General features: G+C 69.0%; 97 protein-coding genes, 4 tRNA genes and 1 riboswitch (2 of these 102 running past the window's edge). Of the genes, 43 read left to right on the top strand and 58 right to left on the bottom strand.

Going from position 1 to position 114,233, the window contains the following annotated elements; all coding sequences use genetic code 11:
- Window positions 1-1,113, bottom strand: partial view of a helix-turn-helix domain-containing protein gene (locus HDC34_RS14510; protein ID WP_308807358.1) — the 5' portion only. The gene continues 420 nt to the left of window position 1, outside the view; the window shows 1,113 of its 1,533 coding nt (coding positions 1-1,113); its start codon is at window positions 1,111-1,113; its stop codon lies beyond the left edge, outside the window.
- A 231-nt stretch (window positions 1,114-1,344) separates the two neighbouring features.
- Between HDC34_RS14510 and HDC34_RS14505 the strand changes: the two genes are divergently transcribed.
- The 6 genes from HDC34_RS14505 to HDC34_RS14480 all read left to right on the top strand — a co-directional run bounded on the left by HDC34_RS14505 (window position 1,345) and on the right by HDC34_RS14480 (window position 10,123).
- Complete coding sequence (locus HDC34_RS14505) at window positions 1,345-3,219, top strand: phosphoenolpyruvate carboxykinase (GTP) (RefSeq protein WP_257023300.1); 1,875 nt, start codon at window positions 1,345-1,347, stop codon at window positions 3,217-3,219.
- 263 nt (window positions 3,220-3,482) lie between these two features.
- Complete coding sequence (gene valS / locus HDC34_RS14500; protein ID WP_179557514.1) at window positions 3,483-6,110, top strand: valine--tRNA ligase; 2,628 nt, start codon at window positions 3,483-3,485, stop codon at window positions 6,108-6,110.
- Window positions 6,111-6,176: 66 nt separating this feature from the next.
- Window positions 6,177-6,704: a hypothetical protein gene (locus tag HDC34_RS14495; RefSeq protein WP_146080224.1), complete on the top strand. Its 528-nt coding sequence runs from the start codon at window positions 6,177-6,179 to the stop codon at window positions 6,702-6,704.
- A gap of 2 nt (window positions 6,705-6,706) precedes the next feature.
- Window positions 6,707-7,057, top strand: coding sequence for a hypothetical protein (locus HDC34_RS14490; RefSeq protein ID WP_179557513.1), 351 nt, complete (start codon window positions 6,707-6,709; stop codon window positions 7,055-7,057).
- Window positions 7,058-7,124: 67 nt separating this feature from the next.
- A complete protein-coding gene (locus HDC34_RS14485) occupies window positions 7,125-9,215 on the top strand; it encodes a M3 family metallopeptidase (protein WP_179557512.1) in 2,091 nt (696 codons plus the stop codon).
- A gap of 335 nt (window positions 9,216-9,550) precedes the next feature.
- Complete coding sequence (locus tag HDC34_RS14480; protein ID WP_374757242.1) at window positions 9,551-10,123, top strand: phosphotransferase family protein; 573 nt, start codon at window positions 9,551-9,553, stop codon at window positions 10,121-10,123.
- Window positions 10,124-10,146: 23 nt separating this feature from the next.
- Here the strand turns inward: HDC34_RS14480 and HDC34_RS14475 are convergent, their stop codons facing one another.
- On the bottom strand, window positions 10,147-10,842 hold the full coding sequence (locus HDC34_RS14475; protein ID WP_179557510.1) for a class I SAM-dependent methyltransferase: 696 nt from the start codon (window positions 10,840-10,842) through the stop codon (window positions 10,147-10,149).
- 200 nt (window positions 10,843-11,042) lie between these two features.
- Here HDC34_RS14475 and HDC34_RS14470 point away from each other — a divergent pair, with 200 nt between their 5' ends.
- The 3 genes from HDC34_RS14470 to HDC34_RS14460 are packed head-to-tail and all read left to right on the top strand — an operon-like array spanning window position 11,043 to window position 12,289.
- Window positions 11,043-11,399 carry a hypothetical protein gene (locus HDC34_RS14470; protein ID WP_179557509.1) on the top strand — a complete coding sequence of 119 codons (357 nt, stop codon included), beginning with the start codon at window positions 11,043-11,045 and terminating at the stop codon, window positions 11,397-11,399.
- 51 nt (window positions 11,400-11,450) lie between these two features.
- The gene (locus tag HDC34_RS14465; RefSeq protein WP_179557508.1) at window positions 11,451-11,858 is read left to right on the top strand and encodes a hypothetical protein; all 408 of its coding nucleotides are present in this window, start codon (window positions 11,451-11,453) and stop codon (window positions 11,856-11,858) included.
- Complete coding sequence (locus HDC34_RS14460) at window positions 11,855-12,289, top strand: hypothetical protein (RefSeq protein WP_179557507.1); 435 nt, start codon at window positions 11,855-11,857, stop codon at window positions 12,287-12,289. Before HDC34_RS14465 ends, HDC34_RS14460 begins: the two co-directional genes overlap by 4 nt.
- Window positions 12,290-12,322: 33 nt before the next feature.
- On the opposite strand, the gene HDC34_RS14455 is transcribed toward HDC34_RS14460, so the two are convergent.
- On the bottom strand, window positions 12,323-12,829 hold the full coding sequence (locus HDC34_RS14455) for a hypothetical protein (protein ID WP_179557506.1): 507 nt from the start codon (window positions 12,827-12,829) through the stop codon (window positions 12,323-12,325).
- A gap of 263 nt (window positions 12,830-13,092) precedes the next feature.
- On the opposite strand from HDC34_RS14455, the gene HDC34_RS14450 reads away from it, so the two are divergent.
- Together HDC34_RS14450 and HDC34_RS14445 are read left to right on the top strand one after the other, a co-directional pair.
- Window positions 13,093-14,031: a patatin-like phospholipase family protein gene (locus HDC34_RS14450; protein WP_179557505.1), complete on the top strand. Its 939-nt coding sequence runs from the start codon at window positions 13,093-13,095 to the stop codon at window positions 14,029-14,031.
- Between the two features lie 117 nt (window positions 14,032-14,148).
- Entirely contained in the window at window positions 14,149-14,796 is a 648-nt protein-coding gene (locus HDC34_RS14445; RefSeq protein ID WP_179557504.1) for a heme oxygenase (biliverdin-producing), read from the top strand.
- Between the two features lie 175 nt (window positions 14,797-14,971).
- Here the strand turns inward: HDC34_RS14445 and HDC34_RS14440 are convergent, their stop codons facing one another.
- From HDC34_RS14440 to HDC34_RS14410, 7 genes are all read right to left on the bottom strand, one after another.
- The gene (locus tag HDC34_RS14440) at window positions 14,972-17,725 is read right to left on the bottom strand and encodes a fibronectin type III domain-containing protein (RefSeq protein ID WP_179557503.1); all 2,754 of its coding nucleotides are present in this window, start codon (window positions 17,723-17,725) and stop codon (window positions 14,972-14,974) included.
- Complete coding sequence (locus HDC34_RS14435; protein ID WP_179557502.1) at window positions 17,722-18,972, bottom strand: hypothetical protein; 1,251 nt, start codon at window positions 18,970-18,972, stop codon at window positions 17,722-17,724. Before HDC34_RS14435 ends, HDC34_RS14440 begins: the two co-directional genes overlap by 4 nt.
- Window positions 18,969-19,838 carry a heme ABC transporter ATP-binding protein gene (locus HDC34_RS14430; protein WP_104311559.1) on the bottom strand — a complete coding sequence of 290 codons (870 nt, stop codon included), beginning with the start codon at window positions 19,836-19,838 and terminating at the stop codon, window positions 18,969-18,971. The genes HDC34_RS14435 and HDC34_RS14430 overlap by 4 nt, the downstream gene beginning before the upstream one ends.
- The gene (locus HDC34_RS14425) at window positions 19,835-20,851 is read right to left on the bottom strand and encodes a FecCD family ABC transporter permease (protein ID WP_374757243.1); all 1,017 of its coding nucleotides are present in this window, start codon (window positions 20,849-20,851) and stop codon (window positions 19,835-19,837) included. The genes HDC34_RS14430 and HDC34_RS14425 overlap by 4 nt, the downstream gene beginning before the upstream one ends.
- 173 nt (window positions 20,852-21,024) lie before the next feature.
- Complete coding sequence (locus tag HDC34_RS14420; protein WP_179557501.1) at window positions 21,025-22,269, bottom strand: hemin ABC transporter substrate-binding protein; 1,245 nt, start codon at window positions 22,267-22,269, stop codon at window positions 21,025-21,027.
- 47 nt (window positions 22,270-22,316) lie between these two features.
- On the bottom strand, window positions 22,317-23,747 hold the full coding sequence (locus HDC34_RS14415) for a hypothetical protein (protein ID WP_179557500.1): 1,431 nt from the start codon (window positions 23,745-23,747) through the stop codon (window positions 22,317-22,319).
- Window positions 23,748-23,887: 140 nt separating this feature from the next.
- Complete coding sequence (locus tag HDC34_RS14410; RefSeq protein WP_179557499.1) at window positions 23,888-25,282, bottom strand: HtaA domain-containing protein; 1,395 nt, start codon at window positions 25,280-25,282, stop codon at window positions 23,888-23,890.
- Between the two features lie 241 nt (window positions 25,283-25,523).
- Here HDC34_RS14410 and HDC34_RS14405 point away from each other — a divergent pair, with 241 nt between their 5' ends.
- Together HDC34_RS14405 and HDC34_RS14400 are read left to right on the top strand one after the other, a co-directional pair.
- Window positions 25,524-29,462: a Pls/PosA family non-ribosomal peptide synthetase gene (locus HDC34_RS14405; RefSeq protein WP_179557498.1), complete on the top strand. Its 3,939-nt coding sequence runs from the start codon at window positions 25,524-25,526 to the stop codon at window positions 29,460-29,462.
- Window positions 29,459-30,817 (top strand): M1 family metallopeptidase, encoded by a 1,359-nt coding sequence (locus HDC34_RS14400; RefSeq protein WP_179557497.1) that lies wholly within the window; start codon window positions 29,459-29,461, stop codon window positions 30,815-30,817. The genes HDC34_RS14405 and HDC34_RS14400 overlap by 4 nt, the downstream gene beginning before the upstream one ends.
- On the opposite strand, the gene HDC34_RS14395 is transcribed toward HDC34_RS14400, so the two are convergent.
- The 8 genes from HDC34_RS14395 to HDC34_RS14360 form a co-directional block, all read right to left on the bottom strand.
- Window positions 30,786-31,721, bottom strand: coding sequence for a 4'-phosphopantetheinyl transferase superfamily protein (locus tag HDC34_RS14395; RefSeq protein WP_179557496.1), 936 nt, complete (start codon window positions 31,719-31,721; stop codon window positions 30,786-30,788). The two genes, HDC34_RS14400 and HDC34_RS14395, sit on opposite strands and share 32 nt — an antisense overlap.
- Window positions 31,722-31,955: 234 nt before the next feature.
- The gene (gene clpX, locus HDC34_RS14390) at window positions 31,956-33,233 is read right to left on the bottom strand and encodes an ATP-dependent Clp protease ATP-binding subunit ClpX (RefSeq protein WP_104253100.1); all 1,278 of its coding nucleotides are present in this window, start codon (window positions 33,231-33,233) and stop codon (window positions 31,956-31,958) included.
- Between the two features lie 125 nt (window positions 33,234-33,358).
- Window positions 33,359-34,030 carry an ATP-dependent Clp protease proteolytic subunit gene (locus HDC34_RS14385; RefSeq protein WP_104253101.1) on the bottom strand — a complete coding sequence of 224 codons (672 nt, stop codon included), beginning with the start codon at window positions 34,028-34,030 and terminating at the stop codon, window positions 33,359-33,361.
- 14 nt (window positions 34,031-34,044) lie between these two features.
- Window positions 34,045-34,659: an ATP-dependent Clp protease proteolytic subunit gene (locus tag HDC34_RS14380; RefSeq protein ID WP_104240770.1), complete on the bottom strand. Its 615-nt coding sequence runs from the start codon at window positions 34,657-34,659 to the stop codon at window positions 34,045-34,047.
- 160 nt (window positions 34,660-34,819) lie between these two features.
- The gene (gene tig, locus HDC34_RS14375; RefSeq protein ID WP_179557495.1) at window positions 34,820-36,202 is read right to left on the bottom strand and encodes a trigger factor; all 1,383 of its coding nucleotides are present in this window, start codon (window positions 36,200-36,202) and stop codon (window positions 34,820-34,822) included.
- A 266-nt stretch (window positions 36,203-36,468) separates the two neighbouring features.
- Window positions 36,469-38,037, bottom strand: a complete 1,569-nt coding sequence (locus tag HDC34_RS14370; RefSeq protein ID WP_179557494.1) for a tripartite tricarboxylate transporter permease — start codon at window positions 38,035-38,037, stop codon at window positions 36,469-36,471.
- Complete coding sequence (locus tag HDC34_RS14365; protein ID WP_179557493.1) at window positions 38,025-38,705, bottom strand: tripartite tricarboxylate transporter TctB family protein; 681 nt, start codon at window positions 38,703-38,705, stop codon at window positions 38,025-38,027. Before HDC34_RS14365 ends, HDC34_RS14370 begins: the two co-directional genes overlap by 13 nt.
- Window positions 38,702-39,697, bottom strand: a complete 996-nt coding sequence (locus HDC34_RS14360) for a tripartite tricarboxylate transporter substrate binding protein (RefSeq protein WP_179557492.1) — start codon at window positions 39,695-39,697, stop codon at window positions 38,702-38,704. The genes HDC34_RS14365 and HDC34_RS14360 overlap by 4 nt, the downstream gene beginning before the upstream one ends.
- 177 nt (window positions 39,698-39,874) lie before the next feature.
- Here HDC34_RS14360 and HDC34_RS14355 point away from each other — a divergent pair, with 177 nt between their 5' ends.
- Together HDC34_RS14355 and HDC34_RS14350 are read left to right on the top strand one after the other, a co-directional pair.
- Window positions 39,875-41,227 carry an ATP-binding protein gene (locus HDC34_RS14355; protein ID WP_179557491.1) on the top strand — a complete coding sequence of 451 codons (1,353 nt, stop codon included), beginning with the start codon at window positions 39,875-39,877 and terminating at the stop codon, window positions 41,225-41,227.
- On the top strand, window positions 41,224-41,973 hold the full coding sequence (locus HDC34_RS14350) for a response regulator (RefSeq protein WP_179557490.1): 750 nt from the start codon (window positions 41,224-41,226) through the stop codon (window positions 41,971-41,973). Before HDC34_RS14355 ends, HDC34_RS14350 begins: the two co-directional genes overlap by 4 nt.
- Here HDC34_RS14350 and HDC34_RS14345 read toward each other — a convergent pair whose 3' ends face one another.
- Window positions 41,974-43,431, bottom strand: coding sequence for a hypothetical protein (locus tag HDC34_RS14345; protein ID WP_179557489.1), 1,458 nt, complete (start codon window positions 43,429-43,431; stop codon window positions 41,974-41,976).
- A gap of 118 nt (window positions 43,432-43,549) precedes the next feature.
- On the opposite strand from HDC34_RS14345, the gene HDC34_RS14340 reads away from it, so the two are divergent.
- The 3 genes from HDC34_RS14340 to HDC34_RS14330 all read left to right on the top strand — a co-directional run bounded on the left by HDC34_RS14340 (window position 43,550) and on the right by HDC34_RS14330 (window position 47,483).
- A complete protein-coding gene (locus HDC34_RS14340; RefSeq protein WP_179557488.1) occupies window positions 43,550-44,740 on the top strand; it encodes a M24 family metallopeptidase in 1,191 nt (396 codons plus the stop codon).
- Window positions 44,737-45,981 carry a M20 family metallopeptidase gene (locus tag HDC34_RS14335; protein ID WP_179557487.1) on the top strand — a complete coding sequence of 415 codons (1,245 nt, stop codon included), beginning with the start codon at window positions 44,737-44,739 and terminating at the stop codon, window positions 45,979-45,981. Before HDC34_RS14340 ends, HDC34_RS14335 begins: the two co-directional genes overlap by 4 nt.
- A 62-nt stretch (window positions 45,982-46,043) precedes the next feature.
- Window positions 46,044-47,483 carry an MFS transporter gene (locus HDC34_RS14330; protein WP_104311428.1) on the top strand — a complete coding sequence of 480 codons (1,440 nt, stop codon included), beginning with the start codon at window positions 46,044-46,046 and terminating at the stop codon, window positions 47,481-47,483.
- A 77-nt stretch (window positions 47,484-47,560) separates the two neighbouring features.
- Here the strand turns inward: HDC34_RS14330 and HDC34_RS14325 are convergent, their stop codons facing one another.
- Window positions 47,561-48,046, bottom strand: coding sequence for an SRPBCC domain-containing protein (locus HDC34_RS14325; protein WP_179557486.1), 486 nt, complete (start codon window positions 48,044-48,046; stop codon window positions 47,561-47,563).
- Window positions 48,047-48,062: 16 nt separating this feature from the next.
- Window positions 48,063-48,440 carry a helix-turn-helix transcriptional regulator gene (locus tag HDC34_RS14320; protein WP_179557485.1) on the bottom strand — a complete coding sequence of 126 codons (378 nt, stop codon included), beginning with the start codon at window positions 48,438-48,440 and terminating at the stop codon, window positions 48,063-48,065.
- A gap of 93 nt (window positions 48,441-48,533) precedes the next feature.
- On the opposite strand from HDC34_RS14320, the gene HDC34_RS14315 reads away from it, so the two are divergent.
- Together HDC34_RS14315 and HDC34_RS14310 are read left to right on the top strand one after the other, a co-directional pair.
- The gene (locus HDC34_RS14315) at window positions 48,534-49,643 is read left to right on the top strand and encodes a winged helix DNA-binding domain-containing protein (protein ID WP_179557484.1); all 1,110 of its coding nucleotides are present in this window, start codon (window positions 48,534-48,536) and stop codon (window positions 49,641-49,643) included.
- Between the two features lie 58 nt (window positions 49,644-49,701).
- Complete coding sequence (locus HDC34_RS14310; RefSeq protein WP_179557483.1) at window positions 49,702-52,773, top strand: DEAD/DEAH box helicase; 3,072 nt, start codon at window positions 49,702-49,704, stop codon at window positions 52,771-52,773.
- A 70-nt stretch (window positions 52,774-52,843) separates the two neighbouring features.
- Here HDC34_RS14310 and HDC34_RS14305 read toward each other — a convergent pair.
- Window positions 52,844-52,917, bottom strand: a tRNA-Gly gene (locus HDC34_RS14305).
- A 142-nt stretch (window positions 52,918-53,059) separates the two neighbouring features.
- Between HDC34_RS14305 and HDC34_RS14300 the strand changes: the two genes are divergently transcribed.
- Together HDC34_RS14300 and HDC34_RS14295 are read left to right on the top strand one after the other, a co-directional pair.
- Window positions 53,060-53,136, top strand: a tRNA-Pro gene (locus HDC34_RS14300).
- A 217-nt stretch (window positions 53,137-53,353) separates the two neighbouring features.
- A complete protein-coding gene (locus HDC34_RS14295) occupies window positions 53,354-54,985 on the top strand; it encodes a Mur ligase family protein (protein WP_179557482.1) in 1,632 nt (543 codons plus the stop codon).
- Between the two features lie 113 nt (window positions 54,986-55,098).
- On the opposite strand, the gene HDC34_RS14290 is transcribed toward HDC34_RS14295, so the two are convergent.
- Both HDC34_RS14290 and HDC34_RS14285 read right to left on the bottom strand, forming a co-directional pair.
- The gene (locus tag HDC34_RS14290) at window positions 55,099-56,523 is read right to left on the bottom strand and encodes a DUF2252 domain-containing protein (protein WP_179557481.1); all 1,425 of its coding nucleotides are present in this window, start codon (window positions 56,521-56,523) and stop codon (window positions 55,099-55,101) included.
- Window positions 56,524-56,626: 103 nt separating this feature from the next.
- Entirely contained in the window at window positions 56,627-57,076 is a 450-nt protein-coding gene (locus HDC34_RS14285; RefSeq protein ID WP_104311421.1) for a GNAT family N-acetyltransferase, read from the bottom strand.
- Between the two features lie 110 nt (window positions 57,077-57,186).
- Here HDC34_RS14285 and HDC34_RS14280 point away from each other — a divergent pair, with 110 nt between their 5' ends.
- Window positions 57,187-57,849: a hypothetical protein gene (locus HDC34_RS14280; RefSeq protein WP_179557480.1), complete on the top strand. Its 663-nt coding sequence runs from the start codon at window positions 57,187-57,189 to the stop codon at window positions 57,847-57,849.
- Between the two features lie 138 nt (window positions 57,850-57,987).
- On the top strand, window positions 57,988-63,420 hold the full coding sequence (locus HDC34_RS14275; protein ID WP_179557479.1) for an SCO7613 C-terminal domain-containing membrane protein: 5,433 nt from the start codon (window positions 57,988-57,990) through the stop codon (window positions 63,418-63,420).
- 35 nt (window positions 63,421-63,455) lie between these two features.
- Here HDC34_RS14275 and HDC34_RS14270 read toward each other — a convergent pair whose 3' ends face one another.
- Genes HDC34_RS14270 through HDC34_RS14260 form a run of 3 tightly spaced genes read right to left on the bottom strand, consistent with a single transcriptional unit; the run spans window position 63,456 to window position 65,564 of the window.
- A complete protein-coding gene (locus HDC34_RS14270; RefSeq protein WP_179557478.1) occupies window positions 63,456-64,418 on the bottom strand; it encodes an Fpg/Nei family DNA glycosylase in 963 nt (320 codons plus the stop codon).
- Window positions 64,411-64,956: a ribose-5-phosphate isomerase gene (locus HDC34_RS14265; RefSeq protein ID WP_104311417.1), complete on the bottom strand. Its 546-nt coding sequence runs from the start codon at window positions 64,954-64,956 to the stop codon at window positions 64,411-64,413. The genes HDC34_RS14270 and HDC34_RS14265 overlap by 8 nt, the downstream gene beginning before the upstream one ends.
- Window positions 64,956-65,564 (bottom strand): DsbA family protein, encoded by a 609-nt coding sequence (locus HDC34_RS14260; RefSeq protein WP_167516612.1) that lies wholly within the window; start codon window positions 65,562-65,564, stop codon window positions 64,956-64,958. Before HDC34_RS14260 ends, HDC34_RS14265 begins: the two co-directional genes overlap by 1 nt.
- An 81-nt stretch (window positions 65,565-65,645) precedes the next feature.
- Between HDC34_RS14260 and pepN the strand changes: the two genes are divergently transcribed.
- The gene (pepN, locus tag HDC34_RS14255; protein WP_179557477.1) at window positions 65,646-68,201 is read left to right on the top strand and encodes an aminopeptidase N; all 2,556 of its coding nucleotides are present in this window, start codon (window positions 65,646-65,648) and stop codon (window positions 68,199-68,201) included.
- A 68-nt stretch (window positions 68,202-68,269) separates the two neighbouring features.
- Here pepN and HDC34_RS14250 read toward each other — a convergent pair whose 3' ends face one another.
- Window positions 68,270-68,755 carry a glutathione peroxidase gene (locus HDC34_RS14250; protein ID WP_104311414.1) on the bottom strand — a complete coding sequence of 162 codons (486 nt, stop codon included), beginning with the start codon at window positions 68,753-68,755 and terminating at the stop codon, window positions 68,270-68,272.
- 89 nt (window positions 68,756-68,844) lie between these two features.
- On the opposite strand from HDC34_RS14250, the gene HDC34_RS14245 reads away from it, so the two are divergent.
- A complete protein-coding gene (locus HDC34_RS14245; protein WP_104311413.1) occupies window positions 68,845-69,771 on the top strand; it encodes a mechanosensitive ion channel family protein in 927 nt (308 codons plus the stop codon).
- The gene (locus HDC34_RS14240; protein WP_218855258.1) at window positions 69,771-70,223 is read left to right on the top strand and encodes a globin; all 453 of its coding nucleotides are present in this window, start codon (window positions 69,771-69,773) and stop codon (window positions 70,221-70,223) included. Before HDC34_RS14245 ends, HDC34_RS14240 begins: the two co-directional genes overlap by 1 nt.
- Window positions 70,224-70,254: 31 nt before the next feature.
- Here the strand turns inward: HDC34_RS14240 and gdhA are convergent, their stop codons facing one another.
- Entirely contained in the window at window positions 70,255-71,601 is a 1,347-nt protein-coding gene (gene gdhA, locus HDC34_RS14235; RefSeq protein ID WP_179557476.1) for an NADP-specific glutamate dehydrogenase, read from the bottom strand.
- A 76-nt stretch (window positions 71,602-71,677) separates the two neighbouring features.
- Window positions 71,678-72,385: a hypothetical protein gene (locus HDC34_RS14230; RefSeq protein ID WP_257023299.1), complete on the bottom strand. Its 708-nt coding sequence runs from the start codon at window positions 72,383-72,385 to the stop codon at window positions 71,678-71,680.
- A 64-nt stretch (window positions 72,386-72,449) separates the two neighbouring features.
- Here HDC34_RS14230 and HDC34_RS14225 point away from each other — a divergent pair, with 64 nt between their 5' ends.
- Complete coding sequence (locus HDC34_RS14225; RefSeq protein WP_104311409.1) at window positions 72,450-73,424, top strand: acyl-CoA thioesterase II; 975 nt, start codon at window positions 72,450-72,452, stop codon at window positions 73,422-73,424.
- 77 nt (window positions 73,425-73,501) lie between these two features.
- Here HDC34_RS14225 and HDC34_RS14220 read toward each other — a convergent pair whose 3' ends face one another.
- From HDC34_RS14220 to msrA, 5 genes are all read right to left on the bottom strand, one after another.
- Window positions 73,502-73,999, bottom strand: coding sequence for a thioesterase family protein (locus tag HDC34_RS14220; RefSeq protein WP_104311408.1), 498 nt, complete (start codon window positions 73,997-73,999; stop codon window positions 73,502-73,504).
- Between the two features lie 106 nt (window positions 74,000-74,105).
- Window positions 74,106-75,788: an energy-dependent translational throttle protein EttA gene (ettA, locus tag HDC34_RS14215; RefSeq protein ID WP_104253131.1), complete on the bottom strand. Its 1,683-nt coding sequence runs from the start codon at window positions 75,786-75,788 to the stop codon at window positions 74,106-74,108.
- 46 nt (window positions 75,789-75,834) lie between these two features.
- Window positions 75,835-76,290, bottom strand: coding sequence for a hypothetical protein (locus HDC34_RS14210; protein ID WP_179557474.1), 456 nt, complete (start codon window positions 76,288-76,290; stop codon window positions 75,835-75,837).
- 50 nt (window positions 76,291-76,340) lie between these two features.
- Window positions 76,341-76,874, bottom strand: a complete 534-nt coding sequence (locus tag HDC34_RS14205) for a single-stranded DNA-binding protein (protein WP_179557473.1) — start codon at window positions 76,872-76,874, stop codon at window positions 76,341-76,343.
- A gap of 191 nt (window positions 76,875-77,065) precedes the next feature.
- Complete coding sequence (gene msrA, locus HDC34_RS14200) at window positions 77,066-77,587, bottom strand: peptide-methionine (S)-S-oxide reductase MsrA (protein WP_104311405.1); 522 nt, start codon at window positions 77,585-77,587, stop codon at window positions 77,066-77,068.
- 95 nt (window positions 77,588-77,682) lie between these two features.
- Between msrA and HDC34_RS14195 the strand changes: the two genes are divergently transcribed.
- Entirely contained in the window at window positions 77,683-77,967 is a 285-nt protein-coding gene (locus HDC34_RS14195; protein ID WP_179557472.1) for a hypothetical protein, read from the top strand.
- A 46-nt stretch (window positions 77,968-78,013) separates the two neighbouring features.
- Here HDC34_RS14195 and nadE read toward each other — a convergent pair whose 3' ends face one another.
- From nadE to HDC34_RS14165, 6 genes are all read right to left on the bottom strand, one after another.
- A complete protein-coding gene (gene nadE, locus HDC34_RS14190; protein WP_179557471.1) occupies window positions 78,014-78,835 on the bottom strand; it encodes an ammonia-dependent NAD(+) synthetase in 822 nt (273 codons plus the stop codon).
- Between the two features lie 67 nt (window positions 78,836-78,902).
- The gene (locus tag HDC34_RS14185; RefSeq protein WP_179557470.1) at window positions 78,903-79,217 is read right to left on the bottom strand and encodes a metal-sensitive transcriptional regulator; all 315 of its coding nucleotides are present in this window, start codon (window positions 79,215-79,217) and stop codon (window positions 78,903-78,905) included.
- Window positions 79,214-81,496 (bottom strand): cation-translocating P-type ATPase, encoded by a 2,283-nt coding sequence (locus HDC34_RS14180; protein ID WP_179557469.1) that lies wholly within the window; start codon window positions 81,494-81,496, stop codon window positions 79,214-79,216. The genes HDC34_RS14185 and HDC34_RS14180 overlap by 4 nt, the downstream gene beginning before the upstream one ends.
- Window positions 81,493-81,705 (bottom strand): hypothetical protein, encoded by a 213-nt coding sequence (locus HDC34_RS14175; RefSeq protein WP_179557468.1) that lies wholly within the window; start codon window positions 81,703-81,705, stop codon window positions 81,493-81,495. The genes HDC34_RS14180 and HDC34_RS14175 overlap by 4 nt, the downstream gene beginning before the upstream one ends.
- A 1-nt stretch (window position 81,706) precedes the next feature.
- On the bottom strand, window positions 81,707-81,916 hold the full coding sequence (locus HDC34_RS14170) for a heavy-metal-associated domain-containing protein (RefSeq protein ID WP_104311400.1): 210 nt from the start codon (window positions 81,914-81,916) through the stop codon (window positions 81,707-81,709).
- A 97-nt stretch (window positions 81,917-82,013) separates the two neighbouring features.
- On the bottom strand, window positions 82,014-82,400 hold the full coding sequence (locus HDC34_RS14165) for a nuclear transport factor 2 family protein (protein ID WP_104311399.1): 387 nt from the start codon (window positions 82,398-82,400) through the stop codon (window positions 82,014-82,016).
- Between the two features lie 65 nt (window positions 82,401-82,465).
- Between HDC34_RS14165 and HDC34_RS14160 the strand changes: the two genes are divergently transcribed.
- Window positions 82,466-82,930 (top strand): helix-turn-helix domain-containing protein, encoded by a 465-nt coding sequence (locus HDC34_RS14160; protein ID WP_308807356.1) that lies wholly within the window; start codon window positions 82,466-82,468, stop codon window positions 82,928-82,930.
- Here the strand turns inward: HDC34_RS14160 and HDC34_RS14155 are convergent.
- Both HDC34_RS14155 and HDC34_RS14150 read right to left on the bottom strand, forming a co-directional pair.
- Window positions 82,906-85,566, bottom strand: a complete 2,661-nt coding sequence (locus tag HDC34_RS14155; RefSeq protein ID WP_257023336.1) for an aminotransferase class I/II-fold pyridoxal phosphate-dependent enzyme — start codon at window positions 85,564-85,566, stop codon at window positions 82,906-82,908. The genes HDC34_RS14160 and HDC34_RS14155 overlap by 25 nt on opposite strands.
- 164 nt (window positions 85,567-85,730) lie before the next feature.
- Window positions 85,731-86,315, bottom strand: coding sequence for a TetR/AcrR family transcriptional regulator (locus tag HDC34_RS14150; protein WP_179557466.1), 585 nt, complete (start codon window positions 86,313-86,315; stop codon window positions 85,731-85,733).
- A gap of 66 nt (window positions 86,316-86,381) precedes the next feature.
- Here HDC34_RS14150 and HDC34_RS14145 point away from each other — a divergent pair, with 66 nt between their 5' ends.
- Window positions 86,382-87,104, top strand: a complete 723-nt coding sequence (locus tag HDC34_RS14145; protein ID WP_179557465.1) for a CPBP family intramembrane glutamic endopeptidase — start codon at window positions 86,382-86,384, stop codon at window positions 87,102-87,104.
- A 27-nt stretch (window positions 87,105-87,131) separates the two neighbouring features.
- Here HDC34_RS14145 and HDC34_RS14140 read toward each other — a convergent pair whose 3' ends face one another.
- The 3 genes from HDC34_RS14140 to HDC34_RS14130 all read right to left on the bottom strand — a co-directional run bounded on the left by HDC34_RS14140 (window position 87,132) and on the right by HDC34_RS14130 (window position 89,626).
- Window positions 87,132-88,298, bottom strand: a complete 1,167-nt coding sequence (locus HDC34_RS14140) for a hypothetical protein (RefSeq protein ID WP_179557464.1) — start codon at window positions 88,296-88,298, stop codon at window positions 87,132-87,134.
- A gap of 43 nt (window positions 88,299-88,341) precedes the next feature.
- Window positions 88,342-89,499, bottom strand: coding sequence for a GDSL-type esterase/lipase family protein (locus HDC34_RS14135; protein WP_179557463.1), 1,158 nt, complete (start codon window positions 89,497-89,499; stop codon window positions 88,342-88,344).
- Window positions 89,500-89,553: 54 nt separating this feature from the next.
- Window positions 89,554-89,626, bottom strand: a tRNA-Arg gene (locus HDC34_RS14130).
- A gap of 78 nt (window positions 89,627-89,704) precedes the next feature.
- Between HDC34_RS14130 and orn the strand changes: the two genes are divergently transcribed.
- Complete coding sequence (gene orn / locus HDC34_RS14125; protein WP_179557462.1) at window positions 89,705-90,325, top strand: oligoribonuclease; 621 nt, start codon at window positions 89,705-89,707, stop codon at window positions 90,323-90,325.
- A gap of 49 nt (window positions 90,326-90,374) precedes the next feature.
- A tRNA-His gene (locus tag HDC34_RS14120) sits at window positions 90,375-90,450 on the top strand.
- Between the two features lie 134 nt (window positions 90,451-90,584).
- Here the strand turns inward: HDC34_RS14120 and HDC34_RS14115 are convergent.
- A complete protein-coding gene (locus HDC34_RS14115) occupies window positions 90,585-91,550 on the bottom strand; it encodes an EamA family transporter (protein WP_179557461.1) in 966 nt (321 codons plus the stop codon).
- A gap of 72 nt (window positions 91,551-91,622) precedes the next feature.
- Between HDC34_RS14115 and HDC34_RS14110 the strand changes: the two genes are divergently transcribed.
- Window positions 91,623-92,549, top strand: coding sequence for a LysR family transcriptional regulator (locus HDC34_RS14110; protein ID WP_179557460.1), 927 nt, complete (start codon window positions 91,623-91,625; stop codon window positions 92,547-92,549).
- 136 nt (window positions 92,550-92,685) lie between these two features.
- On the opposite strand, the gene HDC34_RS14105 is transcribed toward HDC34_RS14110, so the two are convergent.
- Entirely contained in the window at window positions 92,686-93,291 is a 606-nt protein-coding gene (locus HDC34_RS14105; protein WP_179557459.1) for a phosphoribosylanthranilate isomerase, read from the bottom strand.
- Between the two features lie 50 nt (window positions 93,292-93,341).
- Window positions 93,342-94,112 carry a methyltransferase domain-containing protein gene (locus HDC34_RS14100; protein WP_308807355.1) on the bottom strand — a complete coding sequence of 257 codons (771 nt, stop codon included), beginning with the start codon at window positions 94,110-94,112 and terminating at the stop codon, window positions 93,342-93,344.
- A gap of 59 nt (window positions 94,113-94,171) precedes the next feature.
- On the opposite strand from HDC34_RS14100, the gene HDC34_RS14095 reads away from it, so the two are divergent.
- Genes HDC34_RS14095 through HDC34_RS14085 form a run of 3 tightly spaced genes read left to right on the top strand, consistent with a single transcriptional unit; the run spans window position 94,172 to window position 95,636 of the window.
- A complete protein-coding gene (locus HDC34_RS14095) occupies window positions 94,172-94,612 on the top strand; it encodes a cytidine deaminase (protein ID WP_179557458.1) in 441 nt (146 codons plus the stop codon).
- 45 nt (window positions 94,613-94,657) lie between these two features.
- Window positions 94,658-95,005, top strand: coding sequence for a metallopeptidase family protein (locus HDC34_RS14090; protein WP_179557457.1), 348 nt, complete (start codon window positions 94,658-94,660; stop codon window positions 95,003-95,005).
- 19 nt (window positions 95,006-95,024) lie between these two features.
- On the top strand, window positions 95,025-95,636 hold the full coding sequence (locus HDC34_RS14085; RefSeq protein ID WP_179557456.1) for a hypothetical protein: 612 nt from the start codon (window positions 95,025-95,027) through the stop codon (window positions 95,634-95,636).
- 24 nt (window positions 95,637-95,660) lie between these two features.
- Here the strand turns inward: HDC34_RS14085 and HDC34_RS14080 are convergent, their stop codons facing one another.
- The 5 genes from HDC34_RS14080 to HDC34_RS14060 form a co-directional block, all read right to left on the bottom strand.
- Window positions 95,661-96,212, bottom strand: coding sequence for a hypothetical protein (locus tag HDC34_RS14080; protein WP_179557455.1), 552 nt, complete (start codon window positions 96,210-96,212; stop codon window positions 95,661-95,663).
- Complete coding sequence (locus HDC34_RS14075) at window positions 96,209-97,063, bottom strand: energy-coupling factor transporter transmembrane protein EcfT (protein WP_179557454.1); 855 nt, start codon at window positions 97,061-97,063, stop codon at window positions 96,209-96,211. Before HDC34_RS14075 ends, HDC34_RS14080 begins: the two co-directional genes overlap by 4 nt.
- Window positions 97,060-98,586: an ABC transporter ATP-binding protein gene (locus HDC34_RS14070; RefSeq protein ID WP_179557453.1), complete on the bottom strand. Its 1,527-nt coding sequence runs from the start codon at window positions 98,584-98,586 to the stop codon at window positions 97,060-97,062. Before HDC34_RS14070 ends, HDC34_RS14075 begins: the two co-directional genes overlap by 4 nt.
- A gap of 5 nt (window positions 98,587-98,591) precedes the next feature.
- The gene (locus HDC34_RS14065; RefSeq protein ID WP_104311377.1) at window positions 98,592-99,245 is read right to left on the bottom strand and encodes an ECF transporter S component; all 654 of its coding nucleotides are present in this window, start codon (window positions 99,243-99,245) and stop codon (window positions 98,592-98,594) included.
- 51 nt (window positions 99,246-99,296) lie between these two features.
- Window positions 99,297-99,406, bottom strand: a riboswitch (TPP riboswitch).
- A 24-nt stretch (window positions 99,407-99,430) separates the two neighbouring features.
- On the bottom strand, window positions 99,431-99,763 hold the full coding sequence (locus HDC34_RS14060) for a spore germination protein GerW family protein (protein WP_104253225.1): 333 nt from the start codon (window positions 99,761-99,763) through the stop codon (window positions 99,431-99,433).
- A 149-nt stretch (window positions 99,764-99,912) separates the two neighbouring features.
- Here HDC34_RS14060 and glgX point away from each other — a divergent pair, with 149 nt between their 5' ends.
- The 5 genes from glgX to HDC34_RS14035 all read left to right on the top strand — a co-directional run bounded on the left by glgX (window position 99,913) and on the right by HDC34_RS14035 (window position 107,417).
- Window positions 99,913-102,108: a glycogen debranching protein GlgX gene (gene glgX / locus HDC34_RS14055; protein WP_179557452.1), complete on the top strand. Its 2,196-nt coding sequence runs from the start codon at window positions 99,913-99,915 to the stop codon at window positions 102,106-102,108.
- A gap of 31 nt (window positions 102,109-102,139) precedes the next feature.
- A complete protein-coding gene (gene treY / locus HDC34_RS14050; protein ID WP_308807354.1) occupies window positions 102,140-104,476 on the top strand; it encodes a malto-oligosyltrehalose synthase in 2,337 nt (778 codons plus the stop codon).
- A 43-nt stretch (window positions 104,477-104,519) separates the two neighbouring features.
- On the top strand, window positions 104,520-106,316 hold the full coding sequence (treZ, locus tag HDC34_RS14045) for a malto-oligosyltrehalose trehalohydrolase (RefSeq protein ID WP_179557451.1): 1,797 nt from the start codon (window positions 104,520-104,522) through the stop codon (window positions 106,314-106,316).
- Window positions 106,317-106,466: 150 nt separating this feature from the next.
- Entirely contained in the window at window positions 106,467-107,057 is a 591-nt protein-coding gene (locus HDC34_RS14040) for a dihydrofolate reductase family protein (protein ID WP_179557450.1), read from the top strand.
- 72 nt (window positions 107,058-107,129) lie between these two features.
- Window positions 107,130-107,417, top strand: a complete 288-nt coding sequence (locus HDC34_RS14035; RefSeq protein WP_179557449.1) for a DUF2277 domain-containing protein — start codon at window positions 107,130-107,132, stop codon at window positions 107,415-107,417.
- Window positions 107,418-107,427: 10 nt separating this feature from the next.
- Here HDC34_RS14035 and dinB read toward each other — a convergent pair whose 3' ends face one another.
- The gene (gene dinB / locus HDC34_RS14030; protein ID WP_179557448.1) at window positions 107,428-108,723 is read right to left on the bottom strand and encodes a DNA polymerase IV; all 1,296 of its coding nucleotides are present in this window, start codon (window positions 108,721-108,723) and stop codon (window positions 107,428-107,430) included.
- A gap of 82 nt (window positions 108,724-108,805) precedes the next feature.
- Here dinB and HDC34_RS14025 point away from each other — a divergent pair, with 82 nt between their 5' ends.
- Window positions 108,806-110,560 carry a long-chain-fatty-acid--CoA ligase gene (locus HDC34_RS14025; RefSeq protein WP_179557447.1) on the top strand — a complete coding sequence of 585 codons (1,755 nt, stop codon included), beginning with the start codon at window positions 108,806-108,808 and terminating at the stop codon, window positions 110,558-110,560.
- A 69-nt stretch (window positions 110,561-110,629) separates the two neighbouring features.
- On the opposite strand, the gene HDC34_RS14020 is transcribed toward HDC34_RS14025, so the two are convergent.
- From HDC34_RS14020 to gatA, 3 genes are all read right to left on the bottom strand, one after another.
- Complete coding sequence (locus HDC34_RS14020) at window positions 110,630-112,042, bottom strand: hypothetical protein (RefSeq protein WP_179557446.1); 1,413 nt, start codon at window positions 112,040-112,042, stop codon at window positions 110,630-110,632.
- A 108-nt stretch (window positions 112,043-112,150) separates the two neighbouring features.
- Window positions 112,151-113,665 carry an Asp-tRNA(Asn)/Glu-tRNA(Gln) amidotransferase subunit GatB gene (gene gatB, locus HDC34_RS14015; RefSeq protein WP_179557445.1) on the bottom strand — a complete coding sequence of 505 codons (1,515 nt, stop codon included), beginning with the start codon at window positions 113,663-113,665 and terminating at the stop codon, window positions 112,151-112,153.
- On the bottom strand, window positions 113,665-114,233 hold the 3' portion of the coding sequence (gene gatA / locus HDC34_RS14010; protein ID WP_104311368.1) for an Asp-tRNA(Asn)/Glu-tRNA(Gln) amidotransferase subunit GatA. It continues 958 nt past the right edge of the window; only the last 569 of its 1,527 coding nucleotides appear in the window; its start codon lies off the right edge, out of view — the gene reads right to left on this strand; its stop codon occupies window positions 113,665-113,667. Before gatA ends, gatB begins: the two co-directional genes overlap by 1 nt.

Here is a 114,233-nt window from a genome sequence, read left to right as displayed (position 1 = left end):
GGTGTCCGTGTACTGGTAGGTCTCCGTGGTGCGGTTCGTCCGCGCGAGCGAGCTGACCGCCGAGAACTTGCGGCACACGAACTGGCCCTCGACGGATCCCGTCACGTCCTGCGGCAGCGGCAGCCCGTCGTTCTCGTACGCCTTCGAGATGGACCCCTTGTCGTCGACGCGCAGGAAGTGCAGCTTCACGTCGAGGTGCGAGGTGAGCAGGTTCGTCATGCGCAGCGCTGCGGCCTCGTGGGTCACGCCGAACGCATCCCGGAAGTCCTCGACGGCCATGTCGCGGCGCTCCTTCGCGTCGCGGAGGAACGCGACTGAGCGCGCCTCCGGCATCAGGCAGGCCGCCGCGAAGTAGTTGATCTCGAGGCGCTGGCGCAGGAAGTCGGCGTAGTCCTCGGGACGCCGGTGCCCGAGCACGCGGTGCGCCATGGCCTGCAGCGCCATGGCACGCAGCCCGTGGCCACCGGGGATGGAGGCGGGCGGCAGGTAGATGCGCCCGTTCTCGAGGTCGGTGATGGAGCGCGTCGACCGGGGCAGGTCGTTGACGTAGATGAGCTGGAAGCCGAGGTGGTCGGCCATCTTGCCGACCGAATGGTGCATGAGGGCCCCGCGGGTGTGGTCGACCCGACTCAGCAGCTCGTCGGCGAGCTTGTCGAGGTCGGGCATGTAGTTGTCGTGGGCGCGCATCGCGAGGCGCAGCTCGGTGTTGGCCCGGCGAGCCTCCTCCGGGGTCGCGCTCGCCTCGGTCTGACGGCGAACGATCTCGCTGTGCATGCCCGCGAGCGCACGGAGCACCTCGTCGGAGAGCGACTTCGTGGAGGGGATGCGCGGCAGCCCGAGCTCCCGGTAGACGGACGAGCTCTGAGCCCGCTCGACCTCGATCTCGAGGCGCGAGCGATCGTCGGGTGGCGTGTTCGCGAGCATCTCGCTGAGCTCGACGTCGAAGGCGTCGGCGAGCTGCTGCAGCACGGAGAGCTTCGGCTCGCGCTTGCCGTTCTCGATGAGCGACAGCTGGCTCGCGAGCAGGCCCGTCTTCTCGCCGAGGGCCTCGAGCGTCAGCGAGCGCTCCTTGCGGTAGTAGCGGATGCGCCGCCCGAGCAGGAGGGAGTCCACGGCGCCACCTTTCCCTTTGGTTGCTGATGATTTTTGCGCAGCGGGGAAAGGACCGAGTCCGCTCATGGGTGCCTCCGGGCATCTGAATTGCTGATGTGTGAAATTTTGCCATTTTTCTCGGTCAATCTCCATCCCGGGGCATCCCCAGCAGGTCAACACTGGGGGTACGACGCCATGTACGCATGCTGGCCGGAGAACGCCAGCATGCAGAACAGTGAAAGCAGCTTCGAAATGACTGAACACGCACACGACCACCTCGACGTCCCGCAGCGGGCCGCGAACCCGGAAGTCAACGACTGGGTGCGCGAGATCGCGACGCTGACCAAGCCGAGCCGCATCGTCTGGTGCGACGGATCGCAGGCCGAGATCGACGCCCTCACCGCTGAGATGGTCGAAGCAGGCACCCTCATCAAGCTCAACGAAGAGCTCCGCCCGGGTTCGTACCTCGCCCGCTCGGACGCCGGCGATGTCGCCCGCGTCGAGAGCCGCACCTACATCTGCTCGGAGAAGGAAGAAGACGCCGGACCCACGAACAACTGGCGCGCGCCTGCGGAGATGAAGGCCGAGCTCAGCGGTCTCTTCGACGGCTCCATGCGCGGCCGCCCCATGTACGTCGTGCCGTTCGCGATGGGGCCGCTCGGCGGCGCCATCACGCAGTACGGCGTCGAGATCACCGACTCGCCCTACGTCGTGCTGTCCATGGCACTCATGACGCGCTCCGGAGACGGCGCCCTCGAGCACCTCACCCCCGGCCGCGACTGGGTCAAGGCCCTGCACACCGTGGGCTTCCCGCTGGAGTTCGAGGACGGCACGAGCCGCCCAGACGTGGCCTGGCCGCACAACGAGTCGAAGTACATCACCCACTTCCCCGAGACGCGCGAGATCATCTCGTACGGCTCCGGTTACGGCGGCAACGCACTGCTCGGCAAGAAGTGCTTCGCGCTGCGCATCGCCTCGGCCATGGGCCACGACGAAGGCTGGATGGCCGAGCACATGCTCCTCATCCAGGTCACGAGCCCTGAGGGAAAGACGTACACGCTCACGGGCGCCTTCCCGTCGGCGACCGGCAAGACGAACTTCGCGATGATGAAGCCCAAGCTCGACGGCTGGAAGGTCGAGACGCTCGGTGACGATATCGTGTGGATGCGCAAGGCGGCCGACGGTCGCCTCAACGCCATCAACCCGGAGTTCGGCTTCTTCGGCGTCGCACCCGGCACCGGCTACGACACCAACCCCGTCGCGATGGAGACCATCACGACGAACACCATCTTCACGAACGTCGCTCTCACCGACGACGGCGACGTGTGGTGGGAGGGCATGACCGAGGAGGCTCCCGCGCACCTCATCGACTGGCAGGGCAACGACTGGACCCCGGAGTCCGGGACCAAGGCCGCGCATCCGAACGCCCGCTTCACAGTGCGCGCCTCGCAGTGCCCGACCCTCTCCCCCGCCTGGGAGGCCCCGGACGGCGTGCCCGTCGACGCGATCCTCTTCGGCGGCCGCCGCGCGAGCAACGTGCCGCTCGTCTTCGAGTCGAAGGACTGGAAGCACGGCTGCTTCCTCGGCGCGACGCTCGCGAGCGAGCAGACCGCTGCCGCGGAAGGGCCCGTCGGCATCCTGCGCCGCGACCCGTTCGCCATGCAGCCCTTCGCGGGCTACCACATGGCCGATTACTGGGGCCACTGGCTCGACACCGGGGCTGACCTCGGCGACAAGGCCCCGCGCATCTTCCAGGTCAACTGGTTCCGCAAAGACCAGGACGGCAAGTTCCTGTGGCCAGGATTCGGGGAGAACGTGCGCGCCGTCAAGTGGATCATCGACCGGCTCGAGAACCGTGCCGACTCGATCGAGAGCCCCATCGGCCAGCTGCCTGTGACGAGCGACATCGACATCTCGGGCCTCGAGGGCTTCGACCCGGCCGCCCTGGAGGAGATCTTCACGGTCGATCCCGCGTCGTGGCTCGTCGAGGTCGGCGTGACGCGCGAGTACTTCGACAGCATCGGCGAGAAGGTTCCCGCCGAGCTGTACACGGAGCTCGACGCCGTGCACGCCGCACTGGACGCGGCCGCCGCACCCACCCAGACCAAGGCCCCCATCGGGGCCTGACCGACGGCGGCGAGCGGGACTCCGACCATTCGCCGCAAGATGTGCCCCTCCGCGCGCGCGTGGCGCGGAGGGGCGCACAACTCCTGGCAGCTCGAACCCCAGTGTTCGCAGCTGAGCCCCTCAAGGATGCGCCTTGAGGGGCTTTTCCTTGCCCTCACAGGCGACCCGCCCGGCAACCCGCGACACCCCGGAAGCCGCTACCCTAGATGGGTTCACAACAGGCACCCCAGACTCGGTGCCGCCCACATCGACACGGAGTGTGCATGTCCAGCTCGCCCTCAGTTCCTCCTTCTTCCTCGACTCAGGGCATTCCAGACAAGCCCGTCCTCGAGGGCCTCGAAGTCAAGTGGGGTGAGCGCTGGGAGAACTCCGGCACCTACCGCTTCGACCGCGGCGGCGCGACGCGCGACGACATCTACTCGATCGACACGCCTCCCCCGACCGCATCGGGCTCGCTCCACGTCGGCCACGTCTTCTCCTACACGCACACCGACGTCGTCGCGCGCTTCCAGCGCATGAACGGCAAGCGCGTCTTCTACCCGATGGGCTGGGACGACAACGGCCTCCCCACCGAGCGCCGCGTGCAGAACTACTACGGCGTTCGCTGCGACCCGTCGCTGCCGTACGTCGCCGACTTCACGCCCCCGCACGAGGGTGGCGACGGCAAGAGCATCAAGGCCGCCGACCAGCAGCCGATCTCGCGCCGCAACTTCATCCAGCTCTGCGAGCAGCTCACCATCGAAGACGAGAAGGCCTTCGAAGAGCTGTGGCGCCAGCTCGGCCTCTCCGTCGACTGGACCCAGAGCTACCGCACGATCGACGACTCCTCGCGCCGCAAGAGCCAGCTCGGCTTCCTCCGCAACCTCGAACGCGGCGAGGCCTACCAGGACCAGGCACCCACGCTGTGGGACATCACGTTCCGCACCGCCGTCGCACAGGCCGAGCTCGAGGACCGTGACCAGCCGGGCGCCTACCACCGCATCGGCTTCGCGCGCGAGGGCGGCGAGCCCATCTTCATCGAGACCACCCGCCCAGAGCTCCTCCCCGCCTGCGTGGCCCTCGTCGCGCATCCCGACGACGAGCGCTACCAACCGCTCTTCGGCACGACCGTCACGACGCCCCTCTTCGGCGTCGAGGTGCCCGTGCTCGCGCATCCCCTCGCGCAGAAGGACAAGGGAAGCGGCATCGCGATGATCTGCACCTTCGGCGACGTCACCGACGTGATCTGGTGGCGTGAGCTGAAGCTCCCCAACCGCACCGTGCTCGGCAAGGACGGCCGCCTCATCGCCGACGCCCCCGAGGCCATCACGAGCGAAGCTGGCAAGGCCGCCTACGCCGAGCTCGCCGGCAAGACCGTGTTCAGCGCCAAGAAGGCAGTCGTCGAGCTGCTGCAGGCGTCCGGTGACCTGGTCGGCGACCCGAAGCCAATCCAGCACCCCGTCAAGTTCTTCGAGAAGGGCGACCGCCCCCTCGAGATCGTCTCCACTCGCCAGTGGTACGTGAAGAACGGCGCGACCGACCCAGCCCTCAAGGCCCGCCTCATCGAGCTCGGCCGCGAGATCGCGTTCTGGCCAGACTTCATGCGCGTGCGCTACGAGAACTGGGTCGAGGGCCTCTCTGGCGACTGGCTCATCTCGCGCCAGCGCTTCTTCGGCGTGCCGATCCCCGTCTGGTACCCCATCGACGCGGACGGCGAAGTGCAGTTCGAGTCGCCCATCACTCCGGATGCGGCGCAGCTGCCCGTCGACCCGTCGTCCGACGTGCCGAACGGCTACACCGAGGAGCAGCGCGGCGTGGCCGGCGGGTTCCTCGGCGAGGTCGACGTCATGGACACCTGGATGACCTCCTCCCTCACCCCGCAGCTCGCTGGCGGCTGGGAGTCGGACGAGGAGCTCTTCGGGCTCGTCTTCCCCTACGACCTGCGCCCGCAGGGCCAGGACATCATCCGCACGTGGCTCTTCTCGACGGTGCTCCGCGCGCAGCTCGAGCACGGCGTCGCGCCCTGGTCGAACGCCACGATCTCCGGCTTCATCGTCGACCCCGACCGCAAGAAGATGTCGAAGTCGAAGGGCAACGTCGTCACGCCCGCCGACATGCTCGAGGCCCACGGCTCCGACGCGGTCCGCTACTGGGCGGCCTCCAGCCGCCTCGGCACCGACGCGGCGTTCGACCCGAAGAACCCGACGCAGATCAAGATCGGCCGCCGGCTTGCGATCAAGGTGCTCAACGCGTCAAAGCTCGTGCTCGGCTACGGCGATCACGTGGGCGAGGTCACCGAGCCGCTCGACCGCTCGATGCTCGCCGAGCTGAACCGTGTCGTCACCGAGGCGACCAAGGCGTTCTCCGAGTACAACCACGCCCGCGCGCTCGAGGTCACGGAGACGTTCTTCTGGACGTTCTGCGACGACTACCTCGAGCTCGTCAAGGAGCGCGCGTACGGTGCAGGCGACGACGCGGCGGCCCAGGCCTCCGCCGTCACCGCCATGCGCTCCGCGATCGACGTACTGCTGCGACTCTTCGCCCCGTTCATCCCGTTCGCGACCGCCGAGTCGTGGTCGTGGTGGCACGACTCCGAGCTGCACACCGCAGCCTGGCCCACCGCCGCCGACCTCACGGCGGCCGGTGACCAGGACGGTTCGCTGCTCGCACTGACGAGCACCGCCCTCACGAGCATCCGCGGCGCGAAGACCGCTGCGAAGGCCTCTCAGAAGACGCCGGTCGCCAGCGCGGTCATCGCGGCTCCCGAAGAGTCGGTGGCACTGCTTCGCCTCGCTTCCGCGGATCTCCGCCACGTCGGCCGCATCGAGCAGCTCGATTTCGCGGTTGCCGAGACACTCGAGGTGCGGGATATCGAACTGCTCGTCGCCCCGCAGACCGAGGCGTCGTCGTAGGCTGGGGGTTCCCCCAAGTCTGAGTGCAGCAGCGACGTCAGTGACAGAAGAGGAGTCAGGGCCGGCATGACAGTTCCTGAAAAGGCCAAGCCCCGCAAGCGCACGCGGGACCGTGCCGCGGCGCGCCCCAGCATCGAGGTGCGGGCCATGGGCCCAACCGACTACTTCGTCTGGCAGCCGCTGTTCGCACAGCACGTGGATGCGCTCGGCGAGAGCTCGAACGACGGCCGCGCGCTCGGCGTCTGGCGTCACGTCGCGAGCAAGACGGGCAACCTCGAGGGCATGATCGCGTTCGTCGAGGGCGAGCCGCGCGGGTACGTCCTGTTCCGCGAACGACTCGACATCCGCGGCGCTCGCACGGTGCTGAACATCGAGGCCAAGTACTCGGGTGCCGACTCGAACCGCGCGGCGGTCAACGAGGAGCTGCTCGGTGCGGTGTTCGCGGCGGCCGCGAAGCGTGGCTTCGACGCGATCTCGTGGCTCGTCGATGCTGAAGACGAGGTCGGCCTGCAGCAGTCGGCCCGCATGGGCAGCCGCAGCGATGAAGTCCGCTTCGAGATTTCCGTCGACTCGCGTCAGCAGAACGAGGGCTAGGCATGCTCATCGGTGAGCGGTGGCGGGCGGGCTCCGTCCCGCCGCGCTCGCTGGAGAAGTACCCGGAGTTCCTGGAGGCATGCTCAGCTCAGGAGCAGGTGCTCGCGTCGAGCGTCGACGACGTGTCGAAGCTCTGGTGGACGCTCACCTGGCTCGAGGGGCGGCCTGTCGCCGAGCTCGAGCGGGGGCCGCGGGTCGCCCTCCGCGGCGACGGCTCCGTCCACCTGAGCGGCGCCGAGGAGCCGGTCGGCGCTGGCGTGGGCATCGCCGATGGTGACTCGCACGAACACGACGTCTTCGACGAAGACGAGGATGACGACGATCTCTTCCCGGAGCCAGCGCCCCGCGCCTAGCGGCTTCCGCTGAGCGCGGACAGCGGATGCGCGTGCCGCGTCGGTGGTCGCGCCTAGGGTTGGAAGCATGACCCAGACCGTGCAGCTCGACGCCGAGAACCCGTTCGCCACCCCCAGCGCGCTCCCCTTCCAGTTGCCGCCGTTCGGAGACGTGCGCGAGGAGCACTTCCTGCCCGCGTTCGAAGCTGGCATGGCTGAGCAGCTCGCGGAGGTCCAGGCAATCACGGCGAACACCGAGGCGCCGACCTTCGCGAACACGGTCGAAGCGCTCGAGCGCTCCGGCCAACTGCTGGAGCGCACCGCCGCCGTCTTCTTCACGCTCAGCTCTGGCGACGCGACCCCCGGCATCGACGCGATCGAGGCGGACATCGGGCCGCGCCTGACGGCGCATGAAGACTCGATCACGCTCAACCGCGCGCTGTTCGCGCGCATCCAGTCGGTGTACGACGCCCGCGAGGAAGCCGAGCTCACCGATGAGCAGCGTTTCCTCGTCGAGAAGCTGCACCGCAACGCGAGTCTCGCGGGTGCAGGCCTCGACGACGCGTCGTCGGCTCGCCTGCGTGAGCTCAACGCTCGCCTGGCGGAGCTCGAGGTGCAGTTCGACCAGAAGCTGCAGGCCGACAGCAACGCGCTGGCCCTGGTCGTCGACTCGGCCGAGGAGCTCGCGGGTCTCGACGAGAGCGCCATCTCGGCGGCATCAGCCGCCGCGGAGGCGCGTGGGCTGACGGGCAAGTACCTCATCTCGCTCGTGCTCTTCACAGGGCACCCGCTGCTCTCGACGCTCACGAACCGCGAGACGCGTCGCAAGCTCTTCGAGGCTTCGTCCGCGCGTGGCAGCCGCGGCGGCGACCACGACACCCGGGCGACGGCGCTCGAGATGGTGCGCGTGCGCGCCGAACGAGCCCGACTCCTCGGCTTCGAGAACCATGGTGAGGCCGCGGCCGCGAAGTCGACCGCTGGCAGCGCATCCGCGATTCGCGCGCGCCTCGAACAGCTCTCCACTCCGGCCGCCGCGAACGCGCGCCGCGAGCAGGAGGTGCTCCAGGCCACGATCGACGCCGAGCAGGCGGCAATCGGCGAGCCGAGCTTCGCGCTCGAGCCGTGGGACTGGGCGTTCTACACCGAGAAGGTGCGCGCCCGCGACTACGCGGTCGACACCTCGCAGATGCGGCCCTTCTTCGAGGCCACGGCAGTGCTCGAGAACGGCGTCTTCTTCGCCGCCAATCGCCTCTTCGGCATCACCTTCACGCAGCGGCCCGAGCTTCGCGGCCACCACGCCGACGCCGTGGTGTATGAGGTGAGCAACGAGGACGGAACCGAGGTCGGGCTGTTCTCGCTCGACCTGTACACGCGCGACTCCAAGCGCGGCGGCGCGTGGATGAACTCGGTGATCCAGCAGAACCGTCTGCTCGGCGAGCCGACGGTTGTGCTCAACACGCTCAACGTGCCGAAGCCCGCCGAGGGTTCGCCGACGCTGCTCACGTTCGACGAGGTCGAGACGCTGTTCCACGAGTTCGGGCACGCGCTGCACGGCCTGTTCGCGCTGGTCGGCTACCCGAGCCTCGGCGGCACGAACGTGCCGCGCGACTTCGTCGAGTACCCCAGCCAGGTCAACGAGATGTGGATGCTGTGGCCGGAGGTGCTGCGCAACTACGCGAAGCACCACGAGACGGGTGAGCCGCTGTCGGAGGAGCTCGTCGAGCGTCTGCTCGACTCGGCGTCGTTCAACGAGGGCTTCGGCACGAGCGAGTACCTCGCAGCGTCGGTCATCGACCTCGAGTGGCACTCGCTGTCGCCGGAAAAGGCCGCCGAGGTCAGCGACGTCGAAGCCTTCGAGCAGCAGGTGCTTCAGCGGTACGGCCTCGACCTCCCTGCCGTGCCCCCGCGCTACACGCTCCCCTACTTCCAGCACATCTTCGCGGGCGGCTACAGCGCCGGCTACTACGGCTACATCTGGAGCGAGGTGCTCGACGCGGCGACGGTCGACTGGTTCGCGGAGCAGGCGGAGCTCGACGGCGGCCTCCGCGCCGCTGGCGAGAAGTTCCGCCGCAGCATCCTCGAGCCGGGCGGCTCCCGGGATGCGATGTCGCTGGTCGACGATCTGCTCGGCGGCCCCGCCCCCATCGAGCCGCTGCTCAAGCGGCGCGGACTGCAGTAGCTGGCGGTGCGCAGAACAGCAGAGTGAGGGCATGAGGGCATGTTCGACACCGCCTACTCCGCTCAGACGCCGGATGCCATCCGGGCTGCCGCGCGTGCTGCTCTCGGTGCGGCCGGTCGGGAGTCGGATCCGTCATCCTGGACCTGGGTCGAACACGGCTCCTCGAATGTCGTCCTCCTCACGTGCGACTCGGCCGTTCGCGTCGCACGTTCGAGTCGGGCGGCAGCCGCGAGTCGACGTGCTCAGCGCCTCACCGACGCACTGCCTGACCTCCCTTTCGCTGTCCCTCGATCCCTGGGCCCTGCGGTTGAGGTGAACGGTGTGACGGCGATCTCGTGCAGGCACGCGTCCATGGCTCCCCGCACGAACCGGGAAGCGGCGGCCCGGCTGCAGTCGCAGGGCTTCTCGAGGCGATCAGGACCGTGCCGCTAGCAGGCATCGCTCCGGATCTCGCCGCTCCCCGAGCGTTCATGGGTGGTGAGTCGTGGCACGAGCGAATGCACCGAGACGTCATCCCGCTCCTGCTCCCCAACGTCCGAGACGAGGCTCGCCGTCGTGTTGATGCGCTCGCACAACTCGAAGTTGTACCGCCTGCACTGACCCACGGTGATCTCGCGGGCGCCAATGTGCTCTGGCATGACGGCCGCGTTGCTGGCGTCCTGGACTGGGACCTCGCCACCGCCCACGACACGGCGGACGACATCGCCTCGCTCGCGAGCTGGCACGGTTGGGAGAGCGTCGCCGCGTTCGCAAACGCCGACGAACTGCGTCGCGCCCGAGTCATCGCCGCGACCCACATCCTGCAACCCATCGCGTTCTCGCTCATCGAAGGACGCCCAGCGGAGGAAGTCAGCCGAGGGGTCCAACGCGCGAACGCTCGGTTGAGTACGCGAGCGATCACAAGCTGACCGAACGCCGAATCGCGATTGGCTTACCGCTCCAAGGCGAAGAAGATGAAGCTCAGGAACGCTGTCCGGTCGCCAAGATGCGATGGGATGAGCTCCGCCGGCGTATCCGCAGCGAACGGCGGCTCGGCGACCGTCACGACGCTGAAGCCGGCCTCGACGAAGGCATCGGTCATCGCGTGGAGGGGCCGGTGCCAGTACGTCAGCTCGACCTCGGTGCCGTCGAAGGTCGAGGTCGACGTCCAGGCATCGGTCCGGAAGTAGTCCCGCTCCGGAAACATCAGGCGGTAGACGAACGGATGATGCACGGAGATAGTCAGCCGCCCCCCGGGCTTCAGCACCCGGTGAAGCTCGGTCAGAGCCGGGCCCCAATCTTCGAGGTAATGGAGCACAAGAGACGCGGCAACGAGGTCGAAGCATCCGTCCGAATACGGAAGCGGTCTCCCAAGGTCAGCCACCTGCAGGTCGACGGTGTCGCCGAGCCGCCGCCGAGCGATCGTGATCATCTCCGAGCTCGCGTCGAAGCCCGCGACGGTCGCGCCGCGGGCCGCCAGTTCCGCCGCAAGCGGACCCGCTCCGCATCCGACATCGAGCACGCGTGCGCCGCGTACGTCGCCGAGGAGTGTGAGCGTCGCCGGCCGCTCGTAGTAGCTGTTCACGAGGTTGCGCTCGTTGTCGGTCGCATAGTCGGAGGCGAACGTGTCGTAGTGGCCGGGTTCCATACGTCCCATCCTGCACGAGCACGGGACACGAGCTCCCGGCCCGTCCGCAGGGACCGCTCACAGGATTCAGCGGCTACGAAGCGCAAGGACGCGAGGCAGATCAAGGCGTGCCCTGTCCGCGACGCGCGGCGATAGGACTCGGCAGACAGGAAGTGGAGTCTCTGAGGCGGCGCCCAGAGCTACATGTTCGTGTGGGGGCCATGGAACTCTTCTGGGCACTCGTTCTGCTGGCGATCGCCGGAGCGGCATCTCTCGTTGACGTCGTCCGCCACTCGAGAGCCAACCCCGAGGAGAAGATCCCGTGGCTCGGTAACCCGCCCCGCTTGCCGAAGTGGTGGATCCTCCCTCGCCTCGTCATGATTTTCACCGTCATGGCGGGCATTCATCTGCTGTGGCGGGGCACCGATATCAGTCCGTGGTTAGCCGGGGTCGTCGCAGCGGTTGTCATCTGCGTACCTACGCTGTGGGTGCTGATAGCGCACAATCGACGCGTGAAAGCTGTCGCGACTTCGCCGGCCCCGGGCGGACAGATCCCGTCATCGAATGGCGTCGAGTAACGGTTTCGCGCATCCAGACCTGACCCACCGGGCTGCACCTATGCTCGTGCCATGTCAGTGGTGAACGCGGAGCTCGCAAGCGCAGATGCGGGGGCGCAGGCGGCAAGCGGCGAGGGCAAGGTCGGTCTGCTCGCGGTTCTGGGAGTGTTCGTTCTCGGGTTCCTCGCGCTCAGTCTCGGCCAAGGGATCGACGAGATGCTGAGGTATGGGGCCGGCATGGAAGCCGACACTGATCCGCATTCGACCACCGCCCTGCACTACGGCGAAGCGAAGTCAGTCGCTGACCTCACGATCCTCGCCCTCGGCGCGACCTGGGTCGCGTACATCGGAACCGCCGTCAGCGTCGCCAGCAGCGACCCACGTCCGTTCGGCCGCACGTTCGGGATGCTCTTCCTCCTCTCGGTGGTTGTCATCGCCGTTCCGGTCGCGTGGCCCTTCCTCGAGCATTCGTGGCGATGAGTTCTCTCGCACCCGCCCCGCAACGGGCCACCTCCGGCCCACCTCGTGGCACAGTCTGGCGCCCAGTCCTCGGCTGGAGCATCGCAACCGGCATAGCCTTCGTCACGGCGGCCGTGACGCTCGTGATCGGTGTCTTCCTCGGGCTGAGCGTCGGCGAGATGCTCCACTACGGATACGCCAACTCGAGCGACACCTGGACCGTCCCCAAGGGGCACTACGAGGAGGCCGTCACCACGACCGGCATCGCGGCCGTCGCGCACTTCCTGGTCTGGATCGTGAGCCTTGCTGCGGCGGCCATCACAGCAGCCTGCACACACCGGTCTGTGTGGTGGTCACTCGCCATCATCACGGTCATCGTCGCGCTCGAGATCGGCGCCATCATCGTCATCCAACACACTCGGTTCGAGGCCGGCGGCGCCTACATGGGGTGACCCTGTCGACCATCACCCAGGGCGCCGATGCGTCTAGATCCGCGCCGCCGCTTCGAGGTCGACGACGCGCATGACCTCGCGCTTGGGTGAGAGCTGGACCAGCTTGATCGCGACACGGAACGCGTCGCTGTTCCGCTCACGGGCGACCTGGATGCGCCTGCGAAACGTGCCCAGCTGGACGTCGAGCTTCTCGGCGGCCTCGGCAACCGAGATGCCAGGCAGGTCGTCGCGCGGCGTCGCGCCGATAGCCTCCGAAGCCGCCCGGTTGCGCTGCGCGGCTCGGTCCCGGGACTGCTGCGCACGGGCCTCGCGTTCCTCGGGCGTGCCCCCGAACCGGGTGGTCGCCGTCGTTCCCGTGACCCCCAGCGCCGCACCGATCTGCGCCCACGTCGAACCGCCGGCGCGTGCCCGCTCGACCGCCTCCACGAGTCCAACCTCTTCCAGCCATCTGGCTGCGTCGCGCGTCGCCGTGACGCGCGCGAGCGCATCGCCGTCACTGGGGGCGAGCTCGTCGAGTGCAGCTTCAAGAGGTTCACGCATGGCGTCCATCTGACCGAGGGTACGTCGCTCCTCAGCGGCACGTCCGCAGACCCGCGCCGGCCGACGCAGCGCAGGCTGCTGTCGCAGCTCTCCGAGTGACCAACCGCCGGCAGGCGTATGGTGGCTCACATCGTGATTCGAAGCCAGGAGGTGACACCCATGAACGCAGGATCCACAGTGGGTGCTCCGAGCTCCTCACGAGCCCGCGACTAGCAACGTCGCGTTCGGAGCGTCCGCCACTCATTTCGCGAAAGGCAACGCCCATGAACTTAACTGCTTCCACCTCACTTCCCTCTTCGTCCGAGACGAACCCAGCCCGACGGGCCCTCGTGCTCGGCGGGGGCGGCTCCACCGGCAACGCCTGGCTGATCGGCGTGCTCGCAGGCCTGGCCGATGCGGGCGTGGATGTCACGACCGCCGACCGTGTCATCGGCACCTCTGCTGGAGCAACCGCCGGGGCTCAACTCGCTGGTGCCGCGCCCGCCACCCTGCTCGACGCGATCCTGAGCACCACACCCCAAACGCCTCCACCGTCACCCGCACAGCGAGGCGAACGGTCGTCCGGACCAGCGCGAGGTGAGGTGGGCGATCAGCTCGAGCGAATGCACCGCCTCATCGCCGAATCCACGAGCGCGGCCGACTACCGCCGCCGCCTCGGCGCATCCGCCCTCGAGCGACTGGAAGCAGCCGACGGGTCCTGGCAGGACCGCTGGCACGCGACCGTCGCATCACGCCTCCCCGCCCTGGACTGGCCCACCCACGAGCTGCTGCTGACGGCCATCGATGCGTCGACGGGCGATCCCGTCGTCCTCGACCGTCACAGCGGGGTGGACCTCGCCGATGCAGTCGCGGCCAGCACGTCGAGTGGCCTCCCCTACCGCGTCGGCGACCGCTGGCTTCTCGACGGCGGTTTCCGCCGCAACGAGAACGCCGACCTCGCGGCAGGCTTCGACAATGTGCTGGTCCTCGCCCCGTTCTCAGGTAAGAGCCTGGCGCCTGCGGAATGGGGCTTGAACCTGGATGCGCAGCTTGCGGAGCTGCGCGCGGGAGGAAGCACGGTCGAGACGATCTTCCCCGGCCCTGAGCTCGACCATCTCTTCGGCGCGAACGCCATGGACTTCACGCTGCGACCGCAAGCAGCCCGCGAGGGGTTCGCGCGTGGACGGCGCTTCCCCGCCCAGCAAGGCCGGTTCTGGATGTAACGAAGGCATGAACTCTTCGCCAAGGGGATCCCCCGCTGAAGTAAGGGTGACCTAAGCTAAAGGTACTCAGTCTTCGGTGCGGCCCCCCTCGCACCGATCCCGCCCGAAGGGATCCCCATGACCATCGTCACCGACACCGCGACGACCATCAGCGCCCGCCTCCGCGAGCGCACGTCGCAGGCACACCAGAGCGCGGAGCGTTCGCGCTTCCTCGAGCGGCTCCTCGGCGGTGAGCTCGGCATCGACGCCTGGGCTGCGCTGCTGCAGCAGTACGGCTTCATGTACGAGGCGCTCGAGAGCGCGGCAGTGCCTGTGCGCGAGCAGGGCCAGCTCGGCGCGATCCCTGCGGCCGAGCTCGACCGTGCGTCGTCGATCGTGGCGGACCTCGCGGCGCTCGAGCCCCGCCTCACGCAGCCGCTCCCCGGTGAGCTGCCAGCGACGCGCGAGTACGCGGACCGCATCACCGCATCCGCCGCCGACCCAGCGCGCTACCTCGCGCACCACTACACGCGCTACCTCGGTGACCTCTCGGGTGGCCAGGCCATGCGCGTGATGCTCGACCGCACGTACACCCTCCCCGCGGAGGAGGCGACGTTCTTCGACTTCACCGAGATCCCGGCGATCGTGCCGTTCAAGCGGGCCTACCGTACCCAGCTCGACGAGCTCGCCTTCGACGAAGACGCCATCGCGCGTCTCCTCGATGAGGCGAACGCGAGCTTCACCTGCAATGAGCGCATCTTCGAAGAGCTGGACGCACGCTTCTAGGATCCGCCCCGCACCGCGCGACGCGAACGGCCCGCATCCACCCGGATGCGGGCCGTTCGCGTTCTGCACCCACCCCGCCGCCTGAGCCGAGAGCGGTGTTGTGGTCGCTTCAACAGCGTCTTGACGACCACAACACCACTCCGGGCGCGCAGACCGCTCCGGGCGCGCCTCGCGGTTAGCCGAAGAGGTGCGGGTCGAGGCCGAGCCTTCGGCGCACGAGCAGGGAGATCGACCAGTTGAGGCCGGCAACCGCGAGCATGCCGGCTCCCCCGCCGAGCACCATCGGCGCGCTGATCTCACCGATCTGCAGGCCAGAGGCTTCGTTCGAGACGGCGACGGACCCGGCCCCAGACGTCGTCGCTCCCCCACTGCTCGTCGCTGCGCCGACCGCCGGGGCCGTCATGGCCGGTGCTGGCGCGGGCGCCACCGCGTTCGGGGCACGCGTGCCGCCCGACGGATTGCTCTGCGTGAGCGTCGGCGCGGCCGGAGCGTTGTATGCGCCCGCCGTCGGCGTGTAGTCACCCGCCAGGCTCACGGTGAGCGGGATCGTAGGCTTAAAGGTGTCACGGGCGCCGTTGGACGTGAACCAGTACGAGAACTGGCCGGTCTCCTTCTGGAAGTCCACGAAGTCCGACGGGAACGAGCCCCAGTAGCTCGAGTTCAGCGCGGTCTGAGGCGCCTGCCCGCTCGCCGTGCCCTCGTCGCCGCCGACCACTCCCTGCGACTGGCCGCTGCCGCTGTAGGAGACCCCCAGGTAGTCGGGGGTCGTCGTGATGACGTCGGCGCCGGTATCGACACCCGTGAGGTTCGCGAGCGTGATGGTGCGATCGCTAAGCTCCACCCATTTGGACGCGTCGGTCATGGATGCGCCGTAGCCGGAGGCCGTCGCGGTGATGGTGCCCCTGCCGTCCCCGCCCACCTTGAGGATCGGGTCGGTCGCGGTCCAGTAGGTGAGCCCTCCGTAGAAGGCGACCGTGAAGCTGCCGCGCCACTGCACGGTGAGCTCCGAACCGGAGCGCGTCGCCTCACCACCGGTGATGCGCACCTGCGACTCCGTATGGGAGCCGAGGCGGCTCGTCGAGACGTTGGCGCCCGTGCGGTCGACGCACTTCGTGCCCCAGCTCGCCTGCTGGAAGTCGCTGCCGTTGGGCTTGATGATCGTGACGTTGCCGTCAGCAGAACGATATTCGTCGGCCTTCCAGACCCGTGACGAGCCGGTGTCCCCCGCCTTGCCGGCCGCGAGGAAGTTGCATCCCCCGAAGAAGGCACCGCTGGTCGCTTCCGTGTTCAGTCCCCAGTAGAAGGTTGCTCCTGCGGCGGATGCACCCCCGTCGGTGGGCGTGGTCGGCTCGGTGGTCGGGGGCGTCGTCGGCGCTGGCGGTTCTGGGTCCGGCGTCGTGGTCGGCTGCGGCGGGGCACCGGTGCTGACCTGCTGCGTCGCTGGCGTGCCCGCTTGGGTTGCGAGGTACGGGGTGACGGTGATGGCGTACTCGGTGCTGGCGGCGAGTCCGGACACGATGGTCGAGCCCTGCCCCGTCGCATCCGCCGGCACCTGGAGGGCGGCACCGACGGCGACGCCCCCTTGAGTGAGCTGCACCTGGTAGCCGGTCGGCGGGCCGCCACCCGTGGCGGGCCACGTCAGGGTGGTCGTGAAGGAGCTGGCCTCGACGTCGCTCACCGTGATCCCGGGTGAGGCGGTCGCGCCGAGCGGCTCGACGATGGTGAGGCGAATCGCGTCGTCGGGTGAGAGGTTGATGGGTGTCTCGGCGGTGCCGTTGCGGACGGCGAGCGTGAACTCGTGCGCTCCAACGGCGAGGCCGCTGACGTCCCAGGTGCCCACGCCGCCGCCTGCCGTGATCTGAGCGGGAGTCCCGGCCAGTACCGGCAGCTCACGCCCATCGGCTGCCCGCAGCACGGGCTCCCCGGAGACCTCGGCCCCGAGGTTGACGAACCGCACCTCGGCCCCCTCCGGGTAGTCCCGCGGCAACCGCTCGTAGACGGGGGTCGCGCTCGCGGACGTGTCGAAGCTCAGGGTGAGCGGTGCCGCGACCTTCTTCGGGTCAGCCAGTCCACCGGATGAGTACCAGTAGCTCGACTGGCCGGTCGCCTCGTGGAATGCCACGAAGTCCTGGGGCCACGAGCCCCACCCGTCGCCTTCGCGCGTCTGCGGGGTGCCGACGGCACCTGCATCCACGCCCCGGTACTCGGGAGTGAGGGTCGCGCCGGATGCGGTGAGCTCGGCCGGAGTCGCGTCGATCGTCGCGAGCGTGACGGTGCGTTCGCTCAGGGGCTGCCACTTCGAGGGGTCGTCCATGTCGGCGCCGAATCCGCCGGCCGTGCCCGTGAGCGTTCCCCTGCCGTTGCTGAGCTCGAGCGTGAGGTCATCAACCGACCAGTACGTCATGCCGCCGTAGAAGACGACGGTGAAGGCACCGTCCCAGGAGATGCTGGCTGTGCCGGTCTCGAGGTCGACGGAGCCGCTGCCGTCTGCCAGGTTCACCCGGTTGGCGCTTGTCGACCCGACACCGGTCCCGACCTGGCTCCCGCCCGCGTCGAGGCACCTGGAATCCCACGTGGCGGGTACCTGGTTGCCGGCAGCGTCGGGCTTCGTGATGGAGACGTTGCCCTCGCTCGCCGAGTACAGACTGTCGTCGGTCCAGACCGCCGACCTGCCGTTGTCACCGGATGCGCCAGCCGAGAGGAAGTTGCAGCCGCCGAAGTAGGCACCCCCGCCGACCTCGTCGTTCAGTGCCCAGGACAGGTCGACGCCCGAGATGGGCGTCGAGGCGGCCTCCGCCGGGTCGGCGGCCAAGAGGCCGAAGCCCGCAAGCAGGCCGGCGATGCCGATTGCGGCGAGGATGCGCGTGCCGATGCCCGGGGCTGGCAGGCGCCGCGACCGCGCGCCCGTCTCGTGCGCGTCGAGGGTCACCGTGCGTCCTCCCGGCGACCGGTCGCGCTCGAGAGGATGAGCGTCGGCGCGTCTCGATCACCCGGCGCCGAATCCGTATCGCGGAGCGGGCTCGTATCCCGGAGCGGGCTCGGGTGGCGAGGGGTCGGAGCATCCATGGCGAAGAAGTCGACGAGTCTGTCGTTCTCGAGGGGCGCGGGAGACGCGGGGAGATTCACGAGGCTCTGCTGCGCGGCGGCCGCGCCGAGCCTGCGCCGGGCACGAGCTTCGCGCTGCTCCTGCGCGAGCCTGACCGCCGCCGTCTTCCTGCGCTGCTTCTCGCGCTCCTGCAGCGCCTTGCGTTCGCGTTGCCCGCGCACCTTCTCGAGGGCCGCCGGGTTGACGCCGAGCAGGAGGCTCTTGGCGGCAAGGTAGGCGCCGATGCCGACGGCGAGGCCGACGACGGTGAGTCCGACGAGCAGCAGGACCGGCGCGAGCACGACGAGCCAGGCGAGCGCGTCGCTGACCGAGCCGAGGCCCTGTGAGGACGCCGTGCTCTGGGTCGTGGTCCCGACAGGAGCCGAGGTCGCGACCGGGGCGGCCTCGCCACCTGCCGTTTGCTCGTCGGTCGCCACCGGGGCGGCCGCCTCGGGCTGCGCAGGGCTCGCGCCCGCCTGCTGGGCGACGGCACCGGCCGCAGCCCCTCCCGCGAAGGTGAGCGGCGTGAACGATTCGTTGTTCGTGTTCTTCACGCCGTGCGCGCCGATGGTGATGATCCCGCACTGCACGGCGTTGCAGTCGACGGAGGTCGCGTTCTGGTCGCGGTCGTAGGTCTGGAACACCGCGCCGGGGATGCGCAGCGTGCCCGACCAGGTGCCGTCGGCCGCGACCTCGCCGCCGTTCGCGGCGTAGGAGGTCGATCCGCCCGGGAAGGCCGCGAACAGCTGGTAGCCGACGGGGTTCGTCTCGTCGTCGTACACGTAGCGGTAGTCCTCCCCCGTCACGCCTCCCGCGCTCGGCTTCCACGAGCCGCCGCTCAGGTCGTCGACCCAGCCGAACAGCACGTAGATGCCCCCGAATCCGCCCTGCACCGACTGGAATCCGGAACCGGACACCTGGATCTCGCTCTGGCCATCCGCCGTCGGCTGTCCGGAGATGGTCACCTGTCCGGCCGCGTGCGCGGGTGCAGCGGAGACGCCGATCGCGGTCACACCGAGGGCGAGCCCGAGCGCCGTCAGGATGGCGGCGACCCAGCGGACTGCGGTGAGCGGAGGCGTGGTGGCGGTCATGCGTGGTGCCCTTCTTCGGCGGGGGTCGAGGAACCGGTGGATGCGCGCTTGGGCACGACGATCGGGGCTCCCGTGAACGGGTCCTCGAGAATGTGCACGGGATGCTCGTAGACCTGCGTGATGAGCTCGGCCGTGAGCACCTGTGCTGGCGGCCCGTCGGCGACGATGCGGCCCCGGCTCAGGAGCGCGATGCGGTCGGCGTAGGCGGCCGCGAGGTCGAGGTTGTGCACGATGATGACGACGGCGCATCCGGTGCTCGCGTAGCTGCGCACGAGGTCGAGCACCATCTCCTGGTGCTTGATGTCCATGGCCGCGGTCGGCTCGTCGAGGAGCATGACCGAGGCGGTCTGCGCGAGCACGCGGGCGAGCGCGGCCCGAGCGCGCTCGCCTCCGGACAGCGACGGGTAGTGGCGGTCGGCGAAGCGGTCGATGTCGGTGCGCCGCATCGCGCCCGCGGTGATGAGGTCGTCGCGCTCGCGCTCGCTCACCTGCTGCCAGGGCGCGCGGCCCATGTCGACGACCTCCTCGACCGAGAACGGGAACGCGATATCGACCTGCTGCAGGAGCACGGCTCGGCGCATCGCGAGCTCGGTGTTCGTCCAGGCGTAGCTCTGGAGGCCGTCGATCTCGACGGTGCCGCTGCGCGCATCCACGTCGGCGGTGATGACGTTGATGAGCGTCGACTTGCCCGCGCCGTTGGGACCGACCAGGGCGAGCACCTCGCCGGCCCGGATGTCGAGGTCGAGGCCCTCGAGCACGGTCCGCTCGCCGAAGTCGACGCTCACGTCGCGCACGGACAGGACCACCTCGCCCGGCGTGGTCGCGCGCGGCTTGCGGATGGGGTTCCTGAGGATGGAGCCGATCATGACCACGCGCCGCCCTTCGCCCGGCTGCGCCGGATCAGGTAGAAGAAGAACGGCCCGCCGATGAGGGAGGTCAGCATGCCGATGGGCAGGTCGGCGTACTCGACGAGGGTGCGGGCGCCGAGATCGGCGATCGTGAGCAGCAGGGCCCCGCCGAGCACCGAGCAGAGCAGGAGCGGACGGTGCGTCGGGCCGATGATCATGCGGATGATGTGCGGCACGACCAATCCGACGAACGCGATGATGCCGGCGAAGGCGACCGCCGCGGAGACGAGGAGGGCCACATAGATCATGACGATCAGGCGCACGCGCTCCACGTTCACACCGACGTGGCGGGCCGCCTTCTCGCCGAGCGACAGCAGGTCGAGCTGCCTTCCGATCCCGATGGCGAGGATGCACCCCACGACGATGAGCGGGGCGACCAGCCAGACCTGCTCCCAGCGGGATCCGTTCATGCTGCCCATCTGCCAGAACACGATCTGCTCGCGCGCCTGCGTCGGTGCGCTGAAGGTGATGAAGGCGATGAGCGCACCGCAGACGGCGTTGACGGCGACACCGGTCAGGATGAGTGTGATGACGTCGGTGCGCCGGCCGGAACGGGACAGCGAGTAGACGACGAACGTCGTGATGAGGCCGGCGACGAATGCGAACGCGGGGGTCGTGAACGGGCCGAGGAACGTGAGACTGAAGAGGATCGAGAAGCTCGCGCCGACTGCCGCGCCTGCGGAGACGCCGACGGAGCCGGGTTCGGCGAGCGGGTTGCCGAAGATGCCCTGCATGAGCGCGCCAGCGACGGCCAGCGCCGCGCCGACGAGGACCGTGAGCACCAGACGCGGGAAGCGGACCTCCGCGAGCGCGGCCGCCCCGAACTCGTGGCTGGGGCCGGGAAGCCAGTTGACGCCCACCTGGTTCAGCAGGAAGCCGAGCACCTCGAGCGGCGGGATGTACAGCTGGCCGATCATCGCGGAGACGAGGCAGCCCGCGATGAGGAGGATCGTGAGGACCGCCGCGAGCAGCGACGCGCGCGCCTTCTTGGAGCGGGGTGGCGCATCCGTCGGCTGGGCGACCGGCTCTGGGCGGTGGCTGGTGCGCTCCTCGATGTGGTCGACGGGGCTCCGTCGCTTCGGCTGCCCTGTTTCTGGCCGCGGGTGGGTGCTTGGCGGAGTCGTGGTCACGTTCGCATCTCTCATCATTCGCCGCTCTGTTCGGCGCCATCGGCGGGGTCCGCCGCGGGGTCGGCCGCCGGCACGTAGGCCAGCTCCGGCGCGTAGATCGCGGTGCCGAGGGCCGCGAGCACCGACGCCGACCGGGGGCCGAAGCTCATCACCTCGTAGTCGCTCATGTCGACGATGCGCTTGTTCGCGCCCGCCGGGGTCTGCCCGATGCCGGGCAGCTGCACGGCTTCGTCGATGCCGCCGACCGAGGCGAGGCCCATCGTCATGACGATGATCACGTCCGGGGCGGCGCGGACGAGGGCCTCTGCGTTGGTCGGCGACATGCCCGCGAACCCGACCTCGGTGGCGACGTCGCGAGCGCCGATGCTCTGGATGATGGAGTCGGCGCCTGAGCCGGCGCCGAACCAGTAGTAGACGCTGCCGCGCAGGTACAGGAACACGACGCGCGGCTTCTTCTCCGGGTCGGTGGGTGCCATCGTGCCGAGCTGCTGGATGGTCGTGCCGATCTCGGCCTGTGTTCGCTGCGCGAGGCTCTCCCCCAGGGCCGGCACGCCGAGCGCATCCGCCACGAACTGGATCTGCGGGGAGACGCCCTCGACGCCGTCGTCGTCCGCGATGGGCACCATGACCACGGGGATGCCGGCCTGGCGCAGCTGCAGCTGCACGTCGTAGGGGCCGATGGAGGCGTCGGTCACGACGACCGTCGGCGCGAGCTGGAGGATCGACTCGGCGTTGAGCTCGTGCCCGTTCTGCGTGACGAGCGGCAGCTGCTCGTTGCCCGGCATGACCTTCGTGATATCGGTCGCGGTGTCGCGCCCGATGAGGTTGCACCCGAAGCCCAGCCCGATAACGGCGGCGGCGAGCCCGCCGTTCTGGTTGATGGCAAGGATGCGCGTCGTGTCGGTCACGGTTGTCTCCGCGCCGTCGGAGCTCGTGAACGTCGTCGGGAGCTGCTGCACGGCGGTCGCCGCGTCGGTGATGGGGTTGATCGCCGCCGTCTGCGTGTAGGCGGTGGTCGGCCCCGTGATGCTGCGCGGGTCGGGCAGCTCAACTGAGGTGACGGACGGCAGAACCGGCGCGACGGGTTCGGTCTGCACCGGCTGCGCGACGCACTGGTCGTTACCCGCTCCGTTCGCGGTGCCGATGTTGTGGAACCCGTTGGCCCACAGCACGGACACGACGACCACGGCAAGCGCTGCCCAGCCGGCGCGACGGATCGTCGAGCGGCGGAAGCGGCGGAGCGTGCGTGGCAGGGGCATGGGTTCCTCGGTTGTGTCTGGTCTGGTCGCGGATGCGCGGGGTCGGATCAGCCGGTGCGTCCCCGGCGGCGAAGCAGCAGCACGATGCCGCCGATGAGTGCCAGCGCGCCGACCCCGAGCGCGAGGGCGAGCGGCTCGTTGCCGGTGGAGATGAGCCCGGATCCGCCGCCAGCGGTACCGGAGCCGTTGCCCGCGTTGGAGCCGCCGCCGGATCCGGTGCTCGGAGCCGGGGCCGCGGTCTGCGACGTGCCCGGGGCAGCCGTGGACGTCGCCACGGCAGTCGGCGCTGGAATGGTCACCTCGACGACTCCGGATGGCGAGGTCGGAGCGGGCTCGGCAACCGCGGGCGTCGGACCCGAAAGGCCGACGCCGAGCGCGAGCACGACGCCGGCGAGCAGCGCGAGTGCAGCGCCTGCCGCACCTCCCACGCGCGGGGGCGCGAGCTTCTCGGCCCCGAGTCCTGCGTCGTCGCCGTAGCCCACCATCAGGAGGTCGAGGCGTCGGCGCCGCCAGATCCAGAAGATGACGGCCGCGGCGGCGAGGAGCAGGATGACGACGAGCACGACGAGCGACCAGGGCAGCGCGAAGGCCGACAGCTCGGCGGTGACGGCCACCGGCACGTCGGTGAACGCATCCATCGGCTGCAGGTAGAGCGTGAGCGTTCCACTGAGCGGGCCCACGGCCCCGGTGCTCAGTGCGCGCGTGACGGTGACCGACGATCCCGGCAGCAGTTCTGGCACGTCCGCACCGGTGAGCAGAACCGGCGATGAGCCGCCGATGCCGCTGAGGCGCAGGTCTTCCATCGAAGCGAGCCGCACGTTGCCGGTGTTCACGAGCTCATAGCTGACGGTGGTGGTGCCTCCACCGAAGGGGTTGATGCCCGCCGCCGACCAGTCCGTGTCGAGGCTCCGAATCTCGGCGGTGGGCGCGAGCGCACCGCTGACCCGCATGTCGATGCGGAGTCCGAGTCGACGCTCGACCTTCACCTGGTCGTCCGAGTCGGCGGGGAGCAGCGACGCGACGATCGCCGCGGAGTGATCACCGGGGGTCGCGTCGGCCGGCACGGTGAGCGTGAAGGGGACATCAGTGCTCGCGCCCGGCTCGAGCGAGATCGAGCCGGCGCCCGGCGCGACCCAGAGTCCCGCATCCACCGAGGCTTCGCCGCTCTCGAGGATGTCCACCGCACCGGTCGCCGTCGTGAACGCGTCCGCGGCGTAGATCGTCAGGTTCAGCGCACCCGGACCGGTGTTGGTGACGCTGATGGAGTCGGTGATGACGTCGCCGGGGTCGACCTCGTAGGAGAAGTTCGCGCGGCCCGATCCGCGATCGCCGTCGACCGTGTCGATGCTCCAGGCGGGCGGCTGCGTCGTGTCGGCGTGCGCGGCCGTCGGGGCGAGCGACGACAGCAGCGCCAGCAGCGAGGCCGCGAGCACGACGGAGGCTGTGGCGCGGATGCGGAGACGGATGGGGAGAGCCATGTGGTCCCTAACGTGGGGCCCTCGCGGTGGGGCCGCGTCGGAGCGAGAGGTGGAGGGGCAAGGTGCTGCCCGAGCGGATGCGCGGGCAACGAGGTGCGAGTGCGCGGAAGCCCGGTGGGCTCCCGCGCACTCCTCAGCGCCTAGGAGATCGCCGAGATGGTGAGGGTCGCGGAGTACGCGCCCTGCTTCGTGGTGGTGGGAACCGACAGGGTGAGATCAGCACCCAGCGTCGCGCTTGCCGCAGCGTTCGACTGGGCGAGCTTCTGCGCCGAGCCGAGACCCGTCGCGGCCGTGCCGGCGGTGACGTTGTCCGGGTTGCCCGTGAGGACCTTCGGCGACCAGCCGAGGGCCTCGGCGCCGAACGAGTCCGTGCCGTTGCTGAAGTCGGTGGACTGTCCGGAGACCGTCCAGCCGTACGCGGCGGTGCCGCCCGCGCGGGTGTCGGTGACGGCGACGTTGCTGATCGAACCCGTGGCGACGAAGTTGTCACCCGTCTGGACGGCGGTGCCGAGGTCGGCGCCGTTGGCGTCGGCCCACGCCCACGAGAAGGACCCGGTCTCTGGGTCGACAGGGGGCACGATCTCCGCTTCGGGGATGACGACGTCGACGTTGCCCTCTGGCGGGCCGGGAACCTCGACCTCGGGCAGCGTGTAAGCCACCGAGAAGGGCTTCGCCGTCTTGCGCGCGTCAGCCGCGCCGCCGGACGAGTACCAGTAGGAGGACTGGCCGGTCAGCTCGTTGTACTCGACGAACGACTGCGGGAACGAACCCCAGTTGGCTCCGGTACGCGACTGGGGCGTCCCGGTCGTGTCGACCTCGACGCCGGCGTAGTCGACGTCGACGACGGCACCGGTGGCCGTCAGATCGACGCCGCTGAACGTCGCGAGGTCGATGGTGCGCGAGGGCAGCGGCTCCCAGATCGTGGCGTCATCCATGGACGCGCCGTAGCCGGAAGCTGTGCCGGTCAGCGTGCCCTCGCCGTTGACGACCTCGAGCTGGATGTCGGAGACGGACCAGTACGTCATGCCGCCGTAGAAGACGAACGTGAACGACCCGTCCCAGCCGATGGTGCCGGTCTCCGTGTCCGGGTCGACCGTGCCCGTTCCGCCAGCGAAGTTGACCTGGTTCGCGGAGGACGTGCCCGCCGGAGCCGACACGTTGCCGCCTGCCGGGGTCTGGCACTTCGTGGCCCAGGTCGGCTGAGTCTGCTCGCCAGCCGCGTTGGGCTTGGTGACGGTGACGTTGCCGTCGGCGGTCTTGTAGAACCCTTCCGACTCCGCCCAGACGTGAGAGGAACCGGCGTTGCCGACCTGCCCCGCGACGAGGTAGTTGCAGCCTCCGAAGTACGCGCCTGCGCCGGACTCCGTGTTGACCTGCCATGAGAACGAGACGTTCTCGACGGTTGATTCGGCTGCCGAGGCCGGTGCCGCGCCGAGGCCGAGGCCCGCCGCGATGAGGCCAGCGGCGGCGAGTGTTGCGCCGCTGCGGGCCAGCACAGACGACCGACGAGCCGTCCGATCTTGCACTGCTGTCATGAGTTCTCCTGAGTAGAAGCCACGGCTCCCCGACACGCGCGCAGATGCGCGGCGAGTGCCGTGTCCGAAAGCCTCACGGTGGGGACGCCACCCGGTGGAGCAGGTTAGGTGACGCTAAGTAAGGCAAGGGTTACCTTACGGGAGATTTTCAGGTTCGACAACGGCGCGGCCGGATCCGATGCGCGCGGCAGCCGCGATGCTCGGCAACCGCTGCGTTACCTTTCACCGGTAGCGTGGCTCCGTGCACTCCCCTCTGGACCGATCCTCGGCCGCCCCCGCGCCCCGCACCCTCATCGACGTGCTCTCGGCGACAGCGACCGCGCATCCCGACGCCATCGCGATCGATGACGGCGTCGCTCCCCTGAGCTACTCGGACCTGTCGGCCTACGTCGCCCAGACGGCCAAGGTGCTGCAGGATGCGGGAGTCCGTCGCGGCGACAAGGTTGGCGTGCGACTCGTGTCCGGCACCCGTGAGCTGTACGTCGCGATCCTCTCCATCATCGCCGCCGGGGCCGCCTACGTGCCCGTCGACGTCGACGACCCGGATGAGCGAGCGCTGCTCGTGTTCGGCGAGGCCAAGGTTCGAGGCACCATCGAGGGCGACGGCGAGTTCGTGCTCGCGGCCGACGGCGAGCAGCCAGCAGGGGAACCGGTCGATCTCTTCGAAGCCGGAGCACCGCATCCCGAGAGCAGCAGCCTCGACGAGCTCGACGGCCCGCATCTGGACGACGACACCTGGGTCATCTTCACCTCCGGCTCGACGGGGGTGCCGAAGGGCGTCGCCGTCTCCCACCGCTCCGCGGCCGCCTTCGTCGACGCCGAGGCGAAGCTCTTCCTGCAGGCCGAGCCCATCGGCCCAGGCGACCGCGTCCTCGCCGGCCTGTCGGTCGCCTTCGACGCATCCTGCGAGGAGATGTGGCTCGCCTGGCGCTACGGCGCGTGCCTCGTGCCAGCCCCTCGGTCGCTGGTTCGCTCCGGCGAAGACCTCGGGCCATGGCTCCTGCGGCACCAGATCTCAGTCGTCTCGACCGTCCCGACACTGGCCGCACTCTGGCCGAGCGAGACCATCGAGCAGGTCAGGCTCCTCATCTTCGGCGGCGAGGCCTGCCCGCTCGAGCTCACGCAGCGCCTCGTCGGCGACGGCCGCGAGGTCTGGAACACGTACGGCCCGACCGAGGCCACCGTCGTCGCATGCGCAGCGCTCCTCGACGGCAACGCGCCCATCCGCATCGGCCTCCCGCTCGACGGGTGGGAGCTCGCCGTCGTCGACGCCGAGGGCAAGCGCGTCGCAGAAGGCGAATCCGGCGAGCTCATCATCGGCGGCGTCGGCCTCGCCCGGTACCTCGACCCGGCCAAGGACGCCGAGAAGTACGCGCCCATGGAGAGCATCGGCTGGGAGCGCGCCTACCGCTCAGGCGACCTCGTCAAGTACGAAGCAGAAGGTCTCGTGTTCCTCGGGCGGGCCGACGACCAGGTCAAGATCGGCGGCCGTCGGATCGAGCTCGGCGAAGTCGAGGCGGCGCTGCAGGCCGTCACCGGCGTCACCGGGTCGGCCGTCGCCGTCCGAAAGACCTCGGCAGGCGCCTCCATCCTCGTCGGCTACGTCGTGACGGGACCCGGCTACGAGCGGCAGCTCGCGCGCGCCGAACTCGGCGAGCAGCTGCCGAAGGCCCTCGTGCCGCTGATCGCCGAGGTCGACTCCCTGCCGACCCGCACGTCCGGCAAGGTCGACAAGAACGCACTGCCCTGGCCGCTCCCCGGTGCAGACGAGGTCTCCGGTGACCTCGACGCCCACACCGCCTGGCTCGCCGAGCAGTGGCAGGCCGTGCTCGGACTGCCCGTCGGCAATGAGGACGCCGATTTCTTCGACCTCGGCGGCGGCTCGCTCTCTGCCGCCCAGCTCGTGACGCGCGTGCGCGCCCGCGTCCCCGAGTTCACGGTCGCCGACGTCTACGACCACCCCCGCCTCGCCGCCATGACCGAGTCGATCCGCGAAGCGCTCGACGATGAGGACGAGCTGCCCACGACCTTCAGCACACCAGGGCCGACTCCGCTGTCGGCGCGCATCCTGCAGATCGTCGCAGGTCTCCCCCTGCACATCCTCGCCGGGGCCCGCTGGATCACCTACCTGCTCACCGCGAGCGCCCTGCTGCAGCTCCTGCCCGGGTTCGAGGTGCTGCCGGATGCGCCGCTCTGGCTCATCCTCGTCATGCTCGTGGTGTTCGTGACCCCGTTCGGGAAGATGGCGATCTCGGTTGCCGCCGCGCGCATCCTGCTGTTCCGCCTGAAGCCGGGCGACTACCGACGTGGCGGGGCGACCCACATGCGCCTCTGGCTCGCCGAGCAGGTCGCCACGCAGATCGACGCCGTCGGGCTCGCCGGTGCGCCCTGGGTCGTCTACTACGCACGGGCACTCGGCGCGAAGGTCGGCAACAACGTCGACCTGCACTCGCTGCCGCCGGTCACGGGCATGCTGCAGCTGGGCGACGGCGCGGCCATCGAGCCGGAGGTCGACCTGACCGGCTACTGGATCGACGGCGAGCTCGTGCGCATCGGCGGCATCCGCATCGGCGCCGGCGCGACGGTCGGCGCACGAAGCACCCTCGCCCCCGGCACCAAGATCGGCCAGGGGGCCGAGGTCGCGCCCGGTTCCGCGGTCTTCGGCCGGGTTCGCTCCGGCAAGAGCTGGGCCGGATCCCCCGCCGTCCGGGTCGGCAAGGTGCGCGCGAACGATTGGCCCGCCGAACGCCCACCGCAGCCGTTCGGGTGGGCCTTCGTCTACGCCGTCGCGTCAGCGGCACTCGCGCTGCTGCCGCTGTTCTCGTTCGCGGTCGGCGGGGTCGTCGTCGCGGTCGGGATGCGCGGTGCAGCGTCACTGAGCGACGCCACCCTCGCCGCGTTCGCGTGGCTCGCACCCGCAGTCATCGCTGCGGGGGTCACCTTCGCGGGACTCGTCGTGACCCTCGTGCGTCTCCTCTCGATCGGCCTCACACAGGGCACGCACCCCGTGCGCTCACGCGTCGCCTGGCAGGCCTGGTGCATCGAGCGCCTCCTCGACGCCGCCCGCACCATGCTCTTCCCGTTCTACGCGAGCCTCTTCACCCCGCTCTGGCTGCGGATGCTCGGAGCCAAGGTCGGCCGCGACGTCGAGGCCTCGACCGTGCTGCTCCTCCCCTCGATGACGCAGATCGATGACGGCGCGTTCCTCGCCGACGACACCATGGTCGCCTCCTACGAGCTGCACAACGGGTGGATGCGCATCGAGCGAGCCCGCATCGGCGCACGAGCCTTCCTCGGCAACTCCGGCATGGCAGCGGCAGGGCACTCCGTGCCCCGCGACGGCCTCGTCGCCGTGCTCTCCGCCGCGCCCGCGAAGGCGAAGCCCGGCTCATCCTGGCTCGGCTCCCCGCCCGTCCGCCTCCGGCGCGTCACCGTCGACGGCGACGAGTCCCGCACCTACAACCCGCCCCGGGCGCTCCGCGTCGCCCGCGCGCTCTGGGAGCTGTGCCGCATCGTCCCCGTCATCGTCACCTGCGGACTCGGCCTCGGCGTGCTCCTCGCCCTCGCCGCCATCGAGACCGCGGTCGGCGTCGCCTGGACCATCGTGCTCTCCGGCTTCGTCCTGCTCGCCGCGGCAGCCGCATCCGCCCTCATCTCGACGGTCGCCAAGTGGGTCATCGTCGGGCGCATCCGCGTCTCCGAGCAGCCCCTCTGGTCGAGCTTCGTGTGGCGCACCGAGGTCGCAGACACCTTCGTCGAGATGGTCGCAGCCCCCTGGTTCGCACGCGGCGCAGCCGGAACGCCCGCCCTCGCGCTCTGGCTCCGCTCCCTGGGCGCGAAGATCGGCAAAGGCGTCTGGTGCGACTCCTACTGGCTCCCGGAGGCAGATCTCGTCACTCTCGGCGACGGAGCCACCGTCAACCGGGGATGCGTGGTCCAGACTCACCTGTTCCATGATCGAATAATGAGCATGGACACCGTCACCCTCGAAGCAGGCGCAACGCTCGGACCGCACAGCGTGATCCTGCCCGCCGCCACGATCGGCGCCCACGCCACCGTGGGACCAGCCTCCCTCGTCATGCGAGGCGAGTCGGTCCCCGTCGGCAGCCGCTGGAGCGGCAACCCCATCGGCCCCTGGCGCGCGCTCAAGCTCCGCGCCTACCAGTCGAAGGTGTCATGAACCGCGCCGCCGCGCTTGAGCCCCTGCCCGGCAACCCCTACACGCCGCAGAGCGGCGACGTGAGCATCCGTGTCGAGCGCTACGACCTCACCCTCAAGTACCGGATGCAGAACAACCGACTCTCCGGCACGGCGACGCTGAGCATCCGCGCCACCGTGCCGCTCACCGCGTTCTCCCTCGACCTCGTCGGCCTTCGCGTCAGCAAGGTCGCCGCTCGCGGTGACAAGCAGGCGCGCTTCAAGCAGAGCGACCGCAAGCTGAAGGTCACGCTGTCGAAGCCAGTCGAGGCCGGAACCGCCATCACGCTCGAGGTCGTCTACGAGGGCGCCCCTCGCCCCCGGCGCTCCCGATGGGGAACCATCGGCTGGGAAGAGCTCGAGGACGGCATCATCGTCGCCTCGCAGCCCACCGGCGCCGCGACCTGGTTCCCCTGCAACGACCACCCCGCCGACAAGGCCAGCTACCGCATCCAGGTCTCCGTCGACAGCAACTACGACGTGGTCGCGACCGGAGCCCTGCACTCGAGGCGCTCATCCGGAGGCCTGACGACGTGGGTGTACGAGGAGGGCGCACCGACCGCCAGCTACCTCGTCACCCTGCAGATCGGCCGCTACCGGCGCGAAGACGTGCAGCTCGCGGGAGTCGCCGGACGCCTGCACTACCCGCCCGCCCTCGCCCGTCGCGTGGGCACAGACCTCGCCGACCTCTCCCGCATGATGGAGACCTTCGAGCTGACCTTCGGCCCGTACCCCTTCGACTCCTACGCCGTCATCGTGACGGCCGACGACCTCGAGATCCCCCTTGAGGCCCAGGGCATGGCGATCTTCGGCGCGAACCAGATCGACGGCGCCAGAGGCCAGGAGCGCCTCGTCGCCCACGAGCTCGCGCATCAGTGGTTCGGCAACAGCATCGGAGTGGGTGGCTGGCAGCACATCTGGCTGAACGAGGGATTCGCCTGCTACGCCGAGTGGATCTGGGCAGAGGCGAGCGGCGCCGAGAGCGCCGACCAGCTCGCCAGGTACTACTGGCGCACGCTCTCCGAGCTGCCGCAGGACCTGCTGCTCGGCGACCCGGGTGCCGCCGACATGTTCGACGACCGCGTCTACAAGCGCGGCGCGCTCACCCTCCACGCCCTGCGCCTGACCGTCGGCGACTCGGCGTTCTTCGAGATCCTCACGAGCTGGACCTCGGTGAAGCGCTTCTCCGTGGCCTCGACCGCGGAGTTCATCGAGCACACCGCGAAAGTCGTGCCGGACGCCCCGCTCCAGGAGCTCTTCGACGCCTGGCTCTACCAGCTCGCCCTTCCCGACCTGCCCAGCGCGCTCAGAGCGAAGGTGACCCGGCTTCTTCGTTAGCGGGTGCACTGGCCAGGCTCGTTTCCCGGTCCGGCTTCCGTGTGGCCACGGCCACGAGGAAGCGACGGTCGACGACGGAGCGGTGGATGCGGTAGCTCGCCTCGTCCCCCGAGATGCGAGCATGCTCCTCCCTGTCGGCGTGCCCCTCGCCGGACGCGAGGCGCACGAAGCTCGGGTCGACGCGCAGCCCGCGGCCGTCAGCTTTGAGGACCGCCTCGACGGCGGTCCACCGCTCGAGGTCGAGAGCCGGGTCGAACGCATCCCTCGAAGGCGCAGGGGGCGACGGGTCCTGGTCTGGCTCTGAGAGCGCACGGTCGGGCAACGCAGGGGCGGGCAGCGCAGGGGCGGGCAGCGCAGGGGCGGAGTCTCCGTGGGACCGCAGCGCCTCGGCGTCGATCCCGAGTGCGCCGACATCGTCGGCGCTGGCCAGCGCGACGAAGACCGCGGATCCCGCGTAGGCGATGCTCACGAGCACCGGCAGGCCCGGGATGCTCGGCTTCCCGTGACTCGTCGAACCGCAGTGCGAGCACACTGCCTCGAGCGCCGCGACCGGCGCGAGCCCGTGCTCCCCGCCTTCGAGATGGGTTCCACGCTTCCGGATGGCATGCACGCCATCCGGAAGCGTGGAACCCATCTCGAGGTCTGTGGCGTGGTGGTCTCCCGCGAGGCGGTCTGCCGCGAGGCGGTCTGCCGCGAGGCGGTCGAGGCCGAGCTGCACAAGCAGGCGACCGGTGAGGAACGCGTCCGCGCGGCCGTCTGCCCGCGCGTCGGACATGGTACCCAACCGCTCGCGGTCACCCGCGGACAGCACCTCGAGAGACCGCCGGCGGTCTCGTCCGCCGAGCGCACGGGCGTCGGCGCTGACGATGAGGACCCTGCCGAGCAGCAGTTCGATCACCTTCACGCGGTCTGCCTCACGTGTCTTCGGAAGAGACTCGCGTCGCTGCGGCTGCAGAGCGGGTCGAGCGCGTCGGTGAAGCCCCCGAACGAGTCGAGCTCATCGAACCCACCGGCTGCGCCTCGCGACCGGCCGCTCCCCCGCTGCGACGGGCTGCCCACTGACGCAGAGCAGAAGCCCCGCGTGCGGTGAGGCAGGCGGGGCTTCTGGACGTCGTCGATGCGCTCACGCGGCGGTGAGCTAGGCCGACTTCTCGGCGCGCAGCTCCGGTCGCGGAATGATCGTCGGTGCGGCATTCTTGAGCACCACGTCGCGAGTGATCTCGACCCGGCTCGCGTCATCGAGAGAGGGCACATCGAACATGACCGGCCCGAGCGTCTCCTCGAGGATGGCTCGGAGCCCGCGGGCACCGGTCTGGCGCAGCACCGCGAGGTCGGCGATCTCCTCCAGCGCGCCTTCGTCGAAGACGAGCTCGACACCGTCGAGTTCGAACATCTTCTGGTATTGCTTCACGAGCGCGTTGCGCGGCTGCGTGAGGATGTCGATGAGTGCGCCCCGATCGAGCGGCGAGACCGTCGTGATGACGGGCAGGCGGCCGATGAACTCCGGGATGAGCCCGAACTTGTGCAGGTCTTCCGGGAGCACCTCGCTGTAGAGGTCGCGATCATCGTTCTTCGAGTGCAGGGGGGCGCCGAAGCCGATGCCCTTCTTGCCGGCACGCTGCGAGACGATCTCCTCCAGGCCCGCGAAGGCACCCGCCACAATGAAGAGCACGTTCGTCGTGTCGATCTGGATGAACTCCTGCTGCGGGTGCTTGCGGCCACCCTGCGGCGGAACCGACGCGACAGTGCCTTCGAGGATCTTCAGCAGCGCCTGCTGGACACCCTCGCCGGAGACGTCGCGCGTGATGGACGGGTTCTCCGCCTTGCGCGCGATCTTGTCGATCTCATCGATGTAGATGATGCCCGTCTCGGCACGCTTCACGTCGAAGTCAGCGGCCTGCAGCAGCTTCAGCAGGATGTTCTCGACGTCTTCGCCGACGTACCCCGCCTCGGTCAGCGCCGTCGCGTCAGCGACAGCGAACGGCACGTTGAGCCGCTTCGCGAGCGACTGCGCGAGGTAGGTCTTGCCGCATCCGGTTGGCCCGATGAGCATGATGTTGCTCTTCGAGATCTCGACCTCGTCGACCCGCTCTTCTGCAGAGGTGATCTGGCCGAGCGCGCGGACACGCTTGTAGTGGTTGTAGACCGCGACGGCGAGTGCCTTCTTCGCGGGCTCCTGCCCGATGACGTACTCCTCGAGGAAGGCGAAGATCTCGCGCGGCTTCGGGAGCTCGAAGTCCTTGACTTCGCTGGTCTCGGAGTCGGCCATGCGCTCTTCGATGATCTCGTTGCACAGCTCGACGCACTCGTCGCAGATGTAGACACCAGGACCAGCGATGAGCTGCTTGACCTGCTTCTGGCTCTTGGCGCAGAACGAGCATTTCAGCAACTCGCTGCTTTCACCGATACGTGCCATGAGGACCTCCTTCGCGGTCTGCCAAGACTAACCCGAACCACCGACATTGCCCGGATGGCCGCGCCAGGGGGACTCCCCCGACACGGCCATCCGGGCACTGCATGTCGCTGTTCGGTCGACTCGAACTAGTCGATGATGACCGGCTCGGCGCCCTTGCGGCTCGTGAGCACCTGGTCGATGAGGCCGTACTCGAGGGCCTCGGCGGCCGACAGGATCTTGTCGCGCTCGATGTCGCGGTTCACCTTGTCGACGGGCTTGCCCGAGTGACGCGAGAGCGCCTCCTCGAGCCAGGTGCGCATCCGCAGCACTTCCTGCGCCTGGATCTCGATGTCCGACGCCTGCCCCTGGCCGGCGCCGCCGGTCGAGGGCTGGTGGATGAGGACACGAGCGTTCGGGAGAGCGAGGCGCTTGCCGGGCTGTCCCGCGGCGAGCAGCACGGCGGCCGCGGAGGCTGCCTGCCCGAGGCACACGGTGGAGACCTCTGGACGGATGTACTGCATCGTGTCGTAGATCGCCGTCATGGCCGTGAACGATCCACCGGGCGAGTTGATGTACAGCGTGATGTCGCGGTCAGGGTCCTGGCTCTCGAGCACGAGGAGCTGGGCCATGATGTCATCAGCCGAGGCGTCGTCGACCTGCACTCCGAGGAAGATGATGCGGTCCTCGAAGAGCTTCGCGTACGGGTCCTGGCGCTTGTAGCCGTACGCCGTGCGCTCCTCGAACGACGGCAGGATGTACCGCGAGGAGGGGCTCTGGACGCCTGCCGGCGAGCCGCCGGTCAGAAATGGGGTGTTCATATGCTCTGGCTTCCTTACTCTGCCGACTCGGACGTGGACTCGGCGTCGCGCTTGGTGCCGCCGCCGCCCGTGACCTCGGTCGCCGACGAACGGATGTGGTCGACGAAGCCGTACGCCAGCGCCTCATCGGCGTTGAACCAGCGGTCGCGGTCGCCGTCCTCGTTGATCTGCTCGAGGCTCTTGCCCGTGCGCTGTGCCGTGATCGACGCGAGGCGCGCCTTCATGTCGAGGATCAGCTGCGCCTGGGTCTGGATGTCGCTCGCCGTGCCGCCGAAGCCGCCGTGCGGCTGGTGCAGCAGGACGCGCGCGTTCGGCGTGATGTAGCGCTTGCCCGGCGCACCTGCGGTCAGCAGGAGCTGGCCCATGGAGGCCGCCATGCCGATGCCCACGGTGACGATGTCGTTCGGCACGAACTCCATCGTGTCGAAGATCGCCATACCTGCGGTGATCGATCCACCCGGCGAGTTGATGTAGAGGTAGATGTCTCGCTCAGGGTCCTCTGCAGCAAGCAGCAGGATCTTCGCGCAGATCTCGTTCGCGTTCTCATCGCGCACCTCGGACCCGAGCCAGATGATGCGGTCTTTCAAGAGCCTGTCGAAGACGCTGTTCGGCAGTTGAATATCAGCCACGGTCGCTCCATTTCCCTAACGGTCGTCACCGAATCTAGTAGAGCCGCGAGGCCAGCGCTGGCCTGTTCGCCCACGGCACACGGTGCCTGGCAAAGGGCCAGACATGCACGAAGCGCCGCCGGCGTGATGCCGGCGGCGCTTCGCGAAGTGGAACTGGAGACTACTTGGCCTCGTCGTCCTTGACCTCGTCGGAGGCGACCTCTTCTGACTCGACGGCGTCGGCGGACGCCTCGGCCTCAGCTGCGGCTGCCTTGTCCTTGGCGCGCTGAACAGCGACCGTGAACTCGGAGATGTCGACGGCGTCGCCGTTGGTGTCGACGACCTCGGCCTTGTCCAGAACGAACAGGATGGCCTTGGAGCGTGCGACCTCGCCGATCATGCCGGGGAGCTGGTTGTTCTCCTGCAGGACGCCGATGAACTCCTGCGGAGCCATGCCGTACTGGGCTGCCGACTGGATGAGGAACTGCGTGAGCTCGTCCTGCTCGACCTCGACGCCCTCGGCCTTGATGACCTCGTCGAGGAGCACCTGCTGGCGGAAGGACTTCTCGGCGTTCGCGCGAACCTCGACACCGTGCTCGTCGTCGGGCTGGAGGCCCTCCTGCTCGAGGTGGCGCGTGACCTCATCGTTGATGAGCGTCTCCGGCAGCGGGATCTCGACGAGCTCGAGGAGCTGCTCGACGATCTTCTCGCGTGCGGCGTCGACCTGCTCGAACGTCTTCTTGCTCTTGGCCTGCGTCTCGAGGTCGGCGCGGAGCTCCTCGATCGTGTCGAACTCGCTCGCGATCTGCGCGAACTCGTCGTCGACCTCGGGCAGCTCGCGGTCCTTGACCGACTGCACGGTGACCGTGATCTCTGCTTCCTTGCCTTCGTGCTCGCCGCCGAGCAGCGTGGAGCGGAAGGTGGTCTCCTCGCCTGCGGTGAGCGTGAGGAGCGCCTCGTCGGTGCCCTCGAGGAGCTGGCCGGAGCCGAGCTCGTACGAGATGCCCTCGGCCTCGTCGACCTTCTCGCCGTCGACCGTCGCGATGAGGTCGAGCGTCACGAAGTCGCCGTCCTCGATCGGGCGGTCTGCGGTGACGAGCGTGCCGAAGCGCTTGCGGAGCTCTTCGAGCTCGGCGTCGACGTCAGCCGCGTCGACGGCCGCAGCCTCGACCTCGACCTTGATGCCGTCGTAGGAGGGGAGCTCGATCGAGGGACGCGAGTCGACCTCGACCTCGACGACGAGGTCGCCTGCGAAGTCGGCGACGTTCGGCGTCTCGACGATGTCGGCCTTCGGGCGACCGAGCGGCTGCACGTCGGACTCTGCGACGGCCTGGTTGAAGAACACGTCGAGGCCATCGGAGATCGCCTGGTCGAGGACGGCGGCGCGACCGACGCGCTGGTCGATGATCGGCGTCGGAACCTTGCCGCGGCGGAAGCCGGGCACCTGGATCTGCTCTGCGATGGTGCGGTAGGCCGAGTCGACGTATGGCTTGAGTTCAGCCGGTTCTACGTTGATCGTCAGCTTGACGCGGGTCGGGTTGATCTGTTCGACCGAGGTCTTCACGTGGGGCATCTCCTGAGATACGTGGGGTGACTGCGCGGATTCGCGCGTGGAGCGGGGTGCGACTGCACGCCGCGCACCACCCAGATGGGCGTATCGCCGCACTGATGCGGCTGCGAACAGCCTACGGCACCCACAAACGACAGCACTCTACCGGCAATCAGGATTCGTGTGGGCGCGGAGGCGCGAGCGCGGATCCGGGGAACGCGCGAGGGCAGGTGGGCGCGCTGTGCGCATCCACCTGCCCTCGCGGCATCCGCTGGTCGGCGCTACCTGGCGTCCTCTCGCTCGGCGGCCTGGACGGCGACGGCCTCCGTCTTCGCCTTCTGGATCTGCTTCTCGCGAGTGCGGGTCCGCAGGTGCTGGACTGCGCTGATCACGATCGCTCCGACCATGAGCACGTAGATGGCGATCGTGATCGGCGAGTCGACGAGGATGCCCAGGTCGCCTTCGCTGACCGCCAGCGCGCGACGCAGCTCTGTCTCGGCGAGCGGTCCGAGGATCGCGGCGATGAGCACGGGAGCGAGCGGGATGGCGTAGCGCCGCATCACGAAGCCGAACGCGCCGATCGCGAGTGCCAGCCAGAGGTCGACGGGCGACGACGCGATGGCGTAGACCCCCAGCATCGCGAAGCCCGTGATGCCCGCGTACAGGTAGTGGCGCGGGATCAGCAGCAGCTTCGCCCAGACGGCGGCGAACGGCAGGTTGATGATGAGGAGGATGAGGAGCCCGACGAAGAGGCTCGCGAGGAGCGGCCAGACGAGGTCGCCGCTGCGCTCGAAGAGGAGCGGCCCCGGCTGCATCCCGTACTGCTGGAACGCCGCGAGCATCATCGCGGCCGTCGCCGACGTGGGGAGGCCGAGCGCGAGCAGCGCGCCCATCGCCGTTCCTGCGGTGGCGTTGCCGGCAGCCTCGGGCGCCGCGACACCCTGGATGGCGCCGCGCGTGCCGAAGTCGCGGTCGCCGCGGCGCTTCGCGAGGCGCTTCTCCGTGCCGTACGCGAGGAAGGTGGGCACTTCGGAGCCGCCGACGGGGATCGCGCCGAAGGGCACGCCGTAGGCGGTGCCGCGAAGCCACGCCGGGAGGGCCTGTCGGAGCTCGCGAAGGTTCAGGTACGGCGATCCGGACGCGGGGATCTTCGTGAGCCCGCCCTCGCGGTGGATGCGGCTGGCGACGTGCAGGACCTCGCCGATCGCGAGGAGGCCCACCGTCACGACGATGATCGAGATGCCGTCGAAGAACTGCGGCAGGTCCATCGTGAAGCGCGAGGCGCCGGAGGGGCCGTCGACGCCCACAAGGGCGATCGCGAGGCCGATGCCGAGCGCGATGAGGCCGCGGATGACGGAGTCGGCGACCACCGAGGAGATCGCGACGAACGCGAACGCGGCCAGCGCGAAGTACTCGGCAGGCCCGAACTGCGTCGCCAGCTGCACGAGGAACGGCGAGAAGAACACGACGAGCGCCGTCGCGATCGTGCCGCCGATGAACGCGCCGATGGCGGAGGTTCCGAGCGCCTTCGCGGCTCGGCCGTCCTTCGCCATCCGGTGACCTTCGAACGTCGTCGCGATCGCCGAGGAGTTTCCCGGAGTGTTGAGCAGGATGCCAGAGGTCGAGTCGCCGAAGAGTCCGCCGAAGTAGATGCTCGCGAACATGATGAACGCGCCGGTCGGGTCGAGGCTGAAGGTGACGGGGAGCAGCAGCGCGACGGCCATGGCGGAGCCGAGGCCGGGCAGCACGCCCACCGCGGTCCCGAGGACGGCGCCGATGAGCAGCCAGAGGAGGTTGATCGGGGTGAGGGCGACGGTGAAGCCCTCGAGGAGGTGGGTCAGCTGATCCATGGGAGGACTCCGCTCAGGATTCCGGACGGCAGCGTCAGGCCGAGGCCCGCCGAGAACGACAGCTGCACGAGTGACGAGAAGAGGAACGCGACCCCGATGTCGAAGAGGTGGCGCTTGCTGCCGAGGGCGTAGGCGACGACCCAGAACAGCGCGGCGGCCGTGATGATCCAACCGAGCGGCTCGAGCAGCAGCGCAGTGCCCGCGAGCGCGGCGAAGACGATGCCGAGGGTCTTCCAGTCGGTGCCGTCGCGCTTCTTGCGCTCCTCCCCCGCGGCGGCCGTGACGACGCGGATCTCGGAGGTCGTGTCGATCTGGCCGATGTCCTCGAGCAGCTCCGGTGAGATCTCGAGCATCTGGTCCGCTTCGTCTTCGTCATCGCGTGCTGGCCTGCGGATGACGGTGATCGCGAGAGCGATGGAGACGATGAAGAGGAGGATGACGACGATGGTCGGGAAGAATTGCGGCCCGGGGACTCCCGCGGTTGCCGGGACGTCCATGGTGGCTGTGCCGATCGCGAAGACCGCGGCGAGGAGGAAGACGAACGCGGCGACCCCGAGTTCGCTCCTTCCGTGCCACCAGGAGCGTGGCCCCGTCTGGATGCTGCTGGTAGCTGACCCTCTCGAATCTCGAGAGCGCTGCGCCTCACGCTGGTTCTGCACCTGACTCATAGTCCGAGCTCCTTCACGAGTGCGGTGACCTGGTCGGTCTCGCCGACGAGGAAATCTTCGAAGTCGGTACCGGGCTGGAAGCTGTCCGTCCAGTTGTTCCGGTCGAGCGCGTCAGCCCATTCGGGGCTGTTCTCGAGCTCGGTGACGATGGCGACGAGCTCGTCGCGCGTCGCATCGTCGATGCCGGGTGGGGCGACCACGCCCCGCCAGTTGACCATCGCGACGTCGACGCCCTCCTGCTTGAAGGTCGGGATGTCGATGCCATCGACAGGGTCGGGGGCGGAGATCGCGAGCGCCTTGAGGGTGCCGGCCTCGATCTGGTCCCTGAACTCGTTGTAGCCGGAGAGCCCTGCCGCGGTGGTGCTCGAGAGCAGCGACGAGAGCACCTCACCGCCGCCCGAGTAGGCGACGTAGTTCACGTCCTTCGGGTCGACGCCGACGGCCTTTCCGAGCATGCCGCTGAGGAGGTGGTCGATGCCGCCGAGCGAGCCGCCCGCGATCGAGTGGCCGCCCGGGTCCTTCTTCATGCCCTCGACGAACTCGTCGAGGGTGTTGTACGGCGACGAGGCCGGCACGACAAGCGCGTTGTAGTCGTCGGCGAGGCGGGCGATGGGCACCGTGTCGGCGAGCGACTCGCCCGTGTTGGAGAGCACGGTCGCCCCGACCATGACACCACCGGTGACCATGAGCATGTCGTCGCGCCCCTGCATCTGCAGCAGCTGGCTGAGCCCGATCGTCCCACCCGCGCCGGGCACGTTCACGACCTGGGCGTTGTTGACGATGCCGTTGGCTCGCAGCGCCTGCTGCGCTTCGCGGGCGAAGGCATCCCATCCACCGCCGGGCGCCGCCGGCGCCATGATCGTGAGCTTGCTCCTCGCCGATGCTCCGGCACCCGCACTGCTCGCGTCCACGACCGCGAAGCCGAGGACAGCGACCGTGACGATGGCGAAGAGCGAGGTGAGCAGCTTGTTCGGGAGTCTTGTTCTACTCAATGGAGTATTCCTTCCGTTGGCAACGACTCTGTCGCCGCGCTGGTCTGCGCGCTCTCTACGATTGCACCGGGATTGAGCGTCGATGCCTTCTGGCCTTTATGGTCTTTGTGGACACGGAGGTCCGCCGGAGCAGCCGGTGCTCCTCGACGATCGGTGCAGGGGAGGTGTTGGAACGGCATGGCCAATGAACCGCGCGCGCAGCTCCGCGCCCTGCGCGGCCCACGCGTGCTCACGCTCGTCGCCGTGCAGTTCTCGATCGTCGTGATCTGCATGCTCGCGACGCTGCTCGTGGCACTCCAGGTGCAGCACACCTCCATCCGCGAGGAGACCGGCGAGCGCACGCTCGCCGTGGCTATGAGCCTCGCCGAGCTGCCTGCTGTGGTCGACGCCGTCGGCGAACCGGATGCCGGTGACACGCTGCAGCCGATCGCCGATCTCGTCGCGGAGTCCGCGGGCGTCGACTACGTCGTCATCACCGACGACGAGGGCATCCGCATCACCCACCCGGTGCCCGAGCGGCGAGGCGAGATGGTCTCGACCGACCCGAGCGTCGCGCTCGGAGGCGAGACGTTCGTCGGCTCCGAGGTCGGCACGGTGGGTCCGACGCTCCGCGCGAAGGTGCCGGTCTGGCGTGACGGGGTCGTGGTCGGCACCGCATCGGTCGGCATCCTCGAGTCCTCGATCTCCGCGCAGCTGGAGGATCGCATCTGGCAGGTGGTCCCGTGGGTCATCGGCGCGGGGCTCTTCGGGCTCGCGTGCGCCGCCGGGGTCTCCCTGGTCCTCGGCCGACGCTTCGACCATCTCGCGGTTGCAGCCCAGGAGCTCGAGACGCAGCGCCGCTTATCGGCGGCACTGCGCGAGCAGACCCACGAGTTCTCGAACCGCCTGCACGTCCTCTTCGGGCTCATCGAGGTCGACGAGCGGGGTGAGGCCCTCGAGTACATCCGCACGCTGACGCCGGTGGATTCGCTCGCCGCAGATCCAGAGCTCGAACAGGCCCTCTCGGATGCGCCCGTCCGCATCCGAGCGATCCTGGCAGCTGCGAGCGCGCGCCTCTGCGAGCACGGCGGGCAGCTCCACGCCGATGTCGAGAGCGACGACCGGGCTGTCCTCGAGCTCATCTTCGACGACGATGCGGCCACCGTGCTCAGCAACCTCGTCGGCAATGCGACCGAGGCCGTCGAAGCCCAGGGTGCCCGCGGAATCGTGCGCGTCGCCGTCGAGGCGGCACCCTCCGGCTTGCGGATGCAGGTCGACGACAGCGGTCCGGGGGTTCCGGAGGAGCTCAGGAGCCAGATCACCGAGGTCGGCTTCTCGACCAAGGAGACGCAGACGATGGGCGGTCTTGCGATTCCGCGCGGCGTCGGCCTCGGCCTCGTGCGCCGCCTCGCACGGGAACACGGCGGAGACCTCGTCATCTCGGAAAGTGAGCTGGGCGGCGCCCGCTTCGTGGCGACCCTGTCCTCCGCTGGTGCCAGCGGCGCGGGCGGGTCCTCTGAAGCTCCGACTGCTGGGAGGATCGCACCGTGACCGCCATCCGCACGCTCATCGTCGATGACGAGACCGCCGTCAGACGCCTGCACGAGCGAATGCTCGCGGGCGTCGACGGCTTCGAGGTCGTCGCCACCGCAGGCAGCGGCCATGAGGCCCTGGAGTTGGCCGCCAGCACGGAGATCGACCTCGTGCTGCTCGACGTGCACCTCCCGGACTTCAGCGGCGTCGAGGTGCTGCGCCGCCTGCGTCAGCTGCTCGGCGACTCCTTCGATGCCGTCATCATCTCGTCGGCCAACGACCGCCTGTCCGTCGCGCAGCTCGCGACGGCAAGCATCGCGGACTACCTCGTGAAGCCGTTCTCGAAGGCCAACTTCGAGGCCAGGCTCGTCAACTACCGAGACACTCGCGTGGCCGCGCCGAAGCCGGAGGCCGCCGCGCCGCAGACGGCCCCACTCCGACAGCAGGACATCGACGGGCTGCTCGCGCGGCGCGGCGGCGGTCCTGCCCCTTCGACCGACCGGGCAGGCGTCCAGGGACTCCCGTCGCCGACGACGCGGGGCAGGCCCCTGCCGAAGGGACTCTCGGAGCCGACGATCAAGCTCGTCCTCGCCCACCTCGGATCGGAGTGGCAGTCCGCGCTCGACGTCGCGGAGGGGTGCGGCCTCTCACGCGTCACCGCGCGTCGGTACCTCGACCACCTCTGCGCGCGCGGCCTGGCGGTCCTCGAACCGGTCTACGGCAAGCGCGGCCGCCCCGAGCTCCGCTACCGCCGCGCGTCCTGACTAGCTCGTCGGGGTGGGTGCCGCGCCCTCGAAGCTGATGCTCCAGGCCGTGTCCTCGTACGGCTCGACGCGGATGATCGTGGGACCGGCCGGGAAGGGCCTGGTGAGCGACGTGACCTCGCTGATGCTCTCGTACCAGCTGTCAGCGCCGAACGTGTCGATCGAGACGCTCTGCTCCGGTTCGAAGGTGAAGGTCGCGTCCCCACCGGCGCCCGTGTAGAGCACGACCTCCGGCCCGGACCCCGAGTACTGGTCGTCGAAGGAGGGCAGCGTGTCCGTGGAGACGAGCGTCACCGTCCAGTCCCCCTCGGCCTCGATGTCGATGGCGCGGAACTCGTCGTCCGTCCACTCGTTGATGACGGCGAGGCCCGAGTACTCGTCGTAGGCGGAGAGAGAGGAGCCGCCCATCTGCTCGCCGTCGGCGTCGACGTCGTAGATGCGCAGCCGTTCGCCCTCGAACTCGACCTGCAGCAGGCCGATGTCCGCAGACCCGCCCGGCAGGGTGACGTCGAACCGCGCGTTGCCGGTTCCCGAGACGGTGGTCGTCCCGTTGAGATCGAGCGTGCCGGTGCCGCCGGAGAGCTCCGTGACCGCTCCCCGGATCGAGCCACCCGTCGAGCCGATCAGCTGGATCACGAGCGCCACGACCGTCAGGACGAGCGTGATGACGCCGACGACGCGGCGCCCGCCACCGGCACGCAGCAGGCCGATGCTCGCGATGAGCGAGACGACGACGAGCACCCAGCCGATGAACGAGATCCCCGAGATCGCGAAGGTGAGGGCGAGGATGGCGGCGATGACGCCGAACCAGGCTCCCCTGCCCTTCCCCGGCGCCTTCTCGTCGACCTTGGGCCCCGTGGCATCCATCCTCGGGGTCGAGGACGTCGCCGAGGTCGCGTTCGAAGCACCGGGGACCTGGCTCGCTGGCGCCGCCATCAGGCCGCCCAGCCGTTCTGCCGCGCTGCCCGGACGGCTGCCCGCCACCGCCCGCTGCACATCCTGGACCCGCTTCCCGAGCAGGGCGCTGCTGTCGGTGGCGACGCGCGTGAGCAGCTCGTGGCGGTCTGCGTCAGGGTCGAGCGACTGCGTGAGCTCCTCACCGGGACCTGCGCCCGGCAGGACAACCCCCTGCGACTGCGACTGCTCTGCCGTCTCGCGGCGGATGATCGCGTCGAGCTCCTCCAGCGTGCGCGGCGGGTCGGGCAACCCGGGCGGCGTGGTCCAGTCGCCAGCACCCTCGGGCGCACCATACGGATCCTCCGCAGCGTCCTCGGCCTCGCGCGCCGCTTCCCGCTGCTCGTCCTCGAGCCGCTGCGCGTCGCCCCTGCTGTCCTGCGCCGCCCATTTCGACACGAAGTCCGGGGCACGGTACCCCGTCGGCGCCTGGTAGTCGCGTTGCGAATAGTCGACGGCGCCGTCGTCCTTCTCGGAGTCGTCTGGCGTCGAGTTGTCTGGCACGTGAGCTCCTCGGGGCGATGAACGGGGCAGTGATCGCGCATCCATTGAACTACATGCACTCAGCCGGGCCTGCGAGCGAGTAGATTCTCGAGACCGCCGTCAGAGAAGGAGGGCCCGAATGTCGCAGCTCGCAGACTTCAGCCGTGAGGAGTTCGAGGTCAGGCTCGCGAACACGCGAGTCCGGATGCAGGACGCCGGCCTCGACGCCCTGCTCGTGACCGACCCGGCCAATCTCCACTACCTGACGGGGTACAACGCCTGGTCGTTCTACATGCCGCAGTTCCTCTTCGTGCCGGCCGACGGTGATCTGCTGCTCGTCATGCGGGCCATGGATGCGCACGGCGCGCATCACACCACGTGGCTGCCGCGCGAGCAGGTCGCCGGCTACCCGGAGAGCCTCGTGCATCGCGCCGAGGTGCACCCCATGGACTGGGCGGCCACCGAGCTCCGCGAGCGCGGGCACGCGGCCAGGAGGATGCGCGTCGGCTACGAGTCGGAGGCGCACTTCTTCTCGGTTCGATCCTTCCTGACCCTGCAGCGCAGGCTCCCCGAGTGGGAGCTCGTCGACAGTCGGGAGCTCGTCAACTGGGTGCGCCTCGTGAAGTCGAATGCGGAGCTCGCGCTCATGCGGAGCGCAGCCGCCGTGAGCTCGAACGCGATGGCGGTCGGCATCGAGGCGCTGCACGGCGGCAGGAGGCAGAGCGACATCGTCGCGGAGATCCAGGCCGCGCAGGCCGCGGGGATCGGCGACGCCGAGGGCGACTACCCGTCGATCGTTCCCATGATGCTGGCGGGCGAGGGCGCAGACACGCCTCACCTGACGTGGTCGAGCGCCGAGATCGTGGCCGGGGAGGCCGTCTCCCTCGAGCTCGCGGGCGCCCACCGCCGCTACCACGCCCCGCTCGCTCGCACCGTGAGCCTCGGGCAGCCGAGCGCTGAGCTGCAGCGGGTCGCCGCGACGACCCTCGACGGCTTCGAGGCCGCGCTCGAGCTGCTGCGTCCAGGCCAGACCCCCGAGGCTGCAGTCGCGGCCTGGGATGCGGTGCTCGCGAAGCAGGGGCTCACGAAGGCGTCGCGCCTCGGCTACTCGATCGGCATCGGCTACCCGCCCGACTGGGGCGAGCACACCGTGAGCATCCGCTCGGGCGAAGAGACGGTGCTGGCCCCCAACATGACCTTCCACCTCATCGCGGGTATGTGGATGACGGGCTTCGGCTTCGAGGTATCCGAGTCGATCCGCATCACCGAGACGGGCGTCGAGGTGCTGACCAGCGCGCCGCGCGAGCTCATCGTGAAGGGTGACGCGTGACCGGGCCGAGCGCAGCCGAGAACGCAGTGCTCGCACGGCTCGACCTCGAGAGCATCGTCGCTGACGCTGCCGAGCTCATCCGCGCGAGGGGCGAGAACCCCGGTGAGACGGAGGCCGCGACCGTCGAGGTCCTCGCATCGCTCTGCGAGCGGGCTGGGGCCCAGGTCACGCTCACCGAGGTCGCGCCCGGTCGGCACAACCTGCTCGCCGAGATCGGCGACGGCAATGGCCCCGCCCTGCTCTTCCTCGGACACAGCGATGTCGTGCCCGCGGGGGCCGGCTGGCTCGGCGACCCGTTCGAGCCGCGCCTCATCGACGGCCAGCTCATCGGCCGAGGCGCCGTCGACATGAAGGGCGGACTCGCCGCCGTGATCGCGGCGATGTCTGCCGTGCACTCGGAGCACCCGGATGTTCGCCTCTCACTGCTCTGCACCGTCGACGAGGAGGACACCGCGACGGGTGCGCTCCGCTACATCGCGGACGCGCCCACAGCGCGTGAGGTGCGGAGTGCGGGCGAGCCGCTGCCGTACACGGCGTGCGTCGTCGCCGAGCCGACCGGCCTCGACACCGTGGTCGCGTGCCGAGGCGCCACGAACTTCATCATCACGCTGCGCGGGGCCGCAGCCCACGCCGGCAATCCGGCTGACGGAGCGAGCGCCATCGCAGCAGCGGCCATCGCCGTGCAGACCATCGAGGACGACGCGAGACACATCGCGCAGCAGGCCCCAGCAGTACCCGGCCTGATCAGCACCGGGAGCTGGAACGTCGGCATGATCGCCGGCGGTCACGGCACCTCGATCGTCGCGGAAGAGTGCACGCTCTACGTCGACCGACGGGTGCTCCCGCACGAGGAGCCGGAGGAGATCCTCGAGGACGTGCTCGCGCGCATCCGGTCGGCGATCGAGACGAGCGGGATGCTGAACGCCGAACGCATCACGGTCACCGGCCAGCTCGACATGGCGATGCCCGGGTTCCTCACCCCACCCGGCTCGCCCGTCCCCGGCACGGCGGTGCGGGCCGTCGCCGACGCAGGCGGCACCTCGAGCATCGGCGGATGGAGCGCGGCCTGCGAGGGTGGGTTCATCGCCCGGCATCACGAGATCCCCGTCGTCATCCTCGGACCCGGCGACGTCAAGACGCAGGCGCACCAGCCGGAGGAGCGCGTGCAGGCCAGCGACCTCCTCATCGCCGCGCGCGCCTACGCGCTTATAGCGCTCCGTCTCGGCGAGTCGTCCCGGTAACACCCAGGTGGGCGCGCTGGACTTGGGCATTACCCGTGTGGAACTTTCAGCAAGGAGCCCCCATGTCCTCTGATCAGTCCAACCAAGGGGGCCACAGCGCCACCCTTGCGCCCCTGACGCGCGAGATCGACCTCACCCCCATCCAGCGCAAGACCGCACGAAAGTCAGTCGCCGGTTCCGCGATCGGCAACGCCATCGAGTGGTTCGACTACGGCATCTACGGCTACCTCGCCATCTACGTCTCGCAGCTGTTCTTCACGTTCAGCGACGATCAGGGCGGCGCGCTCGCCCTCATCCTGACGTTCGCGACCTTCGCCGTGTCGTTCCTCGTGCGCCCGCTCGGCGGTATCGTCCTCGGGCCGCTCGGCGACCGCATCGGGCGCCAGAAGGTGCTCGTCTTCACGATCATCATGATCAGCCTCTCGACGGCCGCGATCGGGCTCCTGCCGTCCTTCGACTCGATCGGCTTCGCGGCGCCGATCCTCCTCATCCTGCTCCGCATGCTGCAGGGCTTCTCCGCCGGCGGCGAGTACGCGGGAGCGGCCATCTTCATGTCGGAGCACGCTCCTGACGACAAGCGCGGCTTCTTCGGCTCGTTCCTCGAGTTCGGCACGCTCGCGGGCGCCAGCGCCGCCGCCATCCTGTGCACGACGCTCGCCTTCATCGTCGGCGACGACGGGATGCTCGAAGGCTGGTGGCGACTGCCGTTCCTGCTGACGCTCCCCCTCGGCCTCGTCGCCCTGTGGATGCGCCGCCACCTGAGCGAGTCCGAGACGTTCGTCGACGACGCGCAGCAGCCGGGCGAGAAGCAGTCCGCGATCGGTGCGCTCGTGTCGCTCCTCAAGAACTACCCGATGCAGGTGCTCAAGCTGTTCGGCTTCGTGATCCTCATCAACGTCGCCTTCTACCTCGTGCTGACCTACATGCCGACGTACCTGTCGACGACGCTCGATCAGAGCACCGCCGAGTCGACCTTCTCCCTGGTGGTCATCCAGCTGCTCATGATGGCCGTCATCGTGCCGTTCGGCGCGCTCTCCGACCGCATCGGACGGAAACCGCAGCTCATCGCCGCGAGCATCGGCTTCACGGTGTTCTCGGTGCCAGCGGTGATGCTCATCCAGACCGGATCGCTCATCGCGCAGATCGCGGGACTCGGCATCCTGGGCCTGTTCCTGGTGATGATCATCTCGACGATCTCCTCCACGCTGCCAGCGCTGTTCCCGACCGCGGTGCGGTACTCGGGGTTCGCGATCGGATACAACATCTCGACGGCGATCTTCGGCGGCACGGCGGCCTCGGCCAACACGTGGCTCATCGACCAGACCGGCAACGTGCTCATCCCCGGCTTCTACCTCGCCGGCGCGGGTCTCATCGGCCTCATCTCGGTGCTGACCTTCAAGGAGACCGCCGGGCGCTCACTGCGCGGCAACGTCATCCCCGGCAGCGACGACTCCGAACGCGTCGCCGCGGGCGAGCACCTCGTCGGCAAGATCAACAAGTAGGCGAGAGCAGCACGTCCGAGCGGCGCGCGTGGAGGCTCGAAGCCCCACGCGCGCCGCTTTGTCGCAGGGCGGATGCGTCAGCTCGCGAGGACCCCGTCGATCTGGCCCATCGCCTCCGTCATGCCCTCGGCCATCCCCATCTCGAGGATGCTGTCGAAGTCAGCGGGCGATGAGAACACGGAGACGGTGGTCATGCGGGTGACGTTCCCGTGACCTTCGATCGTGACGGTGCAGCGCATGACCGGCAGCTCGAGGTTCCGGGAGCCGTCATCGTGCGCGAACCCGTTGTCGAACGACAGCGTGCGGTGCGGCTGGATGCTGACGAACTCCCACCATTCGCCAGCAGTGCTGCCGTCGGGGCCGGTCATATGCGAGGACACCCGGCCGCCCGGCTCGAACTCGAACGAGTCCACCGTCGAAGGCCAGGTCGGTGGGCCCCACCAGCGCTCGAGCTGGCGCGGGTCCTCCCAGAGCTGCCAGACCCGCTCCGGCGTCGCGGCGTGCTCGGTGACCACGGTCAGCGTGAGCTGATCCGCGTCCTTCTGCGTGGAGATGACGGGCATGGTCTCTTCCTCTCGATCACTGCTCGCCGGCATCGGCGCGCGCGGTGGGTGTTCCGGTCTGGTCGTCGTCGGCGAGCAGGTCGTCGATGCGGGAACTGCGGTCGCGCCAGAGCTGCTCGTAGGACTCGAGGAGCCGCGTCGCCCTGGCGAGCGTCGCGCTGTCGGCCTGCACGAGCTGCTCCCTCCCCTGCTTGCGCTTCTGTGTGAGGCCCGCCCTCGTGAGCACGGCGACGTGCTTCTGCACGGCCGCGAAGCTCATGGCGTAAGCCTCCGCGAGGCTCGTCACCGACTGCTCTTCGCGGAGCACGCGCGTGAGGATGTCGCGCCTCGTCGCATCGGCCAGGGCCTGGAAGATACGGCTGACGTCGTCCTCGCTGAGCTGTCGTGTAACCATTTGGTTGCACGTTACGCCTGACTCGCAACTCTTGCAAGGCAAACCGGCTGTGCAGCTCCCTCGTCCGCCGGGCGCATCCGCCAGACTGACGTCATGACCAAGGAACTCACGCGCGCGCAGCTGCTCGGCCTGCGCCAGCGCGCGCAGGCGCTCACGGGCGATCGCCTCACGGTCGCGGGTACTGCGGAGCGCTTGCTCGCCATGCAGGGACAGGACCTGCCAGGCGCGCTCTGGTCGCTCGGACTCCGCTCGGGATCGACGATCGGCGAGGTCCGGGCGAGCTTCGACCGCGGAGAGCTCGTGCGCTGCTGGCCGTTGCGGGGGACGCTGCACGTCGTGCCCGCACGCGACCTGCCCTGGTTGCAGCCGCTGACGGCCGACCGCGCACGCGCATCCATGCGCAAGCGCCACCAGGACCTGGGGATCGACGCGGCATCCGAGAACGCCGCCCGGAACTCGCTGTACACCGAGATGGATGCACGCGGCGAGACCCGACGCCTCACGCGCGCCGAGCTCTTCGCCGCCTGGGAACGTGACGGCATCTCGACCGGCGGCCAGCGCGGCGCGCACCTCCTGTGGCTGCTGTCGCTCGACACGACCCTCGTCTACGGTCCGTTCACGGGCACCGAGCAGCAGCTGGTCCTCGGCGCCGAATGGATCGCGAACCCAGTGATCCTGGACCACGACGCCGCGGTGCGCGAACTCGTCCAGCGCTACCTGCGGGGTCACGGCCCAGCGACGCTCGCCGACCTGCAGTACTGGTGCAAGCTGCCGCTCACCCCGCTCAGGTCGGCGATCGATGAGCTGGGTGACTCGCTGGCCGGGGTGCAGTTCGACGGAACGCACCACCTCGTCGACGCGGCGGTGCTGGATGCGCGGGAGCGACCGAAAAGCGCCCCGACACTGCTGCTTCCGGGCTTCGACGAGTGGATCCTCGGCTACCAGGACCGCTCGGCGAGCGTGCATCCCGATCACGCCGACCTCATCGTGCCGGGCGGCAACGGGATGTTCCGATCGACAGTCGTGCGCTCCGGCACGTGCGTCGGTCTGTGGTCCAGGAAGACCACGGCAACGAAGACGAACGTGGTCGCGACGCCGCTCGCGGACGGCTTCTCGGCGACCGCGGTGCGTGAGATCACAGCGCAGGTGGACCGCTACGCAGCCTTCCTCGGCGTGGAGGGCACCTTCGAGGCGACCCCGTGAGAGCCCCAGGACGTCCCCCGACGACACCGATGGGGGTGGTGGTTCGTAGACTGCACCGGTGACCCATCCGAGTGAGCCCAAAGCGCCAGCGTCGTGGCGGACCGCGCTCGGGCGGCTCCTCGAGCAGCCGGGCGCCGCGGAAGCGGCCGCACAGGCGGTGCCGCACGAGCGGGTGGTGCCCCTTGCGCTGCAGTTCGAGGTGCGGGAGTTCATTCCCCGCACCATGTACCGCTGGAACGGGCCGACGTCGCGCCGAGCATTCACGGGCGAACGTGGCGCCGGCGTCGGGCTCGACGAGCTGCGCCTCGGCGTTCGGCCCGTCATGCAGGGCGTTCGCGGCAAGTGGGTCAAGGGCGACCTCACGTGGGCGAAGCTGCAGCACCTCCGCGGTCGCCGCGACCTCGACCCGCGGCACCAGGCCTGGTTCGCGCAGTTCTTCGCCCTGCACCGCGCGGCGCGACCCGCGGAGCCAGGCCAGGACAGCGAGTGGGTGTTCCTGGACGAGGCGACGAGTCCCGTCATGTGGACCATGCTGGGGGAAGCCGTCGGCCTCGACGTCGCCTTCGTGGGCACCGGCAAGCGCGGCAGCATCACCCTCGAGCGCTCATCCAACCTCACGCTGGACGCCCGCAGGACCGAGGACGGCCTCGACGTCGCCCCGCTCCTCCTCATCGGGGATGCGCCCGCCGACTTCGACACGGCACGACCGGTCGGCGACCACGGCGTCTACGCCTTCGATGCTGACAACCCCGACCGCATCCGCCTCGCGCCGAGCGACACGCGTCTCACACAAGCGCAACTCGCTCTGCTGGAGCCGGGCAGGGCGCACCGAGCGCGGTTCACGGTGCCGAGCACCGATGCCGCAGAGTTCGAAGCGGCCCACCTGCCTGAGCTCGCGGCGCACCTGCGACTGGGGAGCACCGACGCGTCGGTCCGCATCCCCGACCCGGCGCCACCCGAGCTCGTCCTCACGACCACGTTCGGCCCGAGGCACAGCCTGGAGCTGCGCTGGAAGTGGGCGAACCCCCGGTCGCGAGCAACGCCGCCAGCACTCTCTTCCGTGATCGACGAGGGCCTGCTGCCGCGCGACTGGATGCCGGAAGACGTCGACGAGCCAGGCTCCCTGCCCGCGCGGGTGACGCTCACGCAGATCGACGCGGCCCGCTTCGCCGCCGAAACACTGCCTCGACTCGAGGCTCTGCCCGGCATCCGCGTCGAGACCGTCGGCACTCCACCCCAGTACCGCGAGCTCCACGGTGCACCCAACCTGACCGTCACGACCGTGCCCACCGAACGGCACGACTGGTTCGACCTCGGCGTGACCGTCACGGTCGACGGCAAGGTGATCCCGTTCACGAAGCTCTTCAAGGCGCTCGCCCTCGGCAGGCCCAGGCTGCTGCTCATCGACGGCAGCTACCTCTCCCTCAAGCATCCGGCGTTCGAACCCTTGCGCGAGCTCATCAGCGAGGCGCAGGGGCTCAACGAGTGGGAGCCGAACCGACTGCAGATCAGCCGGCGGCACGCGAGCCTCTGGTCGGACTTCGAAGACCTTGCCGACGAGGCCAAGCCGGCGGTGGAGTGGCGGCAGCTGCTCCGCGAGCTGCAGGAGGACGCCCCGTCACGCATCGTCCCTCCCCGCGGACTCCAGGCAGAGCTGCGCCCCTACCAGCAGGAGGGCCTCGACTGGCTCGCGTTCCTCTGGCGGAACAGGCTCGGCGGCATCCTCGCCGACGACATGGGGCTCGGCAAGACGCTGCAGACGCTCGCACTTGCACAGCACGCACGCGAAGAGGCGCCAGAGGGCCACGAGCCCGCGCCACTCCTGGTCGTCGCACCCACTTCCGTCGTCGCGAACTGGGCCTCGGAGGCGGCGAGGTTCACCCCAGAGCTGGTGACGCGCATCGTCGATGCGACGCAGGCCTCCTCGGGCCGACGGATCGCCGATGTCGCAGCCGGGGCGAGCATCGTCGTCACGAGCTACGCGCTCTTCCGCCTCGACTTCGAGGCCTACCGCGCCGTCGCCGAGGAGACGGGATGGTCAGGCCTGGTGCTCGACGAAGCACAGTTCGTGAAGAACGCGAACTCCCTCGTCAGCGAGTGCGCGCGCGAGCTGGAGGTGCCGTTCAAGCTCGCGATCACGGGCACCCCGCTCGAGAACTCCCTCACCGAGCTCCACGCGCTGCTCGCCATCACCGCCCCCGGCCTGTTCCCCTCAGCGCGACGATTCGGCGAGGAGTACGTGCGCACGATCGAGGGCAAGCGGCAGGGGGTGAGCGAGGGCGTCGGCGCGGGGCTCAGCGAGCCGGCAAGCGCCGAGGTGCGGGCCAAGCGGCTCGCACGACTCCGCGCGCGCATCCGCCCCTTCCTGCTCCGCCGCACCAAGGAGCGCGTCGCGCCCGAGCTGCCGGAGAAGCAGGAGCAGACGCTGTTCATCGAGCTGAGCGAGGAGCACCGCGAGCTCTACGACCTCTACCTGCAGCGGGAGCGCCAGAAGCTCTTCGGCCTGCTCGAGGACCTCGACAAGAACCGCTTCACGGTGTTCCGCTCGCTCACGCTCCTCAGACTGCTCGCCCTCGACCCCGCGCTCATCCACGCCGGGCTCGACGGCATGGCACCGGGAGACGTCCCGTCGAGCAAGCTCGATGCTCTCCTCGAGCACCTCGCCGATGTCGCCGCCGAGGGGCACCGTGCGCTGGTGTTCAGCCAGTTCACCTCCTACCTGAAGCTCGTCGCCGCACGCCTCGAGGCCCAGGGCATCCCGTACGTCTACCTCGACGGCACGACGACGAAGCGGGCCGACGTGATCGCCTCGTTCAAGGAGGGCACGGCCCCCGTGTTCCTCATCAGCCTGAAGGCGGGCGGCTTCGGTCTGAACCTGACGGAGGCCGACTACGTCTTCCTGCTCGACCCCTGGTGGAACCCCGCGAGCGAGGAGCAGGCCATCGACCGCACGCACCGCATCGGGCAGCAGCGACGCGTCATGGTCTACCGGATGATCGCCGAGGGCACGATCGAGGAGAAGGTCATGGCGCTCAAGGAGCGCAAGGCGAGGCTCTTCGATGCGGTGATCGACGACGAGCTCTTCAGCACCGAGCTCTCCGCCGATGACATCCGAGACCTGCTGGTGTAGGCCGTCCGGGAAGAAGCGAGCACCTACGAGAAAATCCCGGCAGCCCTCCGTGGGCTGACCGGGATTTCGCTGGAGGGGCTGACGAGAATCGAACTCGCATCATCTGTTTGGAAGACAGAGGCTTTACCACTAAGCTACAGCCCCGAATCGGGACGAAGAGAATGCTACCGCATGTTGGAGTTGTCCGTGAACTCGCACCCCGCCCCGCGCGTCGCAGCGGGCCGTGTGGTCTGCGACACCCCGCGCGTCCGGTAGCATTACCTGCGGTTCGCCGAGCGATCGGCACCGGGGTGTAGCTCAGCTTGGTAGAGCGCCCGCTTTGGGAGCGGGAAGTCGCAGGTTCGAATCCTGTCACCCCGACCAGACCCGCCAAGGCCCCCTCTCGAGGGGGCCTTTCGCGTTCCCCTCATGTGCCGTTCATAGACGCCTCACATGCATGCCGGGTGGTCCACATATGGATCGTCGTTATCTTCCTGTTATCTGCACGTCGGCGTGATGAGGCTTCGTCGCACCGTCGGCGGCCGAGGCGTTGCAGTGAAGGCCATCCGCGGCGCCCCAGCGCACTCCGAGAGGAACACCATTGCAGTCAGACCTGGCCCGCCCCAACAGCCCGCACTCCGTTCCGCTCACGGCGGTCGCTGACGCGACCGGTGGGTCGGTCTCCGCGGCGAGCGCGCACGTCGAGGTCACCGGTGTGTCCAGCGACTCCCGTCGCATCCGACCCGGCGATCTCTACGTCGCCATTCCCGGCGCACAGCGGCACGGCGCCGAGTTCCTGCCCGCCGTCGTGCGCGCCGGAGCCGTCGCCGTCCTGTCCGACTCGGCAGGGGCCGCCCTGGCGGCCGAGCACGGGCTTCCTGCCATCGTCGTCGAGAACCCGCGCGCGGTGATGAGCATCGCCGCCGCGACGGTCTTCGGAACCGACACCACAGCTCCCCCGCTCTTCGCCGTGACCGGCACCAACGGCAAGACGACGACCAGCTACCTGCTGCACGCGCTCTTCCTCTCGCTCGGCCTCAAGGCGGGCCTCTCCGGAACCGTCGAGCGCATCGTCGGCGACGCGCGACTCGAGACCCGCCTCTCCGGCCGCCTCACGACCCCAGAGTCGGACTACCTGCACGGGCTCGTCGCCCGCATGACCGAGGACGACGTGCAGGCGGCGGCAATCGAGGTCTCCTCGCACGGGCTCGACGGCGCCCGCGTCGACGGTCTGCCCTTCGAGAGCGCGATCTTCACGAACCTCTCGCAGGACCACCTCGACGTCTATGGCACGCTCGAGAACTACTTCGCCTCGAAGCTCACGCTCTTCACCCCCAGGCACGCCAAGCGCGGCGTCATCGCGATCGAGGACGAGTGGGGTCGTCGCGCGGCCCGCGAGGCGCAGATCCCCGTCGTCACGGTCGCTCGGGACACGGCAGAGGGCGCGGACATCGCTGACTGGCTGCTCCACATCGACGCCGAGGGCCTCGAGCGCACCGACTTCACCCTTCGCGGGCCGAACGGTGAGGAGCTCAGCTCCAGCATCGGCCTGCCGGGTGCCTTCACGGCGCTCGACCTGTCGCTGGCGATCGTGGCCGTCATCGGCGCCGGACTCGCCTCCCTCGAAGAGATCCGCGAAGCGCTTGCCGCCACCGACGGCCTCCACCCGGTTGTCCCCGGCCGCCTCGACCTCGTGTCGGGCGACTCCGAGCTGCGCGTCTACGTCGACTACGGCCACACGGCGGCCTCGTTCCGCGCCGTGCTGCACGCGCTCCGCCCCTTCACGCCAGGCCGGCTCTTCATGATCTTCGGCGCAGACGGGGACCGCGACAAGGGCAAGCGGCCCGAGATGGCCCGCGCCGCAAGCGAGGAGTCGGACGTCGTCATCGTCACCGACTACAACCCGCGCACGGAAGACCCGGACGACATCCGCCGCACGCTCATCCAGACGATCCGCGCGGAGTTCCCCGAGCGGGAACTGTACGAGATCGCCGACTCGGCAACCGGCATCAACCACGCCATCGCGATGGCGGAGGTCGGCGACCTGATCTTCATCGGCGGCCACGGCCATCGGGCTGATGTCGAGGTCGACGGCCGCATCGTCCCCTACTCCGCCAGGGAGGCGGCGGCGAGCGCACTGCGCGAGCACGGCTGGCTGCAGCAGCAGGGCGCACCCGCCGCCTTCACGGCTGTGGATGCGGACAGCGCCTCACGCACGCAGCGCGCTTCCTAGTCTCGTTCCGTCGCAGACCTGGGCCTCCTGCATCCGAATCGCAGCTCGTGGATGCGGGAAGCCCAGGTCTGCACCCCCGCGAGGCCAGCCCGCCCGGGGCACCCAGGGGCACCCTAGCGGTCGGAGACAGCCCCGAAGTCGCCACGGTCTCGGGCCGCGAGGAGCTCCGCGTAGTCGAGGGCGGACTGCTCGGCGTAGCCGACGGCCCACTCCGCCATCGCCCCGTCGAACGACCCGCTCTTGCCGAGGTAGCCGGCGATCATGGGGGCGATCGGGCTCTGCGCGTGCGCACGGGCCAAGATCGTCCCGCATGCCTCGCCGTACTTCGAGAACTCCGAAGGAGTCAGCTGCTCGAGCTCGACCGAGCCCTTCATGTCCCTGAACTGCCGCACGTAGAAGTCGCGCTCGATCCCGTCCTCGCCCGCGAAGCGAAGGTAGCCGAGGAAGGGGTCGGAGACGGCCTGCAGGATGCGCTGGCAGCTCACGACCCGGTACCCCTCGCCGAGCTCGTCGTACTCGGCGCGCGTCCGCGCCTGCAGGAGCCGCCGCGGGTCGACGTCGCCGTAGGTCTCGAGCACCGACGCCGGCGCCTCCTTCACCTGCAGCACCAGCGCCTCACCCGCGGGCCCCGTCAGGATCAGGATGAAGCACCGCGTGCCGACGCTGCCGACGCCGACGGCTCTGCGAGCGACGTCCGTGAGCGTGAAGTTGCCGAGCAGGAACGCCACGTCGGTGCTCACCGTGGCGCGGTACTGCTCGAAGAGCTCCTCGACGCGGCCCTCCGACTCCGGCGGGACGTGCGTCATCACGGGCGGGTTCTCCACGATGAGCCGCGTCCCGTCGGCCGCTCGCTCGGTGAGCTTGTCGACGAACTTCTGGGACGTGCGCTTCCTCGCGCTCTTCGTCGCCTTCGCGAGAACATCCTGCGCCTCCGTGCGAAACGACGGGTGAGCCACGTCCGTGTCGAGCCGAAGGTAGTACCGGTCGAGCGCCGAGTGACCGACCATCTCGCGCATCCCCTCCCGGTAGGCGGCCGCCGTCTTCCTCGCCGCCTTCCTCGTCTTCTCCTCAGTCAGCCCGAGGTCGCGGGCGCCGACGACGACGCTCGCGACGAGCCGCTTGAGGTCCCACTCCCACGGCGCAGACGCCGCTTCGTCGAAGTCGTTGAGGTCGAACACGAGCGTGCGCTGGGGCGAGGCGAAGAGTCCGAAGTTGCTGAGGTGCGCATCGCCGCACGCCACGACCTGGATGCCCGTGCTCACGCCCTGCGCGAGGTCGTGCGCCATGATCGCGGCAGTACCCCGGTAGAACGTGAAGGGGCGCTCGAGCATCCGCCCCATGCGCAGCGGCACGAGATCGGGCAGTCTCGCCGCGTTCTGCTCGGCGAGGATGGCCTTCGGGTCGCGCTCTCCTGCGACGAAGATGGCGTGCTCGACGTGCGGTTGCGTCTTGCGGAGCGCCTTGCCCGCCGCGTAGAGCTCGTCACGGCTCGGGCGCGGCGCGCGGTCACGCTGCAGGCGGCTGAGGTGTGTCGGCATCGGGGTGGCCTTCCTCGTCGAAGCGTCGAGCTGGAGCCCGGTCTGGCACAGTGTCTCGCGATTCAGTGAACGCCGAAAGACGCAGGCTCCACCCCGAGAGCCATCACGACACGATGTCGTAGGTGACCCACGACGTCTCTGCAGCAACCGCGTCGTATAGGCGGCGCGCCGTCGTGTTGTCCTCCGCGGTGATCCAGCGCACGACGCTCAAGCCGGATTCCCGCGCATAGTCGCCGAGGTGCAGCAGCAGCGCCCTCCCGGCGCCGCCTCCGCGAACCGCCGTCGAGGTGAAGAGGTCATCAAGGTACAGCCCCGTCGTCGCCGACAACGGGCGAGCGAAGCGGCGCACGTGTGCAAGCCCGCCCAGGCGTCCCTGCTCGTCGACCGCGACGAAACCGTGCGTCTCGTGCGCCTCGTCACCGAGCCAGGACCAGACCACATCCAACTTCGACTCGTCGGCCGGCACCCCGTAGAACTCACGGTAGCCCCGATAGAGCTCGCGCCACTGGGGCTCGTCAGCGGACGTCACAGGGCGCACATTCCAGTCAGTCATGCCGCAAGTCTCCGCCTCCACGGCCGCATGCGAAAGTCGAAGAGGCGTGAAGGGGACCCTGAACAGCTCACGGTTGGACGTACCCGCCCCGGAGACGTAGAGTCTCCGCCGTGGATCTGTTCAAGTACCTCCGCCCAGCCTCGACCACACCCCAGGCCGAGCACCAGCCGCACGGCGTTCACAACCCGCGGGAAACCCTCCGTGCCAAGACCGTCGAGCTCATCCGTCCCGGCTTCGTGTCTCTCGACGAGGCCCTCGAGACGGCAGGCTCATTCGCTGAGGATGAAGCGCTGCCCGTCCGCGCCGACGAGATCGAGCGAATCGTCACCGCGACCTGGGATGACCTCGCCGACTGCCAGCGCGACTGGTCCAGCGAGGGCGACTACGAGAAGCTCCGTGCCGCATTCGCCGACCTGGAGCGAGCCGGTGTCGTCGCCCGCATGAACTTCGCCTGCTGCCAGAACTGCGGACACGCCGAGATCGAGGGCGAGAAGCTCACGGAAGCCCAGAGCGGGTACGTCTTCTTCCACCAGCAGGACGCTGAACGCCTCGCCGGCGACGACGCGCAGCTCTTCCTCGCATTCGGGCTCTTCGCGTCGCACGACGCAGGGACGGCCGACGAGCGTGCTGACGCTGAGCGCCAGCTCGGGCGCCTTATCGTCGCGACGATGCGCAGCAACAGCCTTGCTGTGGACTGGGATGAAGAGCCCTCGAGCCGCATCTCGGTGTCGATCAGCAACTGGCGAAAGCGCCTCCCGCTCGTCAGCGCCTGACCGGCGCACCACCTTCGGCCCCGGCAACCACGGGCTGCATCCCTGCGGGAACCTCCTCCCCAACCCCTGTCTGAAAACCGGCATTCCGGCGGCGCGCTCGCTAGGCTGACGGCCAGACAACCCAGGGGGATACGCAGAGTGACTGACGCAGGAGCGGGCAGACCAGCCCAGAGGCCACGGTTCCCGAAGACGCTCGGCGATCTGACCGACCCGAGCAAGTGCCCGTCGTGTTTCGAGACCTACGGGGCTCCAGGCGCCTCCTGCCCGAGCTGCGGATTCACCCGCGATCCTGCCGTCATCGGCCACCTGCTCGACCTCGGCGCGCAGGCGCGCGAACCGCTGCTCGCCCGCGGCGAGTTCATCGTCGCGGCCGGCGAGCAAGCCCGGGCCAAGGCGGCCGCGGCGCTCCGCGCTGAGCAGGCACGAGCGGAGCAGAGCCGTCTCGAGAGCGAGCGGCAGGGGCGAGCTCAGGCCAGCGAAGCGGTCCTCGCGGCCGACCACGCGCGGCTCCTCGGAGGCGCCGCAGGGCACCTCGGGGCGGAGGCGACCGCCGTACCGCAGCAGGCTCCGGCCGATCGCTGGGCCGAAGCCCACGTTCCTGCAGCCGGCCAGGCACCGCCCGCGCAGCGCATGCCCCCAACGCATCCAGACCAACCGCAGCGGCCCCGACGTTCCAGCGTGCAGCTCCTGCTGCTGGTGCTCGGCATCGGACTCCTCAGCATCGCCGCAGTCGTCTTCCTCACCTTCGCCTGGGTCGTCTTCGGCGTCGAGGTCAAGGCCGCCATCACGGCAGGAGTGACCTTGGCGGTCGTCGCCACGGCGAGCATCCTCAAGCGGCGCAAGCTCTCGGCGACCGCCGAGGGCATCGCCGCGCTCGGCATCGTCCTCGTGGTCCTCGACGTCTGGGCTGTGCAGGCGACGGGGCTCTTCGGCGCCGGCCGCGTGCCCGGGACGCTGTACTGGGGCGTCGGGCTCCTCGTCGCGACAGCCGCGTTCGAGACGTGGCATCGCCTCGCACACCTGCGAGCCCCCGGTATCGCGGCGAGCCTCACCGTGCTGCCGGCGATCGCGCTCACCGTGGCCGGCGCCACCTCGGCGGCGCTCTCCCCCGTCCAGCGACTCGTGCTCGCGCTCGTCCTCGCGGGCGCCGCCTCCGCCCTCCACGTGCTCCTGCGGGTCAAGCAGTCGCCTCCGACCACCGCCGGGCCGCATCCGCCCACCGCCGACGCGTTCAGCGCAGCCACACCGCGCTCGCTCGAACGCTGGATCCTGTCCGTCATGGGCGTCGTCGCACTGGCCGCGGGCGTGCTCTCCGGCGCGGCCGCGGCAACGGGCAAGGACCCATGGCTCGGCTACGCAGTCCTGTTCGTCATCGCGGCCGCTTCCGCCGCCCTCCTCGCCTGGCTCGTCAGCCGCGAGCGCGGTGCGCTCGGCGGCCGCACCCTCCTCGTCGCGTTCGGCGTCCTCTCGTCGCTCGCCCTCGGCGCGGTGCCGCTGAGCTTCACCGGCCCCGTGAGGCTGGCGCTCTCGCTGGCACTCATCCCGGTGGCGCTCGCCGCCGGGCAGGTCCTCAGAGCTCGGCTCGCCAACTCCGCCGAGTCGACGGCTTCGTCCGTGCAGATCGCGGTCACCGCCTGGAGCTGGACCACCGTCGGCGCAGCCGTCGTCCCGGTCCTCTCACTCGCACTCGACGTGCTCCCCCTCCGCGCCCTCCTGGCATTCGTCAGCGCCGACCAGGCAGGCATGGCAGAGGCATTCGCGGGCGCGCAAGGCGGAACCTGGTGGGCCATAGCGAGCGGCGCGGTCGGGCTCGCTCTCGCGGCGGGCCTGCTGCTGCTCGTCCCCGGGCGACTCCAGCGCCTCACGCCCGCGCTCACTGCAGCCGGGTCCTTCCTCGCACTGTGCGCCGCCGCCAGCACCCCTGGACCCTTCGGCGTCACCATCGCGAACCTGGCGATCGCCGCCGGGGCAGTCGTCGGTGCCGCGCTGCTTGCGCGGAACCTCTCAGCCGCTCCGCAGGACGACCCGCACCGGGTCGGGTTGCTGGTCACCCTGCGGTACGTCGCCGGAGCTGGCATCCTCGCCTCGATTCTGCCGGCCCTCGCGGCTGCCCCGTTCGAGACCGCCGCCCTCGTCGCTGCCGCCGCGCTCACGTTCTGCCTGCGCTTCTCCGTGCCGACGAGCCTCTCGGCACTCCGGCCGGTACTCACCGCGCTCACGGCCCTGCAGCTGCTCGCCGTTCCGCTGCTCGTGGCCTTCGCACACGATGCCTGGAGCTCGTCCGACGTGCTCGGCACGAACCTCGCCGTCACGTGCGCGTATCTCGGCATCGCGCTCCTGCTCACCGCCGCGGTCCTCCTCCCCAGGCCGTGGCTCGCCTCGGCCGAGCGCACGTTGCTCGCCTACTCGGCGGCGATCCCGACCCTCGCGGCATCGTTCGTCCTGCTCGCGATCGTCCGGGCGGCGGCGAATCGCGCTGACGGCGACGCCCTGCTGACCGCTTCCGCCTCGCCTCTCGGCTCGCTCTGGTACGTGGGAGCCGCACTCGGCGCCCTGCTCGTCGCCACGATCAGCGTCGTAGCGCTGCGCCGAAGGCAGGACGACGACGTGCCAGCGGTGGCGCCGCTCCTCCCAGCCATGGTGCCAGCCCTCTGGGCGACGTTGGGAGCGCTCGCCTCCGCATTCGTGGTGGCCTCGCCCCTTCCGGCCGTCGCCGCGTCGCTCGGCGTCGTCGCCAGCCTCCTGGTCGCCGGAGGCACCCTCGTCGCGAGGCTCCGCGGCGCACTCGCGTCCCGTGTCCTTCCCGCCGAGCTCGCCGTCGCTGCAGTCGCCGTCGTAGCGCTCGCGAGTACGCCAGCCTTCACGGGCGCGCTCGGACAGCCAGCAGGCGCTCAGTACGTTGCCGGGACGATCGCGATCGCGGCGACCGTTCCCGTCCTGCTGGCGATCGCCCCGTCGGGGCTGTTCCAAGCCAGGGGACGCGCGTTCCTGGCCTGGATCGGCGTCGGACTCCTCACCGCTGCGTGGTACGTGTTCGCCATCGGCACCCCAAGCATCGATACCGCCGACCGCTTCCACCTGCCAGCCGGAATCCCGCTCGCCGCCGCCGCCCTGCTGCTCTGGTGGTTCGGCCGCGCCCGCAGTGCACGCGAACCCGCGCGTGCCGCCGCTTACATCCTGGCCGGCGGTCTCGCGGTTTCGACCGTCGCCCCTGCCGTGGCCTCGGGTGACACGACCGCGAACGCACTCGCCTACTTCCTCGCCGGAGCCGCCGTCGCCTTGGCGGTCGCCGCGTCCGCCAGCACGCTCGGCATCCCGGCCCACGCGCGCCCGCTGCTCATCTCGCTGAGCGCCGTCTCCGTCGGCGTCGCCGTGCTGTCGGCTCTGTCGCACCTCGGGGCCAAGCTTCGAGGTGAGGCGAACCGGGACGGCCTGCTCACGGGCCTGCTCCCCGGTGCCGAGGCGCTGATCTGGCTCACGGCCTGCGTCCTGCTCGTCAGCGGCGTGACCTGGCTGCTGCTTCGCCCCGTCTGGTCTGCCGACACGACACGGTCCAGGCGCAAGCTGCTCCTCGCCATGGTCGCATCGCTCAGCGGGGCCCTCACCGTCGCGCTCCTGCTCACCACGCGGTTCGACGGCCGACTCCTCCTGCTCGGGCTCGCGCTGCTCGCGGGGCTCCTCGCCGCCGGCCTCCCGACCCGGATCCTCACCGGCGTCGGCCGCGCGAGCATCGCGCTCGTCAGCTTCCTCGCGCTTGCCTCGCAGGGGTTCGCCATCGCGATCTGGGAGCCAACCGAGGCGGCCAGTCTCTGGGTCCAGCAGCAAGCCGGAATCACGTCGCTGCTCGTCGGCGTCATCGCAACAGCAGCGGTCGTCGTCGTCCGGACGTTCTCGGAGACGCGCCTCCTCACGAGACTCGCCAGCTACGCGACGGGCGTGCTCGGGTCCTGGATGCTCATCCACCACGTCCAGCTGGTCGGCTTCGAGAGCGCCACACCGGTACAGCTCGCTGCCACCGCTGGCGTCCTCGGGGCGCTCACCGCGCTGCTTGGCGTGCTCCTTTCGCCACAGGGAACGCGTCGAGGGGACGGCATCGCGCTGCGCGCGTTCGGCCTCGTGACCGCGCTGCTCGGCACCGTGCTCGCCCCCAGCGCGGCCGCCGCGAGCCGCACCGATGGCTTCGACGGCTGGACACCGCTGCCACTCGCGGCAGCGCTCGTCGCGGTGACGGCGGTCGTCGCGAGCACGCAGCTCGGTGCCAGGTCGCCGTATGCGCTGCTCCGCTACCTCGGCGTGCCGGTGCTCGCGCTCGCGTGGGTCTGGGAGGTGCTGGCGAACTGGGACGGCGCATCCATCTTCGTGGCCTTCGGTGGCGCCTTCCTCGTGCTCCTCGCCGCAGGCATCGCAACAGCGAAGGTCGGCAGGCGCGCCGACGAGGCACGAGCTTCGAGCGTCGAGAGCCTCCTCTGGCTCGCCGCGGCTCCCGGAGTCTGGCTCAGCGCGGGCGCGCTCGCCGCCGTCTCGCAGCCGCGCGACGGCGACACCTCACGCATCCTCTCCCTGACTGTCCCCGAGCTGGCCCTCTCGGTGCTGACGCTGACACTCGTCGTCGTGTGCGCGATCGTTCCGGTCGCCGGTTGGATGCGCGCCTCGGCGAACGCCCTCGGCGTGGGCTCGGCCATCTCGGCCGCCGTGCTCGGCCCCGCCCTCGTGCTCGCCGCCGAGGGCCCGCTGACCCCGATCACGCTGCCGATCTGGGGAGTCATTCCCGCTGGGCTGGTGCTGATCTTCGCGAGCGCACTCTGGCGGCGGCAGCAGCAGCTCGAGAATCCGCGCCTCGCCGCGCTCGCCGCGACGGTGCTCGTGCCCGTCGCCATCGCGTCGCTCGTGCTCTCCGCGTTCCCGAGCATCCTGCGCGGTGTCGTCGAGAACAACCAGCAGCTCGCGCTGACGTGGGTCGTCGCGCTGTGCGGCCTCACGCTGGTCGCGCTGCTCCGCCCGGAGCTCCTGCCCTCGCTTGCGCCCGCGCACGCCGTTCCTGGCGCCCAGCCGTCGCTGCGCGTGCCTGTCCTCGCATTCTCAGCCGCCACCCTCGTCGCGACCGCAGGCGCGCTCGGCACGCAGTTCCCGATCCCCTGGCTGGAGCTCGCAACCGCCCCGCTCGGTGCCACGTTGCTGGCGGGCGGTCTGTTCTTCCTCGTGAAGCGCCCCACCCTGCGCAGCTGGCCAGCCCTCACGCCCGGCCTGGTGCTGCTGCTTGCGCCGAGTTACCTGGCCCAGTTCGCAGACCCCGCGCCGTGGCGCCTCATCGCGCTCGGGCTCCTCGCGGTCGGCATCACCGTCTGGGGCGCCACCAGGCGCCTGCAGGCGCCACTCGTCTTCGGCGCCATCATCACCGTGCTGCACGCAGTCACCGCGTTCCGACAGCAGCTCGCCATCGTCGCCGACGTCATCCCCTGGTGGGTGTGGCTCGCGCTGGCAGGAACGGTGCTCGTCGTCATCGCCACGACGTACGAGGCACGACTGCGCGACGCCAAGCGCGCGGCGGCGTCGATCAGCGCCCTCAGGTGACGGCAGCCGCCGTCGCCTGAGGGCTCAGCGGGGCCTCAGAGCTGGCAGCCGGGGCACCAGTAGAGCTTGCGGGCCTGCATCTCGCCGAGCGCGATGGGTGTTCCGCACACCCGGCACGGCTCCCCCGCGCGTCCGTACACCCAGTGCCGATCCTCACGGTTCTCGAGAGCCGCGGCCTTCGCCTTGCCTCGGAGCCCGTCGATGGTCATCATCTGACCGACTTCCACGCCGATCTTGAGGAGCTTCGTCCAGTCGCGCCACAGCTCCCTGAGCTGCTCGTCGGTCAGCTGCGACGTCGGCGTGTGCGGGTTGATGCCCGCCCGGTAGAGCATCTCGGCCCGGTAGACGTTGCCGATGCCGCTCACGATCTGCTGATCCATGAGCACGATGCCGATCGGCGTCCGCTTGCCCCTCGCTCGTTCGAGAAACCGTGCCTCCGCTTTCGCCCCACGGTCGACGAGCGGATCGGGGCCGAGCTTCTCGATGCGGGCCGCCACCTCATCGCCCGTCAGGAGCTCGCAGGCGGTCGGACCGCGCAAGTCCGCGCAGGTCTCGGACGTGAGGAGACGAAGCCGCACCGCGCCAACCGGCTCTGGCGGCCACTGGGAGAGCTCCTGCTCACGCTCGGCTTCCGCCATCTTGAGGCGTGTCCGCCGAGGGGCTCCGATGCTCGACAGCGATGTCTCGCCACGCGAGTCCTCGATCGTCACGCCTGGGCGCTTGCGCGAGTACTCCCCCGTCTGGCCGAGCGTCGTCGACACCTGGCCGGAGAAGTCCCAGGCGCCGTAGATGCCGAGGTGCACGCGCAGCCAGATCCCGCCGTCGAAGCGCGAGAACATGTGCTTGCCGACGGCGAACGTCTCGACCATCTCGCGGCCATCGATCTCCGCAGCACCCTCGGCGAAGCGGCCCTGCGGGGACGACGCCGCCACCACGCGACCGGCGTAGTTCGCGGTGAACTGCCGGGCGATGCGATGGACGGAGTGGCCCTCAGGCATTCCCCGCCGGCGTCTCCGACTCCACCATCGGCGGCACGACCGTGCCAACGGAACCGAGCACGGACTTGCCGGCGATCTTGCCGGTCTGCTCGTACTCGGCGAGCTGCGAGATGCGACGCAGGTGACGCTCTTCCCCTGGGAAGGGCTCCGCGATGAAGATGTCGATGAACCTGAGCACGTCGGCGATCTCGTGCTGCCGCGCGCCGATCGAGATGACGTTGGCGTTGTTGTGCTCTCGGGCGAGCTGCGCCGTGGCGTCGCTCCATGCCAGCGCGGCGCGCACGCCGGTCACCTTGTTGGCGGCGATCTGCTCACCGTTGCCCGAGCCCCCGAAGACCACGCCGAGCGACTTCGAGCCGTTCGCCCAGTCGTTGGCGACGGCCTGTGCCGCGTTGATGCAGAACGACGGGTAGTCGTCGAGCGCGTCGTACTCGGCAGGTCCGTGGTCGACGACCTCGTGCCCCTGCTCGCGCAGGTGCTCCTGCAGCTGCTGCGAGAACTCGAGTCCCGCGTGGTCCGTGGCGACGTGGATCCGCATCAGTCGAACACCGGTCCGCGGGTGCGGCTGCGCTTCAGCTCGAAGAAGCCGTCGACCGACGCGGCCATGACGACGCCGTCGAAGAGGCGCAGCGCCTCCTCGCCCTTCGGCGCGGGCGAGATGACCGGGCCGAAGAAGGCGACGCCGTCGATGGCGATGATCGGCGTGCCGACCTCGTCGCCGACGCGCTCCATGCCGGAGAGGTGGCTCGCGCGGTAGCGCTCGTCGAACTCACCGGCGTCTGCGCGCTCGACGATCGACTCGGGGATCTCGAGCTCGGCGATGGCCTCGGCCAGCACCGCGTCGCGGTCCTTGCGACCGCCTGGGTGGATGCGCGTGCCGAGGGCGTCGTAGAGCGCCTTGACCTTCTCGTTGCCGAGGTCCTGCTCGACGCCGGCGACGACCCGGCCGAGGCGCGACGTGCCCTGCAGCATGTCGCGGTACGACTGCGGGATGTCCTTCTCCTCGTTGAGGAGCTCGAGGCTCATGATGTGCCAGGTGATGGTCAGGTCACGGTGGCGGGCGACCTCGTCGATCCATCGCGAGGTCATCCAGGCGAATGGGCAGATCGGGTCGAACCAGAAATCTACTTTGATCGGTGCGGGCATACGCATAAGCCTACTCGGCAGGACTAGGCTGGCCGCCGCAAGCCCGGAATACCCGGGCCCCCTGACCCCGAAGGAGCTGGAATGCCCGGAGAGAACCTGACTCGCGCTGAGTCGGTCGAGCGTCGAGGAGTTGTGCTCGGTGTCGAGCACTACGACGTCGCACTCGACCTCACGACGGGTCCTGAGACGTTCCGTTCGATCACGACGGTGACGTTCTCCGCGGTTCCCGGCGCGTCCACGTTCATCGATGCCATCACCCGCCAGGTGCACAGCGTCGTGCTGAACGGCGAGGCGCTCGACGTGGCGGCCGTGAACGACGGGGTGCGCATCCAGCTCCCGAATCTGGCCGAGCGCAACACGCTGACCATCGACGCCGACGCGATCTACATGCACACGGGCGAGGGGCTGCACCGCTTCGTCGACCCTGCCGACGGCGAGGTGTACCTGTACTCGCAGTTCGAGGTACCAGACTCCCGCCGCATGTTCGCGGTGTTCGAGCAGCCCGACCTCAAGGCGAACTTCACCTTCCACGTGACCGCGCCCGCCGCGTGGCAGGTCATCTCCAACGAGCCATCGCAGGCGCCCCAGCCCATCGATGATGGCCGCGCCGTCTGGCACTTCGGCACCACGCCCCGCATCTCCAGCTACATCACCGCGCTCGTCGCGGGCCCGTACACGGTGGTGCGCGACGAACTCACGTCCATCGACGGCCGCACGATCCCCCTCGCCGTCTACTGCCGCACGTCGCTTGCGCCGAACCTCGACGCCGACAACATCTTCCGCACCACGAAGCAGGGCTTCGAGTACTACGAGAAGGCCTTCGGGGTCCCGTACCCGTTCACGAAGTACGACCAGCTCTTCGTGCCCGAGTTCAACGCTGGCGCCATGGAGAACGCGGGCTGCGTCACGTTCACCGAGACCTACGTGTTCCGCTCGAAGGTGGCGGATGCGGTGCGCGAGCGCCGCGTCGTCACGATCCTCCACGAGCTGGCCCACATGTGGTTCGGCGACCTCGTCACCATGAAGTGGTGGAACGACCTGTGGCTCAACGAGTCGTTCGCGGAGTTCATCTCGACCCTCGCGACCGCTGAGGCGACGGAGTGGACCGAGAACTGGGTCACCTTCAACGCCAGCGAGAAGTCGTGGGCGTACCGCCAGGACCAGCTGCCCTCCACGCACCCGATCGTCGCCGAGATCCGCGACCTCGACGACGTGCAGGTCAACTTCGACGGCATCACGTACGCCAAGGGCGGCTCGGTCCTCAAGCAGCTCTTCGCCTGGGTCGGCCGGGATGCCTTCTTCGCCGGCATCAACGCGTACTTCTCGAAGCACGCGTGGGGCAACACCGAGCTGCGCGACCTCCTTGCCGAGCTCGAGGTCACGAGCGGCCGCGACCTCACCGAATGGAGCGCCAAGTGGCTCGAGACGGCGGGCGTCAACACGCTGCGCCCCGTCTACGAGCTGGATGAGAACGGCAACTTCACGTCGTTCGCGATCGAGCAGACCGCGACCGCCGAGCACCCCACGATCCGCCCGCACCGCCTCGCCATCGGGCTCTACAACGTGCAGGGTGACGAGCTCGTCCGCATCCACCGCTTCGAGCTGGACGTGGACGGCGAGCGCACCGAGGTCCCGAGCTTCGTCGGCGGAGCCCTCCCCGACCTGATCATCGTGAACGACGACGACCTCGCGTACGCGAAGATCCGCCTCGACGCCCACTCGGTCACCACGGTGCAGCAGCACCTGCCCAAGCTGCGCGCGCCGCTCTCACGTTCGCTGGTCGTCAGCTCGCTGTGGGATGCGACCAGGGATGCGGAGCTTCGGGCGCGCGACTTCATCCGCGCCGTGCTCGGCGTCATCGGCACCGAGACCGAGTCGACGACGCGTCGCACGGTCCTCGGACAGCTCATCTCGGCCGCGAAGTTCTACACGGCACCGGAAGACCGCGCCGAGATCGTCGAGGTCGTCACCGACGAGCTCTTCGAGCTCGCGAAGCAGGCTGAGGCGGGCTCGGATGCGCAGTTCAGCTTCGTGAAGGCGTTCGCCTCGCTCGCCGCGACCGGCCCGCAGCTCGACGCCGTCGCCGCACTCTTCGACGGCACCTTCGCGCTCGACGGACTCGAGATCGACACCGATCTCGGCTGGGAGCTCCTCTACGCGCTCGTCGCCGGCGGTCGCGCCGGCGAGGCCGAGATCGCGGCTCGTCTCGAGACCGACCGCACAGCCGACGGGGAGCGCAGCGCTGCACACGCACGCGCGGCACTCCCGACCCCCGAGGGCAAGGAAGCAGCCTGGGCATCCGTCATGGACCGCTCGGACGCGACCAACGCCATCGTGCGGGCCACCGTCGCGGGCTTCGACCGGGTCAACGACGAGGCGCTCCTCGAGCCCTTCGTCGACCGGTACTTCGGTCACATCTCGACGATCTGGGCTGACCGCAGCTTCCAGATCGCCGAGACGCTCATCGAGGGCTTCTTCCCCGCGGGTCTCGCGACGGCGCGCATCCGTGACGCCGCCGACGAGTGGCTGGCGAACAACGAGTCCGCGGCCCCCGCGTTCCGCCGCATGATCATCGAAGGGCGAGCCGGCGTCGTCCGGGCCCTCGCCGCCCAGGAGCGCGACGCGCAGCCCGAGTAGTCCCGTGCACGCAGAAGAGGTCGCTTCCCAGCTGGGGAGCGACCTCTTCTGCGTTCGGTGTCGGCTGCCTACTCGGCGAGCGCAGCCTCGATCGCAGCCACGACCTCAGGCGCATCGGGCTCCGTCGTCGGACGGAACCGCGTCACCGTGCCATCGCGGGCGATAAGGAACTTCTCGAAGTTCCAGCTGACGCGGCCGGCCTTGCCGTTCGCGTCCGGTGTCTTCGTCAACTCCGCATAGAGCGGGTGCTGGGACCGGCCGTTGACCTTGACCTTCTCGAACATGGGGAAGCTGACGCCCCACGTGAGCGAGCAGTACTCCTTGATCTTCGAGGTGTCCGAGTACTCCTGCAGGAACTGGTTGCTCGGGAAGCCGAGCACCGTGAACCCCTGCGGGCCGTACTGACGCTGCAGCTCCTCCAGCTTCTCGTACTGCCCGGAGAGGCCGCACTTCGAGGCGACGTTCACCACGAGCTTCACGGGTTCATACGCCGCGAGCTTCCTGGCCTCGCCGTCGATGGTGGTGACTTCGATGTCGTTCACGTTGAGGCTCATACGGAGGGCAACAGGATGCGCGACTCGCCTATTCCTCGCACGCCGCTCACACGAGACGGAGAGGCGCATCCGCCTACACTCGATGCGCTATGGCAGAATTCTGGACTTCCCTCACGACCGCGCTCGCCCCCTTCGACGTTCCCATCACGATCGTCTTCTACATCCTCGGGGCCTTCGTCTTCCGATGGATCCTGCTGAAGCTCATCGACCGCTCCGTGAAGCAGATCGTGAGCGGCGTCAAGAAGAAGCGCGGCGTGACTGACACGCAGGCGCTCTCGGTCCGATCCCCGCTGGCTGCCGTCCGCACCGTGCAGCGCACTCGCACCATAGGCTCCGTGCTGACGAACATCGTCAACGTCGTCGTGGTCGTCATCCTCATCGTCATGATCATCGCGAAGATCGACCCGGGCATCCTCGCCTCGCTGTCGATCCTGAGCGCGGCGGTCGGCGCAGGTCTCGGTTTCGGTGCGCAGCGCATCGTTGGCGACGTCCTCAACGGCCTGTTCATGGTCATGGAAGACCAGCTCGGGGTCGGCGACGTCATCGACATGGGGGAAGCCACTGGCGTCGTCGAGAAGGTGGGCGTGCGCATCACCCAGATCCGCGACGTCGAGGGCACGCTCTGGTTCGTGCGCAATGGCGAGATCCAACGCGTCGGCAGCTTCTCGCAGGGCTGGAACCGCATCGTCTTCGACCTCGCCGTGCCCTACGAGACGTCGCGCGCGCACGTCGAACGTGTCATGCTGCACGCCGCGAAGGAGCTCACGGAAGACCCGGACTGGATGGACTACTTCATCGGCACCCCCGAGATGTGGGGCATGGAATCCATCTCCTCCGACGCCGTCGTCCTCCGCCTCACCATCCGCGTCCGCCCCGGCACCAGGTGGGAAGTGGAGCGCGAGCTCCGCGCCCGCACGCAGGACGCGCTCAAGTCGGCCGACATCAACCTGCCGTCGCTGAAGGCCATCGTCCTCGACGGGGCCGACGGACAGCCGACCCCGGGAGGCACCGCCTGATGTCGAACATCCCCATCCACCTCCGCGGATCCGACGGCGGCGCGTCGGCCGTGCCGACCCTCTACGACGAGATCGGCGGCATGCCCGCGTTCGACAGGCTCGCCGCAGCCTTCTACGAGGGCGTCCGCGAGGACCCGCTGATGTGGCGCATGTACCCGCAGGACGACCTCGAGGGTGCCACGTGGCGCCTCGGCCACTTCCTCGCCCAGTACTTCGGCGGGCCGAGCGAGTACAGCGCTCAGCGCGGGCACCCGCGGCTCCGGATGCGCCACAACGGCTTCCACATCAACCCGGAGGCTCGGGAGCACTGGCTGCGGCACATGCACGCCGCCATGGACCAGCTCGAGCTCTCCCCCATCCACCGCGCGCAGATGACCGACTACTTCGACCGGGCCGCGACCGCCATGGTCAACACGTTCGAGCCGAGCCCAGGAGCCGAGACCGACTCCTGAGCTCGGCTGCGACGTCCGCCCAGGTCGTCGGTCAGACGACGCCTTGCGCGAGCATCGCATCCACGACACGCGAGAAGCCGGCGATGTTCGCACCGAGGACGTAGTCGCCCGGCTTGCCGTACTCCTCCGCGGTCTCGCTGCAGCGCGTGTGGATGTCGCGCATGATCTCCGCGAGACGCGCCTCCGTGTGCTCGAACGACCAGGAGTCGCGCTGCGCGTTCTGCTGCATCTCGAGCGCGCTCGTCGCCACACCGCCGGCGTTGGCCGCCTTGCCTGGGCCGAACAGCACCCCTGGCTCGGCGCGGAACCGGTCCGCGGCCTCCTTCGTGCACGGCATGTTCGCGCCCTCGGCGACAACGCGGACACCGTTCGCGATCAGGGCCGCCGCAGCGTCCCCGTCCAGTTCGTTCTGCGTCGCGCACGGCAGGGCGATGTCGACGGGCACCTGCCACATCGCGGCCGGGCTCGCGAGAGCCTCCGCCTTTCCGCCGACACGGTCGACGTACTCGCCCACGCGCTTCCGCTCGACCAGCTTCAGCTGCTTGAGGGCCTCGACGTCGATGCCATTCGGGTCGTACACCGCTCCGGAGGAGTCGCTCGCCGAGACGACCGTCGCGCCCAGCGCGATCGCCTTCTCCATCGCGAAGATGGCGACGTTCCCGGAGCCGGAGACAGCAATGCGCTTGCCGTCGAGGTCATCGCCGGTGGCCTTGAGCATCTCCTGCGCGAACAGCACCGTCCCGTAGCCCGTGGCCTCCGGGCGCACCAGCGATCCGCCCCAGGTCATGCCCTTCCCCGTCAGCACGCCGGCCTCGAATCGGTTCGTCAGGCGCTTGTACTGGCCGAACATGTAGCCGATCTCTCGCCCGCCGACGCCGATGTCGCCGGCGGGCACGTCGGTGTGCTCGCCGATATGGCGGTAGAGCTCGGTCATGAAGGACTGGCAGAACGCCATGATCTCGCGGTCGCTCCGGCCCCGCGGGTCGAAGTCAGCCCCTCCCTTGCCACCGCCGATCGGCATGCCCGTGAGCGCATTCTTGAAGATCTGCTCGAAGCCGAGGAACTTGATGATGCCGAGGTTCACCGAAGGGTGGAACCGGAGCCCGCCCTTGTACGGGCCGAGGGCAGAGCTGAACTCCACGCGGTAGCCGCGGTTGATCTGCACGTGACCGTTGTCGTCGACCCACGGCACACGGAAGATGATCTGGCGCTCCGGCTCGCTCAGTCGATGGATGACCGCGAGTTCGAAGTACTCCGGGTGGCGGTCGAGGACCGGGCCGAGCGTGTCGAGCACTTCGGTGACCGCCTGATGGAACTCCGGTTCGCCCGCGTTCCTCGCGAAGATCGCGGTCTTGAGGCTGTCGATGCTGCGGTCCATGGGGTCCTCCGGGGGTGAGGCGCACGTGGGTGCGCGGATGCGGAGCGAGAGACTCGCTCCGGGGCGGTGGCAGCGCTCAGCGTGCCTGGTTCGATCGCAGCAGCACGTTGCCCTGCGTTGTCTCGAGCCGCAGCCAGGCTCCGGCCGTGAGGATGCGCGCGTCGTCGCCGGAGCGCAGGAACCCGAGGCTCAGGGCGGCGAAGGCCGCGCCGCTCGTGAGACCGCTCGGCTCGTCGATGACGCGGGTCCACACGTCCGTGCGGACACGTTCGACAAGGGCGGTCCCGAGGTTGCCGGGCACTGCTTCGGCGACCTCCGCGATGCCCTGGTCTGCGGCCGCGATGAGTGTCGCCGCTGGCAGGACACCCGTCAGGCTCCACCCACCGGTGGGGGCTGCGATACCTGCCCAGGATTCGCGGAGTCGCTCTGGCGGGACCGAGAGGTCGAAGCCGTCGGTCGCGTCTGCGGACGCGTCCTCCCCGGGTGCGCGCAGCCTGGCGAGACGGTCGAGGAGCGCTCGCAACGGCACGGTCACGTCGAACGCTCCCGCGTGGACGTCATCGCCTCCCTCGCCGAGGAGCTCGGCGCGGAGCGCGCGCACGCCGAGCACGAGCGGCGAGGTGTCGAGGATGCCCTGCGGCCGCAGCACGGGCAGCCAGAACGCCGCAACCGAACCAGTGGCGACGATCCTCACCGCGCCGTCTTCGATGCGTCCGGCTCGACCCAGGAACGATTCGAGGTCGCGGGCGGCACGGAGATCGGGGATGCGGAGGACGGGAGACATTGCCATCTAACCTACCCAGTTCTTCCCGAGCGCTCCTGCGGCGGCGGGTCTCTAGACTGCTGGGATGGCAGATCAGCTCCACGAGTCGTCCTCGCTTTCGCCCGCTCAGCACCAGCCTGCGCCGTTGTCGTTCGATGCGCTCGAGGCGCTGTCTCCCATCGAGGCGTTCCTGCACACGTTGGACCTCACCGACACCGGTGCCCGTACTCGGGACGACATCTTCACGGGTCCGAGCCAATGGATGCCCCACGGGCGTGTGTTCGGCGGGCAGGTGGCCGCGCAGTCGCTGGTCGCCGCCGCGCGGACGGTGGCGGCGGATCGTCCGGTGCATTCCATGCACGGCTACTTCCTGCGCCCGGGTGACGTGAAGCTGCCCATCACCTTTGCTGTCGACCGCATCCACGACGGCAACTCGTTCACGACCCGGGCTGTGAGCGCCTTCCAGAGCGGTCAGCCGATCTGGTCGATGATCGCGTCATTCCAGGATGTCGACGAAGGCTTCGAGCACGAGGTGACCATGCCGGACGGCATCCCGGCTCCGGAGGACCTGCCGAGCGAGGCTGATCTGCTGGAGACGGTGAAGGCGACACTCGGCGACGACGCCCCAGAATCGCTGGCCGCGTACTGGCTGCTGAAGCGGCCGTTCACGATGCGGCACGTCGACGGGCCCGTCTATCTCGAGCCCGCCAGCGACCCGACGCCGGCGCAGGCGGTGTGGATCAAGGCGGTGGAGCGCATGCCGGACGATCCGATGCTGCATAGGGCCGCCATCGCCTACGCGAGCGACTACTCGATCCTCGAGCCCATCATGCGCGGCCACGGCCTGACCTGGTCGACGCCGGGGCTTCGCGCGGCGAGCCTCGATCATGGCGTCTGGTGGCATCGGGACGCGCGAGCTGACGAGTGGCTGCTGTACGTGCAGGACTCCCCCGTCGCGCGCGGGGGGCGCGGGCTCTCGCGAGGGCAGCTGTTCTCTCGGGACGGCGCGCTTGTGGCGACGGTCGCCCAGGAGGGCATGGTGCGCCGAAAGCGCAGCTAGCGTGCGAGGCGCGGCGCGGCGCGGCGCGGCGCGGCGCGGCGCGGCGCGGATGAGCCTCCATGCGAGCGCCCGGGGGTTCAGTCGCTGCTGCGGCCGCCGCGGAACGTGAGCGGCTCGTCGAGGTAGGGGGTCCAGGCCTCGCGCTCGCGCTCGTTGATGCGGCGCGGGCGCTGCGTGGCGGCGTCGATGAACACGAGGGTCGAGGATGCGATGACGTACCGCACCCGTTCTGCGCCCTCTGGCTGGCTTTCCTCCGGGCTCCAGATCTCGTAGTCGACCTCGGCGCTGGCCGCTCCCATCTTGGAGATCCACAGCTGCACGTCCAATGGCTTCGTGGAGTACGGGATGGGCGCGAGGTACTCGATCTCGTTGCGCGCGATGAGCGTGAGCGTGTCGCCTCCCTCGGCGGCTGCGTCGATGATGGCGAGTGGCCGCTCGTCGTCGTTGGAGGCGCCGATGTTCCAGAACGCACGCACTCGGGCTTCCTCGAGCAGTGTCAGCACGCGCGAGTTGTTGACGTGGTTGTAGGCGTCGAGGTCGCTCCAGCGTAGGAGCGTGGGGACGTGGAAGCGCATCGGCGGGGTGGTCCTTGTCGTGTGCGGGTGGGTGGCTGCGCTCGACGGCGCACGGGACGAGGAAACCCCGGGGCCGCATGATGCGGCCCCGGGGTTCCTGTTGGGACTAGTCCCTCGTGAGCTTGCGGTAGGTCATGCGCGATGGCTTGGCGGCGTCCGGGCCGAGGCGCTCGATCTTGTTCTCCTCGTAGCCTTCGAAGTTGCCCTCGAACCAGTGCCAGCGGCTCGGGTCTTCCTCGGTGCCCTCGTAGGCGAGGATGTGCGTGGCGATGCGGTCGAGGAACCACCGGTCGTGCGTGATGACCACGGCGCAGCCGGGGTACTCGAGCAGCGCGTTCTCGAGGCTCGACAAGGTTTCGACGTCGAGGTCGTTCGTGGGCTCGTCGAGGAGCAGCAGGTTGCCGCCCTGCTTGAGGGTGAGCGCCAGGTTGAGGCGGTTGCGCTCACCACCGGAGAGCACCCCCGCCTTCTTCTGCTGGTCTGGGCCCTTGAACCCGAAGGTGGAGACGTAGGCGCGGGACGGGATCTCGACGTTGCCGACCTGCATGTAGTCGAAGCCGTCGGAGACGACCTCCCACACGTTCTTCTCGGGGTCGATGCCGCCGCGCGACTGGTCGACGTAGGAGAGCTTGACCGTCTCGCCGATCTTCAGGTCGCCACCGTCGAGCTCCTCGAAGCCGACGATCGACTTGAAGAGCGTCGTCTTTCCGACACCGTTCGGGCCGATGATGCCGACGATGCCGTTCCGGGGCAGCGAGAAGCTGAGGTCGTCGATGAGCACGCGCTCGCCGAAGCCCTTCTTGAGCTTGTTCGCCTCGAGGACGATGCTGCCGAGGCGCGGGCCTGCAGGGATCTGGATCTCTTCGAAGTCGAGCTTCCTGGTGCGCTCGGCCTCGGAAGCCATCTCCTCGTATCGGGCGAGGCGGGCCTTCGACTTGGCCTGACGACCCTTCGCGTTGGTGCGCACCCACGCGAGTTCCTCTTCGAGGCGCTTCGCGAGCTTCTGGTCCTTCTTGCCCTGGACCTGGAGGCGCTCCTGCTTCTTCTCGAGGTAGCTCGAGTAGTTGCCCTCGTAGCCGTGGAGGCGGCCGCGGTCGATCTCTGCGATCCACTGGGCGACGTGGTCGAGGAAGTACCGGTCGTGCGTGATGGCGATGACTGCGCCCGGGTACTTCTGGAGGTGCTGCTCGAGCCAGAGCACGCTCTCGGCGTCGAGGTGGTTCGTGGGCTCGTCGAGAAGCAGGAGGTCGGGCTTCTCGAGGAGGAGCTTGCAGAGCGCGACGCGGCGCTTCTCGCCTCCGGAGAGGACGCTGACGTCGGCGTCTCCCGGCGGGAGGCGGAGGGCGTCCATCGCCTGCTCGAGCTGCGAGTCGAGGTCCCAGGCGTCGACGTGGTCGATGTACTCCTGGAGCGTCCCCATCTCTTCCATGAGCGCGTCGAAGTCGGCGTCTGGTTCGGCCATCAGGGCGGAGATCTCGTTGAACCGGTCGAGCTTCGCCTTCGTCTCGGCGACACCGAGCTCGACGTTCTCGCGAACCGTCTTCGTCTCGTCGAGCTCCGGCTCCTGCATGAGGATGCCGACCGTGAAGCCAGGCGTGAGGGTCGCGTCACCGTTCGATGGGGTGTCGAGGCCAGCCATGATCTTGAGGATCGTCGACTTACCAGCCCCATTGGGGCCGACCATGCCGATCTTGGCGCCTGGGAGGAACGACATCGTCACGTCATCGAGAATGAGCTTGTCTCCGACCGCCTTGCGGGCGCGGATCATCTGGTAAATGTACTCGGCCATGGGTTCCAGTCTAGGAGTTGGTTGGCTGGCAGCGCGCGGAGCTTCGCTACCAGGTGATGGGCTGGGTGAGCCCGATGAGGCATTTTCCCGTGCTGACGGGCGCGACGATGTCCGAGGTGTAGCCCCGCGGGCCGCGCTGGCCCACAAGGCACTCCTCGCCGATCTTCACCGAGACGATGATGTAGTCGGCCTCGAGGTCGACGTTCGTACGGTCGAAGGTGACCTCCATGGCCCCCTTGTCGAAGCCGATTCCAGACAGCGCGTCGACGAACTCCACGGAACTCGCTGAGCCGTTCGTCGCGATCGTCTGCAGGTTGGTCTCATCGAAGATCGGCTTGTTGTCACTCGCCGTCCCGCCTGGCACGAACGCCGCCGGCGCCGCCTGCGTGGGCTCGGCCGCTGCGGTCGTCTCCGCAGGGGGTTGCGCCTCTTCCGAGGAGCAGCCCGCGAGCGCCAGCGCCGCCACCAGAGCCACTGGGGCGAAGAGACGGGAGCTGCGCATTCGGGACCTTTCTCGGATGGGGCGGTCACCAGTGTAGGTGGCCGCGGCTCCTAGAAGGGCGTCGGGTATGCCCCCTCATCGGCGACGGAAGGCTTGTGCCATTCCGCCTCACTCGGTGGGCCCTGGGCGTCTTCGTCGTCCGGCGGAGCCTCGCTCTGCGGACTGCCGAAGCTCCGTGCCCCGCCGAACCCCTGCTGCTGGTCGCTCACTCCCTTCTCCTGCGGAGTTCGCTCGCGCTTGGCGAAGATCGACGAACCTGCCGTGAGGTCGTGGCCCAGCGCATCCGCAACCACCTCATGCTTCGTGCGAGACCCGTTCTGGGTCTCGAACTTCCGCATGCGGAGCTTGCCGACGACGATGACGCGCTGCCCCTTGTCGAGGGACTTCGCGGCGTGCGTCGCGAGGTCGCCCCACGCCGCGACGTCGTACCAGTTCGGATCCACGTCTTCCCAGACGTTGGTCGTGCGGTTCAGGCGCCGCGAATTCGTCGCGATGCTGAAGTTCACGACGTGCTGCCCACTCGGGGTTGTCCTCACCTCCGGCTTGCTGCCGAGATTCCCGATGAGCGTGATGTGGTCTTGCATGTTCTCCCCCTGGTCTGGATGCGGTGCGGTCCGACGCGGCGCCCGTGCCGAGAGCTCCGCACCGGACCGCGGCACCAGTGTGCGACTGCGGGCGGCGGTTCTTCCCGACGACGACGGCGCCTGTGGACGGGGTTCCGTCCACAGGCGCCGTGTCATCACAGTGCCGAGCCCGTCCGGGCTGGCGCTGCAGGTCAGAGCATGTAGGGAGTGAACTTGGCGCGCACCTTGTTCACCTTGGGCACGGCCACGAAATTGCAGTACCCCTGGCCCGGGTTCTTCGCGAAGAAGTCCTGGTGGTAATCCTCCGCGTCGAAGTACTGGCCGAGTGGGGAGATCTCGGTGACGATTCCGCCACCCCAGAGCTCGTCTGCGCGGTCGCGGGCGGCTTCGAAGAGCTCGCGCTGCGCCTCGTCGGTGTAGTACATCGCGGAACGGTACTGCGTTCCGACGTCGTTGCCCTGCCGGTTGAGCTGTCGCGGGTCGTGCAGCGTGAAGAAGATGTCGAGGATCACGTCGGCGGGCACCACGTTCTCGTCGAAGACGACGCGCACGGCCTCTGCATGCCCGGTGGTGCCGGTGCACACGAGTTCGTAGTCCGGCTTCGGGTGCTCGCCACCCGTGTAGCCAGAGATCACGTCGCTGACACCCTTGACGTTCCTGTACACGGCGTCGAGACACCAGAAGCAGCCACCCGCAAGCACGAATTCGGTCATACGACAAGGCTACGCCGGTGGCTGGCTCCGCGGCTCAGCCCTGCGCGAACTCAGCCAGCACCGAAAATGTCGGTGGTCGCTCCTAGCCTTCCCTCATGACCACGACGCACCTCACCAAGTCCGGTTCCGCCCCGACGCTCACACCCCGAACTGGCCCGTTCACCCAGCGATTCGCTGGGCTTACCGCGACTCAGGTGCACGCAGCGCGGTGGCGGGTCACGGGTCCCAACGGTGCCGTGCGCGGGTACGTCGAAGAGCACCAGCGCGGCTCGGGGGTCGCCTACGCGGCCACCCGCATGAGCCGCACCTCCACGGCCTTCCTGACGCTCGACGAGTTCTCGGACTTCGCCGAGGCGGTCACCGCGTTCCGCTACCTGTGAAGGCGCGCGTGCGCTCGATCGATCGCTCGCGGCACCGTGCCGTCGGTCAGGCGCGCCACCAGGTGTCCGTGGGAAGCACCGGCAGCTGCCGCTTGTGCTCCGTCTTGCGGTACAGCGCCTCGATGCGCTCAGCGGTCTCCGCATCCACGTCACCGCCGGTCAGGTACGTGTCGATCTGCGCGTAGCTGAGCCCGAGGTTCGCTTCGTCGGTCTGCCCTGGCGTCTCGTCCAGCAGATCGGCGGTCGGCGCCTTCGCGTACAGGCGTTCAGGTGCGCCGAGTTCCTCCAGCAGCTGTCGACCCTGGCTCTTCGTCAGGCCCGCGAGCGGGTTCAGGTCGGTTCCGCCGTCTCCGTACTTCGTGAAGAACCCCGTGACTGCTTCGGCAGCGTGGTCGGTGCCGAGCACGAGGAAGCCACGCTCACCGGCGATCGCGTACTGCGCGATCATCCGCTGGCGCGCCTTCGCGTTGCCCTTGTTGAAGTCCGTGATGGCACGCCCGGTCGCGTCCAGGAACGCGTGCTGCATGCCGTCGGTCGCCGGCTTGATGTCGAACGTGATCCGTTCGTCCGGCTGGATGAACTCCAGGGCCAGCTGCGCATCGTCCTCGTCCGCCTGCACGCCATGCGGAAGGCGCACGGCGACGAACGTCGCGTCGCCACCCGCTGCGCGCACGTCCTCGACCGCGAGCTGCGCGAGCTTGCCGAGCAGCGAGGAATCCTGGCCACCGCTGATGCCGAGCACAAGCCCACGCGAGCCCGTCGCAAGCAGGTACTCACGCATGAAGGAGACGCGCTCTCGCACCTCCGTGGCAGGGTCGATGACCGGCTTCACGCCGAGGGCCGCGATGATTTCCTGTTGAGCGCTCATGGTGGTGCCAACTCTACCGAGCACCTGTTTCGGGAAAAAGTCGCCGACCCGATATCGGAGTGAGCACTCAGCTGCGCACGAGACGCGCGATGGCGTCAGAGGCTTCCTTGAGCTTCAGCTCCCCCTCGGCCCCGCCCAGCTTGACGGCGTCCGCGACGCAGTGCTTGAGGTGGTCGTCCATCAGCCCGAGCGCCACATTCTCGAGGGCGGAGGTGATCGCCGAGATCTGCGTGAGGATGTCGATGCAGTACTGCTCCTCGTCGACCATGCGATGGATGCCTCGCGCCTGCCCTTCGATGCGCTTGAGGCGCTTGAGGTACTTGCTCTTGTCCTCGATGTAGCCGTGGTGGGCGTGGCCGCCCGACTCGGTGGTCTCGCTCATGATGTTGCCTTTCCTGGGTGTGAATCGGGAGACGTCCCGGTGCTTTGCAGGCCTCGGAAGGCACGCAGTCGCAGACTGTTGCCGACGACGAACACGCTGGAGAAAGCCATAGCGGCTCCCGCCAGCATGGGGTTGAGCATCCCGAGGGCCGCGAGCGGGATCGCCGCGACGTTGTACGCGAAGGCCCAGAAGAGGTTGCCCTTGATGGTGCCGAGCGTACGTCGGGAGAGACGGATGGCATCCGCGGCCGCCAGGAGGTCGTCGCGGACCAGCGTGATATCCGCTGCCTCGATGGCGATGTCCGAGCCCGTTCCCATGGCCAGGCCGAGGTCGGCCTGCGCGAGCGCGGCCGCATCGTTGACGCCGTCGCCGACCATCGCGACGACGCGCCCTTCCTCCTGGAGGCGGCGGATCACGCCGACCTTCTCCTGGGGCAGGACTCCCGCGATGACGTCGGTGATGCCGACGGCGGCCGCAACCTGAGCGGCGACGATCGAGTTGTCGCCGGTGAGCAGCGTCGGCTCGAGACCGAGTCGGCGCAGCTCGGCGATCGCCTGCGCGCTCGTCGGCTTGATCGTGTCTGCGACGGTGAGCACTCCGCGAGCCTCGCCGTCCCAGGCCACGATGACGGCGGTCTGTCCGAGGGACTCCGCATCGCTCTTGCGCTCCGCGAGCTCCTGGCTGAGCGAGATCCCCCGGTCGGCGAGCAGCTGCTCGCGCCCGACGACCACCAGGTGACCGTCGACGATGCCCTGCACGCCAGTGCCCTCGTGGTTCCGGAAGTCCTCCACCGCTGGCAGCGCACCGACCTCGGCCGCGGCGCCGGCCGCGAGCGCCCGAGCGACGGGATGCTCCGAGGCCGCTTCGAGCGCACCCGCGAGACGCAGGAGCTGCTGCCGCTCGACCCCATCCGCCACCCAGACGCCGGCGAGCGCCATCTTTCCGCTCGTCACCGTGCCGGTCTTGTCGACGACGATCGTGTCGACTCGGCGGGTCGATTCGAGGACCTCTGGGCCCTTGATGAGGATGCCCAGCTGCGCCCCACGGCCAGTCCCCACGAGGAGCGCGGTTGGAGTCGCGAGACCGAGCGCGCATGGGCAGGCGATGATGAGCACGGCGACCGCCGCGGTGAAGGCGGCCGAGGCCGGGAACCCGGCACCGAGCCACGCGCCGAGCGTCGCCACCGAGATCGCGATGACGATGGGCACGAAGACGCCGGAGATTCGGTCGGCGAGACGCTGCACCTCGGCCTTGCCGGTCTGGGCGTCCTCGACGAGCTTGGCCATGTGCGCGAGCTGCGTGTCGCCGCCGACTCTCGTGGCGCGCACCACGAGTCGTCCGCTCGCGTTCAGCGTGGCCCCGACGACCCTGTCTCCTTCGACGACCTCGACGGGGACGGACTCACCCGTGAGCATCGAGGCGTCCACCGCCGAGCGTCCACTCGTGACGACGCCGTCGGTCGCGACCTTCTCCCCCGGCCGGACGACGAATTCGTCGCCGACGATGAGCTCCCCGATGGGGATGCGTGTCTCGATGCCCCGGCGAAGGACGGCGACGTCTTTCGCGCCGAGTTCGAGGAGCGCCCGCAAGGCGGCGCTGGCTTGCCGTTTGGAGCGCTTCTCGAAGTAGCGACCGGCCAGCACGAACATCGTGACGCCGGCAGCCACCTCAAGGTAGATGTTGGATGCTCCGTCGGAGGGGGCGATCGTGAACTCGAAGGGATGCTTCATTCCCGCTTCGCCGGCCGTGCCGAGGAACAGGGCGTAGAGCGACCATGCGAACGCGGCGATCGTGCCGACGGAGATGAGCGTGTCCATCGTGGCGCTCCCGTGGCGCAGGTTCAGCCACGCGGCCCGGTGGAATGGCCACGCGCCCCAGACGATCACCGGTGCCGCCAGAGCCAGCGACGCCCACTGCCAGTTCATGAACTGCAGCGCAGGCACCATGGCCAAGGCGATGACGGGAACGGCGAGCACGATGCTGCCGATGAGACGCTGACGCAGGCTCACGAGTTCGGGGTCTGCGGCCTCGGTGGCCGAATCCTCGACGTCAGGATGCTCTGGCTCTGGGAGTGCGGCCGTGTAGCCGGTCTTCTCGACCTCGTCGATGAGCGATTGCGGGTCGAGTCCCGCCGGCGCGTGCACGCGGGCTTTCTCAGTGGCGTAGTTGACGCTCGCGCTCACGCCTTCGAGCTTGTTGAGCTTCTTCTCGATGCGCATCGCGCACGACGCGCAGGTCATGCCCCCGATCTGGAGCTCGATGTCGGTAGCTGTGCTCATTGCTCACTCTCCGTGTGCTGCGGGGCCTCTGAATGCTCGGCAGGGAGGACCGGGGCCTCGGTCGAGCCGGGTTGGGAGGTCTGGTGAATCTGTGGGCGCCAGCCGTCGGCCCGGTCGGCTTCCGTGACGACCTGGGCGGTGAAGAACGCCGCGCCGAAGACCGCTGCAAGCAGCGCGCCGTAGAGGCTGAGCTTGACTGGCGCGTTCATGTCAGGCCTTGGCTGCGGTGTAACCGGCCTCGTCGACCGCGGCGATGACCAACGCGTCGTCGAGGGGTGCGGTGCTCTCGACGACGAGCGTGCCGGTGTCAGCAGAGACGGCGACGCCTTCGACGCCTGCCAACTCGCTGACCTCCTGAGCGACGGCACTCTCGCAGTGGCCGCAGGTCATGCCGGTGACGAGATAGGTGGTGCTGGTCATGGTGATCTCCTTGCCGAGGGCAGTGCCCCCTGGGGGTATGTACGGCAGATGCAACCTTATACCCCCAGCAGGTATTCCCGCCACCGTCAGACGAGCATCACGACCAGAACTCGTCTTCAGCAGCCTGGTCCTCGCTGAAGAGCCAGACCTCGGCGATGAGCCCGTCGGCGATCCTGAAGACGTCGATGCCCGACTGCGCAAGAGGCGTGCGCCCCTCTCTCTGAGCCGAGAACTCGACGGTCGCCACGACGAGGTCACCGTTCGCGACCGCCGTCCTCGTCACGAGACGAAAGGTTCCGCCGCTGAGCTCGAAGAATCGACCGAGGTGGGCGAGCACACCCTCCGGCCCGACCTTGCGGCCAGACAACGGGTTGCCACCGGGCTGGTGCCAGATCACGTCAGGGGCGAGCATGGCGGCAACGGCGGGGAGGTCGCCTGCTGCGAGGCTCGTGTCGTACGTCGTGAAGGTCTCGATTGCGTTCATGATGGTGTTCCTCTCGATGTGTGGTGTGCTTCCAGTTCTACGCAGCAGGCGGTGGTCACTTCACCGTGACCATCTGCATCCCGAGGTTCGCCATCACCCCGCACCGAGAGGTCTTCATGAGCCCGAAGTGGAACGTCTTCTCCGCGACCTGCCCGTCACGCACCTCGCTCGCACAGATCGCGAACAAGTGGACGGCGATGATCGTCATCACGCTCTCGAACGAGCCGAAGCGCTTCAGCGAATTGCATCGCACGATCGAGGGCATCTCGAAGAAGGTGCTGGTCGACACGCTTCGCTCGCTCGAACGCGACGGGATGCTGGAGCGCGCCGAGCACGAGGGGCACCGCGTCTACGCACTCACGCCGCTCGGAGCGAGTCTCGAGGAACCGCTCCTCGCGCTCCAGGTCTGGGCGGAAGCCCATATCGAGGAGGTACTCGTCTCGCGTGACGCGTTCGACGAGCGAGCCGACGACGAGGCCCTCGCCGCCGCAGACTCGGCCGGAGATCAGTCTTCGCGCAGGATGCGATAGCCGCGTAGCGGGTCGTAGCCGTGGATCTCGCGAGTGTCGAGCACGGCCATGAAGTCGAGCACCTCGTCGGTGACGAGCTGCCCGGGCACGAGCACGGGGAACCCGGGCGGGTACGGGGTCACGAATCCGGCGGAGACGGGCCTGGCGCCGCCCGCCACGCGTTCGGTGAGCTGCGCGTGGCTGAGGTGCTCGATGTTCGCGCGCCGCTGACCGCGGAAGAACGCGGTGCGAAGGTCGCCGTCCGGCAACCCATCCGCGGACGCGTAGTCGGGCGCGAACGCGCTGAAGTCGGGCAGCGGCGGCATGGGGGTGGGCGCCGGGCGCTCGCCGTCGATCTCTCGCGCCTGCGCCTCCTCCTCGAAGCGCTCGGCGAGCTTCACGAGCACCTCGATGAGGTAGCCGACGGAGCTGCGGGAGGTGCCGATGTTGGTCATGAAGAGCACCGTGTTGCGGCTCGTCTTGTTGACCTGGATGCCGTAGCGGTCCATGAGGTGCTCGTGCTTGAACGTGTCCCCGTCGACTCCCGTGCGTGAGATCTCGACCGTGATGCGGCTCGGGTCGACGACGAACTCGTCTTCCTCCCACGCCTGCCACATCGTCGAGAATCCGTCGCGGTGCGGCATGGGACGCGAGCTCGCGCGGTTCTCGGCCGGGATGAGGTCGTGGCCGGAGAGCACTCGGAACGTGCGGCGCAGCAGCGGGTGCCGGGCGATGGCCTGCGCGATGCTCGTCGCCAGGTCGAGCTGGCGCTGGACGAGCTCGAAGCCCTCGAGTTCGACCTGACGCCTGCCGAGGTCGAGCGAGGCGAGGATCTGGTAGTTCGGCGACGTCGAGGTGTGCGTCATGTACGCCTCGTGGAACGGCTCCTCCGCCTCCCGGTACCAGTCCTTGTCGTAGACGTGGATCATCGACCCCTGCCGCAGCGCGGTGAGGGTCTTGTGGGTCGACTGGGTCGCGTAGACGCGGATGCGCGCGTCCGGGGAAGGCAGGAGCCGCTCGGCGAGCCACACGTCGTCCGATGCGGGCTCCCCCGTCTCAGGGTCGAAGAGTCGGGCCCGCTGCTCCTGGTACGCCGTCGCGTGGGCGCTCGACGCGAGACGCTCCTCGAGGTGCTTGGCCGCCGCCATGGCGGTGCGTCGGCGGGTGATGGGGTGGAACGCGGCGAACGCGAACCACGCCTCGTCCCACAGGAACACCAGGTCAGGTTTGATCGCAAGACATTCGGCCATGACCCGCTCCGGGTCGTAGACGATGCCGTCGAAGGTGCAGTTCGTGAGGGTCACGAGGCGCACCTCGTCGAGGCGGCCGGCGGCGCGGTAGTCGAGGAGCAGCTGCTTGATGCGCTCGAGCGGCACCGCCCCGTAGAACGCGAACTCGTTGAGCGGGTACGCCTCGAGGTACGCCGTGCGGGCACCCGTGAGCATGAGGGCGTGGTGGTGCGACTTGTGGCAGTTGCGGTCGACGAGCACGATGTCGCCTGGGGAGACGAGCGCCTGGTGCACGATCTTGTTCGCCGTGGAGGTGCCGTTCGTGACGAAGAACGTGTGCTTCGCGCCGAACGCGCGGGCCGCGAGCTCCTGCGACTTCTTGATCGCACCGACGGGAGCGAGCAGCGAGTCGAGGCCGCCGGACGTTGCGCTCGTCTCGGCGAGCAGCAGGTTCAGCCCGTAGAAGTCGACGAGATCGGTGATCCACTTCGACGTCACGACCGAACCGCCGCGCGAGATGGGCAGGGCGTGGAAGACTCCGGCCGGGCGGCGGGCGTGCTCCTGGATGGCGGTGAAGAAGGGCGTGTCGTACAGGTGCGAGACGCGGCGAAGCAGCGACAGGTGCAGCTCGAGCTGATCCTCGCGCAGGAACACGCGACGGAAGCGGCGCGTGAGCACGCCGGCGAGGTCCTCGATGTGCGCACCGGCGACGAGGTACAGGTCGAGCTCGGGGCGCAGCGTGTTGAGGGTGTCGGCGAGGCCCAGGACTCGCTGCACGGATGCGAGACTCGACCGCGACGTCGCGGTCGTGCCTGCCGAGTCGACGTGCGCGAGGTCGATCGTCTCGCGCATGTCCCGGCTCAGGCGCTGCTGGCTGCGGTCGCTGAAGCCGGGCCGGATGACGACGGCGAGGATGTTCGGGTTCGTGAGCACGGCCGCGACGGCGTCGTCGGCGGACGGCACGATCACGTAGTCGTAGACGAACGCATCCGCCGCGCTGCGGAGCTTGAGGATGTCGGCCCGAAGCGCGTCACGGTCGGCCGGGGTGGTCTCATCCACGAGCAGCACCTCGAAGCGGGGGCGCGGGTCCGAGTCATCCTGCAGCTCGGCTCGCTCGGCCTCGTCGAGCCGGTCGTCGCGATGGTCGGCGGGGATGCTCGTGCCGCGCAGGCGGCTCACGACTCGACCGATGCGCTCCAGCGCACTCGAGTACTCCCCGTTATCGAGGGCCTCGCGGATCTCGGCGACGTAGCGCTGCCCGAACCCCGCCCAGTACAGCTCGAGCGTCTCGAGAGCCCTCAGGTTGCGGGAGATCTCGCCATCCGCATCCAGGATGCTCTCGGTCTCGTGCCCGGATTCGAGGCGCTTGATCGCGAAGCGCAGGTACTCCCACGCGTCGCTGCGCAGGCGCCAGGTGCTCGTCGGCATGCCCGGATCGCGCTCCAAGCTGTGGCCTGAGGCGCGCCGATCGGCGTCGTTCGCGGTGGGGGCGGATTCGTGGAGACCTGCGGCGTCGAAGCTCGTCACGACGGCCATTCTTCCAGAGCTGCGGGACTCTCTCCGCCACGCGTCGAATTGCGTCAGGGTCGCGTTCAGGGCGCGAGGTACCTCGCGAGCAGGTCGCCGAGTTCGCTCGCGGCCGCTGCGGCGTCGAAGCTCGGGTCCTCGACGCTGCGCGACAGAACCCCATCGGCGACCACGGCGACCCACAGCGCGAGGCGTTCGGCGGTGAGGTCGACGCGCCAGTCTCCCTGTTCCTGCCCCGCGGAGACGATCGCCGTGAGAGCCCGGTGCTGGAGCGAGGCGGCGTCGGCCAGCAGCCCTTCCACGCGGGCGTCAGTCGGCGCTGCACCGAGCGCCGCCACGAAGCCGGCGAGGTGGGGGTCGGCAGACTCTTCCAGGAGCGCGTCAAGCCAGTCGCGCAATGCGGTCGGTGCGCTATCGGCCGCCGCGTCCGCGAGGGCGTCCGCGCGGAGGGCCGCGTCGGCCGAATCCGCCTGCAGGATGCCGACGAGCAGGTCGATCTTCGTCGGGAAGTAGTGGAAGAAGGTGCCGGAGGAGACGCCGGCGCGGGCACAGATGCGTGCCGTCGTGGCACCCGCGTAGCCGAGCTCGGAGATGAGCTGGTAGCCGGCTCCGACGATCGCCGCTCGCCCCTCGCCTGTTCGTGCCGCCACGTCGGACCTCGCTGCCTGCATCGAATCGGCTCTAGAGCAATCACTCTAGAGTGCTTACTCTAGAGCATGGCCGAAACAGCATCCCAGCAAGTCGTGGAGCCCGTGAGACGCGTCAGCATCGGCACGCCCGCGTTCCCGCCACGAGCACGAGACGGCTGGCTCTTCGTCGTCGGCCTCCTGATCTTCTGGTTCCTCTTCAACGGCCCTCCCGCCGGTGAGATCGGCGGCTTCGACCTGCGCTTCGGTCTCGAAGGCCCCGCCTCGGGCAACCCCTGGAAGTGGGCGGGCGCCCTGCTCGTGATCGCCCTCGTCATCTGGGGAGAGCGGCGCGGCCTCACCTCACTGCTCATCACGAAGCCGACGGGCAAGGACATCGAGTGGGCGTTCTACGTCTTCGGCGGCGTCATGACCTGGTCGTGGATCGCCAGCCTCATCGCCCCTCAGGAGGACAACGACGGTGTGGGCACCATCTCGAGCATGAGCGTCACCGGCGTCGTCCTGCTCATCATCACGGCGGCCATCACCGAGGAGGTCGTCTACCGCGGCTACCTGCAGGAGCGACTTGGCTCGCTCATGCGGTCGAGGTGGATCGGGGCAGCCGTCAGCCTGGCGATCTTCATCGCGCCCCACGTCGTCTTCTTCGGGCCGAGCTGGCTCTTCCACCAGCTCGTCGGGTCGCTGGCACTCGTGGCGTTCACGCTCATCCGTCGCAACCTCGTCGCGACGATGCTGCTGCACCTGCTCATCAACGCGCCCATCCTCATCCCGACGGTGCTGGCGAAGCTGTGATCGCTGCGGCGGGGGCCCTCCGGCTCGTCAGGAACCTAGGCGCTGCCGGGCCAGCCACGTGTGGTTCACGATCGCCTTGCTCACGGCCTCTCGGTATGCAGCGCCCTCCGGCCCCCGTTTGAGGTCGCGGGAGAAGAACGGCGACTCTTCGCGATGGGGAGACCCGTCGTGGATGCGCTCCGCCAGGTCCGCGAGAAACGCGCGGCCGACCGTCCGATACTGTTCGGCCTCCGCCGCGTCGAGCTGCAGCAGCGCGGAGTCGTCGACCATGTTCGTGACCACGTACCTGGCGTCGAGGAAGAGCTGGCCAGCCTGTTCGACGAGGAACCAGCGCCCCGGCTCGTGGTCGACGTAGTGCATGGCGTCGCGCTCTTCGGCGACGCGGGCGTCGTCGCCCCATTCCTCGACCGGCGGAATCGGGCCGAGCCGGTGCTGCCTGGCCTCGTTGAGCGCGAGGTGGGAGACGGTCGGTCCGACGCCGTACTCGAGTGCGATGCAGAGGATGCGCCGGCACGTCTGGCACGTGAGCTGACTCTCGACGCGCTCCATGAGACCCGACGCGTGGAGGGGCAAGAGGTCACGGATGCTGACCCAGCTGACGTCTTCCTTGAGGACTCCCGACGCCGCCGCATCCGTGATCGCATGCACCGTCGCCTCGACGTCGAGCTTCTCGGTTTCGTCGCGCACCAGGAGCTGACTGCAGGCCGGGCAGTTGTCGTCCTCGGGGCGGCAGGTGAGCCCCGGCTGCTCGACCGTGAACACGAGGCTCTCGAGGTTGCCCGGGTCGTTCCAGCCGCGATGGTCCTTGAACTCGGCTCGCGCGTATCCGCCGTCGAGTTCGAAGTACGGCGTGCCGAAGCCGGCGAAGCGGCGGCGCCCGTTCATCACCTTCTTGACGTCGTCGAGGGTCGCCGCGTTGGTGGCGCCGGGGATCCACTCGGAGAGATTGACAGCGCTGGTCTCCGACGACGTCGGCACCGTGTGCAGGACGACAGCGACCAACGCGTCGTCGTGCAGGATGAGCTCGGCACCCGACGCGAAGCGCACGCGGCGGGACAGCACGGCCGGCTCGCCGAAGGATCCCTCGGTGGCCGTGAACTTCTCGCCACCGAGGGAGTCGATGAGTCGCCGGACGGGCGCATCACGCTCTGCGAGGGCGAGCGCGTCGAGGATCATCGGGAGTCGAGATGCCATGCTCTATCGTCGCAGGCCAGGCTCGACGCCTGGCCAGGGCGGTTCAGGAACGAGCGCTGAACGGACCGTTGGGGGCGAACGCGTAGTCGGCGAAGCGGTCGCCCATGAGCTGGTGCGCTTCGGGACCCGGGTGCAGGTCGTCCGGCAGCGGCAGGCGCTGCGCATCCGCCTCGCCGTAGAGCGCGGTGCCATCGAGGAAGAAGAGATTCGGGTCGGATGCGCGACGCCCCGCCAGGGCCGCGAGCTCGCGCCGAATGACGCTGAGCGTGAGCCGCCCCTGCGACTCGTCTCCCGGCGTCCCCGTCGCGATGAACTTGACCTTGCCGGTCGCGAAGGATGCGGGATCGAACGCGCCGGGCCCGGCCGTGTGCTCGTGGATGCCGCAGAAGATGGGCGAGATGAGCACGATCGGCGTCTCGGGGTGCCCGTCCCGGATCGTGTCGAGGAAGCCGTTGACGGCCGGCACGAACGCCCGCACGCGCATCGCGTCGGCGTTCACGACGTTGATGCCGAGCTTCACGCTGATCAGGTCCGCTCGAGTATCGCGCATGACGCGGGCGAGGAAGGGGTCGACCATCGCGCTGCCGCCGAGCCCGAGGTTCACGAGTTCAACCCCGCCACGACGCGCGGCGACTGCAGGCCAGATATCGCTGGGCGAAGTTGCGTTCGAGCCGTGACTGATCGAGCTGCCATGGTGCAGCCACACACGATCGGACAGGGTCACGGGCTCGAGAGGCGCGTCCGACCGGAGCTCGATCAGCTCGACCGACTCGTTGTGAGGCAGCCAGAACTCCACGCGCTTGGTCTCGCCAGGTGCAAGACCCTCGAGGGTCGTCGTGTGCGATGGCCCCTCGCGGAGCGACATCGCGCCCGTCTGCAGATCGACCTCGACGGCATCACCGCCGGTCAGCTCGTCGCTCGCGAACTTCTCGCCGTCGACGAAGACATCGACGCGCCCCCGCGGCCGGTCGATGCCCGTGTAGACGGACCTGGTCGGCAGCAGCTCCAGCTCAACCCGCTCGGCGGTTGTATCGAATGCCACGCGGACGCCGGACGGCTGGCTCTCGACGAGCAGCAGCTGCGGGTCCGGGAACTGCGCACGAACGTGTGCGGGGAGCCGGTGAGGCCGCACTCCTCTGTTGGTCTGCTCGAGCTCGGCTGATCCGCGGAAGAACTCGGACGAGACTTGGGTGACGATCACGTGGAAGCCTCCGGAATCGGGGGGCGGCGGTGGCCGAGGCGCTACGAAGAAGAGTGCCCCAGGCAGGATTCGAACCTGCGACCGACGGATTAGAAGGCCGTTGCTCTATCCACTGAGCTACTGGGGCGCGATCCCAGCCAGCATAGCGGGCCTCGAAACGCTCCACTGGCCGCCACGGGCCCCGGGAATCACTACGATGTCCCTCATGGCTATTGCTCAGGAGCGTCTCGTCTGGATCGACTGCGAGATGACTGGCCTCGACCCGTCGATCGACGAGCTGGTCGAGGTCGCCGCTTTCGTGACCGACAGCGACCTGAACATCCTCGACGAGGGCTTCGAGATCGTCATCTCGGCGAGCGAGGCCGCGATGGCCAACATGGGCGAGTTCGTGACGCAGATGCACACGACGTCCGGCCTCATCGAGGAGATCCCGAACGGCGCCACACTCGAGGCGGCCACCGCTGAGCTCCTCACGTACCTGAAGAAGCACGTGCCCGTGCCCCGCACGGCACCGCTCGCTGGCAACACGATCGGCACCGACCGCATGTTCCTCGCGAAGTACATGCCAGAGGTCGACCAGCACCTGCACTACCGCAGCGTCGACGTGTCCACGCTCAAGGAGCTGTCACGTCGCTGGTTCCCCCGCGTCTACTTCCACTCCCCCGACAAGGACGGCGGCCACCGCGCGAAGGCCGACATCCTCGAGTCGATCCGCGAGCTCAAGTACTACCGCAAGGCAGTGCTCGTGCCCGAGCCCGGACCCACCAGCGAGGAGCTCCGAGAGGTCGCAGCCGAAGTGGTGAACGACTTCGCCCAAAATCTGTAATAGACTCTCGTAGTCGCAGGCGAGCGAGAGCACGCAGGCGGCAGACATGGTGGGTATAGCTCAGCTGGTAGAGCGCCTGGTTGTGGTCTAGGAGGCCGCGGGTTCAAGCCCCGTTACTCACCCCATGTTGAAGGCCCCGAGTCCTGAGGACTCGGGGCCTTCGTCGTTGGGCCGCACGTCCCCTCCAGAGAGCGTCCGGCCGCATTCACACGGGAGATGCCGGTTCCCAGTGCCTGGAACTTGCATTCCCCGTGTGCTTCTAGCGAGGCGCGGGGGCCTCGAGTCTGGGTGAGTCCGGGATGGGCGGCTCAGCGAGCGGCGCGTCAAGCGCGCTCGGTACCGAGGCAGGCACGAGCGCCGCGGCGGGCATCCTGCTCGCCCACAGCACTCCGAACAGCACAACCGCGCCGCCGACGAGCTCCAGCGGGCCGGGGCGCTCCCCCAGCACCAGCCACGCCGTGGAGATGCCGACGACCGGCACGAGCATCGAGAACGGCGCGACGACGCCGGCCGGGTGGCGTTTCATGAGCCACACCCAGATGCCGGATCCGAGCACCGTGCCAAGCACGATCGTGTAGACGAGGCCGACCCAGGCGGGGACGGCGGCGACGGTCCAGGCAGTCGCGAGCGACGCCCAGATCTGCTCGGGCCCCTCGACGAGCAGTGAGACGGCAAGCATCGGGATGGGCGGCACCACGGCCATCCACATCGTCAGGTGCAGCGGCTTCGGCGGCTCGGCCAGGCGGCTAGAGATGTTGCCGATCGCCCAGCCGAACGCCCCGATGACGACGAGCAGGAACGGCCACCAACTGCCGGAGCCGCCGCGTGCCACGCCCACCAGGAGGAGGCCTGCCACCGCGAGCGCGATGCCGACCACGCGCCGGGTTGTGAGCTTCTCCCGAAGGAAGATCGCGCCGAGCAGCACCGTGAATGGCGCCGACATCTGCAGCACGAGCGACGCGAGCCCGGTCGGGAAGCCGGCGGCCATGCCCAGGTACAGGCCGACGAACTGCAGGGTGCCGAAGCCGAGCCCGTAGCCGATGAGCCAGCGCAGCTTCACGTTCGGGCGCGGGATGAACAGGATCGTCGGGATCGCGAGCAGCCCGAAGCGCAGAGCGATGAGGAAGAACGGCGGGAACTGCTCGAGCGATGCGTGGATGGCGAGGAAGTTCACGCCCCAGAGAACCGCGACGAGGCAGGCGAGGGCGATATGACGGGGAGGCACGAAGTCAGTGTCGGGCGCATTCACCATGAAGCACCAGTGCTGATGCGTGACGTGTCCCTGTAGGCTCCCTTCATGGAGTTCAGGCACCTCGAGCTGCTCAGGCAGCTGTCGATGCGCGGCACCCTCGCCGCGGTCGCGGAAGCCACGCACCGCACGCCTTCCGCCCTCTCGCAGCAGCTGAAGACCGCCGAGCGGGAGTTCGGCGCGCGCCTGGTCGAACCGTTCTCCCGCGGCCTGCGGCTCACGACTGCCGGGCAGATCCTGGCCGACGGCGCGGACGAGGTCGGCCGAGCGCTCGCAGAAGTGCAGGCACGGCTCGAGGCGAGTCTCGGCGAGCCGAGCGGCACCGTGTCGATCGGCGCACTGCCCAGTGCCAGCGAGGCCCTCTTCCCCGGCCTCCTGCGCCGAACGGCAGGGTCGGCCATCGACCTCGAACTCGACGACTTCGACCTCGCCGAGTCCGAGTACGCCGCCAGGACCCTCGACGCCGACATCGTGATCGGACACAGCCTCACCGGCGACGTACCGAGAGGAGCAGAGCACCTGCACACACGCGTGCTGGCCCGCGAGCCGATCGACGTGGCACTGCCCTCGACGCATCCGCTCGCCTCCCAGCAGCGACTCGCACCCGACGACCTCGTCGGCACGACCTGGGTGGGCGTGCCCGTCGGCTACCCGTTTGACAGCATCCTCATCGCCGTCGAGAACGCGACGAGCACGAACCTCGAACGCGTGCAGCGGCTGCGCGACAACCGCCTCGTCGAGGCGCTCGTCGCGGCAGGCTCGGGGCTCGCGCTCCTCCCCCGGTTCACGACTCGGCCGCGCCCCGGGGTCGTGCTGCGACCGCTCGATGGCGTTCGCTCGGTACGCAGCATCGTCGCGTTGGCGCGCCCGGACCGCCACGCCCGATTCGCGGTACGAACCGTGCTCGACCACCTGACCTCGGCCGGGGAAGACCTCGAGGCCACGTTCGCGGAGGCCGAGTCACCGCGTTCCTGACCAACTTCGGTGCTCAGACGGTGGCTGCGGGCCGGATGCGCCACCAGCGGCGCCTTCATCACGCAAGTTGGTCAGGCGAGCTGGACCGGGACGCGTCCTCGGCCCAGCACCTTGGACGTGGAGCGGTTGCGATTCCTCAGTCAGCGCGCTTCGCGGCGGCGACGAAGTCTCGGATGCGCTCGTGATCCTTGACGCCCGGCGATGATTCGACGCCGCTCGAGACGTCGACGCCCCATGGGCTCGCTTCGCGGATGGCCTCGGCGACGTTGCCCGGGTGCAGGCCTCCCGCGAGCAGCCAGCGCCCGTCTGGGCGACGGCGGACGAGTTCCGAGAGGTCCCATCGCTCGCCGGATCCCGGTTTCGGCGCGTCCAGCAGCAGGAGCTCCTCGCCGAATGCACCGACGCGCAGCTCAGGGTCGTCGGCGAGGGAGGTGGCCCTCCAGGTGCGCGGGAAGATCGCGGCGGCCGCGCGTACTTCCTCGCCCGTGTAGGAACCGTGGAGCTGGAGCACGTTCGCGCCGACGGTGGCCGCGATCTCGGCGGCGTCCGTGGACGGCATGTCGTGGACCACGAGCACACGGTCGACACTCGCGGGCACGGACGCGAAGATTTCGGACGCCTCCTCTGGGGTGCGCCGCCTGGGGCTCGTGCGGCTCATCACGATGCCGATCGCGTCGGCACCGCTCTCGACGGCGACCGCCGCCGACTCGACAGAATCCAGGCCACACACTTTGACGTACACGCGAGAATACTAGGCGTTCGGGTCAGCGGGCCGGGCCACGCACCCGGCTGTCAGTCGCGAACTGCGGTGAGCCGGAAGCGACGCTGCGTCACAGCGATCGGCCGCGCCGCGTCGAGCCGTCGGAGCTGCTCGACGTTGCTGTCGACGCTGAACCCCGGGACATCCCACGGGACCAGAGCGAGGTACTCGACGAGCGACAGTGCATCCGCGAACGTCATCTGCCCAGCCCACTCCTCGGCGACACCGATGCGAAACCCCTCCGCCCGCAGGGCCGAGACCGCGTTGGCGAGAGTCACGTGCTCGTACTGGGGTTCGCCACCGAACCATGCTCGGAGCTCGTGCGCGTCTTGGCCATCGACCTGCTGCGTCAGGAACTGCCCGCCGGAAACCAGCACCCTGGCGACCTCGCTCGCATCGAACTCCTCATGACGGGCCACGATCAGGTCGAGAGAGGAGTCGGCGAACGGCAGCGGCTCCCCAGACTCGGTGTCGTGCGCATGCACGTCGACACCGAACGGCGCGAGGTTCTCTCGCGCGACGGCGACGTTCGGCTCCCACCCCTCCGTCGCTGCGATCTGCAGCGGGGATGCGTGGATGGGCATGGAGCGGATGAGTTCGATGAGCCGCTCGCCGCCGCCCGTGCCGAGATCAGCCATGCTCGTCGCCGTCGTCGTAGCGGCCCGGCACTCGGCGTCGAAGTCCCAGGGCGGATCGTCGGCCGTCAGGCGCCCGTCCAACGCGGCGAAATCCCAGCCGACCATCTGCGCGTTGGCGTGCGCATCGCGCCAGGCCTGCACCTGTGCATCCGTAGAGCCGTTCACGTGGCCAGGCTACCGAGTGCGCGAGCCCAGTCCCGCGGCTGGCCTCGTAGGCTTCGGTCATGAGCACCTTCGTTCCGGCATCAAGCCTGCCCGTTTCCGAGGTCGAGCTGGCCGTCGTCGAAGCGGCACGTTCGACGATCGATGCGGCCACCGATGCTGGTCCGGACGAGGACGGCATCCACACCGTGGGGGCAGCGGTCCGCTCGGCGGACGGGACGATCCACGTCGGCGTCAACCTGCATCACTTCACGGGCGGTCCGTGCGCTGAGCTCGTTGCTCTCGGCGCGGCCCGAGCCGCCGGCGCCCGCGACCTCACACATATCACTGCAGTCGCGAACCATGGGCGAGGCGTCATGAGCCCCTGTGGACGCGATCGGCAGGTGCTCGCCGACCACTACCCCGACATCCGCGTCATCCTGCCTTCACCGGGCGGGTTGATCAGTGTCACCGCGCGCGAGCTCCTGCCACTCGCCTACGACCACGCCGCGCAGCAGGTCTAGCCGTCAGTCGGTGCCCATCCAGCACCCCTGAGCCACAATGGGCGGATGGAGATGTCGCGCGAGGACTTCGAGGCCCTGGTCGTCGACGAGCTCGATGAACTCCCCGACGAGATGGTGGACGGCCTCGACAACGTGATCTTCGTAGTCGAGGACCGGCCAGAGGACGGCTCCCTCGACCTCCTCGGCGTCTATGAGGGATTCGCGCTCACCGACCGCGGCCAGTACGGCTTCGGCGAGCTGCCGGACCGAATCGTGCTGTTCCGCGAACCGCTCCTGTCGATCTGCGATGACGAGGCGACGTTGCGCGATGAGGTGCACACGACGCTCGTGCACGAGATCGCGCACTTCTACGGCATCGACGACGCGCAGCTCCACGAGCTCGGCTGGGCTTAGGCCCCGGTACGCTTCCTGGATGCACCCACCGGCACCAGCACGCGAGCCCCTTCGGGTCGGCCGCCTCCTCTGGGGCATCCTCCTGCTCCTGGCTGCGCCGGCGTTCGCGATCTGGATGGCCGTGACCGGTCTGCTCTCGGCGCTCGCCGCCGCCAGCATCACCGGAGAGGCGAGCGCTGCCGTCCCGCCCCTCATCTCGGCCGGTCAGACCCTGCTCTCCGCGTTCGCCTTCTGGGCGATGTTCGTCTCCGCTGGGGCCGGCCTCGTCGTGCTGATCCTGCTCGGGGTGCAGAGCATTCAGGCCGCCCGCCGCCCGCCCGCCGCCTCCGGCCCGAGCTTCAGCTCCGTGCTGTGGGGCTGGGGACTCGCCGTTCCGTTCGCAACGGGCATCGGGGCGCTGGTCGGAATGCTGTTCCGGTCGACCGCCGACGGCATCGGGACCGACCTCTCGCTCGATGCCGGTCCTGGCACCGGCATCAACTACGACGACTCCGTCCACGGCCTCATCACCGGCGGTGCGTGGCTCCTCGTGGCGGTCGTCGGGCTCGCCCTGGCCGTGATCCTCACGGTGCGCTACGTGCGCACGCGGCGGCAGAGCAAGAACAACGCAAGTGGCCGCAGCACACGCTGAGGCGGCGCCCGTGCGGACGAGGCTTCAGGCGTCGGGCGTGTCCTCGATGACGACGTCGGCGAGCCGGAACGGCGCGTTGCGCCGCCAGTGCTCCCGCTCCTGCGCAGCCCACATCTCCCAGAACTCCTCGAAGACACCGATGTCGCCGGGCCGCGACAGCGCGCGAGGCTTCCGGTGCGCCTCATCGAGCTCGATCCAGACCGCGGTGCTCGCGAGTGGCGCGCTCTCGCGCGACAGCGCTCCGCATCCCTCGATGATGAGCGGGGCCGACGCGTCGATGTCCCGCCACGGGCCGGGTGCATCCGCCGCCCAGTCCCAGCTCTCGTAGCCGGGATGCGCACGGCTCAGCATGTCGCGGTGCACGGCCCGCGATGCGGCCGCGAGCCCTCCCCAGCCCGGGTAGGCGTCGTCGAGCGACACCAGCTGCGCGCCGCCGGATCCGCGCGCTCGGAACTCGTAGAGCAGGTCACCCGCGAGCGTCGTCTTGCCCGACCCTGAACCGCCGTCGATGAGGACCACCGGCCGCCTGCCATCCGCGTCGGCGAGCACCCGGTCGAGCAGCGCTGCCGCCCTCATGCGCTCCCCACCAGCCGGTACGAGCCGAGCGCGACGGACACCGCGACGGCCACCGCGGCGATCCCCACGGCGGCGAGCACCAGCAAGAGGTCTCGCCAGCCGAGCCTCGATGGCCGCGCCCAGGTGCGTGCCACGTCTTCTGCCCCGAAACCGCGCGCCTCCATGACGGTGGCGAGCGTCCCCGCCCGACGGATCGCGAGTGCGAGGAGGGCGAACGCCATCGTCATCAGTCGGGGGACGGCCCCGGAGTCGCCCAGGCCGCGAGCGCGCCTGGCCTGGCTCATCGCCGTCCAGTCGTCGCGGAACACGGCGAAGAGGCGAATACCGGCGAGCGCCGACACGACGAACCTCGCTGGCAGATGTGCAACCTGGGCGAGCCCGTCGGCAAGCCGCGTCGGGTCGATGCGGCTCAACGCGACGAGGGTCGGCACGCCGATCGCGAGCACGCGCACGCCGACGGCGATGGCGAGCTGGATGGAGTTGTCGGTGATGTTGGCGTACAGGAACTGCCCGTAGCTCTCGCCTCCCGGCTTCGCGTACAGCAGCATGCTCGTGGCTGAGACGGGCGCCGCGATGAGCAGGATCCAGCTCGAGCGCAGGATCTCCACTGGGCGCACGCCGGCGACCCCGAAGGCGACCATCGCGAGCACGAGGGCGGCCAGCGCCGAGACGATGTCCAGCGTCGTGAGCAGCGGAATCGAGTACAGCACGGCGGCGAGGAAGGGCGTGACCGGGTTGACGCGGTCGAGGAACCTGCCGCCGACGGGCAGCACCTCGAGCGGCACGCCGTCGCTGTCGACCTCCACCGACCTCGCCGGCTGAGCACCCGCCGGGGCGATGCCGCCGCTCATGCCGGCACCTTCTCGTCCTTGCGGTCGTGCGCGCCGATGCGGATGCACTGGTCGCCGAGCACGCGCACGAGCTGTTCGTCGTGGGTCACGGAGACCAGCGCGTGTCCTTCGGCGACGAGGCGAGCCATGATGGCGACGAGTTCCGTCCAGGTCCTGCGGTCCTGCCCGAAGGTCGGCTCGTCGAAGATGAGGACCCGAGGCGCCGTCGCGAGCACCGTCGCGACCGAGAGGCGGCGCTGCTCGCCGCCGGAGAGCGTGAAGGGGTGCGCTTCCGCGAGGTGGGTGAGGCGCAGCGCGGCGAGGAGCTCGTCGACGCGCTGGCTCGTCTCGCGCTTGCCGCGGCCCGCCGCATCCGGGCCGATTTCCAGCTCGCGGCGCACGGTCCCCGCGACGAACTGGTGCTCGGGTTGCTGGAAGACGGTGCCGATGCGCGTCAGGAGCTGCCGTGAACGCCAGGCGGACGGATGCGGGCCCGCCGGAGGAGCCGTACGGAAGCGGCTGAGCCCCCAGCCGCCGCGGCGCGCACCCGCGTCATCGCCCGCATCCCGGAGCGCCTGCGTCGCCCGCACCTCGCCCTCCACGGGCGTGAGCAGTCCGGCGAGCGTGAGCGCGAGTGTCGTCTTCCCCGCCCCATTGGGGCCCAGCACAACCGTTGACTCCCCCGCGCGCAGGGTCGCCGACAACTGCGTGTGCAGGGCATGGTCGGCCCGCCCGAAGCCGAGCCCGTCCGCGATCAACAGGTCCTCCCCTGGCGCGAGAACGGCACGCGGCACCTGCGGTTCATGACCGCCGATCCACACACCGGCCGCGAGCAGCGACTCGCGGTGCTGCTCGAGAACGAGGTCAGGGGTGCCGTCGGCGAGGAGGTGCTGCTCACCCCCGAGCACGACGACCCGATCGACGCTCGAGCGCCACACGTCCACCCGGTGCTCGATGACGATGAGCGTCGCGCCGGACGCCTCCGCGGCGCGGACCACCGCCTCGCGCACCTCGTCCACACCGGCCGGGTCGAGGTTCGCGGTCGGCTCGTCCAGCAGGATGAGGTCGGGGCGCATGGCGAGGACACCCGCGATCGCGAGCCGCTGACGCTCGCCGCCGGACAGCTGAGCCGTCGACCGATCGAGGGGCATCCGCAGCCCGACGGCGTCGAGCGCCTCGCGCACCCGCGCCCACGTCTCCGCCCGAGGGACACCGAGGTTCTCGCAGCCGAACGCGACATCGTCGCCGATGCGGGCGAGCACCGTGTTCGCCTGCGGGTCCTGCAGGACGAGACCGACCGTGCCGCGTGCATCGCTCGGGTGCTTGCCATCGACAAGCAGTGAGCCGAGCTCCTGCCCGTCATCCTCGTGATCGCCGAGCACCCCCGCCAGGGCGGCCAGGAGCGTGGACTTGCCAGCCCCCGACGGACCAAGCAGCAGCACGGCCTCGCCAGGCTCGATCGTCAGGTCGAGCTCGGCGACGGCCAGCTTCGCCCGGTCGGCGTGGCGCCAGCCCCACCCCCTCGCCTCGACTCTCGCGCCCACGAGCGCTAGCCGATTCGCTTCGAGCTTCTACCCGCAGCGAAGCGGTTCAGTGCACCGGTCGCCGCGAGCGCGCGCGTCAGGAGCCAACCGACGACGCCAGCGAGCACGGCACCCGAGAGGACGATCGAGACGAGGTAGATGGTGAGGAACTCCGGACCCTTCTCGATGTTCGCGCTGAGAAACAGCTCGAGCGTCCACGCCGCGACCGCAGCCCCAGCCCCAGCCAGCATCGCGACGCCGAGGCCGAAGCGCTTGTAGAAGAACAGCAGGAAGATGAGCTCAGCGCCGAGCCCCTGCGCGATGCCCGAGTACACGGTCTCGATCGACCACTGGCTGCCGAGGAGCATCGAGACGCTCGCCGCGAGCACCTCGACGAAGAGCGCCGCACCGGGCTTGCGGATGATCAGCCCGCCCAGCACCCCGCCCAGCAGCCAGATACCGACGGCGATACCGCCGACACCCGGCGTGAACGCATCCATGACCGTGAACCACGCGTAGCCCACGCTGTTCCAGACGATGAAGATGAGCCCCGTCGCGACGCCGAGAACGGCGGCCGTGACGATGTCGATGACCCGCCAGCGGAAGCGGCTCTTCGGCGACCTCGCCTGAGCCGGCCCCTGCGCTGGGGAGGTGTGAGATGGAGTTGAAGAAGTTGTCATGCGGTGTGCCCTTTCGAGTGAAAGTGCACGGGCGCAGAGCCTGGGGTGGCTCTGCTCGGAGATGTGCCTCCCTGCGCTGGCATTACCCAGATCAGGTTTGACGGTCGAAGGCTTGTGCCTTCCTCTCAGCCCGGACTACCGGACTCCCGTGAACACCTCGAGTATAGGCCGAAGCGAGCCCCGAGCTACTTCTTGAGAGCCTTGATGAGACGCGGAAGCGCGTGCCCGACCGTCCACACCAGCGGAATCGAGACGACAAGCAGCGTGATGATGTTCGGGCGGAAGCTCGTGCCGAACTCGTCATCGACGTACGCGCCGACGGGGACCGCCATGCCGCCGCCGCCACCGCCGGACGAGTTCTCCTGCCCCTCCTCGTTGCTCTCGCCGCCGCCGTAGCCGTACGAGACGAGGGCAACGGGAAGGATGGTGGCCTTGCCAAGCTCCACCTTCTCGCCGTAGGCGAGCGTGACGCCGAGCTTCTTGACGGAATCGGTGAGGTTCTGCGTGAGGTTCGTCATGCGGCCAGCGTAGGTCGTCGACATGCCTGCCAACCAGGAGAACTCCTGTGTGCTGGCGGGCGAGAGCGCTCCCACCCTTTGGTAGCTTTAGTGCCTGCATCCACACGCGATGTTCTTCGGCGAAGCAAGATGAAGCAATAGGAGCGTGCATGAAAACGTGGCCCGGAAATGCCTACCCCCTCGGAGCGACGTTCGACGGAAGTGGCACGAACTTCGCGATCTTCAGCGAAGCCGCCCACAAGGTCGAGCTCTGCCTCTTCGACGACGACGGCAACGAGGAGCGGGTGAGGCTCCATGAGCGGGATGCGCACGTCTGGCACGCCTACCTGCCGCACGTGCAGCCGGGCCAGCAGTACGGCTACCGCATGCACGGCGACTACGACCCGGCGACCGGCAGCCGCTGCAACCCAGCGAAGCTCCTCCTCGACCCCTACGCGAAGGCCACGACCGGAGACATCGACTGGGACCAGTCCCTCTTCAGCTACAACTTCGGCGACCCAGACTCGTTCAACGACCTCGACTCCGCGCCCCACATGATGAAGGGCGTTGTCATCAACCCCTACTTCGACTGGGCCGGGGACCGGAAGCCGGGCATCCCCTACAACGAGTCCCTCATCTACGAAGCCCACGTGAAGGGCCTCACCCAGCTGCACCCGGATGTGCCCGAGGAGATCCGGGGCACGTACGCCGGCATCGCGCACCCCGCGATCGTCGAGCACCTCAAGCGGCTCGGCGTCACCGCCATCGAGCTCATGCCCGTGCACCAGTTCGTGCAGGACAGCACCCTCATCGAGAAGGGCCTCCGCAACTACTGGGGCTACAACACCATCTCGTTCCTCGCCCCGCACGCCGACTACGCCTCCCAGGGGACAGCCGGGCAGCAGGTGCAGGAATTCAAGTCCATGGTGCGCACCCTGCACGCCAACGGCATCGAGGTCATCCTCGACGTGGTCTACAACCACACGGCAGAGGGCAACCACCTCGGCCCCACGCTCAGCTTCCGCGGCATCGACAACGCCGCCTACTACCGCCTCGAAGAAGACGACAAGCGGTACTACACGGACTACACGGGCACCGGCAACTCGCTCAACATGCGCCACCCGCACTCGCTGCAGCTCATCATGGACTCGCTGCGCTACTGGGTCACCGAGATGCACGTCGACGGCTTCCGCTTCGACCTCGCCTCCACCCTCGCCCGCGAACTCCACGACGTGGACAAGCTCTCCACCTTCTTCGACCTCGTGCAGCAGGACCCGGTGGTCTCGCAGGTGAAGCTCATCGCCGAGCCGTGGGACGTCGGCCCCGGTGGCTACCAGGTCGGCAATTTCCCGCCGCAGTGGACGGAGTGGAACGGCAAGTACCGCGACACCGTGCGCGACTTCTGGCGCGGCGAGCCCTCCACGCTCGGTGAGTTCGCGAGCCGCATCACCGGGTCCGCCGACCTCTACGAGCACTCCGGACGGCGCCCGTTCGCATCCATCAACTTCGTCACGGCCCACGACGGCTTCACGCTGCGCGACCTCGTCTCGTACAACGAGAAGCACAACGACGCCAACGGGGAGGACGGCAACGACGGCGAAAGCCACAACCGTTCCTACAACCTGGGTGTCGAAGGCCCGACGGATGACCCCGAGATCAACGCCATGCGCGCCCGCCAGCAGCGCAACATCATCGCGACGATGCTGCTCAGCCAGGGTGTCCCCATGCTGCTCCACGGCGACGAGCTGGGCCGCACCCAGCTCGGCAACAACAACACCTACGCGCAGGACAGCGAGCTCAGCTGGGTGCACTGGGAGAACGCCGACGAGCCCCTCGTCGAGTTCACGAGGGCCGTCGCGCAGCTGCGCGCCGACCACCCCACGTTCCGACGCCGCCGGTTCTTCAACGGCCGCGTCGAGAAGCGCGCCGAGGGCTCGGCACTTCCCGACATCGTGTGGCTCTCCACCGACGGCACGCAGATGGCGTCCGAGGACTGGAACGCCGAGTTCGTGAAGTCGATGGGCATGTTCCTGAACGGCAACGCCATCGCCGGCCGCGACGAGCGCGGCGAGGAGATCACCGATGTGAGCTTCATGGTCTACTTCAACGCCAGCGAGACCGTCGTCGAGGCGACGATCCCGAGCGTCGAGATCACCTCGCACTGGGACATCGTCATCGACACGTCCGGCATGCACACCGACCTCGAGGGCATCGAGCCGGGCGCGACCATCCCCCTCGAACCGCGCTCGCTGGTCGTGCTGCGAGAGGCTGAGCTCAAGGAGAAGCCGGACCATTCCGTCGCCGCCTCCGTCGCCGCGATGACGACGCCCATCCCGATCATCGCGCGGCCACCGCTCGGCAGCTGACGCCGCCCGCCCCATCTCAGTAGCACCCGCCGTGACGGAGACCATGATGCGCATCCCATCCAGCACCTACCGCTTCCAGCTGACGTCGGAGTTCGACCTCGACGCGGCCGCCGAGCAGCTCCCCTACCTGGAGCGGCTCGGCGTCGGGTGGGTGTACCTCTCCCCCATCCTGCAGGCCGCGCCAGGAAGCACCCACGGCTACGACGTCGTCGACCCCTCGAAGGTGGACGACGAGCGGGGCGGGCGGGAGGCGCTCGAGCGCTTCTCCGCGACGGCGCGCGAGCTGGGCCTCGGTGTGCTCGTCGACATCGTCCCGAACCACATGGGGGTCGACACGCCGCGAGACAACCCGTGGTGGTGGGACGTGCTCGCCCACGGCCGGGATGCGGCCCACGCCGAGTCGTTCGACATCGACTGGGAGGCCGGTGACGGCAAGCTGCTCATCCCAACCGTCGGCGATGACGACATGCCTCGCGAGCGCGGCGACGCGATCGCCAACGTGACCGTCGACCGCGAGGCAGGCGTGCTGCGGTACCACTCGACCGAGTACCCGCTCGCCGAGGGCTCTGCGCCCGAAGGCGCGTCGGTTCGCGAGGTGCTCGACAACCAGCACTACCAGCTCATCCACTGGCGCCAGGGTGACACCCGCCTGAACTACCGCCGCTTCTTCACCATCACCTCGCTCGCGGGCATCCGCGTCGAGGACGACGAGGTCTTCGAGGAGGCGCACGCCGAGATCCTCGACTGGATGCGCCACCGCCTCGTCGACGGCCTCCGCATCGACCACCCGGACGGGCTGCGCGACCCCGGCGGCTACCTACGGCACCTCGCCGATCGGACGCGCGGCGCGTACGTGCTCGTCGAGAAGATCCTGGAAGGCGACGAGTCGCTGCCCGCAGACTGGCGCACGGCGGGCACCACGGGCTACGACGCGCTCGGCCAGATCGACCGGGTGCTCGTGGATGCGGACTCCGAGGAGTTCCTCGACGAGCTCGCCGGCGCCGACGGCACCCCCGTCGACTGGGAACAGCTGATCCACGAGGCGAAGCGCGCCGTCGCGGACGTCTCGCTGAACGCCGAGATCCGCCGGATCGCGCGCGAACTGCGGTCGACTGGCCTCGAGGACGACCTCATCGAGGACTCGGTCGCCGAGATCGCCGCGCACTTCAGCGTGTACCGGAGCTACCTGCCCACCGGCTCCAACCACCTCGCCGACGCGGCAGAGGCGGCGAAGGAGCAGCGGCCTGACCTGGCCGCATCGATCGCGCGCATCCTGCCGTTCCTCGAAGCCCCCGAAGCTGAAGCCGCGCTGCGACTGCAGCAGACGACCGGCATGATCATGGCGAAGGCCGTCGAGGACCGCTCGTTCTACCGGTACGCCCGCCTCACCTCGCTCAATGAGGTCGGCGGCGATCCGAACGTCTTCTCGATCACGCCCGAGCGGTTCCACGAGCTGCAGACCGCGCGCGCCCGCGACTGGCCGGACGCCATGACCACGCTGTCGACTCACGACACGAAGCGTGGCGAGGACACGAGAGCCCGTATCACGGCTCTCAGCGAGGTCCCGGAGTTCTGGGCCGAGAGCGTCGCCGAACTGCAGAACGTCGCCCCCATCGACGACAATGCCTTCGCCCAGCTGACCTGGCAGGCGATCATCGGAGCCTGGCCAGCTTCCCGCGAGCGCCTCAACGCCTACCTCGAGAAGGCCGCCCGCGAAGCCGACCTGCACACGAGCTGGACCAACCCCGACGATGCATTCGAGGAGCAGCTGAGCTCGGCTGTCGACGCGGTCTTCGACAACCCCGTCGCGTCCAACATCGTGCAGAACGTCGTCGCCGAGACGCAGGCGGCCGGCTGGTCGAACTCGCTCACCGCCAAGATCGTGCAGCTCACGATGCCGGGCGTCCCCGACGTCTACCAGGGCACCGAGCTGTGGACCCGCACACTCGTCGACCCCGACAACCGGCAGAGCGTCGACTACTCGTCGCGCACCGCGGCGCTCGACGCGATCCTCCACGGGGCCGTCCCCGAGATCGACGACTCCGGCGCCGCCAAGCTGCTCGTCACGGCAGCCTGCCTTCGCCTGCGTCGGAGCCGCCCCGAGCTCTTCACCGAATACGAGGGCATCACGGCCAACGGCCCGGCCGCCGAGCACGCCCTCGCCTTCTCGCGAGGCGGCGCGATCACGATCGGCACGCGCCTGCCCATCGGGCTCGAGCAGGGTGGCGGCTGGATCGGAACGACCATCCCGCTCCCCGAGGGCGAGTGGATCGACCAGCTCACCGCCGCCGTCTACACGGGCGGCAAGGACGTGCCCCTCGCGGCGATCCTGCAGCAGTACCCCGTCGCGCTCCTCGCGAAGTCCTGACCAGCACCCGCATCCACCCTCGCCTGCCACCAAGGAGTTCTCCGTGCGCGATTCCCGCTTCGACGTCTGGGCACCACACGCCGAGACGCTGACCCTGCACCTCGACGGGTCCGAGCTGCCCATGCGCCGCACAGACGGTGACTGGTGGGTGCCGGATGCTGCGCTCGAGCTCGACGAGGAGACGCACGACTACGGGTACCACGTCGACGGCGCCACGACTCCGATTCCCGACCCCCGCTCGCGCTGGCAGCCGGACGGCGTGCACGGCCTCTCCCGCACGTTCGACCCGGCCAGGCAGCCGTGGACGGACAGCGACTGGACCGGCCGTACCCTCGCTGGCTCGGTCATCATCGAGCTGCACATCGGCACCTTCACACCAGAGGGCACCCTCGACTCGGCCATCGAGCGCCTCGACCACCTCCAGGCGCTCGGCGTCGACTTCGTCGAGGTCATGCCCGTCAACGCGTTCAGCGGCACCCACGGCTGGGGCTACGACGGCGTCGACTGGTTCGCGGTGCACGAAGGCTACGGCGGGCCCGCCGCCTACCAGCGCTTCGTCGAGGCCTGCCACGAGCGCGGCATCGGCGTCATCCAGGACGTCGTCTACAACCACCTCGGCCCGTCCGGCAACTACCTCGGCAAGTTCGGCCCGTACCTCTCCGACCACCACGCCACGGCGTGGGGCGACACCGTCAACCTCGACGGGGAGAACTCCGACGAGGTGCGCGCCTACATCCGCGACAACGTCGCCATGTGGCTGCGAGACTTCCACGTCGACGGCCTGCGACTGGACGCCGTGCACGCGCTCATCGACGACCGGGCCGTGCACATCCTCGAGGAGCTGGCGCGCGACGTCGACGAGCTCGAGGCGCACGTGGGCCGCCCCCTCACGCTGATCGCCGAGTCCGACCTCAACAACCCGCGCCTCATCACGTCAGATGAGGCGGGCGGCTACGGACTCGACGCGCAGTGGTCCGACGACTTCCACCACGCCGTGCACGTCAACCTCACGGGCGAGACGAGCGGCTACTACGCCGACTTCGAGGGCCTCGATTCCCTGGTGAAGGTGCTCACGAAGGGCTTCTTCCACGACGGCACGCTCTCGACCTTCCGCGGCCGCCACCATGGCCGTGCCCTCCCGGCGCAGACCCGCGCCTGGCGGCTCGTCGTCTCGTCGCAGAACCACGATCAGATCGGCAACCGGGCCATCGGCGACCGCCTCACCGCGATCCTCTCCCCCGGCCAGCTCGCCATCGCGGCGACGCTCGAGCTCACCTCGCCCTTCACGCCCATGCTCTTCATGGGCGAGGAGTGGGGCGCCACGACGCCGTTCCAGTTCTTCTCCTCCCACCCGGAGCCCGAGCTGGCCAAGGCGACGACCGAAGGTCGCATCGGCGAGTTCGCGCGCATGGGATGGGATGCGGCCGTCGTCCCGAACCCGCAGGACGTGGAGACGTTCACCCGGTCGAAGCTCGACTGGAGCGAGCTCGACAAGCCCGAGCACGCGCGCCTTCTCGAGATCTACCGTGAGCTCATCGCCCTGCGCCGGCGCGAGGCCGACATCACCCTGCCGTGGCTCGACGCGAGCAGCGTCGATGTCTCCGAGGAGCACGGCACGCTGGCCATCACGCGCGGTAGCCTCGCCATCGCGGTGAACCTCTCCTCGCACGAGCGCGAGCTGCGTGTCGAGCGCGCCGCTGAAGTGCTGTTCGCGACGGATGCGCGGGCGGCGCTCGGTGAGACCACCGGAACGGTCACCGGCGCGCCGGTCGGCGCATCCGCCGTGCCGTTGCGCCTGCCCGCGGAGAGCGCCGCGGTGCTCCGCGTCACCCGCGCCTGACCTCGCCTGTCCAACTTCAGTGCAGATCTCGGCGTTTCGGGCCCAGAACGGCTCGTAGCGACGCATATCGCACTGAAGTTGGACACGCGGGCGTGGGTTTCTCACGCTTCGCTGGCTAGCATGGTGCTCCCGACGCGAAGGAGCGGTCCCATGGGCAAGGTCGTCATGTACAGCTCGGTCTCGGTCGACGGCTTCATCGCCGACGACAACGACGACCCCGGTCACCTCTTCGACTGGCTGACCAGCGGAGACGTCGCGCTCGACGACAGCGGCGTCCTGAAGGTCTCGCAGGCGTCCTACGACTACACCCGCCCGTACTGGGACGAGATCGGCGTTACGATCGCCGGCCGACACGTCTTCGACGTGACGGACGGCTGGGACGGGACCCCGCCGAGCGGCATCGACCACGTGGTCGTCGTGTCCCACCGTCCACCGCCAGAGGGGTGGAACACGGAACTGCCGTTCCATTTCGTCGAGGGTGTCGAGGCCGCCGTCGCCAGAGCCAAGGAGCTCGCGGGTGACCGGACCGTCGAGGTGGCCGCCGGCGACGTGGGCGGGCAGGCGCTCGCCGCCGGCCTTGTCGACGAGGTGCGGATGGATGTGGTCCCCGTGGTCTTCGGCGCAGGCAAGCGCTTCTTCGGGGAGACCGACGCCCAGCACCTGCTTGAGGACCCCGACGTCGTGCTGCCGGGCACCAGGGTGCTGCACCTCCGCTACCGAGTGCGCCGCCCAGCGAGCTAGGTCTGGTCTGCGGCGAGCACGCGAAGCCGGGTTCGCTTGTCGCTTCCAGAGCGTCGGCGTACCCTGACCCGCATGTGCAGAAACATCACCGAGCTCCGCGGGCTCGAACCGGCCGCGAACGACACCGAGATCGAGGCCGCCGCACGCCAGTACGTGCGCAAGGTCTCCGGAATCACGCATCCCACAGAACGCACCAGTGACGCCTTCGAGCGTGCGGTGCGCGAGATCGCGCACATCACCGAGCATCTCCTCGAGGACCTGCCCGAGCGACGCCAGCCGCCGAAGACCGTCCCACCGTTGCGGCGCCCAGAAGTGCAGGCGCGAATCGCCGCCCGCGAAGCCGCGAAGGCCGCCTCCTAGACGCACACCCTCAGTGCTGGTCCTGGGCCTCGTCCTGCGTGCGGTTCGCGCGCTCGCTGAGTCCGACGGTGCCGTCGCTTCGCTCACCCCGACCGAGCAGCGAGGCCGGGCGCAGCGCGAACTTCCCGAAGCGGGCAACAGCCTGGTCGACGGCTCGTTCCGCCGCCTCCCAATCGTCGTCCTCCTCGGCTCCGAAGAGCGACAGCTGGCCTGAGGTCCCCGCCTCCACGAGGCGCTCGGCCCGCACTCCGATGAGGCGCACGGGCCGCGGCGGCACGAGGGCTGCGCGCAGCATCTCGCGCGCCTCGAGATACAGCGAATGCCCGACGTCACTCGGCTCCGCGAGCGTGTGCGAACGCGTGATGGTGGAGAAGTCGGACCAGCGAAGCTTGATGCCGACCTGACGAGCCTGCAGGCCCGCACGGCGCAGCCGAGTGGCCACCGCATCCGCCTGCGCTCGTACCTCACGCTCGAGGAAGACGAAGTCGGCCACGTCCTCGAAGAACGTCTGCTCGTGACTGATCGACTTCTCCCGGTGGGCCTCCTCCACGCCGCGCTCGTCCCTGCCCCACGCGAGGGCGCTGAGCTTCGCCGCCCCAGCCTTGCCGACTGCCCGCTCGAGCACCGGCACCGGCGTGTGAGCCAGGTCGAAGACCGTGTGGATGCCGATGCCACGCAGCTTCGCCTCACTCTTCTCCCCGACACCCCAGAGGGCCCCGACGGGCAGGTGGTGCAGGAACGGAATGGTCTCCTCATGCGGGATCACGAGCATGCCGTTCGGCTTGCACTTGCCGGAGGCGAGCTTCGCGACGAACTTCGTGGAGGCGGCGCCGACGGAGCACGTGAGCCCTGTCTGCGCCTTGACCCGTTCCCGCAGTCGCGCTGCGATCTCGCCGGGCGTGCCGAACAGCAGGCTCGCGCCAGACACGTCGAGGAACGCCTCGTCGATCGACAGAGGCTCGACGAGGGGCGTGAACTCGCGGAAGATCTCCATGACCTGCCGCGACGCCTCACGGTACTTATGCATGCTGCCCGGCAGCACGACGGCCTCGGGGCACCGCGCGATGGCCTGGTGCATCGGCATGGCGCTTCGCACTCCCCGCGCCCTGGCCTCGTAGCTCGCGCTCGAGACGACGCCCCGCTCGCGCGTGCCACCGACGATCACCGGCTTGCCGATGAGGTCGGGCCGCTCGAGGAGCTCGACCGCGACGAAGAAGGCGTCCATGTCGACATGGAGGATGCTCGCGGACGCGTCGCGGTCGGACGCCGCACCCGTCTGCCGCACACCCATGTCTTTCCTGGTCATGCATCCATTGTGCGATGTCCCACCGACATCCGCAGGACGCACCGGACATCTCCCCGACGCTCTGCGCGAATAGACTCTGCGCATGCAGCTCAACGAGTCTCGCGCCTGGACCGCCTTCTACGCCCCCGGGACCCCGAAGGACATCGAAGTCCCGAACGGGTCGCTCCCCGACATGCTGTCGGAGATCGCCGAGCGGTTCCCCGACAAGCCCGCGATCGAGTTCTTCGGCGCGCAGACCACCTTCGCGGAGCTGCAGGACCAGGTGCTGCGGTTCGCGCAGGGGCTGCGGCGTATCGGCGTCAAGCGGGGCGACCGGGTGGCGCTGATCATGCCGAACGCGCCGCAGCACGTGGTCGCGTTCTATGCGGTGCTCCGCCTCGGAGCGGTTGTCGTCGAGCACAACCCGCTCTACACGCGTGACGAGCTGCGGACGCAGTTCGAAGACCACGGTGCCGAGATCGTCATCGCCTGGGACAAGGCCGCGCCGACGGTGCAGTCGCTCCCCCACAGCCTCGGCATCCGGCACGTCATCGCGGTCGATGTGACGAAGGGCATGCCGCTCAAGACGCAGCTGCTGCTCCGCCTGCCCATCGCGAAAGCCCGCGAGTCCCGCGCCAAGCTCAGCGCGAAGGCGCCGGGCACCGTTCCCTTCGAGAAGCTCGCGAAGCAGCAGCCGCTCGACGCGAGCATCCCGACCCCGGGCCCGGAAGACCTCGCGAGCCTGCAGTACACGAGCGGCACGACGGGCAACCCCAAGGGAGCGATGCTCACCCACCGCAACCTGTGGTCGAACGCCCGCCAGGGCGCCGCCTGGATGCCGGAGTTCACGGCAGGCAACGAAACGATCTACGGCGTGCTGCCCATGTTCCACGCGTTCGGCGTGCTGCTCTCCGTCATCTACTCCGTGAGCGTCGGCGCGAAGGCGGTGCTCTTCCCGACGTTCGACCCCGAGCTGGTCATCGCAGCATCGAAGAAGTCGCCGGCGACCTTCATCCCCGCCGTGCCGCCCATGTACGACCGGCTCGCGCGCGTCGCGAAGGAGGGCAAGCTCGACCTCTCCGGCGTCATCTACGCCATATCGGGCGCCATGACGCTGAACGACGCCATCGTGCACCGCTGGGAGGCCGTCGCGGGTGGCCAGCTCGTCGAAGGGTACGGACTCACCGAGACGTCGCCCGTCGCGCTCGGCAATCCGTTCACCGACAAACGGAAGACGGGAACGATCGGCATCCCGTTCCCGTCGACCTTCATCAAGGTCACCGACCCGAGCGACCCGAGCAGGGAGGTCGAGCTCGGCGAAGTCGGCGAGCTGCTCATCAAGGGCCCGCAGACCTTCCAGGGCTATTGGAACCGACCCGAGGAGACGGCGGAGGTGCTCATCGACGGCGGCTGGGTGCGTTCGGGCGACCTCGTCGTGCAGGATGCGGACGGTTTCGTGACGGTCGTGGACCGCAAGAAGGAGCTCATCATCACGGGCGGCTTCAACGTGTCGCCCTCCGAGGTCGAGCGCGTTGTCACCGAGGCCCCAGGCGTCGCCGAGGTCGCCGTCGTCGGCATCAGGCGAGGTGGTGGTGCCGAGGTCGTCACCGCCGTCGTCGTGCTCGATGAGGGGGCACGCCTGGACGAAGCTGCAACGCGCGCCTTCGTCCGCGAGCGACTCTCCGAGCACAAGGTGCCGCGGTCGTACGTCGTCTGGGAGGAGCTCCCGAAATCGCTCATCGGGAAGGTGCTGCGCAAGAAGGTTCGGGACGCGCTGCAGCAGAACCGCAACGCGACAGCGGCAGCCGCAGCGGGAGACGACGAAGAAACTGGCGGGGCGCGCCCCGGCGCCGAATAGGCCGAAGCGCGAGCGAGCCCGCCCCTGCAGCGCAGGGGCGGGCTCGAGGCGTCTCGGTCAGCGACTCATTCAGCTGCCGGCGACGTACTCCTCGCCAGCCGGAGTGAGGCGGGTGCCCGTCGGTCCCTCGAGGTCGACGAGGCCGGCCCTGGCCGCCTGACGCACCGAGGCGGCGACGTTCACCGGCACTCGCCACGTCATGCGCTCGAACTCGGCCGTGATCCTCGCCGCGGTGACCTCGGCCTCATCGCCGATGATCGAGGCGATGGCGAGTGCGATGCGCTGCCCGTTGTTCGTCGGCTTCAGCTCTTCTGCGAGCTCTTCGAGACTCCGGGCTCGTGATCTTGCGGCGCGGGACCTGGCCGCTGCGCTGCCTCGCGAACCGGCCCTCGTGCGGGATGCGATCGGGGCGGTGCCCGTGCGTTCGTCCGTGGCCGTCTCCGACGACATCTGGGAAGTCGAAGCACGCCCCTGGCCTGCGCGGGCTCGCGTTGAGGCGCGGACGGTGCTGCGGGGGCTGCGCACCTGGTCTCCATTCGAGCCAGAGCCAGAGGACGACGCTCTCTTGTTGGGCGGCGTCGAGGCGGGCGAAGGCCCGTCGACCGTCTCGGCGCTGTTGATCCCGGAAGGGCGGCGCCCACGGCCCGCACGCACCGAGCGGGCGGACTCCACGCCTCTGACCGCAGACTCGTCGTCACGCGCTTCCGCGGCGACGGGCGCGCCACCCTCCGCCGTTCTCGGCGCTGCCGTGCGGATGTCGATGGGGCCGAGGTCGGCGGCGTCGACGCCGTGCTCGACGACCGCGGTCACGTAGCTGTCGAAGACCGCACGATGCACCGCCGTCTCGTGCTGTTCGACGAGCGCGACGATCCCGGGCATGGCCCTGATGAGTCGAGCGAACCCGTGGGCGTCGTCGCCCTCATCGGTGAGGAGCGCCGCATCGCGCAGGATGTGCGTCCGTTCGCCCGCGCCCGACTTGCGGCCCTTCGTCGCACCGACCTTCGGAGCAGCCTCGGCCAGCCCGGAGTCCTCGGCCCGGACCGTCTCAGCCTTGGACTTCTTGTCGCCCTTCGGCTTCTTCTTCTCCTTGGACTTCTTCTCGTCCTTGGACTTCTTCTCGTCCTTGGACTTCTTCTTGCCTTTGGACTTCTTCTCGTCTTTGGACTTCTTCTCGTCCGTGGACTTCGTCTTGTCCTGAGATGTCTTCTCGTCGCTGAGCTTCTTGCTGTCCTTGGACTTCTTGCTGTCCTTGAGCTTCTTGCTGTCCTCGGACTTCGTCTTGTCCGTCGGGTCCTTCAGCGTCGCCGGATCCGCGACGACGATCGGTTCGAGCGTCGTCACGAGCGATGACGTGCCAGCTGAAGCCGGTCGCTGCACCGACTTCGGCGGCTGCACGCGCTCTTTCTTGACCTTCGCCCGAGGGCCGCCCTGCGTGGCATCTGGTCGTTCGACCCGAGCCTTCTTGCCAGTCTTCTTGCCCATGAGATTCACTGCTCCGTTCACCGAGGCCCTGTGGCTCTGACGCTATCGCCAGAGCCACAGGGGCGCCTAGGTCCTGCCCGACAATTCCCCGGTGTACGAGTTCGAGCTCTAGGAGCTCTGGGCGCGCTCGAGAACGAGCTCTCGCACGCGCGCGGCGTCTGCCTTGCCCCGCATCGCCTTCATCACGGCGCCGATGACCGCACCTGCCGCCTGCACCTTGCCGTCGCGGATCTTCGCGAGGACGTCGGGCTGCTGCGCAAGTGCCGCGTCGATGGCCTCGATGAGAGGCCCGTCATCGCTGACGACGGCGAGTCCGCGCGATTCGACGACCTCTGCGGGCGATCCCTCACCCGCGAGCACTCCCTCGAGCACGTCGCGCGCGAGTCGGTCGTTGACCGTGCCTGCCGTGATCAGACCGTCGAGCTCGGCGATCTGCTGCGGGGTCGCGAGGTCTGTGGCCTGCACTCCGCGGTCGTTGGCGATGCGCGAGAGCTCGCCCATCCACCACTTCTTGGCGCCAGCGGCCGTCGCGCCAGCCGCGACGGTCGCATCGACGACCTCGAGAAGCCCCGCGTTGGCGATGTCCTGGAACTCCTGGTCGGCGAAGCCCCACTCCGCCTTGAGGCGGCGGCGGCGGGCGACGGGCGCCTCGGGAAGCGTTGCGCGAAGCTCCTCGACGAGCTCACGGCTGGGGCGCAGCGGCATGAGGTCGGGCTCAGGGAAGTATCGGTAGTCGTCGGCGTCGGACTTCGGACGACCGGATGAGGTGCGTCCCGTGTCCTCGTGCCAGTGCCGGGTCTCCTGCGTGATGCTCCCGCCAGCCGCGAGGAGCGCAGCCTGGCGCTGGATCTCGTACCGGACTGCGCGCTCGATCGACCTGAACGAGTTGACGTTCTTCGTCTCCGTGCGCGTGCCGAGCTTCTCCTCGCCCCGCGGGCGGAGCGAGACGTTGGCGTCGCAGCGGAGGTTGCCACGCTCCATGCGAGCCTCGGAGACGCCGAGCGCGCGGACGATGTCGCGGATCGTCGAGACGTACGCCGCCGCGAGCTGCGGCGTCTGCGCCTCCCCGCCGAAGATGGGCCGGGTCACGATCTCGACGAGTGGCACACCGGCGCGGTTGTAGTCGACCAGCGAGTACTCGGCGCCCTGGATGCGGCCGGTCGAGCCTCCGACGTGCGTGAGCTTGCCCGCGTCCTCTTCCATGTGGGCGCGCTCGATCGGAACGTGGAAGACGGTGCCGTCCTCCAGCTCGACCTCGACCTCGCCGTCGAAGGCGATGGGGTCGTCATACTGCGAGATCTGATAGTTCTTCGGGTTGTCGGGGTAGAAGTAGTTCTTCCGCGCGAAGCCCGAGACCTCGGCGATCTCGCAGTTGAGGGCGAGCCCGAGCGCGATCGAGTAGCGCACAGCCTGCTCGTTGACGACGGGCAGCGTCCCGGGAAGGCCGAGGTCGACCGGCCCGATGTTGGTGTTCGGCTCGCCACCGACCTCGTTCCCCGAGTGGTTCGGGGTGTCGGAGAACATCTTGGTCTTGGTGCCGAGTTCGACGTGCACCTCGAGACCGATGACGGGCTCGTAGAGTTCGAGCGCGCGGTCGTAGTCCATCAGCTCTGGCTTGGCCATCAGCGTGCACCTGCCTTCAGCTGGGGCGCCTGCGCGAGCAGGGGTCCGCCCCATCGGTCTTCGAGAGTCTGTTCGAGCGCCGCAGCCACGGTGTAGAGGCGTGCGTCGTCTCGGGCGGCCGCCATGAACTGGATGCCGACCGGCAGCCCGTTCTCGGGCGCGAGTCCGCCGGGCACGGAGATGCCGGGGACGCCAGCCAGGTTGGCGGGGATGGTCGTGAGGTCGGCGAGGTACATGGCCGTCGGGTCCTCTGCCTTCTCGCCGAGCTTGTAGGCCGTGGTCGGCGACGTGGGCGCGGCGAGCACGTCGACACCGGCGAAGGCGGCGGCGAAGTCCTGCTGCACGAGCGTGCGCACCTTCTGGGCCGACCCGTAGAAGGCGTCGTAGTAGCCGGCCGAGAGCGCGTAGGTCCCGAGGAGGATGCGGCGCTTGGCCTCGTCACCGAAGCCCTTGCTTCGCGTCGCCGACATGACCTTCTCGACGGTTGTGGCGGAGGCGTCCGTGACCCGCAGCCCGAAGCGCACGGAGTCGTAGCGAGCGAGATTGCTCGATGCTTCCGCGGGCATGA

It is taken from the genome of Pseudoclavibacter sp. JAI123, assembly GCF_013409665.1.
In the GTDB taxonomy this organism is placed as follows: Bacteria; Actinomycetota; Actinomycetes; order Actinomycetales; family Microbacteriaceae; genus Pseudoclavibacter.
This window is presented reverse-complemented; position numbering and strand designations above follow the sequence as displayed.

Excerpts from the sequence above, each read along its gene's own strand:
- HDC34_RS14505 (WP_257023300.1), top strand. The coding sequence starts at position 1,345 with ATGACTGAACACGCACACGACCACCTCGACGTCCCGCAGCGGGCCGCG.
- valS (WP_179557514.1), top strand. The coding sequence starts at position 3,483 with ATGTCCAGCTCGCCCTCAGTTCCTCCTTCTTCCTCGACTCAGGGCATT.
- HDC34_RS14495 (WP_146080224.1), top strand. The coding sequence starts at position 6,177 with ATGACAGTTCCTGAAAAGGCCAAGCCCCGCAAGCGCACGCGGGACCGT.
- HDC34_RS14490 (WP_179557513.1), top strand. The coding sequence starts at position 6,707 with ATGCTCATCGGTGAGCGGTGGCGGGCGGGCTCCGTCCCGCCGCGCTCG.
- HDC34_RS14485 (WP_179557512.1), top strand. The coding sequence starts at position 7,125 with ATGACCCAGACCGTGCAGCTCGACGCCGAGAACCCGTTCGCCACCCCC.
- HDC34_RS14475 (WP_179557510.1), bottom strand. The coding sequence starts at position 10,842 with ATGGAACCCGGCCACTACGACACGTTCGCCTCCGACTATGCGACCGAC.
- HDC34_RS14470 (WP_179557509.1), top strand. The coding sequence starts at position 11,043 with ATGGAACTCTTCTGGGCACTCGTTCTGCTGGCGATCGCCGGAGCGGCA.
- HDC34_RS14465 (WP_179557508.1), top strand. The coding sequence starts at position 11,451 with ATGTCAGTGGTGAACGCGGAGCTCGCAAGCGCAGATGCGGGGGCGCAG.
- HDC34_RS14460 (WP_179557507.1), top strand. The coding sequence starts at position 11,855 with ATGAGTTCTCTCGCACCCGCCCCGCAACGGGCCACCTCCGGCCCACCT.
- HDC34_RS14455 (WP_179557506.1), bottom strand. The coding sequence starts at position 12,829 with ATGCGTGAACCTCTTGAAGCTGCACTCGACGAGCTCGCCCCCAGTGAC.
- HDC34_RS14450 (WP_179557505.1), top strand. The coding sequence starts at position 13,093 with ATGAACTTAACTGCTTCCACCTCACTTCCCTCTTCGTCCGAGACGAAC.
- HDC34_RS14445 (WP_179557504.1), top strand. The coding sequence starts at position 14,149 with ATGACCATCGTCACCGACACCGCGACGACCATCAGCGCCCGCCTCCGC.
- HDC34_RS14435 (WP_179557502.1), bottom strand. The coding sequence starts at position 18,972 with ATGACCGCCACCACGCCTCCGCTCACCGCAGTCCGCTGGGTCGCCGCC.
- HDC34_RS14430 (WP_104311559.1), bottom strand. The coding sequence starts at position 19,838 with ATGATCGGCTCCATCCTCAGGAACCCCATCCGCAAGCCGCGCGCGACC.
- HDC34_RS14420 (WP_179557501.1), bottom strand. The coding sequence starts at position 22,269 with ATGCCCCTGCCACGCACGCTCCGCCGCTTCCGCCGCTCGACGATCCGT.
- HDC34_RS14415 (WP_179557500.1), bottom strand. The coding sequence starts at position 23,747 with ATGGCTCTCCCCATCCGTCTCCGCATCCGCGCCACAGCCTCCGTCGTG.
- HDC34_RS14410 (WP_179557499.1), bottom strand. The coding sequence starts at position 25,282 with ATGACAGCAGTGCAAGATCGGACGGCTCGTCGGTCGTCTGTGCTGGCC.
- HDC34_RS14400 (WP_179557497.1), top strand. The coding sequence starts at position 29,459 with ATGAACCGCGCCGCCGCGCTTGAGCCCCTGCCCGGCAACCCCTACACG.
- clpX (WP_104253100.1), bottom strand. The coding sequence starts at position 33,233 with ATGGCACGTATCGGTGAAAGCAGCGAGTTGCTGAAATGCTCGTTCTGC.
- HDC34_RS14385 (WP_104253101.1), bottom strand. The coding sequence starts at position 34,030 with ATGAACACCCCATTTCTGACCGGCGGCTCGCCGGCAGGCGTCCAGAGC.
- HDC34_RS14370 (WP_179557494.1), bottom strand. The coding sequence starts at position 38,037 with ATGGATCAGCTGACCCACCTCCTCGAGGGCTTCACCGTCGCCCTCACC.
- HDC34_RS14365 (WP_179557493.1), bottom strand. The coding sequence starts at position 38,705 with ATGAGTCAGGTGCAGAACCAGCGTGAGGCGCAGCGCTCTCGAGATTCG.
- HDC34_RS14355 (WP_179557491.1), top strand. The coding sequence starts at position 39,875 with ATGGCCAATGAACCGCGCGCGCAGCTCCGCGCCCTGCGCGGCCCACGC.
- HDC34_RS14340 (WP_179557488.1), top strand. The coding sequence starts at position 43,550 with ATGTCGCAGCTCGCAGACTTCAGCCGTGAGGAGTTCGAGGTCAGGCTC.
- HDC34_RS14330 (WP_104311428.1), top strand. The coding sequence starts at position 46,044 with ATGTCCTCTGATCAGTCCAACCAAGGGGGCCACAGCGCCACCCTTGCG.
- HDC34_RS14325 (WP_179557486.1), bottom strand. The coding sequence starts at position 48,046 with ATGCCCGTCATCTCCACGCAGAAGGACGCGGATCAGCTCACGCTGACC.
- HDC34_RS14320 (WP_179557485.1), bottom strand. The coding sequence starts at position 48,440 with ATGGTTACACGACAGCTCAGCGAGGACGACGTCAGCCGTATCTTCCAG.
- HDC34_RS14315 (WP_179557484.1), top strand. The coding sequence starts at position 48,534 with ATGACCAAGGAACTCACGCGCGCGCAGCTGCTCGGCCTGCGCCAGCGC.
- HDC34_RS14290 (WP_179557481.1), bottom strand. The coding sequence starts at position 56,523 with ATGCCGACACACCTCAGCCGCCTGCAGCGTGACCGCGCGCCGCGCCCG.
- HDC34_RS14285 (WP_104311421.1), bottom strand. The coding sequence starts at position 57,076 with ATGACTGACTGGAATGTGCGCCCTGTGACGTCCGCTGACGAGCCCCAG.
- HDC34_RS14270 (WP_179557478.1), bottom strand. The coding sequence starts at position 64,418 with ATGCCTGAGGGCCACTCCGTCCATCGCATCGCCCGGCAGTTCACCGCG.
- HDC34_RS14265 (WP_104311417.1), bottom strand. The coding sequence starts at position 64,956 with ATGCGGATCCACGTCGCCACGGACCACGCGGGACTCGAGTTCTCGCAG.
- HDC34_RS14260 (WP_167516612.1), bottom strand. The coding sequence starts at position 65,564 with ATGCCCGCACCGATCAAAGTAGATTTCTGGTTCGACCCGATCTGCCCA.
- pepN (WP_179557477.1), top strand. The coding sequence starts at position 65,646 with ATGCCCGGAGAGAACCTGACTCGCGCTGAGTCGGTCGAGCGTCGAGGA.
- HDC34_RS14250 (WP_104311414.1), bottom strand. The coding sequence starts at position 68,755 with ATGAGCCTCAACGTGAACGACATCGAAGTCACCACCATCGACGGCGAG.
- HDC34_RS14245 (WP_104311413.1), top strand. The coding sequence starts at position 68,845 with ATGGCAGAATTCTGGACTTCCCTCACGACCGCGCTCGCCCCCTTCGAC.
- HDC34_RS14240 (WP_218855258.1), top strand. The coding sequence starts at position 69,771 with ATGTCGAACATCCCCATCCACCTCCGCGGATCCGACGGCGGCGCGTCG.
- gdhA (WP_179557476.1), bottom strand. The coding sequence starts at position 71,601 with ATGGACCGCAGCATCGACAGCCTCAAGACCGCGATCTTCGCGAGGAAC.
- HDC34_RS14230 (WP_257023299.1), bottom strand. The coding sequence starts at position 72,385 with ATGTCTCCCGTCCTCCGCATCCCCGATCTCCGTGCCGCCCGCGACCTC.
- HDC34_RS14225 (WP_104311409.1), top strand. The coding sequence starts at position 72,450 with ATGGCAGATCAGCTCCACGAGTCGTCCTCGCTTTCGCCCGCTCAGCAC.
- HDC34_RS14220 (WP_104311408.1), bottom strand. The coding sequence starts at position 73,999 with ATGCGCTTCCACGTCCCCACGCTCCTACGCTGGAGCGACCTCGACGCC.
- ettA (WP_104253131.1), bottom strand. The coding sequence starts at position 75,788 with ATGGCCGAGTACATTTACCAGATGATCCGCGCCCGCAAGGCGGTCGGA.
- HDC34_RS14210 (WP_179557474.1), bottom strand. The coding sequence starts at position 76,290 with ATGCGCAGCTCCCGTCTCTTCGCCCCAGTGGCTCTGGTGGCGGCGCTG.
- HDC34_RS14205 (WP_179557473.1), bottom strand. The coding sequence starts at position 76,874 with ATGCAAGACCACATCACGCTCATCGGGAATCTCGGCAGCAAGCCGGAG.
- msrA (WP_104311405.1), bottom strand. The coding sequence starts at position 77,587 with ATGACCGAATTCGTGCTTGCGGGTGGCTGCTTCTGGTGTCTCGACGCC.
- HDC34_RS14195 (WP_179557472.1), top strand. The coding sequence starts at position 77,683 with ATGACCACGACGCACCTCACCAAGTCCGGTTCCGCCCCGACGCTCACA.
- nadE (WP_179557471.1), bottom strand. The coding sequence starts at position 78,835 with ATGAGCGCTCAACAGGAAATCATCGCGGCCCTCGGCGTGAAGCCGGTC.
- HDC34_RS14185 (WP_179557470.1), bottom strand. The coding sequence starts at position 79,217 with ATGAGCGAGACCACCGAGTCGGGCGGCCACGCCCACCACGGCTACATC.
- HDC34_RS14180 (WP_179557469.1), bottom strand. The coding sequence starts at position 81,496 with ATGAGCACAGCTACCGACATCGAGCTCCAGATCGGGGGCATGACCTGC.
- HDC34_RS14175 (WP_179557468.1), bottom strand. The coding sequence starts at position 81,705 with ATGAACGCGCCAGTCAAGCTCAGCCTCTACGGCGCGCTGCTTGCAGCG.
- HDC34_RS14170 (WP_104311400.1), bottom strand. The coding sequence starts at position 81,916 with ATGACCAGCACCACCTATCTCGTCACCGGCATGACCTGCGGCCACTGC.
- HDC34_RS14165 (WP_104311399.1), bottom strand. The coding sequence starts at position 82,400 with ATGAACGCAATCGAGACCTTCACGACGTACGACACGAGCCTCGCAGCA.
- HDC34_RS14155 (WP_257023336.1), bottom strand. The coding sequence starts at position 85,566 with ATGCCGACGAGCACCTGGCGCCTGCGCAGCGACGCGTGGGAGTACCTG.
- HDC34_RS14145 (WP_179557465.1), top strand. The coding sequence starts at position 86,382 with ATGGCCGAAACAGCATCCCAGCAAGTCGTGGAGCCCGTGAGACGCGTC.
- HDC34_RS14140 (WP_179557464.1), bottom strand. The coding sequence starts at position 88,298 with ATGGCATCTCGACTCCCGATGATCCTCGACGCGCTCGCCCTCGCAGAG.
- orn (WP_179557462.1), top strand. The coding sequence starts at position 89,705 with ATGGCTATTGCTCAGGAGCGTCTCGTCTGGATCGACTGCGAGATGACT.
- HDC34_RS14110 (WP_179557460.1), top strand. The coding sequence starts at position 91,623 with ATGGAGTTCAGGCACCTCGAGCTGCTCAGGCAGCTGTCGATGCGCGGC.
- HDC34_RS14095 (WP_179557458.1), top strand. The coding sequence starts at position 94,172 with ATGAGCACCTTCGTTCCGGCATCAAGCCTGCCCGTTTCCGAGGTCGAG.
- HDC34_RS14090 (WP_179557457.1), top strand. The coding sequence starts at position 94,658 with ATGGAGATGTCGCGCGAGGACTTCGAGGCCCTGGTCGTCGACGAGCTC.
- HDC34_RS14085 (WP_179557456.1), top strand. The coding sequence starts at position 95,025 with ATGCACCCACCGGCACCAGCACGCGAGCCCCTTCGGGTCGGCCGCCTC.
- HDC34_RS14080 (WP_179557455.1), bottom strand. The coding sequence starts at position 96,212 with ATGAGGGCGGCAGCGCTGCTCGACCGGGTGCTCGCCGACGCGGATGGC.
- HDC34_RS14075 (WP_179557454.1), bottom strand. The coding sequence starts at position 97,063 with ATGAGCGGCGGCATCGCCCCGGCGGGTGCTCAGCCGGCGAGGTCGGTG.
- HDC34_RS14065 (WP_104311377.1), bottom strand. The coding sequence starts at position 99,245 with ATGACAACTTCTTCAACTCCATCTCACACCTCCCCAGCGCAGGGGCCG.
- HDC34_RS14060 (WP_104253225.1), bottom strand. The coding sequence starts at position 99,763 with ATGACGAACCTCACGCAGAACCTCACCGATTCCGTCAAGAAGCTCGGC.
- glgX (WP_179557452.1), top strand. The coding sequence starts at position 99,913 with ATGAAAACGTGGCCCGGAAATGCCTACCCCCTCGGAGCGACGTTCGAC.
- HDC34_RS14040 (WP_179557450.1), top strand. The coding sequence starts at position 106,467 with ATGGGCAAGGTCGTCATGTACAGCTCGGTCTCGGTCGACGGCTTCATC.
- HDC34_RS14035 (WP_179557449.1), top strand. The coding sequence starts at position 107,130 with ATGTGCAGAAACATCACCGAGCTCCGCGGGCTCGAACCGGCCGCGAAC.
- dinB (WP_179557448.1), bottom strand. The coding sequence starts at position 108,723 with ATGACCAGGAAAGACATGGGTGTGCGGCAGACGGGTGCGGCGTCCGAC.
- HDC34_RS14025 (WP_179557447.1), top strand. The coding sequence starts at position 108,806 with ATGCAGCTCAACGAGTCTCGCGCCTGGACCGCCTTCTACGCCCCCGGG.
- HDC34_RS14020 (WP_179557446.1), bottom strand. The coding sequence starts at position 112,042 with ATGGGCAAGAAGACTGGCAAGAAGGCTCGGGTCGAACGACCAGATGCC.
- gatB (WP_179557445.1), bottom strand. The coding sequence starts at position 113,665 with ATGGCCAAGCCAGAGCTGATGGACTACGACCGCGCGCTCGAACTCTAC.